Raw genomic sequence first — 115,343 nt, 5'->3', positions numbered from 1 at the left:
TCATAAACTTCGTCACTGACCAGGCAGATATCGCGGTCGGCGATCAGCCGGGCCAACTGGTCAAGGTCTTCGCGGGTAATCAGTGCACCACTGGGGTTGTGCGGCGAGTTGAGGATGACCATGCGCGTGCGCGGGCTCAGCGCGTCGCTGAACTTCTGCCAGTCGATACGGAAGTCGTTGTCACTCAGCTGCACATGCACGCAGCGGCCACCGGCCAGCTCCACGGACGGTTCGTAGCTGTCGTAGCAAGGGTCGAAGACGATCACCTCGTCACCGGCCTGCACGACCGCCTGGATGGCGCAGAAGATCGCCTCGGTGGCGCCGGGGGTGATGGTCACTTCCTGGTCGGCGTCCACCCTGGCCCCGTACAAGCGCTCGACCTTGGCTGCCACCTGCTGGCGCAGGGCCGGCAGGCCGGTCATAGGCGAATACTGGTTATGCCCGGCAGCCACATGCCGGCCCACTGCATCGAGCAGGGCCTGCGGACCGTTGAAGTCGGGGAAACCTTGCGAAAGGTTGAGCGCGCCAGTCTGCACGGCGAGCTGGGACATGGTGGTGAAGATGGTCGTGCCGACATTCGGCAGTTTGCTGCGGATCATGGAGCCCTCTTTCCTGGGGACTGAGAGCTATAAGCTACAAGCTTCAAGCCACAAGAAAAAGCGGCATGGATCACCCTCTGCTCTTTCTTGCAGCTTGTAGCTTGTAGCTTGCCGCTAATCAGCGCTTGTCGCGGCGCTTCTTCTCGGCCTTCTTGTGGTGCGACATCAAGCGGCGTTTCTTGTTGACCTGGCGGTCGGTAAGGGTGTTTTTCTTGCCCTCGTACGGGTTCTCACCGCCCTTGTACTCGATGCGGATCGGCGTACCGACCAGCTTCAGCACGCGTCGGTAGGTGTTTTCCAGGTAACGCGAGTACGACTTGGGAATGCTCTCGGTCTGGTTGCCGTGGATCACGATCAGCGGCGGGTTGGCACCACCGAGGTGGGCATAGCGCAGTTTGATGCGGCGGCCGTTGACCAGCGGTGGCTGGTGCTCGCTGACAGCATCTTCGAGGATTTGCGTCAGGCGGCTGGTTGGCCAGCGGGTCACCGCCGAGGTGAACGCGGCCTGCACCGACTTGTACAGGTTGCCTACGCCGGTGCCGTGCAAGGCGGAGATGAAGTGGATGTCGGCGAAATCGACGAAGAACAGCCGGCGCTCCAGCTCGGTCTTCACGTAAGCGCGCTCACCCGGCTCCATGCCATCCCACTTGTTCAGGGCAATGACGATGGCGCGGCCGGCCTCAAGGGCGAAGCCCAACAGGTTCAGGTCGTGGTCGACCACCCCTTCACGGGCGTCCATGACGAAGATGACGACGTTGGCGTCCTTGATCGCCTGCAACGTCTTGACCACCGAGAACTTCTCGACTTCCTCGTGGATCTTGCCGCGCTTGCGCACACCGGCGGTGTCGATGAAGGTGTACTTGTCGCCGTCACGTTCGAACGGGATGTAGATACTGTCACGGGTAGTACCCGGCTCGTCGTACACCACCACGCGCTCTTCGCCGAGCATGCGGTTGACCAAGGTCGACTTGCCCACGTTCGGGCGGCCGATGATGGCGATCTTGATGCCATCCTTCTCGCTTGGGCCAGGAATGCGCACGGCCTCCTCGCCTTCTGCGACGTCCTGGTCGAGGGCTTCTTCCTCGGCGTCACGCGGCAGGTGACCCAGCACGGCTTCCATCAGGGCGCTGATACCACGGCCCTGGGAGCCCGCCACCGGAATGGCGTTGCCCATGCCCATGGGCGAGAACTCGGCACGTGCAACATCGGGGTCGATGTTGTCGATCTTGTTGGCGACCAGAATCGCCGACTTGTTGCGCTTGCGCAGGTGCTCGGCAATCATCTGGTCGGCGGCGGTCATGCCGGCGCGGGCGTCGACCAGGAACAGCACGTAGTCGGCTTCCTCAATAGCCATCAGCGATTGCTCGGCCATTTTCTCATCCATGCCCACTTCGTCACCGGTGATACCGCCGGTGTCGATCAGGATGAAGGAGCGACCCTGCCAGCTGGCATCACCATACTGGCGGTCACGGGTCAGCCCCGACAGGTCACCGACGATAGCATCGCGGGTCTTGGTCAGGCGGTTGAACATGGTGGATTTGCCGACGTTCGGGCGGCCCACCAGGGCAATTACGGGAACCATCGGCTCTCCACTCTCGAATTCTTGAAAATGCAAAGGCCGCTGCAAGGCAGCGGCCGGGGTACGGGCGGCGTGTCCTACGCCGCGGCTTGAAGCCCGCCAAGGCTTCAAGCATAGCTTCAGCGGATGGTCAGTGCCTCGAGCTTGCCGCTGTTGCCGAAGACATAAATGGTGTCGCCGACCACAAGTGGGCGGGCGCGCAGGCCATCGCTGTCGATACGCTCACGGCCAACAAAGCGGCCATCGACCTGGCTCAGCAGGTGCAGGTAACCTTCAAAGTCGCCTACAGCCACGTAGCTGGAGAACACTTCCGGTGCCGACAACTGGCGACGGGCCATGGTGTCGTTGCTCCACAAGGCGCTGGAAGAGCGCTCGTCGACGCTTTCGACGGTACCCGATGCTTCGCTGACATACACGTTGCCGTAGCCCTGGGCGACGCCCACGTAACTGGAAGCATCGCGCTGCCACAGCACACGGCCACTTTCCAGGTCCAGGCCCGCGACGCGGCCCTGGTAGGTGCTGACGTACAGGGTTTCACCGGACAGCAGCAGGCCACCATCGATGTCGACCACACGGTCCAGCTCGGAACGGCCTTGCGGAATGGCCACACGGCTTTCCCACACTGGCACACCGTTGTTGATATCCACCGCCACCACCTTGCCGGTGGACAGGCCGGCGACAGCCAGGCGGTTGGTAGCGATCGGTGCACCGGTACCACGCAGGGTCAGTACGGCCGGGGTGTTTTCGTAGATCCAGCGGCGGTCGCCAGTGGCGGCATCCAGGCCAATCAGGCGGTCATCCTGGGTCTGCACCACCACCACGTCACCATTGTTGGCAGGCGGGGCCAGTACTTCACTGGTCACCCGGGAGCGCCAGCGCTCTTCACCGGTGCTGGAGTCCAGGGCAATCACTTCGCCCTTGAGGGTGCCGAGCATGACCAGGCCGTAGCCTACGCCAACCGCGCCGGAAACCTGCAGCTCCAGGTCCTTCTTCCACACCACGTCACCGGTGATGCGGTCGAGGGCAAAGACTTCGCCGTTGACGTCGGAAGCGTAGATACGGTCGTTCTCGATGGCCGGTACCAGGGTGTTGTAGGTTTCACCCTGGCCGTCACCAATCGAACGGCTCCACTGCTTCTTCAGCACCACTTCCTCGGTGAACTTGGTCAGCTCGGCCGGGGGCAGTTCCTTCTTGCTGTTGCTGCTGCAACCTGCGGCCAGTACGGCCAGGGTCAGCACTGCTGCATGTTTCCAACCGATCACTTACGCGTCCCCTTTGGCCAGGTCATCCAGCTTCAATTGCAGGCCACCGACCGCCGCGTCATCGGACAGCGCAGCCTTGGCTTTCTCGTAAGCGCTGTGTGCGTCGTCAGCGCGACCCAGCTGTACCAGCAGGTCACCCTTCAACTCTTCACGGCTGGCCAGGAAGGCTTTGTCGGCATCGCCGTCAAGCAGCTTGAGGGCATCCTCGGCCTTGTTCTGCGCGGCCAGCACACGGGCCAGACGCTGGCGCGAAATCTCGCCCAGGGTCACATCGGCCGGCTTGTCCAGCACGCTTTTCAGCTCGGCAGCGGCGTCGTCGAGCTTGCCGCTGTCGACCGCGACCTTGGCCACGAACAGGCTGCCGTACTGGGCGTATGCGGTACCACCGAAATCACTCTTGAGCTTGCCGGCCAGTTCCGCCACCTTGGTGGTATCTGGCTGGCCAGTCGGCGTCAGGCTGGTTTCAAGCAACGCCTGATACAGCTGCGAGGCGCCTTGCGACTGGTTGTTCTGGTATTTGTGCCAGGTGTTCCAGCCCAGCACCACCACGCCAGCCAGCAATGCGCCGGTCAGCAGCGGCTTGCCGTTGCGGTTCCACCAGTCCTTGACCCCTGCCAGGTCATCATCATCGGTACTCGACACCCCAATACTCCTTTTCGCCTATTCGTTGTTGAACCGCGTTACGCCTGCGCGATCGCGGTTTCCAGGTGCCCTGCAAGAGCATCCCAGGCAATGTTCTGTTGTTCGCCCTGGCCACGCAGGGGCTTGAAGCCGATTTCCTGCCTGGCCAGTTCATCGTCACCGAGGATAAGGGCAAACAGTGCGCCGCTCTTGTCGGCCTTCTTGAACTGGCTCTTGAAGCTGCCACCCCCAGCGTTGACAGCCAGGCGCAAACCCGGCAAGCGGTCGCGCAGGCCTTCGGACAGGCGCAGGCCAGCCAGCTCGGCCTGTTCGCCAAAGGCGCACAGGTAGACGTCGACGGTGCGGCTGATCGACTCGGGTACTTTACCCAGGGTTTCCAGCAGCAGGATCAGGCGCTCGATACCCATGGCGAAACCAACGCCCGTGGTCGGCTTGCCGCCCATCTGCTCGACCAGGCCGTCGTAGCGGCCACCGGCACACACGGTGCCCTGGGCGCCAAGCTTGTCGGTCACCCACTCGAACACGGTCTTGCTGTAGTAATCCAGGCCACGTACCAGCTTGGTGTTGATCACGAACGGAATGCCGGCAGCGTCCAGGCGGGCCTTAAGGCCCTCGAAATGCACGCGCGACGCTTCGTCCAGGTAGTCTTCCAGTTTCGGCGCGCCGACCAGTACCGCCTGGGTGTTCTGGTCCTTGCTGTCGAGGATGCGCAGCGGGTTGCTCTTCAGGCGGCGCTGGCTGTCTTCGTCCAGTTGCTCCAGGCGCGCCGAGAGGAACTCGACCAGCGCGTCACGGTAGCGGGCACGGGCTTCGCTGGTGCCCAGGCTGTTGAGCTCCAGCTTGACCGCGTCCTGGATGCCCAGCAGGCCCCACAGGCGCCAGGTCAGCATGATCAGCTCGGCATCGATGTCCGGGCCGTCCAGGTTGAACACTTCCACGCCAATCTGGTGAAACTGGCGGTAGCGGCCCTTCTGCGGGCGCTCGTGGCGGAACATCTGGCCGATGTACCACAGCTTCTGCACCTGGCCATTGCCGGTGATGCCGTGCTCCAGCACTGCGCGCACGCAGGCGGCGGTGCCTTCAGGGCGCAGGGTCAGCGAATCGCCGTTGCGGTCCTCGAAGGTGTACATCTCTTTTTCGACGATGTCGGTCACTTCACCGATCGAACGCTTGAACAGCTCGGTGAACTCGACGATCGGCGTGCGGATCTGGCTGTACCCGTAGGTGTCCAGCAGGCCGGCCACGGTGCCTTCGAAGTAGCGCCACAGCGGCGACTGTTCTGGCAGGATGTCGTTCATGCCACGGATGGCTTGCAGCGATTTGCTCACGAAAAGTCCTTACGAATTCTGTGTGTCAGCCACGGGCGATCAGCGCCGCGTCAGCTTCGGCCTTTTCGGCCGCTTTCTGGCGGATGAGCTTTTCCAGCTCATCGACCAGGTTGTCATTGGTCAGCTTTTGCGCCGGTTTGCCGTCGATGTAGATCAGGTTCGGCGTACCGCCGGTCAGGCCTACATGGGCTTCCTTGGCTTCACCCGGGCCGTTGACCACACAACCGATCACCGCCACGTCCAGCGGCACCAGCAGGTCTTCCAGGCGCCCTTCCAGCTCGTTCATGGTCTTGACCACATCGAAGTTCTGCCGCGAGCAGCTCGGGCAGGCGATGAAGTTGATGCCACGCGAACGCAGGTGCAGCGACTTGAGGATGTCGTAGCCGACCTTCACTTCTTCGACCGGGTCGGCCGCCAGCGAGATACGGATGGTATCGCCAATGCCTTCGGCCAGCAGCATACCGAGGCCGACGGCAGATTTCACCGTCCCCGAACGCAGGCCACCGGCTTCGGTGATGCCCAGGTGCAGCGGCTGCACGATCTGCTTGGCCAGCAGGCGGTAGGCTTCGACGGCCATGAACACGTCGGAGGCCTTGACGCTGACCTTGAAGTCCTGGAAGTCCAGGCGGTCGAGGTGCTCGACATGGCGCAGGGCGGACTCGACCAGCGCTGCCGGGGTCGGCTCGCCGTACTTCTTCTGCAGGTCTTTTTCCAGGGAACCGGCGTTAACCCCGATACGAATCGGGATACCGCGGTCGCGGGCGGCATCGACCACGGCGCGCACACGGTCTTCACGGCCGATGTTGCCCGGGTTGATGCGCAGGCAGTCGACGCCAAGCTCAGCCACCCGCAGGGCGATCTTGTAGTCGAAGTGGATGTCGGCGACCAGCGGCACGCTGACCAGCTGCTTGATCTTGCCGAACGCTTCGGCGGCGTCCATGTCCGGCACCGATACCCGCACGATGTCCACGCCGGCATCGACCAGGCGCTGTATTTGCCCCACAGTGGCGGCCACATCGTTGGTGTCGGTGTTGGTCATGCTCTGCACCGCGATGGGCGCATCACCGCCCACCGGCACATTGCCGACCCAGATTTTGCGGGATTCGCGACGTTTGATCGGAGATTCGCCGTGCATGACTTACTGTCCCAACTTCAGGCGAGCAGTCTCGCCACTGGTGAACGGGGCAACATCGACGGCCTGGCCGTTGTAGCTGACCTGGGCGCCACGGGCAAAGCCCAGGCGTACCGCGAACGGCGGCTTGCCGGTCAGCTCGAGGTTGTCCCCCTTGCGCTTGACGGCGCTGAACAGCACCTTGCCGTTGCCGTCGGAAACCTGGGTCCAGCAATCGGCGGTGAACTGGATGGCGACCTTGGCGCTGCCGGCCGGCACTGCGGCAGGCTCGCTGGCGGTTACCGGCGCTGCAGGTGCCGCAGGCACAGCAGCCGCCGGCGCCGGGGTAGCCGGTGCTACCGGAGCAGGCGTGGCCGCAGGTACGCTGGCAGTTGGCTGTACCGGTGCCTGCTGGGCAGGTGCCGGCGTAGCGGCTGCGGCAGGTGCCGGGCTCGCCGCTACCTGTTCGCCAGCAGCGGCCGGTTGCTCGGGGGCGCCCTGTGCCAACGGCAGCGGTGCAGACTCAGGCTGCTGGCCCGCGGTAACGGCTTGGTCTTCAGGCTCATCAAGCGGGTGAATCTGGGTGGTGCCGTCGGCGCTTTCGACCTCGACGTGCTCCAGGGCGATCTTGGCCAGGTCCTTGCCACGCAGGCTGCCCTGGTCCTGCCACCAGACAAAGCCACCCCCCACCACGGCTACCAGCAACAACAGGCTGACGCCGCGCAGGATGTTGTGCGACAGACGCACAGGCTCTTCGATACGGCCCAGCGAATGCACTTCGCTGCCTTTGGCGTGGGTGCCGGTGTAGCGGTCGAAGGCATCGACCAGGGCGGCCTGGTCGAGGTCCATCAGCTTGGCATAGGCGCGAATGTAGCCACGGGCGAAAGTATGCCCGGGCAGCTTGTCGAAGGCGCCGGTTTCCACGTGGTTCAACGAACTGACAGTGAGGTTGAGCTTGCGGGCCACCTCGGCTTGAGACCAGTCCCGTTTCTCACGGGCCAGGCGCAAAAGCTCACCGGGGTTCTGGCCAGGCGCTACGGCTACTTCGGGATGCGCGGCGTTCATCGTTGCTCCGACAGGTATTGCTGATATTCCGGCGTACCGGGATAAAGTCGTTGTAATTGCTGGCCCGTTTCGGCCAGTGCGCCCTGCTCGTCGAACACCCTGGCAAGGCGGCTACCCAGCAGCAGGCTACGGGCATCGTGTTCGCTCAACTGGCTGAAACGATCGTAGTAGTCCCGGGCCGGCACATAATGCCCGTTTTCGTAGGACAACTCAGCCATTTCCAGCAATGCTTTCGGTTGCCGCTGGTTGAGTTGCAACGCTTTCAACAAATAGGCGTGCGCCTGCTCGCGGCGCTCGAGCCTCAAGGCGGTCAGGCCAAGGTTCTCGTACACGCGCGAGCGCTCAGGATACAGGGTATCGGCACTGGCCAGGCGAAACATCTGCTTGGCCTCGGCAAATCGCCCCTGAGCATAAAGGAAACTGCCGTAATTGTTGCGAATTCGCGTGTCTGCGCCGCTAATTTGCAGGGCTTTGCGAAAATGCGCTTCGGCCAGTGCCGGCTCGCCTTCAGCCTGGAACATCAAGGCCAGGGCGGCGTGCGCGTTGGCGTCGGTGCTGTTCAGGGCCAGGGCCTTGCCCAGTGGCACTTTGGCCTGCTCGGTCAAACCCTGTTGCAAATAACCCAGGCCAAGCTGCACATAAGCCTGCCCCGCCTGCGCCCTGCCCTGGCGGTTGGCCAGTGGGTCGCTCGCGCCGCCCGACACGCAGCCGGCCAGCAGCGAAAGCGCAAGGATCGACAGCGCGGCGCGCAGGCTCATGGGCAAGGTCCCGGTCAGTGGCTGGCGGCGCTGTCTTGCAGCTCGACGTCCGCGGAAAGCTGGCGCACGGCGATGTAGCGCTCGCTGCGGCGGGTACGGTCGTTGACCTGGCCAACCAGCTGACCACAGGCGGCGTCGATGTCGTCGCCCCGGGTGGTACGGGTGGTGACGTTGAAACCACCGTGGTGCAGCAGGTCCTGGAAGCGACGAATGGCGTTATTGCTCGGCCGCTCGTAGCCCGAGTGCGGGAACGGGTTGAACGGGATCAGGTTGATCTTGCACGGTACGTCGCGCAGCAGCTCGATCATCTGCGCAGCGTGCTCCGGCTGGTCGTTGACGTCCTTGAGCAGGGTGTATTCAACGGTCAGCACACGCTTGCCACCCAGGGTGGCCATGTAGCCCATGCACGATTCCAGCAGCATTTTCAGCGGGTACTTCTTGTTGATCGGCACCAGCTGGTTGCGCAGCGCGTCGTTCGGCGCATGCAGCGACAGGGCCAGCGACACGTCGATGTGCTTGGCCAGTTCGTCGATCATCGGTACCACGCCCGAAGTGGACAGGGTGACGCGACGCTTGGAAATGCCATAGCCCAGGTCATCCATCATGATTTTCATGGCGGCGATGACGTTGTCGAAGTTCAGCAGGGGCTCGCCCATGCCCATCATCACCACGTTGGTAATCGCGCGGTCGACTTTGGCAGGAACGGTCCCGAAGGATTTGTTGGCAAGCCACACCTGGCCGATCACTTCGGCGGCGGTGAGGTTGCTGTTGAAGCCTTGCTTGCCGGTGGAGCAGAAGCTGCAGTCCAAAGCACAGCCGGCTTGCGACGACACGCACAGGGTGCCGCGATCGTCGGTAGGAATGTAGACGGTCTCGACGCAGCTGCCGGAGGCAACGCGGATCACCCATTTGCGGGTGCCGTCGGCGGAAATGTCTTCACTGACCACTTCCGGGGGGCGAATCTCGGCAACGGCCTCGAGCTTTTCGCGCAAGACCTTGCCTACGTTGGTCATGGCCGCAAAGTCGGACACGCCAAAGTGGTGAATCCATTTCATCACCTGGCCGGCACGGAAGCGCTTCTCCCCGATAGAGTCGAAGAACTGTTCCATTTCCGGCTGGGTCAGGCCCAACAGGTTGATTTTGCCAGTAGATGTCGTCATGGATTCACCCTCACCCGTAAGCTTTCGCTTAGCGAGTGGTTACCTCGGTAGCAGCGAAGAAGTAAGCGATTTCGCGAGCAGCAGCAGCTTCGGAGTCCGAACCGTGAACGGCGTTGGCGTCGATCGACTCGGCGAAGTCAGCACGGATGGTGCCGGCAGCAGCTTCTTTAGGGTTGGTAGCGCCCATCAGCTCACGGTTCTTGGCGATGGCGTTTTCGCCTTCCAGCACCTGAACAACAACCGGACCGGAAGTCATGAAGGCAACCAGGTCACCGAAGAAGCCGCGCTCGCTGTGCTCAGCGTAGAAGCCTTCGGCTTCGGCTTTGGACAGTTGCTTGATTTTCGAGGCAACGATTTTCAGGCCGGCTTCTTCGAAGCGGGTGGTGATCTTGCCGATGACGTTTTTGGCTACTGCGTCAGGCTTGATGATCGAGAAAGTACGTTGAACAGCCATGGAAAACTCCAGAATATGAGTGTTACGAAAAATTAAACCCGCGAATTATACGCGGGTTTCAGGGGATTGCCTAACCTGCACATGACGCTTAGTCGGCTTCGTCGATCCAGGCAGCCTGGATAGCCTCAAGCACTTTCTCACCGCCGCGTGACGGATCGTCGCTGAATTCTGGCAATGCCAGCACCCAGCGGTGCAGGTCGACGAAATTCACATAACGAGGATCGACCTCAGGCTTGCTTTCTGCAAGCTGGATTGCGATCTCAAGTACATCAACCCATTTCAGACTCATGTACAGGCCCTCAGTGCGGTGCTTCGGCAGCGTGGTTCAGCGAATACTTGGGGATCTCGATGGTCAGGTCTTGGTCGGCGACCACCACCTGGCAACCCAGGCGCGATTGCGCCTCCAGGCCCCAGGCCTTGTCCAGCATGTCTTCTTCCAGCTCGTCAGCCTCTTCGAGCGAATCGAAGCCCTTGCGCACGATGCAGTGGCAAGTGGTACAGGCCTTTACACCACCACAGGCGCTTTCCATCTCGATGTGATGGTCGTGGGCCAGCTCCAGGATGTTGGTCCCGGCAGGCACTTCCACGGTCAGGCCTTCGGGGCAGAACTTCTCATGCGGCAGGAAAGTCACCAGCGGCATCGATTACTCCTCGATCTCATTCAGGTTGCGCCCGGCCAGTGCGGCTTTGACCGTCGAATCAAGGCGACGGGCGGCAAATGCGTCGGTCACCTGCGACAGACGCTTGGTCTGTTGCTCGATGGCTGCGCCATCGGTGCCCGTCAGCAAATCACGTAGTTCTTGCATCTGGAATTCGATGGCGTCGCGCTCGTCACTGCTAAGCAGGCGTTCGCCGTCGGCGTCCAGGGCGCCCTGTACCGCTTCGAGCAGGCGCTCGCCGTCCACCTGGTGCTCGCGCAGCTGGCGGGCATGCTTGTCGGAACCGGCGTGTTCGAACGAGTCCTTGAGCATGCGGGCGATTTCGCCGTCGGTCAGGCCGTAGGACGGCTTGACCTGGATGCTGGCTTCCACGCCCGAACCCAGCTCGCGCGCGGCGACGCTGAGCAGGCCGTCGGCATCGACCTGGAAGGTAACGCGGATTTTTGCCGAGCCGGCGACCATGGCCGGGATGCCGCGCAGTTCGAAGCGGGCCAGCGATCGGCAGTCGCTGATCAGCTCGCGTTCGCCCTGCAGCACGTGGATCATCATGGCCGTCTGGCCATCTTTATACGTGGTGAATTCCTGTGCACGGGCCACCGGAATGGTGGTGTTGCGTGGAATTACCTTCTCCATCAGCCCGCCCATGGTCTCAAGGCCAAGCGACAGCGGGATGACGTCGAGCAGCAGCAGTTCGCCACCTTCGCGGCGGTTGCCGGCCAGGGTGTCGGCCTGGATGGCGGCACCAATGGCCACCACCTGGTCGGGGTCGATCGAGGTCAGCGGGGTACGGCCGAACAGCGCGCCCACGGCTTCACGCACACGCGGTACGCGGGTCGAACCACCGACCATGACCACGGCACTGACTTCCTCCAGCTCCACGCCACTGTCGCGCACGGCGCGGCGGCAAGCCTTGAGGCTGCGAGCGACCATTGGCTCGATCATGGTTTCGAAAGCGGCACGGCTCAGCTCCCCTTGCCAGGCGCCATGGCTGACACTGACCACATCGGCGTCGGTCAGGGCTTCCTTGGCGGCGCAAGCAGTTTGCAGCAATGCGCGCTGGGTAGCCGGGTCCAGATCGGACGACAGCCCGGCCTGCTCGATAATCCAGCCGGCAATGGCGTGGTCGAAGTCGTCACCGCCCAGGGCGGTATCGCCACCGGTGGCCAGCACTTCGAACACGCCAGCCGTCAGGCGCAGGATGGAGATATCGAAAGTACCGCCGCCCAAGTCATAGATGGCCACCACGCCTTCGGCGTTCTGGTCCAGGCCGTAGGCCACGGCAGCTGCAGTCGGCTCGTTGAGCAGGCGCAGCACGTTCAGGCCTGCCAGGCGCGCAGCGTCCTTGGTGGCCTGGCGCTGGGCATCGTCGAAATAGGCCGGCACGGTGATCACCGCCCCCACCAGCTCGCCACCCAGCGTCGCTTCGGCCCGTTCACGCAGCACTTTGAGGATATCGGCAGACACTTGTACCGGGCTTTTCGGGCCCTGCACGGTGTCGATGAACGGCATGTGCGACTCACCGCCAACAAAGCGGTACGGCAGTTGCTCGCCCAGTTGCTTGACGTCGGCCAGGCCGCGCCCCATCAGGCGCTTGACCGACAGCACGGTGTTCAGCGGGTCGCTGGAAGCGGCTTCACGCGCGCCCTGCCCCACTTCAATGCGCCCGTCGAGGTAGCGCACCGCGGACGGCAGAATGACGTTACCCTGCGCATCAGGCAGGGGCTCGCTGCGGCCGCTGCGCAATGCAGCGACCAGAGAGTTGGTGGTACCCAGGTCGATCCCCACCGCCAGGCGGCGCTGGTGCGGCTGAGGGCTTTGACCGGGTTCGGCAATCTGCAGTAGGGCCATGCTTATCTGAATACCTTAGGTGTCATCACGGGCGACACCGGGTTAATCGTCGAGGCGCTCTTCCAGTTGGCGCACTTCTTGGGCGAGCTTGTCGAGGAACTGCATGCGGCGCATCAGGCGCTCGGCCTTGTCGCGCTCGCCTGGGGCATCCCAGCAGGCGGCAAAGTCCTCGTTCAGCGTGTCCTGGGCGGCCTTAAGGCGCTTCTTGAACACGCCGACACCGTCAAGGTCGGCTTCGTCCTGCAACTCTTCGAGCTCTTCGCGCCACTGCATCTGCTGCAACAGGAAGTCCGGGTCATGGACCGTGACTTCCTGAGGCACTTCGTGGCCGCTGATAGCCAGCAAGTAGCGGGCGCGACGCGGCGCACTGCGCAGGGTCTGGTAGGCGTCGTTGAGGGCTGCGGACTTTTCCAGCGCTACCCGCTGCTCGCGCTCGGAGGCGTCGGCAAAGCGGTCGGGATGGACTTCGCGGGCCAGCTCGCGATAGCGAGTGGCCAGCTTGTCGAGATCCAGGCGGAAGCTTGGCTGGAGGTCAAACAATGCGTAATGACAAGGAGTACCCACAGCCAGCCTCAAACGTTGAAGCTTTCGCCGCAGCCACATTCACCGCGCACGTTGGGGTTGTTGAACTTGAAGCCTTCGTTCAACCCTTCCTTGACGAAGTCCAGCTCGGTACCGTCGAGGTAGACCAGGCTCTTGGGATCGATGATCACCTTCACGCCATGGTTCTCGAACACGGTGTCTTCGTCCGCCAGTTCGTCGACGAACTCCAGCACGTAGGCCAGGCCCGAGCAACCGGTGGTGCGCACGCCCAGGCGAATGCCCTCACCTTTGCCGCGCCCGTCAAGGGAGCGGCGAATGTGGTTGGCGGCGGCTTCTGTCATGCTGATAGCCATCAGGACTCCTTACCTTGCAACAGGCGACTTAGATCAAGCCTTTCTTCTGCTTGTAATCGCGTACAGCTGCCTTGATGGCATCTTCGGCGAGTACCGAGCAGTGAATCTTGACCGGCGGCAGCGCCAGTTCTTCGGCCAGCTGGGTGTTCTTGATGGTTTCGGCTTCGTCCAGGGTCTTGCCCTTCATCCACTCGGTGGCGAGGGAGCTGGAAGCGATGGCCGAACCGCAGCCGTAGGTCTTGAACTTGGCGTCTTCGATGACACCCTGCTCGTTGACCTTGATTTGCAGACGCATCACGTCACCGCACGCAGGGGCGCCGACCATGCCGGTACCGACATCCGGGTCCTCGGCATTCATCTTGCCGACGTTGCGTGGGTTTTCGTAGTGGTCGATGACCTTTTCACTGTATGCCATGGTGCTATTCCTTCCTCATCAGGGGAGCCGCTCTTGCCGGCGACTGCTTAGTGGGCGGCCCACTCGATCTTGGAGATATCGACGCCGTCTTTGTACATGTCCCACAGCGGCGACAGTTCACGCAGTTTGTTGACGGCCTCGCAGACTTTCTGCGCGGCGTAGTCGACTTCTTCTTCGCTGGTGAAGCGGCCGAAGGAGAAGCGGATCGAGCTGTGCGCCAGCTCGTCGTTGCGGCCCAGGGCGCGCAGTACGTACGACGGCTCGAGCGACGCGGAGGTGCAGGCCGAACCGGACGATACGGCGATGTCCTTCAGCGACATCAGCAGCGATTCGCCTTCGACGTAGTTGAAGCTCAGGTTCAGGTTGTGCGGAACGCGGGCAGTCTGGCTGCCGTTGACGTACAGCTCTTCAAGGTTGGAGACCTGCTTGAAGAAGCGGTCGCTCAGGGCCTTGATGCGCACGTTTTCCGCGGCCATTTCCTGCTTGGCGATGGCGAAGGCTTCGCCCATGCCGACGATCTGGTGAGTCGGCAGGGTGCCCGAACGCATGCCGCGCTCATGGCCACCGCCGTGAATGATGGCTTCAAGGCGTACGCGAGGCTTGCGGCTGACGTACAGCGCGCCGATGCCTTTCGGGCCGTAGACCTTGTGCGCCGAGAACGACATCAGGTCGACCTTCAGCTTTTGCACGTCGATTTCGACCTTGCCGGCCGACTGGGCGGCGTCAACGTGGAACAGCACGCCGCGCGAACGGGTCAGTTCACCGATGGCGGCGATGTCGTTGATCGAGCCGACTTCGTTGTTCACGTGCATCAGCGAGACCAGGATGGTGTCGTCACGCAGTACGGCTTCGACCATGGCCGGGGTGACGATGCCGTCTTCGCCTGGCTCAAGGTAGGTGACTTCGAAACCTTCACGCTCCAGCTGGCGAGCGGTATCCAGGACCGCCTTGTGCTCGATCTTGGAGGTGATGATGTGCTTGCCCTTGGTCTGATAGAAGTGCGCGACACCTTTCAGCGCGAGGTTGTCGGACTCGGTAGCACCGCTGGTCCAGACGATTTCACGCGGGTCGGCGTTGATCAGCTCGGCAACCTGGCGGCGACCGTTCTCGACCGCTTCCTCGGCCTTCCAGCCGAAGACGTGGGAGCGCGAAGCCGGGTTACCGAAGTTCCCGTCAACCAGCAGGCATTCGGCCATCTTCTGGGCGACGCGTGGGTCAACCGGAGTGGTCGCGGAGTAATCGAGGTAGATCGGCAACTTCATTTGTCTCTCCTATCAGGCGGTGGCGTCGCTCGTCGTCCCTGGGGGATCAATCGACGGCAGACGTCTCAATCTTGTCCAGCTGGGCGGTTCGGCCTGCGACACGACGCAGGTCCTGGCGCTGGGCGACTTCCTGCACCTCACGGCGCATGACGAGGTCGGCCAGGCTGATGCCGCTGAGGAATTCATGGATCTGCTGGCTGAGGTCGCACCACAGGTGGTGGGTCAGGCAGGTATCACCGGCATGGCAGTCCCCGAGGCCCTGGCAACGGGTGGCATCGACGGACTCATTGACCGCGTCGATGACCTGGGCCACCTGGATGGTTTCCATGCCCCGCGACAGCTGGTAGCCGCCACCTGGACCGCGCACGCTGGAAACCAGGCTGCTGCGGCGCAGCTTGGCGAACAGCTGTTCCAGATAAGAGAGGGAAATGCCCTGGCGTTCGGAAATGTCGGCCAAAGACACCGGCCCATGCTGCGCGTGCAACGCCAGGTCAAGCATGGCAGTCACGGCGTATCGGCCTTTGGTAGTCAGTCGCATGGCTATTGGGTACCACGGGAGTTTCGGGATGTGTGCGAGTATGCGATTCCCGAGCATTTAAGTCAACTATTAGACCTACTGCTTTAGTCGGGTTTGCATCGGGGAGGCGGGCGCGATTGTAGCAGACAAGGGGCGCGATCACACGCCCCGTATGTCACTATGATTTCAGCGCGGCGCAATCAATGCGACTGAGTGTCGCGCTGAGCCACCTGGGCAACTTCGGTGAAGTCATCGTCCGGCAAGGCCGGCAGCTCCTTGGCACAGTAGTCACTGCCCATCTTGGTCAGCGCCCCACACATACCCTCCAAGCGCTCGTCGACGGCCTGCAGGTGGTCAAGCATCTGGCCGATGGCACGCGCCACCGGGTCGGGCATGTCGCCACTGACACCGTAGGCATCGAAGCCGATCTTCTCGGCCATGGCCTTGCGCTTGGCTTCGACTTCGCTGTCTTCGCTCTTGACGATGATCCGCCCGGGGATGCCCACCGCCGTGGCGCCCGCCGGCACCGCCTTGGTCACCACCGCATTGGAGCCGATCTTGGCCCCGGCACCGACGGTGAACGGGCCCAGCACCTTGGCCCCCGCCCCTACCACCACGCCGTTTTCCAGGGTGGGGTGGCGCTTGCCCTTGTTCCAGCTGGTGCCGCCCAGGGTCACGCCCTGGTACAGAGTGACGTCGTCGCCGATCTCGGCGGTTTCGCCAATGACGATGCCCATGCCATGGTCAATAAAGAAGCGCCGGCCAATGGTGGCCCCCGGATGGATCTCGATACCGGTCAGCCAACGGCCGAAATTCGACACCAGCCGGGCCAGCCACTTGAAATCGCGCTTCCATAGGGCATTGCCCAGGCGGTGCAGCCAGATGGCATGCATGCCGGGGTAGCAGGTGAGCACCTCGAAGGCATTGCGCGCAGCCGGGTCACGGTGGAATACGCTTTGAATATCTTCACGCAGGCGTTCAAACATCTGTCAGTCCTTCCGTTTATGCGGCTCGCCCCGGACCACTTTCTGGGTCTCGGTAAGGATGCCGCGCAAAATGCTCACTTCCGTCCGCTCGACCGCCACCCGCCCATACAACCGGCGCAGGCGCGGCATCAGGTGCTTGGGCTTTTCCGGGTCGAGGAAGCCGATGCCCACCAGGGTTTTTTCCAGGTGGTCGTAGAACAGCTCCATTTCGTCCATGGTCGCCAGCTCGCTGGCGTCAACCTTCTCGACCTTGCCCGGTGCCGCACCGGCAGCCAGCCAGGCCATGCGCACCTCGTAGGAGAGCACCTGCACGGCGGCAGCCAGGTTCAGCGAGCTGAAGTCGGGGTTGGAGGGAATGTGCACGTGGAAGTGACATCGCTGCAGTTCTTCGTTGGTCAGGCCGGCATGTTCGCGGCCGAACACCAAGGCGATTTCTTCGCCGCCATTGGCATGCTCCACCGCCTTGTCGCCGCACTCGCGCGGGCCGATCAACGGCCAGGGAATGCTGCGCTCGCGGGCGCTGGTGCCCATCACCAGGTTGCAGCCGACCAGTGCCTGTTCGAGGCTGTCGACCACCTGGGCGTTATCCAGTACATCGTCGGCGCCCGAGGCACGGGCACTGGCCTCCGCGGCGGGGAATTCTTTCGGCTGCACCAGCACCAGACGCGACAAGCCCATGTTTTTCATGGCACGCGCAGCGCCGCCGATGTTGCCGGGGTGGCTGGTATTGACCAGAACAACACGAATATTTTGCAGCAAGGTGTTGTGCTCACAGATGCAGGAATCAGGGCCATCGATCTTACAGAACCGACAGACGTAACGCCATGAAAGCAAATGTGACACTTCTGCCGCCAAAGTTTTCTGCTAGAATGATCGGCTTTCTTCTTTAACATCTCCAGGTGACCCGCCCATGCAGCCTATGCTGAATATCGCCCTGCGCGCCGCTCGCAGCGCCAGTGAACTGATTTTCCGCTCCATCGAACGCCTGGATAGCATCAAGGTCGATGAGAAAGAGGCCAAGGACTACGTTTCCGAAGTCGATCGCGCTGCCGAGCAGAGCATCGTCAACGCCCTGCGCAAGGCCTACCCGAACCACTCCATCCAGGGCGAAGAAACCGGCCTGCACGCGGGTAGCGGCGAAGAGGGCAAGGATTACCTGTGGATCATCGACCCGCTGGACGGCACCACCAACTTCCTGCGCGGCATCCCGCACTTCGCTGTCAGCATCGCCTGCAAATACCGTGGTCGCCTTGAGCACGCCGTGATCGTCGACCCGGTTCGCCAGGAAGAATTCACCGCCAGCCGTGGCCGTGGCGCCCAGCTCAACGGCCGCCGCCTGCGTGTCAGCTCGCGCACCAGCCTGGAAGGCGCCCTGCTGGGTACCGGCTTCCCGTTCCGTGACGGCCAGATGGCCGACATGGACAACTACCTGGGCATGTTCCGCGCCCTGACTGGCCAGACCGCCGGCATCCGCCGCGCCGGCTCCGCCAGCCTGGACCTGGCCTACGTGGCCGCCGGCCGTTTCGACGCCTTCTGGGAGTCGGGCCTGTCCGAGTGGGACATGGCAGCGGGCGTGCTGCTGATCCAGGAAGCCGGTGGTTTGGTGAGCGACTTCAACGGTGGCCACGACTTCCTCGACAAGGGCCACATCGTTGCAGGCAACATCAAGTGCTTCAAGGCCGTATTGACCGCTATCCAGCCGCACCTGCCAGAAAGCATGAAGCGCTAAGCGCGGATTGCCGGCAAACAAAAAGCACCCCTCGGGGTGCTTTTTTGTGCCTGAAGTTAAACGCCCCAAGGCTTGCGCGATCCTTGTAGGAGCGGCCTTGTGTCGCGAAAGGGCCGCGAAGCGGCCCCAGCAATTCCTGATATGGCCTAAATCCCGGGGCCGCTACGCGCCCCATCGCGCCGCAAGGCCGCCCCTACACAGAGCAGACCGCGTTCGGCTTTACTGGCCAGCTTCGCTCAGGATCAGCTTGCCATTCTTGTCCACCGGAATGGTCGACCCCGGCTCGCGGTCCATCTTAACCTGCCCCACCTGGTCACCAATGGTGTACTTCACGTTGTAGCCCACCACTTTTTCACTGATGTCGTTGACCGTGTTGCAGCGGGTTTGCGTGGTGGTGTAGGTGTCACGCTGCTGCATGCCTTCCTGCACCTTGTTACCGGCATAACCACCACCGACCGCACCGGCTACGGTGGCGATCTTCTTACCGGTACCACCACCAATCTGGTTGCCCAGCAGGCCGCCGGCAAGGGCGCCTACCACGGTACCGGCGATCTGGTGCTGGTCCTTGACCGGCGCCTGACGCGTCACCGCGACGTCCTTGCACACCTCACGCGGGGTTTTTACCTGTTGCTTGATCGGCTGCACGTCGGTGACCTGGGCGTACTCAGGCCCCTTGTTGACCAAGCTGTAGGTCGCGACAGCACCTCCGGCAGTCACACCGACAGCACCCAGTACCGCACCCACCAGCATTGATTTGTTCACGTGGACCTCCTGATCGTACCAGCGGGTATCAACCCGCGCTTCTCCCAGCCTTGGAGCAAAAAAAAAGGCGCGAGTTCAATACTCGCGCCTTTCGGGCTGCCAGACGGCGATGGCTAACCGTTATGGACGGTCATCCACACCCTCGGCCTTGACCGGTGGGATCAGGTCTTCGCTGTTCAGGTTCAGCCAGATCAGTACCACGTTGGCGATGTAGATCGACGAGTAGGTACCGGCCATGACGCCGATGAACAGGGCCAGCGAGAAGCCGAACAGATTGTCACCGCCGAAGAACAGCAGCGCAGCAATGGCCAGCAAGGTCGAAACCGAAGTCGCGACGGTGCGCAGCAGGGTCTGCGTGGTGGAAACGTTGATGTTCTCGATCAGCGAGGCCTTGCGCATGACGCGGAAGTTCTCACGCACCCGGTCGAATACGACGATGGTGTCGTTCAGCGAGTAACCGATGATCGCCAACACTGCTGCCAGTACCGTCAAGTCGAAGGTGATCTGGAAGAACGACAGGATACCCAGGGTGACCACCACGTCGTGGATCAGCGAGATGATCGCGCCCACGGCGAACTTCCACTGGAAGCGGAAGGCCAGGTAGATAAGGATGCCGCCCAAGGCCAGGAGCATGCCCATGCCGCCCTGGTCGCGCAGTTCTTCACCCACCTGCGGGCCGACGAACTCGACACGCTTGAGCGTGGCCGGGTTGTCGCCGCCAGCCTTCTGCAGCGCGGCAGCTACCTTATTGCCCAACTGCGGGTCATCGCCCGGCATACGCACCAGCAGGTCGGTGGTAGCGCCAAAGCTCTGCACCACCGCCTCGTGGAAGCCGGAATCGACCAGCTCGGCACGCACTGCCTTGAGGTCGGCCGGGCGCTCGTAGGTCAGCTCGATCAGCGTACCGCCGGTGAAGTCCAGGCCGAAGTTCAGACCCTTCTGCCACCAGCTGAACAGCGCCAGCACGGTGAGGAGCACGGTAATGGCGAACGCAACGTTGCGCACGCCCATGAAGTTGATGGTTTTCATCGCAGCTCCCTCAAACCCACAGCTTCTTGATGTCACGCCCGCCACAGGTCAGGTTGACCATTGCGCGGGTCACCATGACGGCGGTGAACATCGAGGTGAAAATCCCGAGGGACATGGTAACCGCAAAGCCCTTGACCGGGCCGGTACCCATGGCGAACAGGATGCCGCCGACCAGCAGGCTGGTCAGGTTGGCGTCGATGATCGCGGTGTAGGCGCGGTTGAAACCTTCGTGGATGGCGCGCTGTACCGACATGCCGGCTTTCAGCTCTTCGCGGATACGCGAGAAGATCAGCACGTTGGCGTCCACCGCCATACCCATGGTCAATACGATACCGGCAATACCCGGCAGGGTCAGGGTGGCGCCCAGCAGCGACATCAAGGCCAGCAGCAGCACCATGTTGCCCGCCAGGGCGATGGTGGCGATCACGCCGAAGCCGCGATAGATGGCAATGATGAACAGCGAGACGAACAGCATGCCCCACAGCGACGCATCGATACCCTTGGTGATGTTGTCGGCACCCAGGCTTGGACCAATGGTACGTTCTTCAGCGAAGTACATTGGCGCGGCCAGACCACCGGCACGCAGCAGCAGGGCCAGCTCGGACGATTCGCCCTGGCCGTTCAGGCCGGTAATGCGGAACTGGCTGCCCAGCGGCGACTGGATGGTCGCCAGGCTGATGATTTTCTTCTCTTCGACGAAGCTTTGTACGGCAACGTCCTTCTCGACGCCGTCGACGGTCTGCTTGACGTAGCGGGTGACCGGTTTCTGCTCGATGAAGATCACCGCCATGCTGCGACCGACGTTGCTACGGGTAGCGCGGCTCATCAGCTCGCCACCGTGGCCATCCAGGCGGATGTTCACCTGCGGGCGACCGTGTTCGTCGAAGCTGGCCTGGGCGTCGGTAACCTGGTCACCGGTGATGATCAGGCCGCGCTCGACCGGGGCGGAACGGCCGCCTTCACGGAACTCGAACACCTCGGTAGTGGCCTTGGACGCGCCCGGCTCGGCACCGAAGCGGAACTCCAGGTTGGCAGTTTTACCGAGGATACGCTTGGCTTCGGCGGTGTCCTGCACGCCTGGCAGCTCGACCACGATACGGTTGGCGCCCTGACGCTGTACCAGCGGCTCGGCCACGCCCAGCTCGTTGACGCGGTTGCGCACAGTGGTGAGGTTCTGCTTGATCGAGTATTCGCGGATCTCGGCGACTTTCGCCTGAGTCAGCGCCAGGCGCAGCACCGCAAGCTCGTTGCGTTCGGTGGTGGTCAGGTCGAAATCATTGAAATTCTTGCGGATCAGGGCACGTGCCTGTTCGCGGGTAGCATCGTCAGAGAAGCCCAGCATGATGCCGCCATCCTGCTGAGGCAGGCTGCGGTAGCGGATGCGCTCTTTGCGCAGCAAGGTCTTGACCTCGCCTTCGTAGACTTTCATGCGGGCCGTCATGGCCTTGTCCATGTCCACTTCCAGCAGGAAGTGCACACCACCGGACAGGTCCAGGCCCAGCTTCATCGGGCTTGCCCCCAGGTTGCGCAGCCATTGCGGGGTGGTCTGGGCCAGGTTCAGGGCCACGACGTAATCATCGCCCAGTGCCTTGCGCACCACATCCTTGGCTGGCAGCTGGTCTTCCTGGTTGGTCAGGCGGATCAGCCCGCTGCCCTTCTCACCCAGGCTAACGCCCTTGACGGCGATCTTGGCATCGACCAGCGCCTTGCTGACGCGATCGAGGTCGGCCTGGTTTACCTGCAGCGCCGAGCTGGCACCGCTGATCTGCACCGCCGGGTCATCCGGGTACAGGTTGGGAGCGGAATAAATGAAACCGACCACCAGTACCAGCACGATCAGTGCATATTTCCACAGAGGGTATTTGTTCAGCATCACGCCGCCCGTTCAAGACGCGGGGCGCGTTGCGCGCCCCGACTGGAAAATAAAACCGGTAACTCAGATAGCCTTGAGCGTACCTTTTGGCAGGGTCGCAGCGATCGCGCCCTTCTGGAACTTCAGTTCGACAGTGTCGGACACTTCCAGCACCACGAAGTCATCGGTGACTTTGACGATCTTGCCGGCGATGCCGCCGTTGGTGACAACTTCGTCACCTTTCTGCAAGTTGCCCAGCAGGTTCTTCTGCTCTTTGGCACGCTTGGCCTGCGGGCGCCAGATCATCAGGTAGAAGATGACCAGGAAACCGACCAGGAAAATCCACTCGAAGCCGGTACCGGCTGGGCCAGCGGCAGGTGCTGCAGCGTCCGCGTATGCGGCGGGGATCAAGAAGCTCATTGGGCACTCCTAAGGTAATTTTCTAATAATGGATGCAGACAGTTAGTCCAAAGGCGGTACGGGAAGCCCGCGCTTGGCGTAGAAGGCGTCGACAAAGGCGGCCAATTTACCCTGTTGAATAGCCTCGCGTAAACCGGCCATCAAGCGCTGGTAATGGCGCAAATTGTGGATGGTATTCAGCATGCTGCTCAGCATTTCGCCGCACTTGTCCAGGTGATGGAGATAGGCGCGCGAGAAGTTGGTGCAGGTATAGCAGTCACAGGTCGGATCCAGCGGCGATTCATCGTGGCGATGGAACGCATTGCGGATCTTGATCACCCCTGTATCGACGAACAGATGACCGTTGCGCGCGTTACGCGTCGGCATCACGCAGTCGAACATGTCGACACCGCGGCGCACACCCTCAACGAGATCTTCCGGTTTGCCTACCCCCATAAGGTAACGAGGTTTGTCAGCCGGCATCTGGCCCGGCAGGTAGTCCAGCACCTTGATCATTTCGTGCTTGGGCTCGCCGACCGACAGGCCGCCGATGGCCAGGCCGTCGAAACCGATGTTTTCCAGGCCTTCCAGCGAGCGCATGCGCAGGTCCTGGTACATACCGCCCTGGACGATACCGAACAGCGCCGCGGTGTTGTCGGCGTGAGCATTCTTCGAGCGCTGGGCCCAGCGCAGCGACAGCTCCATGGAGGTGCGCGCCACATCGTGCTCGGCCGGGTACGGGGTACACTCGTCGAAGATCATCACCACGTCCGAGCCCAGGTCACGCTGAACCTGCATCGACTCTTCCGGGCCCATGAACACCTTGGAGCCATCGACCGGCGAGGCGAAGGTCACGCCCTCTTCCTTGATCTTGCGCATGGCGCCCAGGCTGAACACCTGGAAACCACCGGAGTCGGTGAGGATCGGGCCTTTCCACTGCATGAAATCGTGCAGGCCGTTGTGCTTCTTGATCACCTCGGTGCCCGGGCGCAGCCACAGGTGGAAGGTGTTGCCGAGAATCATCTCGGCGCCAATGGCCTCGATATCACGTGGAAGCATGCCCTTGACCGTGCCGTAGGTGCCCACCGGCATGAACGCCGGGGTTTCCACGGTGCCGCGTGGGAAGGTGATGCGACCGCGACGGGCCTTGCCGTCGGTGGCCAGCAGTTCGAAGGACATTCGACAGGTGCGACTCATGCTTGATCCTCGGGGCCGCGTGGCGCCGGATTGCGGGTGATGAACATGGCATCACCGTAACTGAAGAAGCGGTACCCCTGCTCGACCGCTGCCGCGTAGGCGGCCATGGTCTCGGGGTAGCCGGCGAAGGCCGAGACCAGCATCAGCAGCGTGGACTCCGGCAGGTGGAAGTTGGTGACCAAGGCGTCGACCACGTGGAATGGCCGGCCCGGGTAGATGAAGATGTCGGTATCGCCGCTGAAGGCCTTGAGCACGCCATTACGCGCAGCGCTTTCCAGCGAGCGCACGCTGGTGGTGCCAACCGCGATCACCCGGCCGCCACGGGCGCGGCAGGCCTCGATGGCATCGACCACGTCCTGGCTCACTTCGAGCCACTCTTTATGCATGTGGTGGTCTTCGATCTTGTCGACCCGCACCGGCTGGAAGGTGCCAGCACCCACATGCAGGGTGACGAAGGCGCGCTCGACGCCCTTGGCGGCGATTTTCTCGAGCAGCGCCTCATCGAAGTGCAGGCCTGCGGTAGGCGCAGCGACTGCACCGGCCCGCTGGGCGTACACGGTCTGGTAGCGCTCACGGTCAGCGCCCTCGTCGGGGCGGTCAATGTACGGCGGCAGCGGCATGTGGCCCACGCGGTCGAGCAGTGGCAGCACCTCTTCGGTGAAGCGCAGCTCGAACAGCGTGTCGTGGCGCGCGACCATTTCGGCCTCGCCACCGCCATCGATGAGGATCACCGCGCCTTCTTTCGGCGCCTTGCTGGCACGCACATGGGCCAGCACCCGGTGGCTGTCGAGCACACGCTCGACCAGCACTTCCAGCTTGCCGCCGGAGGCTTTCTGGCCAAACAACCGCGCCGGGATCACCCGGGTGTTGTTGAACACCATCAGGTCGCCGGGGCGCAGGTAGTCGAGCAGATCGGGAAATTGCTGATGCGAGAGCGCGCCGCTCGGCCCATCGAGGACCAGCAGACGGCTGCCATGGCGCTCGGCCAATGGGTGGCGGGCGATCAGGGAATCGGGGAGTTCGAAGGAAAAATCGGCGACGCGCATGATGATGTTCGGTTCGGCAGGGCCGGGAAGTTTAGCCCAATGTGTGAAAATTGACCATGAAAGCCGATTGACCGACCAGCGGCACCTCTCTATACTGCGCGCCACTGCCCTGATGGCGGAATTGGTAGACGCGGCGGATTCAAAATCCGTTTTCGAAAGGAGTGGGAGTTCGAGTCTCCCTCGGGGCACCAAAATCCGGAAAAAACCGACCTTATGGTCGGTTTTTTTTCGTCTGCTGATTGGCCGTCGCGCCGTCGCCGCTCTTGCGCTCAACAGAAAGTGACGCAAAATGTAACTTTCTGTGCACCTTAGTAGCTGCGGTTCTACACTTGGTGTCACTGATCGTGACTTTGTGTAGAGCCACCGCCATGCACGAACAACCCTTGCGACGTCTCTATAAAGGCCTGCAGCAGCTAGCCACTGCGCAACGCTACCTGTTCACTCCTGCAGATATGCGAGCGCTGGTCCCGGACCTTTCCGATATCGCCTATCGGGCTCTATTGAGCCGGGCTGCCAAGGACAGCACCTTGATCCGACTCTGCCGTGGTCTCTATCTCTACACCCCGGTAAAGCCCAATCAAGGGCTTGTTCTGTATCACGCCGCTGCACGTCTGCGTGCGAACAACCTGAACTACATCAGCCTGGAATCCGCCCTTAGCGATGCAGGAATAATTTCGCAGGTGCCCCTGAACTGGATCACCCTCATGTCGTCCGGGCGAAGCCAGATCGTACGGTGCGGTACATTCGGCACCCTCGAGTTCATCCACACCAAACGCAAGGCCGCCGACCTTCAGGGCCAGATCGACTACGACGAACGCTGCCGGTTGTGGCGCGCCAAGCCGGCCCTCGCCCTCGCGGACATGAAGCGCGCCAAGCGCAGCCTTGACCTGATCGATTGGGAAATTGCCAATGACCTTGTTTGACCGGCTAGTCCAACAGGCCCTGACCAACATTCCAGACCTCGCCCCGTTACAAGTGGTCGTGGAAAAGGAACTGCTACACCACGACATCATGCGAATTCTGAGCGAGTCAGGGATGCTGCAAGGTCTCTGCTTCATCGGAGGTACATGCCTACGGACCTGCTACGGTTCCAGGCGGCTAAGCGAAGACCTCGACTTCACTGGCGGCGTGAATTTCAACCGGAAGGGTTTTGCTGCGCTGAAGGAAAACCTCATTGCAAGCCTGAATGAAAAATACGGATTGCAGGTGGATGTAAGCGAGCCTACACGTGAAGAAGGCAATGTCGAGACGTGGAAGCTGCGCATACAGACACGACCCGAGGCCCGAAACCTGCCAGCGCAGAAAATACATATCGTTATCTGTGCCATTCCCTCCTATCAGCCTAGGCCGATGACCTTGTTGAACCCGTATGGGGTCGACATGGGAACGGAGGGTTTGATCATCAACGCGCAAAGTCTGGAGGAGATCTTCGTCGACAAGCTTCTGGCATTTGCACTGCGGCGAGGGCGTATCAAGAATCGTGACCTGTGGGATATAGCCTGGCTGAGGCAGCGGGCCGTGGCGCCCGCCTACACGCTAGCCGAGCAAAAGCTCGCCGATCATATGACCACTGCCGAAGTGCTCTTCAAGCAGGGAGATGAGCGGATGGCCAGCTTGGGTCTGGAGCTGACGAGGCAAGATTTTCAGAATGAAATGCGCAGATTTTTACCTTTGCAGGTAGTTAGCCAGACGGTCGAGAACCTGGCGTTCTGGGAATACGTAGTAACGACGGTCAGGGAGCACTTCAACGCATTGAAGACGCAACTCAGCAATCAAGATCGCGGCACAAACAACTCTGCTTTTCTAATGTAAATTGCTCCCCGGAACACACTCAGAACCGGGAAGCATCCGTTACAAGTGGAGGACGCGCAGGCCTCAGAAACGGCTCTCAGGGACGAACCGCTGTCACTTCGATCTCAACCCGCCAGGCTGGGTGCGCCAGGCCTGCAATCTGGAACGCCGAGCGCGCAGGGAGAACCGGCTGCTTGGCGGCTGGCCCGAAGAACTGGGTATAGCCGGCCATGAAACCGTCGAAATCCATTTTGCCGCCGTTCTCCGGCCCGCCCACCAGGAACACCTGCATCTTCACCACGTCAGTAAGGCCAAGGCCCAGCGCTTTCAGCTGCTGCTGGATGCTTTCGAGCACATTGATGGTTTGTGCCTTGGTATCACCGAAGGCTTGCAGCGAATCCTTGGGCGCATCGGGGTGGATCACCGACGGGACGGAGCCGCTCAGGTAGACGACCGTCTTCCCGGCAGGGATTTCTACCGCCGACGATATCGGGAAACTACCTGCGTCATGGCGCACGATATCTTGTGCATGAGCGCTGCCGACACTGGCCAGTCCGAACGCCAATGCAGCAACGGTCTTGAAAGCGAATTTCATACTTCTCTCCTGTGGTTATACAAGAATGTCCACGCATCGGTGATGCGTGGACGGGTCATTCCATTGCGGTATGTGTACTTAGAAGCGGTACAGACTGAAGGGTTTCGGGTCCAGCACCGGCGCCTTGCCAAGCAACAGGTCCGCCGTCAACTCGGACGACACCGGGCTCTCCGTCATGCCCCAACCGGTCGCGGTGTTGATGACCAGGCCTGGGTATTCGTTTACCTGCGAGATGATGGGGTTCTCGTCCGGGGCGATGGCCATGGCACCGCTCCACTGATCGATCAACTTCGCATCCTTGAAGGCAGGGAACTCGACTTTGAGTTTTTCCAGTGACGCATCCAGCTCAGGAATATCCGGAGCCGCCGTCATCAGCCGGTTTTTCTCGAACGGCGATACCTCGTCCAGCTTCCACTGGGTAGGCTGCGTGAACGAATCAATCAGTTGCCTGTTGAGTGAGATGTGCACCGGGAAGTCGGGGATGGCCAGCAATGGCAAGTATTTATAGCCATACATGAACGACTCTTTGACGACCGGGGCAACGACCACGCGCGGCGAGGTGGCGTACGTGCCGTCGGCCTGCTCGCGGAAGTAGATATTCCCGGGCAATGCAACGTTGCCCCCCGGTGCACGGGGTGCCGCGCTGATGATTTGCTGGGACTGGTAGGCAGGCAAGGTAGGCACATCGACACCCAGGTTCTGCATGAACAGCCTGGACCAGGCGCCGCCGGCCACGACCACACGAGACGTCCTGATGGCGCCCTTCTCGGTCACCACATCGGAGATGACGCCGGCCTGGGTTTCCAGGCCCCTTGCGGCGCACTGGGTGTAAATGCGCACACCCACTTTCTTGGCGTACTCGGCCATGACATACGAGGCGCGCTCGGCGTCAAGGCTACCGGAGTCTTCCTCGAATCCTGCAATTTTCCAGCTCGACGACGCACCGCGCAGCCGCTGTTCGAGTTCATTACCCTGAATGATCCGGGTCTTGAAGGGATTGTCCGCGGCAACTTCGCGGCTTTTAACATCAATCCACTTTCTGACGCCTTCCAGGTCTTCTTCATCGAAAGGAACTTCGACCCGGCCTTGTGTGCGATAGCTGGTATCTGCACCTACTTTGGCATTCATTTCGCGCCAACGTTGTTTGGCAAGATGGTGCAACTGGAACGTCGCATCAGGCATCTTGTAGGTCATGACCTGACCATAGAACCTGCAGGACTGCTCGCCGGCAATGTCACCTTTTTCAACAATGACGACAGAGAGGCCACGTTCGACGAGGTTGATCGCGGTCATGAGCCCCAGAATGCCGGCCCCAACAACTACCACGTCTGCCTGCTTGGGAAGTGCACCTTCGGTGCCTTGAACAAAGCCAAACCGCGGTTTGCCGGGGATCAACCTGCCTTCGCGGGTTAGCAAGGGGGTCAGAATGCCTGCGCCCCCTGCGATAGCCACGACGCTGCCGCCGATCAAAAATTTACGCCTCGTCATTCCCATGACACTTTCCTTTCCTGGAGTCACATGCCTGGCCGCCAGCCGCTGCGGTCAACTTTGCGGCCACCGCGTCAGGCGGTTGGTTAAAATTGAAGGGCGGCTATTTTGTTGACGACCTGCTTCCGGAAAAAGCGCTGTGGGCAAATACTTAGTTCAGCCATTTGGAAACTATCATGCAGGGGACATAAATAGTTGATATGGCGACACCTAAAACAAGAAAGAGGAAATTTAGTTTTGCGAGGAAGTTGGGTTAGTTCTGAAAGTTTGTGTGCGGCGTTTACCTATAGGAAATCGCGCAGTGAATTCTGCCCGCAAGCCGGTCGCATTCGGTGTGGGAGCCGCGCTTGCCGGCGATGGGCTGCTTCGCAGCCCCAAGGATTCCAGTCATTCACAATCCATTAGAAGGGTGTCGCCTGTATTGGGGCTGCTTCGCAGCCCATCGCCGGCAAGCGCGGCTCCCACAGAGACCTCCTCCAGCTTTAGAAATCGGCCCGCAGGGTCACGCTGTAGTTGCGCGGATCACCGTAGTACTTCGCCGCATACAGTCAGCCAATACTGGAGTAGTACTTCTTGTCGAACAGGTTGTTGCCGTTCAACGAAACGCTGAAGTGCTTATTGATCTGGTAAGCCACACGCGCATTCCAGATCGCATACCCGCCCTGCTCGATCTTTCCTATCCCATCGGCCCCACCGAAGTTGCCGTGATAGTTGCGGCTCTGGATGTTGGCACCCCTGCCCACAGTCCACGGGTCCAGCTCACCCGGCAGGTTGTAATCAGCCCAGAAACGCAGCAGGTGACGTGGCGTGTAGGTGTTGAAGGTGCCGCCCGCCTCCGACTCGCCATCCGCCGGGTCGTTGCGGTAGTACAGCACGTTCTTGCGGCTCTCGGCAGTATCGTAGAAGTAGTTCTGGTCTTCATGGCCGGCGACCAGGCGGCCTCGCAGCGAGCCATCGGCATTGAGCGGGAATCTTGAAGCCATTACGCCGGACACAGCTCAATGCAGCTCAATACAGCTCAATGCAGCTCATCCTCGCCTGAACAGCTGCCGAACCTTTCTCTGCCAAATTGGCGCCACCCCAATGACTACGGGGCCTGCAGCCATGTCTGCATTCTATTGGCTGCGTTGTTGACTAGCACTTAAGCTGTCATTCGTCGGATATATGCCGAAAGTATTGTTAGAGTAATAGCACTTAGCCATAGTTGCGCTCCCTTCCCACCACGCCCTGTGTGACACATGAAAACAACCGCGCCCTGCATGGCGGCAATGATGCTGCTCAGTGGGTGCAATGGAGTGCCAACGTCGTACGTTTCAGATCCCGTTTACAGCCAGGCTTTCGTGGTTACCTCCGGTGCCCCGCTGCCCCTGTTGCTGATGGCCAGCGCCATCCAGTGGAACGAGGATTACGCAGTAACCGCCAAACACACCCCCTTTCTGCGCAACGTGGTCCACGAGGGCCTCGGTGACGTGGTGTTCTTCAAGCACAAGGCCAGCAACGTGCCGCTCTGGCGTCAGTACGTGCCAGGGGAAGCCGTGACGGCGGTTGGTTTCAACAGTTTCATGATGCCCATGCAGGGCAAGGGCCATGCCCTGCCGTCGCTGGTACGCCTTGAAGGTACGCCCGGTAGCGTCTTTTACTCGGTGCACGATGGCCCGATCACCAAAGGCATGTCGGGCGGGCCGGTGTTTGCCGATGACGGCCGGGTGGTGGGCATCAACGTCGCCATCATCCCCACCCGCGAGATCGACGCCGGCAAGCGCCCGGACCTGGTTGGCAAAGAGCGCATCAGCGTGTTCATGTCGTTCAACGAGATCGACAAGGAATGGCGGCGCTACCAGTACCTGCTGGCGCACAAGGCCAAGCCGCAGGCGCCGGCTGCGGTGAAAGGCTATGTGGCGGTGGTGGCCAAGCCCTGAGGCGGGTCGCGATTGAGGATGGAAAGCAGCTTATGATGTGAAGCTGATGACCTCTTCGCAGGTGAACCCGCTCCCACAGGTACTGCAAAAGACTCAAATCCTGTGATGGTCCTGTGAGAGCGGGTTTACCCGCGAATAGGCCCGCCCAGCCAGCGCAAGAAGGACCTGCCATGCACCTGGTGTCATGCTTCAATCACAACACCGCCGGCTTGCTGCTTTATCCACAGATGGGCTTCGTGCCGTTCGGCATCGAGGAACGGCAGGCGTGGGACGGCACACGGGTGGCGTTGGTGCAGATGAAGCAGGTGTTCAGCTAACTAGATACGTTTGCTCACACACCTCGACGAACCGTACCGAACCATGCTCGCCCCTCGACGTCCGATCCTGCATCCCCCGCGTTTCGAGGTACCTCGTGTGAAAGACGTCATCGCCCGCAAGTACCGCCTGGTGGTGAAGACCATCGGCTACATCGGCTGGTCGCTGTTCTGGCTGCTGATCTGGGATGTGCTGGTCACCATCGACTTCATGCTGTTCTTCAACAGCAAGTTCACCTTGCCATTGATCCCGTTGACCTTGCTGGGTTCGGCGCTGGTGGTGCTGGTGAGCTTTCGCAACAGCAGCGCCTACAACCGCTGGTGGGAGGCGCGCACGTTGTGGGGGGCGCTGGTGAACGGCTCGCGCAGTTTCGCGCGGCAGACGCTGACCCTGATCGATGACCCGGACGACGGCCTGAACCCCGTCAAGGCCACCCTGCTGCGCCGGCATATCGCTTATGTGAACTGCCTGGCGGCGCACCTGAAGGGTGAACCCTGCCCGGACGAGCTGATGGCCTTTATCCCGCCTGCGGAGTTCGAGCGGCGCAACCGCTCGAACAACTTCGCCAATGACATTCTCGGCGGTTCGGCGGCCCTGCTGGCGCGGGAGTACCAGGCCGGACGCCTGGACAGTATTCGCCTGGCACGGCTGGAGTCGACGCTGGTGGACTTGTCCAATGCCCAAGGTGGTATGGAGCGGATCGCCAATACGCCTTTGCCCTACCCCTATGTGTACTTTCCACGGCTGTTCATTACCTTGTTCTGCCTGATCGTGCCGGTGGGGCTGGTGGAATCGCTGGGTTGGTTCACGCCGCTGGCTTCGACGGTGGTGGGGTTCATGTTGCTTGCCATCGAGCGGATTGGCACGGATTTGCAGAGCCCGTTCCGGTTCAGTGAGCACCAGATCCAGATGGATACCATTTGCGAGACGATCGAGCGGAACCTGGACTCGATGCAGCGGGAGGCTCAGTGTGCTGAAGTAGTTGGTGCCTGAAGGTTTTTGGGGCTGCCTTGCAGCCCATCGCGACGCAAGGCCGCTCCTACAGAGAGTTCGCGATCTCTTGTAGGAGCGGCCTTGTGTCGCGATGGGCCGCAACGCGGCCCCGGCTATCGGTCAGGCCCGCACATAACGCTGGCGCAACACATCACTCAACACATCCACCAGCAACACCAGCACGAGCATGCCAATGATCACCGTGCTGGCCTGGGCCTCCTGGAACAGGCTCAAGGTGGTGTACAGCATCTGCCCCAACCCGCCCGCCCCGACAAACCCCAGCACGCTGGCCATGCGGATGTTGTTCTCCCAGCGGTACAAGCTGTAGGCCAGCAACTGCGGCCAAAGGTTGGGCAAGGTACCAAAGCAGAACGCGGCCACCTGGCTACCACCCTGCAAGCGAATTGCCGCCGCAGGCTCCGGCGGCGCATTCTCCAGCGCCTCAGCGAACAGCCGCCCCAGCACGCCAGCCGTGTGCAACGCCAACGCCAGGGTACCAGCATTCGGCCCAAGCCCAGCCGCCAGCACGGTCAGCGCGGCCCACACCAGCTCGGGAATTGCCCGCAAGGCATTCAGCAGCAAACGCGCAGCCCCCTGCAACGGCCAACCGAAGCGGCCCGCCGCCGGCAGTGCCAGCAACATCCCCAGCACCATCGCCAACAAAGTGCCCAGCCCGGACATGGCCAGGGTTTCCAGCGCACCACGCCACACCGCCTTCAAGTGCCCGGCAGACAAGTCCGGGTGCAGGAAGCGCCCAGCATACTCGCCCATCTGCCCCAGCCCACCGTTACCGACCAGCGCGTGCAGGTCCAGCTCCAGATAGCCGAACGAGGCCACCACCGCCGCCACGATGGCGCCCAGCAGCAACAGGTTGATCGCCCGGTTCATCCCAACCTCCAGCGCAGCAGGCGGCTGAGCAGGTCGGCCAGGATCACCAGCAACAGGAAGGTCAGCAACATGCTCGCCACTTCAGCACCCGCAAACATGCGCATCGACAGGTCGATTTGCTGGCCCAGGCCGCCCGCGCCGACAAACCCCATCACCACCGAAGCCCGCACCGCGCATTCCCAACGGTACACGGTGTACGACACCACCTCGGAGGCGGCATTGGGCAGGATGCCGTAGAGAAACGCCACCAATCTACCACTGCCCGCCTGCAACAACGCATGCGCCGGGCGCTGGTCGACCGATTCGAATATTTCTGCGTAAACCTTGCCGAGCATGCCGCTGTAGGTGATGGCGATGGCCAGTACGCCCGCCGTCGGTCCCAACCCCACCGCACGCACGAACAGCAACGCCCAGACAACCTCTGGCACGCTACGCAGGAAAATCAGCAGCCCGCGCACCGGCAGGCGTAATACGCGTGACCACAACCCGGCCCGTCCGCCCCGTGAAGCAGCACGCAGCGACAAGGCCCGGCTAGCCAGCAGGCCGGCAGGGATTGCCAGCAACAACGCCAGCGCCATGCCAGCAGTCGCCACGGCCAGGGTCTGCAAGGTGGCTTCGTACAGCAGCGCAAGGAAACCGGCATCATGGGCCGGGGGCCAGAATGCGCGGGTGAAACTGGCAATCTGCTGCCGGTTCTCCGCCTGTAGCAGCACTGCGGGGTTCAGCTCGCTCAGCTGGATACCCGGCCATAGCACTGCCACAGCCAGCACGGTCAGCAGCAACCGCGGCAGTAAAGCCGGGTCGCAGGCACTGGCCTTCAGCATCGCGGAATCTGCACAGTCAGGGTCGGCCCCTGGGTTGGCGGCGAAGCCAGTTGTTCGTTGGCGTACAACGCATCCAGCATCTGCTTGGTAACCGCTGTGGCCGGGCAGTCGAACGCCACCTGCCCTTCGCGAATACCGACCACCCGCGGGAAATGCGCCAGCGCCAGCTCCACCGCATGCAAGCTGGCCACCAGTGTCACGCCGTTGGCCTGGGCATGGCGGTTGAGCAAGGCCAGGCTGTGGTCGGCCAGCACCGGGTCCATGGCCGACACCGGCTCATCGGTCAGCAACAACTGCGGCCGTTGGTACAACGCCCGGGCAATGCCCACCCGCTGCAACTGGCCACCGGACAACTGCCCGCACTGCACGAACAGCTTGTCGGCCAGGCCCAGCTCGGCCAACACGTGGCGCGCGCCGGCTACATCGCTGGGGTACAGCAGGTTGAGCAAGCCACGCAGCAGGCCCCACTGCCCCAGGCGCCCGGCCAGCACCGCCGTAACCACCCGTTGGCGCGGCGGCAAGGGCGGCGCCTGATGCACCAGGCCAACCCGCGCACGCAGGCGTTGGCGCGCCCGGGCCGACAACGCCCAGGGCTGTTCACCGAGTAATTCCAGGCGCCCGCTGCTGGGTTGGACGGCCGTAGCCATCAGGTGCAACAAGCTGGACTTGCCCGCACCCGATGGCCCGATGATAGCGACGCGCTCACCCTGCTCAACGCGCAAGGTGACCGCATCGAGTGCGCATACCTGGCCATGGCGCAGGCCGGCACCGTGCAACTGGATTGCCACGTTCTGAGCGGTCACTTGAGCAAGCCGGCCTCGCGTGCGGCCTGCTCGGTGCCCACATAGTTCTCAGGCTTGGTTTCGATAAAGCGGCTGGCAGCCTGCAGGTCGAGGATCGCCTTGTGCTCCGGGTTGGCCGGGTCGAGGTCGAGGAAGGCTTTCTTGATCTTGGCTTTCAAGGCCGGGTCCATGTGGCCGCGCACGGTCCAGTTGTAGTCGAAGTAGGTCGGCGTAGTGGCGAACACTTTCACCTTGCTGGTATCGACCTTGCCGGCATCCACCAGCTTCTGCCACACGCTGGCATTCAGCACGCCGCCATCGACCTTGCCTGCCTGTACCCAGGCCACGGTGGCGTCATGCGCGCCGGAATAGGCCACGCGGCTGAAGTATTCTTCAGGTTTGATGTTGTCCTGCTTGAGCATGAAGTAGCGCGGCATCAGGCTGCCCGAGGTGGACGATATGGAACCGAAGGCAAACGACTTGCCCTTGAGGTCGCTCAGGCTTTTCACGGCGGGGTTGGCGGTGATGAACTTGGACGTGAACTGCGCGTCCTGCTCACGCTGCACCAGCGGCGTGGCGGTCGGGTCTTTCAGGTGCACCTGAACGAAGGTGAAGCCGCCCAGCCAGGCCAGGTCCAGGCGGTCGGAAGCCAGCGACTCGACCACGGCCGGGTAATCGGCCACTGGTACGAACTTCACTTCCATGCCCAGTTGCTTGGCCAGGTACTCGCCCAACGGCTTGAACTTGCGCTGCAGTTCGGTTGGTGCTTCGTCGGGGATGGCGCTGACCCGCAGGGTTTCAGCGGCCTGAACGACAACGGCACAGCAGGACAGCACGAGGCCGGCGGCGAGCGCCAGGGGGCGTTTGAGCATGGGTGTTCTCCGGTTCAATAGCGGGGAAAGGCAGCTGCAAGCTGCAAGCTGCAAGAAAAAGCATAAGCAGCCCGCACGTTGCTTTTGCTTTAGCTTGAAGCTTGAAGCTTGAAGCTCGTAGCTGACCCGGAGAATTATAAGAGGCACGGGCGCAAAGGCCAGCTTTGCTACAATCGCGCAATAATTTGACCTGCTGAGGTACGTATGAGCGAGCCGATTCGCCTGACCCAGTACAGCCACGGTGCCGGCTGTGGCTGCAAGATCTCCCCCAAGGTGCTGGACGTGATCCTCGCCGAAAGCGGCACCCAGGCCCTTGACCCGAAACTGTGGGTCGGCAACGCCTCGCGCGATGACGCTGCCGTGTACGCGCTGGACGACGAGCGCGGCGTAGTCTCGACCACCGACTTCTTCATGCCGATCGTCGATGACCCGTACGACTTCGGCCGCATTGCCGCCACCAACGCCATCAGCGACATCTACGCCATGGGCGGCGACCCGCTGATGGCCATCGCCATCCTTGGCTGGCCAGTCAACGTGCTGCCGCCGGAAGTGGCCCGCGAAGTGATCCGCGGTGGCCGCGCGGTGTGCGCCGAAGCTGGTATTCCACTGGCAGGCGGCCACTCCATCGACGCCCCCGAGCCGATCTTCGGCCTGGCCGTGACCGGTGTGGTCCGCAAGCGCCACCTCAAGCGCAACGACACCGCCAGCGCCGGGTGCCAGCTGTACCTGACCAAGCCACTGGGCATCGGCATCCTTACCACGGCCGAGAAAAAGGCCAAGCTGCGCGCGCAGGACCAGGGCCTGGCACGCGACTGGATGTGCACCCTTAACACCCCCGGCAGCCGCTTCGGCAAGCTGGACGGGGTCAAGGCCATGACCGACGTCACCGGTTTCGGCTTGCTCGGCCACCTGGTCGAACTGGCAGAAGGCAGTGGCCTTACCGCACACCTGGACTACGCTGCCGTACCGCGCCTGCCCAGCGTCGACCATTACCTGGCCGAGGGCTGCATCCCTGGCGGTACCCTGCGCAACTACGACAGCTACGGGCACAAGATCGGCGCCCTCAGCGACGACCAGAAGCACCTGCTGTGCGACCCGCAGACCAGCGGCGGCCTGCTGGTGGCGGTCACCCCGGAAGGCGAAGCCGAGTTCCTTGCTGTGGCTGGCGAGCTGGGCCTGCAACTGGCGCCGATCGGCAAGCTGGTCGAGCGACAGAGCCACGCGGTCGAGGTGATCTGATGCGCCCCGACTGCACCGATTTCCGCCAGCTGTTCCTCGACGACGTGCCGATGATGGACATGCGCGCCCCCGTCGAATTCGCCAAGGGTGCCTTCCCTGGCGTGGTCAACCTGCCACTGATGAACGATCAGGAACGCCAGAAGGTTGGCACGTGCTACAAGCAACAGGGCCAGGCCGCTGCCATCGCCCTTGGCCACCAGCTGGTCAGCGGCGCAACCAAGCAGGACCGCCTGGAGGCTTGGGCAGCGTTTGCCCAGGCCCACCCTGAGGGTTACCTGTACTGCTTCCGTGGCGGCCTGCGCTCGCAGATCGTGCAGGGCTGGCTGCGCGATGAGGCAGGTGTTCAATACCCGCGGGTCAAAGGCGGCTACAAGGCCATGCGTACCTTCCTGCTGGAGACGACCCAGCAGGCGGTGGCGCAATGCGATTTCGTGCTGGTGGGCGGCCTGACCGGTACCGGCAAGACCGATGTACTGCACCAGTTGGGCAACGTGCTGGACCTGGAAGGCCATGCCAACCACCGCGGCTCCAGCTTCGGCAAGCGCGCCACCGCGCAACCGGCGCAGATCGACTTCGAGAACCAACTGGCCATCGACGTGCTGAAGAAGCGCGCCCGTGGAGTCGAGCAATTCGTGCTGGAAGATGAAGGCCGCATCGTTGGCAGCTGCACGGTGCCGCTGGCGCTGTACCAGGGCATGCAGCAGTACCCGCTGGTGTGGCTGGAAGACAGCTTCGCCAACCGCGTGGAGCGCATCCTGCGTGATTACGTGGTCAACCTGAGTGCCGAGTTTGTCAGCGTGCACGGCGAGGAAGACGGCCGCCGGTTGTTTGCCGAGCGCATGTTGCAAAGCATGGCCAATATCTACAAGCGTTTGGGCGGAGAGCGTTATCAGCGCTTGTCGCAGGTTCTGCGCGAAGCCTTGGAAGAGCAGCAGCGCAGCGGCGCGGTCGATCTACACCGGGGCTGGATCGAGGGCTTGCTGAACGAGTACTACGACCCGATGTATGCCTACCAGCGCGACGCCAAGGCCGAGCGCATCGAGTTTGCCGGGGATGCCGTGGAAGTGCGCGAATACCTCAAGGCCCGCGCGCTGCGCGAACCGCGCATCTCACAGGCGCTGCAAAACATGTAGGAGCGGCCTTGTGTCGCGAAAGGGCTGCGCAGCAGCCCCGGCTATTGCTGCCTTGATGCTGACATCCCGGGGCCGCTTTGCGGCCCTTTCGCGACACAAGGCCGCTCCTACAAGGGCGGGCCAATCATTCCTGGAAAGGCTCTATTGCCCCGGGCTAAGCACCCGCTCCAGCTCCGCCGCGCGGTCGCGGGTCATGTCCATCAGGCAGCTGCCACCCTCCAGCTGCGCCATGGTCCCGCCACTGGCCTGCACATGGAACTGGCAATTGCCATCGCGATAGGCCAGCCACTTGCGCTGCACATCGCGCAGGCTCTTCTGTTGCCCGGCATCCAGTTGGCCCATCAGTTGCTTGTACACCCGGTTCAAGCGCTGGTCCTGCACCTGTGTCTCGGCCCCGATGCATTCACTCATGGCCACGGTACTGGAAGCCTTGTCCATGCACTGCCCATAGGCTGCCGTATAGTCGTCCGCCACCGCCATTGGCAGCACGCAGGCCAGTGCCAGCCCGGTCAGGTAATGCTTGATCATGCGAATCCTCCTTGTGGATGTCACAGCGTCTGCGGCTGTTCGGGCGGCATCAGCACCTTGCCCGGCTCGAAGCGCAACGATGGCATCTGCGTCGCCATATACAAGGCCACGCCCAGTGCCGCAATCAACGCCACGTCGAGCCAGCTCCAACCCGGCATATCATCGGCACTGCGGGCCTTCCAGCAATGCCACGCCTGGCCCAGGCAGAACACCACCATCGCCGCCAACCACAGGTAGAAGCCGGCACCAAAACCGGTCAGGTCATGGAATTCATAGGTCTGGTTATCCGGCAAACGCGTGATGCCGAAGCTGCTGGCCGCCAGATACACCGCCGCCAACCCGGCCAACAACGCCAGCCGGCGGAACCGCCGATGGGCCAGGATGGCCAGGGCCAGCAACGGGTTGGCAAACCATTGGTGCAAACCGAAGGGCACGCCCCAAGGCCCGTACAGCAGCATCTGCAGGGCCGGCATGTGGCGGTCGCCGCTCATCAGCGCGCCATCGAAGAACAGGGCGAGCAGATACAACAGCAGGCTGATGCTCAGGTAAAAAACGGGCAAGGGCTATTCCTGGGGGAAACGGGACAGGCTACGACCTTAACCCAGGCCCTGCCCCGCTTCCAAACCTTGACAGTGCCGCTACACGGATCAAACAACCGGGGGTTCAAGCAGCAGACCATAAATACCCGAGTCGGAAAGCTCACCGGCTACGCACCAACGTGCCCGCAGGGTCCCTTCGAGCACGAAGCCCTGGCGCTCCAGGGTACGTGCCGAGCCCTGGTTACGCGGGTCGATTTCGCCTTCCAGGCGGCGCATGTGCAGGGTGTGGGCGAGGTAGTCGATGAAGCAGGTCAGCGCTTCGTCCATGTAGCCCCTGCCCTGCACGGCGCTGGCCAGGCAGTAGCCGATTTCACCACGGCGGGAAATGTCGTCGATGTTGAACAACTGGACCATGCCGATCAGCTCGCCGTTGTCGCGGCGGTACATGCCGAGCTTGAGCTGGTCACCATTGGCATAGGCTTCACGGTCGGCGGCCAGGGCGCTTTCGGCCTCGGCCAGGTCTTGCCAGGGGGCATGGTGCCAATAACGCATGACCTCGGGGTCGGCCATGATCGCCAGCCATTGCGCGGCATCGGCATGGCGCATGGGGCGCAAATGCAGGCGCGGGCTGTCGAGGCAGAGGTCACTGGGGAAACTGCGGGGTGGGGTCACGCCGGATCTCCTGTCCATTGCTGGGGAGATGACAGTTTAACTTCAAGTGGGGTGGGTGGGGCAGGTCTTGGGGTCGGAGGTGTTTTTGAGAGGTGCCTGCCTTGGGTCTGGAGATATTTTTGAGAGGGGCATGCCTTGGGTTTGGTGGTGGTGCGGAAATCGAGCGCCGCCCGCGCGGCGCTTCGCGGGACAAGCCCGCTCCCACATTTGTTGCAACGTGGCCATACCTGTGGGAGAGGCGTTGGCAGCCTTGGTGTAAGGCTTGAGACAGGTGGGGCGGCATTGGTGCCGACTCAGAAATCCAGTCAGCCTCACCAGGCTGGCAACCATGGCCTGACAGGTTCGGCACGTTGCAACAAATGTGGGAGCGGGCTTGTCCCGCGAAGCGCCGCGCGGGCGGCGCTCGGTCTCATAGGCGCCGAGCACCTCAAGGCATGCACCTGTCAGCCGCTACTGGCCCGCCCGACAGGCACATCGGGCCACTACTCAATCTCCCCGATTCATCCCCACTTCCATATCATTGATCAGCGCCTTGGCCATGGCACTCAGAATCCGCGCCGCGCTGCCGGCGATCTTGTCGCCTTCCATCTCGGCTTCTTCGTTCAGGTGCTTGATACAGCCGACCAGCACCGACAATTCATCGAATGCCAGATCGAGCGGGACGCCCGGCTCTACCCGGTACAGCTCGAGGAATTTTTCCACGCCGGCGGTGGTGCGGGATTTCAGGGGGGCGCTCATGCCTTGGCCTCCTGCGCTTTCATGTGGGCGAGCAGGGCTTGTAGCAGGTCGGTTTGGGCTGCCATCGCTTCCAGCAGGCTGGACCGCAGGGCTGGGGCTTCGGCGTCGAGGTACTGGATCATGGTGCCGGAGAGGTTGTCCATGACCTGGGTGGCCTGGGACTTGGCGGCTTGGTAGGTTAGGTCTGCGACGGGCGGATCAGGTACAACTTTATTCATGATTAACTCCAACAAGTTATAGGAGCAACCACCTGAATCCTTCTCACAGATTTGGGCGGCAGCCGTGCGCGAGGTGAGAAGCCCGTGTTGGAGTCACAACGGTCAGGCCAAAGCCTGCACGCGCACAGCTGCCATAAACAGACAGAAAGACAACCAACAACGAGTTCTCACACTCGCTCGCCATATGGGCGAACGGCGAAGTTACCGCGGTGATTCTTCCCTGCCTATCAGACGGCATCCGACTGAGTTCGTAGGATAATTCCTAATCGCCGGCAACCTGAAGCATTTGGTTTCAAGTTCAGAATCTTCTTACAGCTGATGGCCTCTTCGCGGGCGCGCCCGCTCCCACAGGGTGGACTGCACACGGCTCGAATACTGTGCGGTCCCTGTGGGAGCGGGCGTGCCCGCGAAGAGGCCATCACAGGCGACCTGAATGCTTCAGGCCACCTCAGCCCCATCATCCGGCCAATGCGGCTCGTTAGCCCCAGGCGGGGTCAGCGGTGGCAGCCCATACGCCGCCCGCGCATCATCACAGCTGGGGTTATGCACCCCACCCTCCCACGAAGCATCAAACTCGCGGCAAGGGCTGGAACGGTTGGCATAAATGGTACAAGCCACCTCTTTGCCAATCTCGCCAGCAAGGCTGACACAGCGGCAGGGTTTGGCATCGGTGCCGATCATGGCAACGCGGGTGGGGTTGATCTGTACCACCAGGTCGTCCGGCACAACGCCCCCGGCAGACTGGCATTCGCCCCAGAAGAAGGACACACGGAAGTACCCGCAGCAGGCGCCGCAGTCAAGGCAAGGGTTATAGTCGGACATGAGGCCACGGAGGGAAGGTTGTTGTTATCGGGGCTGAGCCCGCGGCGCCATTTTTAATCCAAGCGGGGGCGGCTGGATAGAGGGGCAATGCAAAAAAAATCGCCACTGATCCGGCCGCCTGCCATGGCTAGCAGATAGCTTTGTAAGTAGACGCATCCCAGCGCTGCAAACCCAGGCCTTCGCTGGGGTCGTAGTCATCGCCCTGCACCTTGCTGAACAGGGTGCGCGCCGCGCCGCAATGCACCAGACGGTCGTTTATTTCACCCTCGGTGAGTACGGTGTAGGACTCACTGCGCATGGCCTGGTAGTAGTTGTCAGTCGCCGCCATGAACTGGTGATACTTCATCAACCGGTTGTCGTCCAAAGCCAGGCACTTGTCCAGTTGCACACCCCAGCGTGCCAGGCATACTTCGGCAAAATGGCGAACGATCAACCCCGGTTCCACCAGTACCTTGCCGTCACCGGCGCCATCCTTTGAAGCATTGCCCACCAGCGTGGCATGCCGCCCTGGCATTGGATACACGCAGATCCGGGTCTGTTGCGCGACGGTAGGGATCACGCAGGCAAACCCTTTTGAACGCTCATCCCGCGAGTAGAAGCCAACGTACTCCTTGACGTTACCAGCCAGGGTAACGCGCTCGGCCTGCACGTTGCCGACGCCGGGCACCGGGTCAACGGCAAAGATGTTCACCGGTATGTCCCGCAATGCCGGATCTTGAGCCATGGCATTGGCCAGCATATGGCAACTGATCCCTCCCCTGCTCCAGCCCACCAGATTGACCTGGGTGGGCAGGCGCGGTTTGCGGAACATGCTGATAATGCGCTCTTGCAGTTCTTGTGGCGTTGGATGGCGCTCGCCGTAGTCATAGGTGCGCCAGAACCAGGAGGCGGTTGAAGAGGCGTCCGGGATGGGCACCCCGGCATCTTTCAGCCGCTGGTACTCATCCTCGCTCAACTTGGTGCGCTGCCAGCTGCTTTCGCCCTTGATCACCTGCAGCACATGGTTGACGTTCTCTTCCCAGCCGCGGCCGAACAGCTGGCCGGTCCAGCTGAAGTAGCCGCCAGGTTCGACGAACAGGTCGTCATCCTGCAGGTTGCCGCTACCGGGGCCGTCCACGGCTAACCAGTGGGCGAATTCGCGGCCCTGGTCGTTGCTGGCCAGGGTCGAGACCAGTTCGCCATTCCAGAAGTTGGGGTTGGCGTCGTCGAAGCGGTGGGAGCCGGTGCCGCAGAAATAGGCGGTGAAGACACTCATGGGGGATCTCTTTGTTGAGAAATGAGTGCTGAAGGTAGGTTGGCTGATGGGTGGGGTGCAGGCGGAAAGGTAGCCTTTGAGTCCGTCGGGGCTGCTTTGCAGCCCATCGCCGGCAAGCCAGCTCCCACATGGCCCCCACAGGACCAGAACCTTGTGCAGTACCTGTGGGAGCTGGCTTGCCGGCGATGGGCCGCGAAGCGGCCCCAAATGGCCTTACTTGCGAGCCAGGCCGTCAGCCCGGAACATCTGGCGAATGCCGCGAATAGCCTGGCGAATACGGTCCTGATTCTCGATCAGGGCAAAGCGCACATGGTCATCACCATAGTCACCAAAACCGATCCCCGGCGACACGCAGACCTTGGCTTCAGCCAGCAGCTTCTTGGAAAACTCCAGCGAGCCCAGGTGCGCATACTCCGGCGGAATCTTCGCCCACACGTACATCGACGCCTTGGGGTTCTCGACCATCCAGCCCAGTTCGTGCAGGCCTTTCACCAGCAGGTTGCGGCGCTGCCGGTACTGCTCGGCAATGTCGCGCACGCACTGCTGGTCGCCTTCCAGCGCGGCGATGGCAGCCACCTGCAATGGGGTGAAGGTACCGTAGTCATGGTAGCTCTTGATCCGCGCCAGGGCGTTGACCAGCTCGGGGTTGCCGACCATGAAGCCGATCCGCCAACCCGCCATGTTGTAGCTCTTGGACAGGGTGAAGAACTCCACCGCAATGTCCTTGGCGCCCGGTACCTGCATGATCGACGGGGCCTTCCAGCCGTCGTAGACGATGTCGGCGTAGGCCAGGTCGTGTATCACCAGCACGCCGTACTGCTTGGCCAGGGCCACCACGCGCTCGAAGAAGTCCAGCTCCACGCACTGCGCGGTAGGGTTGGACGGGAAGCCGAGAATCATCATCTTCGGCTTGGGGATCGATTCGCGAATGGCGCGCTCAAGCTCGTTGAAAAAGTCCACGCCCGGCACCAGCGGCACCGAACGCACCTGGGCACCGGCAATCACCGCACCGTAGATGTGGATCGGGTAGCTGGGGTTGGGCACCAGCACCGTGTCGCCCTGGTCGAGGGTGGCCAGCATCAGGTGGGCCAGGCCCTCTTTCGAGCCGATGGTGACGATGGCTTCGCTTTCCGGGTCGATGTCGACCTCGTAGCGTTCCTTGTACCAGTTGGAAATGGCCCGACGCAGGCGCGGGATGCCGCGCGAGGTGGAGTAGCCATGGGTGTCTTCACGCTGGGCGACCTGCACCAGCTTCTCGACGATGTGCGGCGGGGTGGCGCCATCGGGGTTACCCATGCTCAGGTCGATGATGTCCTCGCTACGGCGGCGGGCAGCCATCTTGAGCTCGGCAGTGATGTTGAAGACGTAAGGGGGGAGACGATCGATGCGCGCAAAGCGGCGCGGCGAACCTGGGTTGGCCATGGCTTCCTCTGAGACGTAAGCGCCCGGAACCGTCCGAGCGACGTTGGCCGATGTGGCGGCCTGGATCAGAAGATAGTGCTGAAACAGGATGCCTGTAAATGACAATTTCCTGTTTTGTTAGAATTTTTCAGATGTATTTTTCGAAAATCAGGATTTTATGTTTTCAGGGCCGGCCTCTTCGCGGCGGTTCGGCGCGAAGAGGCCGGCACAGGAAAAACACCCATAAAAAAACCCCGGCACAATGGCCGGGGCTTTCGTGAAACAGGCAGCTATTTCAGCGTGCGTATGTCATCAGCACGTCCGCAGCAGTCTGGCTGTCCACACCCATCATCACGCTCAGGGCAGTGACGGTGAGGATGGAGAAGCCGAACACCTTGCGCGCCCACTTGCTGTCGTCCTCGGCCTTGTAACCACCCCAGGCCATGTACAGCCAGTACAGGCCCATGGCAGCTGCCACGGCCAGGTAGCCGAGGCCGGCGTAACCGCCGAGGGTAAGCATCAAGGTGGCGAGCACAAAGGCCAGTACGTACAGCACGATCTGCTTCTTCGCCGCGAGAACACCACGTGCCACCGGCAGAACCGGAATGTTGGCAGCGCTGTAATCCTTGAAGCGGAAGATGGCGATGGCAAAGCTGTGCGGCATCTGCCACAGGCTGAACATCACCAGCAGGGTTACTGCAGCCAGGTCGAAGCTGTTGCTGACGGCGCAGTAGCCGATCACCGGAGGCATGGCACCGGACAGGCTGCCGACCAAGGTGCCGTGCACCGATTTACGCTTCAGCCACAGGCTGTAGAAACCGACGTAGACAACAAAGCCAATCAGCGCGCAGAACGCCGACAGCGGGTTGGCCTGAACATACAGCAGGCTGAAACCCGCCACCCCGAGCAGGGTGGCGTAGATCAGCGCGAGGGGCAGCGACATGCCGCCTTGCACCATGACGCGGTTCTTGGTGCGCTCCATCTTGTGGTCGATGTCACGGTCGATGCAGTTGTTGAACACGCATCCGGACGCAACCACCAGCGAAGTACCGATCACCACCGCCAGGAACAAGGCGAAATCCACATGGCCCTTCGAGGCAAGGAAGAATCCGCCTGCCACGGAAAGCACGTTACCGAAAATGATCCCCGGTTTGGTGATTTGGATAAAGTGCTTAACGGACATGCAGTCTTACCTCACTTGGCCATCATTTCGATGTGGATGTTGAACATGATCCACAGCGACAGGCCGACCAGCAGTGCAATAACCATGACGGTGAACAGGAACGTCGACACGTTGTTGCGTTGCTCTTTCGAGCGGTCCATGTGCAGGAAGTAAACCAGGTGAACAACTACCTGGATCACGGCCATGGCAACAATGATCAGAACGGTCAGGTTCTTCGGCAGGCTGGCAGTCATCGCCAGCGCGAACGGGATCGCGGTCAGGATGATCGACAGTACAAAGCCGATCATGTACGACTTGACGCTGCCGTGGTTACCTTCGTGATGAGTGTCGTGTGCGCTAGCCATTACAGAACCCCCAGCAGGTAGACGACGGTGAATACGCAGATCCAGACCACGTCCAGGAAGTGCCAGAACAGGCTCAGGCAGCTCATGCGGGTCTTGGCGGTCGGCGTGATGCCGTGCTTGTTGATCTGGTACATCATGATTGCCATCCAGATCAGGCCGGCAGTCACGTGCAGGCCGTGGGTACCTACCAGGGCGAAGAACGCCGACAGGAAGCCACTGCGCTGCGGGCCGAAGCCCTCGCTGATCAGGTGATGGAATTCATAGATTTCCATCGCGATGAAGCCTGCACCGAACAGGAAGGTCACAGCCAACCAGCCCAGTACGCCTGCTTTCTTGCCGTCGAACATCTTCAGCATGGCGAAGCCGAAGGTGATCGAGGACAGCAGCAGGAACAGCGTTTCAACAGCTACGAAATCGAGCTGGAAGATGTCATGACCCGACGGGCCGCCGGCAAAACTGCCGGACAGCACCGCGTAGGTGGCGAAGAGCGACGCAAACAGGATGCAGTCGGTCATCAGGTACAGCCAGAAGCCCAGTACGGTCATCTGGCCCGAGTCGTGGTGGTGGTCGTCATGCCCATGGTCGTGACCATGAGCAGCGCCGCCGTGCATTACTTGACTGGACATTGATTACACCCGCTCAAACGATTCGACACGTGCGCCGGCAGGCAGAGCACCTGCTGCGGCCAGCGCTTTCAGACGCTCGCCTTCGATGCGCGCCACTTCTTCGGCCGGAACCATGTAGCCCTGGTCGTCACGTGCAGCGTGGCGAACGAAGACTGCGATGGTTGCCAACAGGCTTGCGCCGACCAGCCACCAGATGTGCCAGATGAAGGCAAAGCCGAAGACGGTCAGGAACATACCCATGAACAGGCCGGTGGAGGTGTTACTCGGCATGTGGATGGCTTCGTACTTGCCCGGTACCTTGTAGGCAACACCGGCTTCCTTGGCTTCGTGCCAGGCGTCCAGGCCAACTTTCTCAGGCATGTGAGCGAAGTTGTAGAACGGAGGTGGCGACGAAGTGGACCACTCGATGGTACGGCCGCCCCATGGGTCGCCGGTCACGTCCAGGTTCTGGTTGCGGTCGCGGACCGAAACGAAGATCTGGATCAGCTGGCAAGCGATACCGAACAGGATCAGCACGGCGCCGACAACGGCTACGTACAGGTAGGGTTCCCACAGTGGGTTGTCGGAGTGGTTCAGACGACGGGTCATGCCCATGAAGCCCAGGGCGTACAGCGGCATGAACGCAACGTAGAAGCCCGACAGCCAGAACCAGAAGGCAGCTTTGCCCCACTTCTCGTTCAGGGTGAAGCCGAAGGCTTTCGGGAACCAGAAGGCGAAACCGGCGATGTAGCCGAATACCGCGCCACCGATGATCACGTTGTGGAAGTGCGCAATAACGAACAGGCTGTTGTGCAGGACGAAGTCAGCACCTGGAACGGCCAGCAGTACGCCGGTCATGCCACCGATGGAGAAGGTGACCATGAAGCCCAGGGTCCAGAGCATCGGTGCGGTGAAGCGCACACGGCCTTGGTACATGGTGAACAGCCAGTTGAACAGCTTCACACCGGTCGGGATGGAGATCAGCATCGTCGCCAGGCCGAAGAAGGTGTTGACGCTGGCGCCGGCACCCATGGTGAAGAAGTGGTGCAGCCATACTGCAAAGCCGAGAATGGCGATCGCGCCCGATGCGTAGATCATCGAGTGGTGGCCGAACAGGCGTTTGCCAGAGAACGTCGAAGTTACTTCCGAGAACACGCCGAAGGCCGGCAGGATCAGGATGTAAACCTCAGGGTGACCCCACGCCCAGAACAGGTTGACGTACATCATCGGGTTCCCACCAAGCTCGTTGGTGAAAATGTGGAAGTCCAGATAACGGTCAACAGTCAGCAGCGCGAGTGCAGCAGTCAGGATCGGGAACGAAGCAACGATCAGCACGTTGGCCCAGGTGCAGGTCCAGGTGAAGATCGGCATGTCCATCAGCTTCATGCCAGGTGCGCGCATCTTCATCACGGTGACGAGGAAGTTCACGCCGGTAAGCGTCGTACCCAATCCGGATAGCTGTAGCGCCCAGATGTAGTAGTCGACACCCACCCCAGGGCTGTACTGAATGCCCGCGAGCGGCGGATAGGCAACCCAGCCGGTCTTGGCGAATTCACCAACGCCCAGCGAGATGTTGACCAGCAGCACGCCTGCCAGCAGCAGGTAGAAGCTCAGGGAGTTCAGGAACGGGAAGGCAACGTCACGTGCACCGATCTGCAGAGGAACCGCCAGGTTCATCAGGCCGGTGAAGAACGGCATCGCCATGAAGATGATCATGATCACACCGTGAGCGGTGAAGATCTGGTCATAGTGTTCAGGCGGCAGGTAGCCTTCGGAGCCACCGGTAGCGGCAGCCAGCTGGGTACGCATCATGATGGCGTCGGCAAAGCCGCGCAGCAACATGACCATCGCGACGATGATGTACATCACGCCGATCTTTTTGTGGTCGACCGTAGTCAGCCACTCGCTCCACAAGTAGGTCCACTTGCGGAAATAGGTGATAAGACCGACGACAGCGATACCGCCGAGCGCGATCATGGCAAGCGTCACCATGACTATCGGCTCGTGATAGGGTATCGCCTCCAGGCTTAGTTTACCGAACATCTCTTACTCCTCTGCACCGGCAGCTGGTTGCATACTCGATTCCACACCCTTGGTTGTGGCCAGATCTTTGCTGCCTGCTTCTTCGTGGACCGGCTTGCCGCGGTTCATGCCTTCGTACTTGTCGACGATGGACTGGAACAGCTCTGCTGGCGCCTCGCTGTACAGCGCGACTGGGTTGTATTCGCTAGGCTTGGCCAGAGCTTCGTACTCGGCTTTGCCCAGTTTCAACGGCGACTGCTTGACCTCGGCGACCCACTTGTCGAAGTCTTCCTGAGAGGTGGCAGTAGCCTTGAATTTCATGCCGGTGAAACCAGCACCGCTGTAGTTGGCGCTGATACCGTCAAACACACCGTTTTCGTTGGCGATCAGGTGCAGTTTGGTGGTCATGCCGGCCATTGCGTAGATCTGGCCACCCAGGCCCGGGATGAAGAACGAGTTCATCACGGCGTCGGAGGTGACGCGGAAGTTCACCGGCGTGTTAGCCGGGAAGTTGATCTTGTTGACGGTGGCAATGCCCTGTTCCGGGTAGATGAACAGCCACTTCCAGTCCAGCGCAACCACGTCGATCTGAATCGGCTTCACGTCCGAATCCAGCGGACGGTACGGATCCAGCTTGTGGGTGGACTTGTAGGTGACGTAGCCCAGGGCGATGATGATCAGGATCGGGATGATCCACACCGCGGCCTCGATCTTGGTCGAGTGCGACCAGTCAGGGGTGTAGGTGGCTGCCTTGTTGGAAGCACGGTACTTCCAGGCGAACGCCAAGGTCATGATGATGACGGGAATCACCACCAGCAGCATCAGGCCGGTTGCGATCAGGATCAGGTTCTTTTGCTCAATGCCGACCTGGCCCTTCGGGTCGAGCAGGGTCCAGTTGCACCCACTGAGTAAAAGCATGCCTAAAACGGGCAATATGCCAAACAGTCTGGGGTAACGCTTTTTACTCATCTCACGACCTCTAGATCAGCTTGCTTCAATGCAATTTGTGTTTTGGTAGCCAACACTTCGTCCTGCCAAGTGAGGCATTTCGCGCCCGTACCCGCTCCTGCCTGGGGTCCGACTGCAGGACCTTGGCTTCAAGCGGGTTAGCGGTGCTTATGGTTTCGTAGGCAACAGGCCTGTACTTCAGACCAAGTCCATTTGGTGCGGGAAAACGCGGAGGGGTGTCCGCCCGGTATCGCCGTTGGGCGAAACTTGACGAAGTCAGCAAAAAGGAGCGCTGGGGCTTCCTTCAATCCTGCGACTCGCAAGCAGTGCCGAACGGAAATTGGGGGCGATTGTAGTGAGGTCGCCAACCCTTGACTATGACTTATTGAGCAACAGTCTTTTACAGAATGCGTAACAATAGGGCTGAAAAACTCAACTTCGCGACAGTTTGTCGCACCCCGCTTGCTAGCCCTCAAAGCCCCGTTTTACAAGGCTTCGTGGTTGATCTGAATCAAGCGGGGAGCAACTTTTCACTCTTCACATGCGCTGCAAAAGACCCCATGCAATTCGGGACTTTTGTCTAAGCCTGGCGTCGGTTGCGGTAGATACCGAGCGGAACCAGGATGGCGGTCAGCACGAACGCTACCAGCGCCCATTGTGCCAACGACAAACCGAGGATCGGCGGGTACGGCGTGCTGCAGAAGCCGTCGACCTGGAACGCCAGTGGCCACAGCTTGGCCAGCGGCAGGTCATCGACGATCGGCTGCAGGGTATCGATGCCGCAACTGACCATGGGGTTGGCGAGTATATACACATGGTTGCCGGCCGCAACGATTCCGCCAATGGCACTGAGCACCACCAGTGCTTCGAAGAAGGTCAGGCTGCGGCGCCCCGGCATGGCAGCGGCAAGGAAGGCGAAGACGGCAATGAACAGCAGCGCATAGCGTTGCAGGATGCACAACGGGCAAGGGGCCTCGCCCAGCACCACCTGCATGTACAGGGCGCCGCCGATCAGCGACAGGCAGATCAGGCCCAACAACACCAGAAAGCGCCGTTCCCGATTAAGGCGCGATGTTTGTTCGTTCATTACCGGTTCCTTCGATGGAGAGTGGCAGCGTGGTCTGCCTGCATTGGCGCAAGTCTACACGTTGGGCAGGGCCAGTGAGTGTGCCGAGGAAGCGGCGAGATAGCGCTGCGCAGGGCTATCCGGAGTGGCTAGGACCGGCCGTAACGGCGTCGGTTCAACGCCAGGCGGCAAAAAAGCGGCTGCCCGGGTGCCGCGCAGGGGCAAGCCCCTCGACACCCGGGAGTGAAGGATACCGTGATTAAAGGAGGATTAACGATGAACGCTGCGCCGGTGCTTTCACCTCTCCTTTATATATAGACAAGAAGGTGTGCTGCGGCTCGGCGGGTGAGAATGAATAAGCCTGCACCGGCCCTATCACCGGCAAGCCAGTCCCACAGGTACATCACAGGGCTCAAGACCTGTGCGTTCCCTGTGGGAGCTGGCTTGCCGGCGATAGGGCCAGTACAAGCGCTACATCACTCCAGCGCAGCCGCCGGCCCGAAGAACTCGTAACGGCTCTGCTGCTCCGGCACACCCAGGCCCTTCAGCTGGCGCTTGACCGCCGCCATGAAGCCCTTCGGCCCAAGGAAGTAGGCATCTACATCCCGCTCATGCGGCAGCCACTCGGCCAGCAGATCCTCGCTCAGCAGGCCCACGGCATCGGCCGCAGCCGCCCCTTCCGGCTCGGCATAGCAATAAAAGCGCTTGAGTTGCGGATGACGCGCCGCCAAGCCATCGATCCAGTCGCGGAAGGCATGCACAGCGCCATTACGCGCGCAGTGAATGAAATGCACCTCGCGCTGGGTTTGCAGTGCTGCCTGCAGCATCGCCAGGGTCGGGGTAATGCCCACGCCGCCACTGATCAGCACCAGCGGCTTGTCGCTGGCCGCCAGGGTAAAGTCACCGGCCGGCGGGAACAGTTGCAGGGTATCGCCCACCACCAGCTCATCGTGCAGGTAGTTCGAGACTTTACCGCCCGCTTCACGCTTGACGCTGATGCGGTATTCCTTACCGTCGCACAGTGCCGACAGCGAATAGTTGCGGCGCTGCTCGGCACCGTCGATGTCCAGCTTCAGGCCGATGTACTGGCCAGGCTCGGCCTTGAGTACCGGCTTGCCATCCACCGCGGCAAAGTAGAACGAAACGATCTCGCTGCTTTCCTGCTCGCGGCGCACCAGGCGGAACTCGCGCGTCCCGCGCCAGCCACCCTCGGCCGCTTCCTTCTGTTTATACAAACCTTCTTCAGCACCGATCAGGATGTCGGCCAGCTGACCATAGGCCGCACCCCAGGCCTCGATGACCTCAGGGGTGGCGATTTCCTTGCCCAGCACTTCCTCGATCGCGCGCAGCAGGCAGCTGCCAACGATCGGGTAGTGCTCCGGCAGAATCTGCAGGGCAACGTGCTTGTTGATAATCTGCCCGACCAGGCCGCCCAGCTGTTCCAGCTGGTCGATGTGGCGGGCGTACATCAGCACGCCGTTGGCCAGGGCGCGCGGCTGGTCGCCGCTGGCCTGGTGGGCCTGGTTGAACAGTGGGCGTACCTCTGGGTACTCACTGAGCATCATCTTGTAGAAGTGGGTGGTCAGCGCTTCGCCGCCGCTTTCCAGCAGGGGGACAGTGGCCTTGATGATTGCACGTTGTTCGGCATTGAGCATTGCAACAACTCCTGAGCCTGTGGCTTCAAATGACTGCCCTGACTGTTACAGCAATCGTGCCAACTTTTATGGCCAGCAAAATCAAGGGGTTGACGCAGGTCATGTCAAAACGACCTACCCCGGCGTATAGTCAAATCGACCTATAGGAGTCCATATGACAACAAAGCCGCTGCTCACCGCCCTGCTACCGCTGGTTAGCGACCTGTCCCGCGATTTGCCTGATCAGGAACGCTACCGTCGCCTGTTGCAGGCCATGCGGAGCTTGCTGCCGTGCGACGCCGCCGCGTTGCTGCGCCTGGACGGTGAATGGCTGGTGCCGCTGGCAGTGGATGGCCTGAGCCCCGATACCCTCGGTCGGCGCTTCCGGGTCAGCGAACACCCGCGCTTCCAGATTCTGCTCAGCCACTCGGAGCCCACCCGTTTCGCCAGCGACTCCGAGCTGCCCGACCCCTACGATGGCCTGGTCAACGCCCCGGATGCCGACCTGGAAGTGCATGACTGCATGGGCTGCCCGCTGATGGTCGATGAGCGCCCCTGGGGCCTGGTCACCCTCGACGCCCTCACCCCCGGGCAATTCCAGAGCATGGAGCTGGATGCCCTGCAGGCTTTCGCCAGCCTGGCCGCCGCGACCGTGACCGTGGCCGAGCGCATCGAACACCTGGCCCTGCGCGCCGAAGACGAACACCACCGCGCCGAGATCTACCGCCAGGCCAGCGGCCAGGACAAAGAGCTGATTGGCCAGAGCCCTGCGCACAAACGCCTGGTGGAAGAAATCCGCCTGGTCGGCGGCAGTGACCTGACCGTGCTGATCACCGGCGAAACCGGGGTCGGCAAGGAGCTGGTGGCCCAGGCCCTGCACCAGGCCAGCAGCCGCGCCGACAAGCCGCTGGTCAGCCTCAACTGCGCCGCCCTGCCCGACACGCTGGTGGAAAGCGAGCTGTTCGGCCACGTGCGCGGTGCCTTTACCGGCGCCCATGGCGAACGCCGTGGCAAGTTCGAGCTGGCCAATGGCGGCACCCTGTTCCTCGACGAAGTCGGCGAACTGCCACTGACGGTGCAGGCCAAGCTGTTGCGCGTGCTGCAGAGCGGCCAGTTGCAGCGCCTGGGTTCGGACCGCGAGCACCGCGTGGACGTGCGCCTGATCGCCGCCACCAACCGTGACCTGGCAGCGGAGGTACGCAATGGCAACTTCCGCGCCGACTTCTATCACCGCCTCAGTGTGTACCCGCTACAGGTACCGCCGTTGCGCGAACGTGGGCGGGATGTGCTGCTATTGGCGGGTTACTTCCTCGAACAGAACCGTTCGCGCCTGGGCCTGAACAGCCTGCGCCTGAGCAGTGAAGCCCAGGCTGCACTGCTGGCCTACGACTGGCCTGGCAACGTGCGTGAGCTGGAACACCTGATCGGCCGCTCGGCGCTCAAGGCGCTGGGCCAGCACCCCGATCGGCCACGCATCCTCACCCTGGAAGCCATCGACCTGGACCTGCGCGTGTCTTCGACAACCGCGGCTGCCCTGTCCTCCCCCATGGTCCCATCCCCGGTGGCCAAGCTGCCCCAGGGCGGCCTGCGCGAAGCCGTCGATGTCTACCAGCGCCAGGTGATCGAAGCCTGCCTGCAACGGCATCAGGACAATTGGGCGGCAGCGGCACGAGAGTTGGGTCTGGACCGTGCAAATCTGAGCCGTTTGGCCCGCCGGCTGGGGCTTCGCTGAGGTCTACCTACAAAAGGATTAACCCAGAAAGCCATCTGGTTGCTTTCCGTCTGGCTGCTATATCTCCCTAACCACCCAATTCTCGACTGCCTGGTCGAGGCTGCGCGAAACACCCCTGCAAGGGCTCTGTTACGGCGGTTGTGGCCCGAACTGTTCGGGCGGGGATTCTGGATACCAGCAGGGAGCATCCATGGAAAACATCGTCGTCGCCGATAAGCAAACCGAAGTCGCCACTCAGAGCGCCTGGGGCAACATCAACCTGAAAGGCCCAGGCGTCGTACAGATGCCGGTAGCCCCCGACCAGATCGCCACGGTCACCCAGCGTGGGCAAGACTTGATCGTCACCCTGAAGTCTGGGGAAAAAGTCACCATTGGCAATTTCTTTGCCGTGGACCAGGCCGGGGTCGGCAGCGACATCGTCTTCGTCGGCGAAGACGGCACTCTGTGGCACGCCCAGTACGATGCAGCGGCGTTCACCGGTTTCACTTTTGAGGACGTGGCCTCGCTGGACGAGCTGGTTGCCGGTATCGGTACCGCCGGTAGCGCCATGCCAACCTGGGCAATTGCCGGGCTCAGCCTGCTCGGTATCGGCGGTGCAGCGGCGGCGGCGGACGGCGGCGGAGGCGGTGGCAGCAGTGGTGGCGCGGACCCGGACACCACCGCACCGGCCACACCGATCGACCTGCTGGTGTCACCAGATGGCCTGCGCCTGACCGGCCGTGGCGAAGCAGGCACCACGGTAAATATCCGTGACGCCGCCGGCAACATCATCGGCAGCGGCACCGTGGCGGCCGATGGCAGCTTCGACGTGGCGCTGAACCCGCCGCAGGCCAACGGCGAGCAACTTGAAGTCACCCTGACCGATGGCGCCGGCAATGTCTCGGCGCCTGGCACTGTCACCGCACCGGACATCGACACCCCCGACACCACCGCCCCTGAGCAACCGACCGACCTGGCCTTGGCCAACGGTGTAACCCTCTCCGGTCGCGGCGAACCGGGCGCTACCGTGCAGGTGCGCGATGCTGCCGGCAACCTGATTGGCAGCGGCGTGGTCAACGCCGACGGCAGCTTCAGCCTCACCCTGGCCCCGGCCCAGGCCAATGGTGAGCACCTGGATATCCGCCAGGTGGATGCCGCCGGCAACAGCTCGATCCCGCTGGAATTCACAGCCCCGGACATCACCCCGCCCGATGCCGTTACCAATATTCTGGTCGGCCCAGGGGGGGCAGCGCTGAGCGGTCGTGGCGAACCGGGTGCCACCGTCGAAGTGCGCGATGCCAACGGCAACGTGATCGGCACTGGCGTGGTGAGTGCCAATGGCACCTTCCTGGTCAACCTTGACCCTGCCGTGCAGTCGGGCGAGCACCTGAGCCTGGTGCAAACCGACCCGAGCGGGAACGTTTCGCCGGCGACCGAATACGATGTACCGCTGACCGGCACCCTGGACAGCCCGAGTAACCTCGCCATCGATGCCGACGGCACTACCCTCACCGGTACTGCGCCAGCCGGCAGCCGCGTGGAAGTGCATGACGCCAACGGCACCCTGATCGGTAGCGGTATTGCCAATGCCGACGGCAGCTTCAGCATCGAACTGAACCCTGCGCAGGCCAACGGCGAACTGCTGGACGTGGTCGCCATCGATGACGGCGGCGTATCTTCGCTACCTGCTCAGATCACCGCTCCGGACATCACCGCCCCTGCCGCACCGACCGAACTGGCCGTCAGCGCTGACGGTACTGTGCTGACCGGCCGTGCCGAACCTGGCAGCACCGTGCGCATCGTTGGTGCCGACGGTACTGAGCTTGGCACTGCGGTAGTGGGTGCCACCGGTGTCTTCAGCATTACCCTCGATCCGCCCCAAGTGGACGGCGAGGTAGTGCAAGCCACTGCATCCGATGCCGCTGGCAACACCTCTACCGCCAGCTCGGTCACCGCACCGGATATCGATGGTGGTGATACCACGCCACCCGATGCCCCTGTTGATCTAGTGATCGGTCTGGCCGGCAGCCAGCTCAGTGGCCGCGGTGAGGCCGGTACCACGGTGCAAGTGCGCGACGCCGCAGGCAATATCCTGGCAACCGGCACCGTCGGCGCCGATGGCACCTTCGCTGTAACCCTCGACCCAGCCGTGAAAGACGGCAGCATCCTGCAAGTAACCCTTACGGATGCCGCTGGCAACGTATCGCAGCCAGGCTCGGTGACTTCGGCCGACTTGCTGCCACCTGAACAACCAACCGAACTGGCCCTGGCAGACGGCGTGACCTTCACCGGTCGCGGCGAACCTGGCGCCACCGTGCAGGTACGTGACGCTGCCGGTAACCTGATCGGTTCTGGCGTGGTCAATGAAGACGGCAGCTTCAGCCTGACCTTGTCCCCTGCCCAAGCCAACGGCGAAGCGTTGGATGTGCGCCAAGTCGATGCGGCCGGCAATACCTCGACACCACTGCAGTTCGATGCACCAGACATCACCCCGCCAGACGCCGTGAGCAACATAGTCGTCGGTGCCGGTGGCCTGGCCCTGAGCGGCCGCGGCGAGCCCGGTGCCACCGTCGAAGTACGTGATGCCGATGGCAATGTGATCGGTACTGGCGTGGTCGGTGCCAATGGCACCTTCCTGATCGACCTCGACCCGGCCGCACAACCAGGTGACCAACTGAGCCTGGTGCAGACCGATCCAAGCGGCAACGCTTCGGCAGCCTTTGAATACGACGTACCGCTGACCACAGTACCCGACAGCCCGAGCAACCTGCTAATCGACGCTGATGGCACCACCCTCACCGGTACTGCACCGGCCGGCAGCCGCGTGGAAGTCCACGATGCCAACGGCACCCTGATCGGCAGCGCTATCGCCAACGCCGATGGCAGCTTCAGCATCGAACTTAACCCTGCCCAGGCCAACGGCGAACTGCTGGACGTGGTCGCCATCGATGACGGCGGCGTTTCCTCGCTGCCTGCCCAGATCACCGCTCCGGACATCACCGCCCCTGCCGCGCCAACCGAACTGGCCGTCAGCGCTGACGGTACTGTGCTGACCGGCCGTGCCGAACCTGGCAGCACCGTGCGTATCATCGGCGCTGATGGCACCGAACTGGGCACTGCCGTTGTCGGCGCCACCGGCGTATTCAGCATTACCCTCAATCCGCCTCAAGTAGACGGCGAGGTACTGCAAGCCACTGCGTCCGATGCCGCCGGCAATACCTCTACCGCCAGCTCGGTCACCGCACCGGATATCGATGGTGGTGATACCACGCCACCCGATGCCCCTGTTGATCTGGTGATCGGCCTGGCCGGCAGTCAACTGAGCGGCCGCGGTGAAGCCGGTACCACGGTGCAAGTGCGTGACGCCGCAGGCAACATCCTGGCAACTGGCACCGTCGGCGCCGATGGCACCTTTGCTGTCACCCTGGACCCTGCCGTAAAAGACGGCAGCACCCTGGAAGTTACCCTCACCGATGTCGCTGGCAACGTGTCTGAGCCTGGCTCGGTCGCCTCAACCGATCTGCTGCCGCCAGCCCAGCCCACCGAACTGGCCTTGGCCGATGGCGTGACCTTCACCGGTCGCGGCGAACCGGGCGCTACCGTGCAGGTACGTGATGCCGCCGGCACCCTGATCGGCACCGGCATTGTCGGCGCCGACGGGCTGTTCAGCCTCACCCTGTCCCCTGCCCAAGCCAATGGCGAAGCGCTGGACGTGCGTCTGGTCGACGCTGCCGGCAATACCTCGGCACCGCTGCAATTCGATGCGCCGGACATCACCCCGCCAGACGCCGTGAGCAACATCGTCGTCGGCGCGGGTGGCCTGGCCCTGAGTGGCCGTGGCGAACCGGGTGCCACTGTCGAAGTGCTTGACGCCGATGGCACTGTGATCGGGACTGGCGTAGTCGGTGCCAACGGCACCTTCCTCATCGACCTCGACCCGGCTGCTCAACCTGGCGACCAGTTGAGCCTGGTCCAGACCGACCCAAGCGGCAACGCGTCCGTGGCCGTCGAGTACGACATCCCATTGACCACCGCGCCCGACAGCCCGAGCAACCTGGCCATCGATGCCGACGGCACCACCCTCACCGGTACTGCACCAGCCGGCAGCCGCGTAGAAGTCCATGACACCAACGGTGTCCTGATCGGCAGTGCCATTGCCAATACCGACGGCAGTTTCAGCATCGAACTGAACCCACCTCAGGCCAACGGCGAACTACTGGACGTGGTCGCCATCGATGACGGCGGCGTCTCTTCGCTGCCGGCACAAATCAACGCGCCGGATATCACCGCGCCTGCCGCACCAAGCGAGCTGGCGGTCAGCGCTGACGGCAGCGTCATCACCGGCCGTGCCGAACCCGGCAGCACCGTGCGCATCGTCGCGGCCGATGGCACCGAACTGGGCAGCGCCGTGGTTGGCCCGACCGGCGTATTCAGCATCGCCCTCGCCCCACCGCAAGTCGACGGTGAGGTGCTGCAAGCCGCGGCAACCGATGCCGCGGGCAACACATCGCCCACCAGCGTGGTGACCGCACCGGACATCGACGGTGTTGATACCACGCCACCCGCAGCCCCGACCGACCTGGTCATCGGCCTGGCCGGCCAGCAGCTGAGCGGCCGTGGCGAGCCAGGCACGACCGTGCAGGTACGCGATGCCGCCGGTAACGTACTGGCCACCGGCACCGTTGCGGCAGATGGCAGCTTTGCCATCAACCTCGACCCGCCCGTGAACGACGGCAGTGCCTTGCAAGTCACCCTCACCGACGCCGCCGGCAACGTTTCGCAGCCAGGTTCGGTCGCTTCGCCAGACTTGCTGCCACCTGAACAACCAACCGAACTGGCCCTGGCAGACGGCGTGACCTTCACCGGTCGCGGCGAACCGGGCGCTACCGTGCAGGTACGTGATGCCGCCGGCACGGTCATCGGCACGGGCGTGGTGAATGAAGACGGCACCTTCAGCCTGACGCTCACCCCTGCCCAGGCCAATGGCGAAGCGCTGGACGTGCGCCTGGTCGACGCTGCCGGCAACACCTCGGCACCGCTGCAATTCGACGCACCAGACATCACCCCGCCTGACGCCGTGAGCAACATCGTCGTCGGCGCCGGTGGCCTGGCCCTGAGCGGCCGTGGGGAACCGGGTGCGACCGTTGAAGTGCGTGACGCCGATGGCAACGTGATCGGCACCGGCGTGGTCGGTGCCAACGGTACCTTCCTGATCGACCTGGATCCGGCGGCTGAACCTGGCGACCCACTGAGCCTGGTGCAGACCGACCCGAGCGGCAATGCCTCGGTCGCCCTGGAGTACGACGTTCCGCTGACCACGGCCCCGGACAGCCCAAGCAACCTGCTCATCGATGCCGACGGCACCACCCTGACCGGTAGCGCACCGGCAGGCAGCCGCGTGGAAGTGCACGATGCCAACGGCACCCTGATCGGCAGCGCCATCGCCAATGCCGACGGCAGCTTCAGCATCGAGCTGAACCCTGCCCAGGCCAACGGCGAGCTGCTGGACGTGGTGGCCATCGATGACGGCGGTGTTTCCTCGCTGCCTGCCCAGATCACTGCACCTGATATCACCGCACCTGCTGCCCCCACCGAATTGGCCGTCAGCGCTGACGGCACTGTGGTCACCGGCCGCGCCGAGCCGGGCAGCACGGTGCGCATCCTCGCTGCGGACGGCACCGAGCTGGGCAGCGCCGTGGTCGGTGCGACCGGCGCGTTCAGCATCGACCTCAACCCGGCACAAGTGGATGGCGAAGTGCTGCAAGCCACGGCCACCGATGCCGCAGGCAATACCTCGGTGGCCAGTTCGGTCACCGCGCCGGACATCGACGGCGGCGATACCACGCCACCAGAAGCCCCGACCGATCTGCTCATCGGCCTGGCCGGCAGCCAACTCAGCGGCCGCGGCGAAGTCGGCAGCACCGTGCAGGTGCGCGACGCTGCCGGCAACATCATCGCCAGCGGTACCGTCGGTGCAGATGGCACCTTCGCCGTCACCCTGGACCCTGCCGTGAAAGACGGCAGTACCCTGCAAGTCACCCTCACCGACGCCGCCGGCAACGTTTCGCAGCCAGGTTCGGTCGCTTCGCCAGACTTGCTGCCCCCTGCCCAACCCAGCGAACTGGCCCTGGCCGACGGCGTGACCTTCAGCGGTCGCGGCGAACCGGGCGCCACCGTGCAGGTGCGCAACGCCGCCGGCACCGTTCTCGGCAGCGGCCTGGTCGGTGCCGATGGCCTGTTCAGCATCACCCTCGCCCCGGCGCAGGCCAACGGCGAAGCGCTGGACGTACGCCTGGTGGATGCCGCCGGCAACAGCTCCGCACCGCTGCAATTCAACGCCCCGGACATTACCCCGCCAGATGCCGTTAGCGACATTCTGGTCGGTGCGGGCGGCACAACCCTGAGTGGCCAAGGCGAAGCCGGTGCCTCTGTGGAGGTGCGCGATGCCGATGGCAACTTGTTGGGCCGTGGCGCAGTCACCGCCAACGGCACCTTCGTGATCAACCTCGACCCGGCCGCACAGCCCGGCGACCAGCTGACGCTGTTGCAGGTGGACCCAAGCGGCAACGCGTCGGTGGCCATCGAATACGATGTGCCGCTGACTACCGCCCCCGTCAGCCCGAGCGGGCTGACCATCGATGCCGATGGCACGACCCTCACCGGTACTGCACCAGCCGGCAGCCGCGTGGAAGTTCACGATGCCAGCGGCGCATTGATCGGCAGTGCCACCGCCAACGCCGACGGCAGCTTCAGCATCGAACTCAACCCTGCCCAAGCCAACGGTGAGCTGCTGAACGTAGTGGCTATCGATGCCGATGGTGTTTCCTCTACCCCGTCGCAGATCACCGCGCCCGACATCACCGCCCCGGTCGCGCCTAGCGAGCTGGCGGTCAGCGCGGACGGCAGCGTCATCACCGGCCGCGCCGAGCCCGGCAGCACCGTGCGCATCGTCGCCGCCGACGGCAGCGAACTGGGCACTGTCGTGGTCGGCCCGACCGGCGCGTTCAGCATCGACCTCAACCCAGCACAGATCGACGGTGAAGTACTGCAAGCCACCGCCACCGATGCCGCTGGCAATACCTCACCGACCAGTGCGGTCACTGCGCCAGACCTCGACGGTGTCGATACCACACCGCCAACAGCGCCTACCGACCTGGTCATTGGCCTGGCCGGCGGCCAACTGAGCGGGCGCGGCGAGCCTGGCGCCAACGTAGAAGTGCGTGATGCGGCGGGCAATGTGCTGGCCACCGGCACCGTGGGTGCAGACGGCAGCTTCGCCATCACCCTGGACCCGGCCGTGAACGACGGCACTGCCCTGCAAGTCACTCTGACCGATGCCGCCGGCAACGTTTCGCAGCCTGGCTCGGTCACCTCGCCAGACCTGCAAGCGCCTGCGCAGCCTACCGAGCTGGTGCTGCTCAATGGCGTCACCTTCAACGGCCGCGGCGAACCGGGTGCCACCGTACAGGTACGCGATGCCGCCGGTGCCGTGATCGGTACCACCATCGTCGGTGCCGACGGGCTGTTCAGCCTGTCCCTGTCGCCTGCCCAGGCCAATGGCGAGGCGCTGGATGTGCGCCTGGTGGATGCCGCTGGCAACAGCTCGACGCCACTGGAATTCACCGCCCCGGACATCACCCCACCGACCGCCGTCAGCAACATCGTGGTCGGCGGCGACGGCCTGGTCCTGAGTGGTCGCGGTGAAGCCGGCGCCACCGTTGAAGTACGCGATGCCAATGGCACCGTGATCGGCAGTGGTGTGGTCGCAGCCAACGGCACCTTCCTCATCGACCTCGACCCAGCCGTGCAGCCTGGCGAGCAACTGAGCCTGGTGCAGACCGACCCGAGCGGCAATGCCTCCGAAGCACTGCAGTTCGAAGTACCAGTCACCACTGCCCCGGCCAGCCCGAGCGACCTGGTGGTTGCCGAAGACGGCAGCAGCATCAGCGGCACCGCGCCTGCTGGTACCCGCGTGGAAGTGCGTGACGCCAATGGCGCATTGGTTGGCAGTGTCGTCGCAGGTGCCGATGGCAGCTTCACCGTCACCCTCGACCCGGCCCAGGCCAATGGCGAACTGCTGGATGTGGTGGCCATCGACGGCAACGGCGCCTCGTCGCTGCCAGTACAAGTGACCGCGCCGGACATCACCCCACCGGTCGCCCCAAGCGAGCTGGTCATCAATGGTGACGGCAGCGTGGTCACCGGCCGCGCCGAAGCGGGCAGCACCGTACGCGTGCTGGCCGCCGACGGCACCACCGTGCTCGGCAGCGTGGTGGTGGGTGCCACCGGCAGCTTCAGCATCACGCTCGACCCGCCACAAGTGAACGGCGAGGTGTTGCAAGTCACCGCCACCGATGCCGCCGGCAATGCTTCCACAGCCGGCAACGTCACCGCACCGGACATCGACGGCGGCGATACCACGCCACCGGAAGCCCCGACCGGCCTGCTAATCAATGCTGCCGGCAGCCAGCTGAGCGGTCGTGGCGAGGCAGGTGCCACTGTCCAGGTACGTGACGGCGCAGGCAATGTGATTGCCGATGGTTCGGTCAACCCGGATGGCACCTTCACCCTCACCTTGAGCCCGGCCATCACCGATGGCAGCGCCCTGCAAGTGACCCTGACCGATGCCGCCGGCAACGTTTCGCAACCTGGCTCGGTCAATACGCCAGACCTGCAGGCCCCGGCACAACCGACCGAACTGGCCCTGGTCGATGGCGTCACCTTCACCGGCCGCGGCGAACCTGGCGCCACCGTGCAGGTTCGCGATGCCACTGGCACCGTGATCGGCACCAGCCTGGTCAACCCGGACGGCACCTTCAGCGTCACCCTGTTCCCGGCCCAGGCCAACGGTGAAGCGCTGGACATCCGCGTGGTGGACGCCGCCGGCAACAGCTCGACGCCGCTGGAGTTCACCGCGCCCGACACCACGCCGCCAACCCTGGTCAGCAATATCGTGGTCGGCGCCGATGGCCTGGCCCTGAGTGGCCGTGGCGAAGCCGGTGCAACCGTAGAAGTACGTGATGCCAACGGCGACGTAATCGGCACCGGCGTGGTCGCGGCCAACGGTAGCTTCCTGATCGACCTCGACCCTGCCGCACAACCGGGGGCTCAGTTGAGCCTGGTGCAGACCGACCCGAGCGGCAATGCCTCTGAGGCGCTGCAATATGAAGTCCCGATCACTGCCACCCCGGCCAGCCCAAGCGACCTGGTAGTGGCGCCAGACGGTGCCAACATCACCGGTACCGCCCCGGTCGGCAGCCGTGTGGAAGTCCACGATGCCAACGGCACGCTGGTGGGCAGCGTGGTGGTAGGCGCCGAAGGCACCTTCACCGTCATCCTCAACCCGGCCCAGGCCAACGGCGAACAGCTGGAGGTGGTGGCCATCAATGGCAGCGGCGCGTCGTCGCTGCCGGTACAAATCACTGCACCGGACATCACCCCACCGGTTGCCCCGAGCGAGCTGGTGATCAATGCCGATGGCAGCGTGGTCACCGGCCGCGCCGAAGTCGGCAGTACCGTACGCGTGCTGGCCGCCGATGGCACCACCGTGCTCGGCAGCGTGGTGGTTGGCGCTACCGGCAGCTTCAGCATCACCCTCGAGCCGGCGCAGGTGAACGGTGAGGTACTGCAAGTCACCGCCACCGACACCGCCGGCAACGCTTCTACCGTTGGCAGCATCACCGCACCGGACATCGACGGTGGCGACACCACGCCACCGGACGCCGCCAGCAACCTGGTCGTCGGCCTGGCCGGCGCCCAGCTCAGCGGCCGCGGCGAAGCCGGTGCCAGCGTGCAGGTGCGCGACGCCCAGGGCAACGTGCTGGCCAACGGCACGGTCAACCCGGACGGCACCTTCCAGGTCACCCTCGAGCCGGCAGTCAAGGACGGCAGCACCTTGCAAGTGGTGCTGACCGATGCCGCCGGCAACATCTCTGAACCCGCATCGGTGGTTACCCCGGACCTGCAGGCGCCCACCCAGCCGACCGGCCTGGACCTGGCCGACGGCGTTACCCTGACCGGTAGCGGCGAGCCGGGTGCCACCGTGCAGGTACGCGATGCTGCGGGCACCGTGATCGGCACCGGCGTGGTCAACGAAGAAGGCAGCTTCAGCGTTACCCTGTCGCCGGCCCAGGCCAACGGCGAAGTACTCGACATCCGCCTGGTCGATACCGCTGGCAACGTCTCCACCCCACTGGAGTTCGAGGCCCCGGACATCACCCCGCCTGCCGTGGTCAGCAATATCGTGGTCGGCGCCGATGGCCTGACCCTGAGCGGCCGCGGCGAAGCCGGTACCACCGTCGAAGTGCGTGACGCCAACGGCACGCTGATCGGCAGCGGCACGGTGACCGAAAACGGCACCTTCCTGCTTGACCTCGACCCGGCCGCGTTGCCAGGCGAGCGCGTGAGCCTGGTACAGACCGACCCAAGCGGCAATGCCTCCGAGGCCCTGACCTACGACGTGCCACTGGTGGTCACGCCAACCAGCCCGAGCGGCCTGGTGGTGGCCGAAGATGGCGCCAGCATCAGCGGCTCGGCCCCGGCCGGCAGCCGCGTGGAAGTGCATGATGCCAACGGTACGCTGGTCGGCAGCATCGTGGTCGGTGCCGAAGGCACCTTCACCGTGGTGCTCGACCCGGCCCAGGCCAATGGCGAACTGTTGGACGTGGTCGCCATCGACGGCAACGGCGCCTCGTCGCTGCCAGTACAAGTCACCGCGCCGGACATCACTGCACCTGTGGCGCCAAGCGAACTGACCATCGCGGCCGACGGCACCGTGGTCAGCGGCCGTGCCGAAGCGGGCAGCACCGTGCGTGTGCTGGCGGCCGATGGCACTACCGTGCTGGGCGAAGTGGTGGTGGGCGCCAGCGGTGCCTTCGAAATCACCCTCACCCCACCGCAAGTGGCGGGCGAACAGCTGCAAGTCACCGCCACCGATGAGGCCGGCAATGCCTCGCAGGCCGGCAGCATCACCGCACCGATCGTCGACAACGGTGGGGATACCACGCCACCGGAGCCAGCCAGCGAACTGGTGATCAGCAACGACGGGCGTACTGTCTCGGGCCGCGGCGAAGTGGGCGCGACTGTGGAAGTGCGCAACGACCAGGGCGATGTATTGGTCAGCGGCACTGTGCAGCCGGACGGCAGCTTCAACGTCACGCTGCCGACCCCGGTGGTAGACGGCTCATCGCTGCAGGTGACCCTGACCGATGCCGCCGGCAACGTGTCCACGCCAAGCCCGCTGACCGCGCCGGACCAGATAGCGCCGCTGCAACCTACAGGCCTGGTGCTTACCGATGGCGACAGCCTGACCGGCAACGCCGAAGCAGGCGCGAGGGTTGAAGTACGCGATGCTTCGGGCAACCTGATTGGCAGCACGCTTGTCGAGCCAGACGGTACCTTCGCGATCGTTCTCGACCCGCCTCAGGCAAACGGCGAGACGCTGTCGCTCACCGTCACCGATGCGGCGGGCAACACATCGGTGCCACTGAGCTACGCGGCACCTGACATCACCGACCCGGAAATCATCACCGACGTGGTGGCTGCGGCGGGCAGCGTGGCCGTGTCCGGGCGCGGCGAGGCCGGTGCTACCGTGGAGGTACGCGACGGCAACGGCGCCGTGATCGGGACGGGTACCGTGGCGCCAAACGGCACATTCGTGGTGGACCTCGACGCGCCGCTCATCGCAGGCGAGGACATCGTGCTGGTGCAGACCGACGCCGCCGGCAACAGCTCGACGGGGGTCAGCGTGGTGGTGTCCGACGCCCCTCTGCCAGACAGCCCGACTGAAGTGGTGGTGGCAGCAGACGGTTCGTCAATCAGCGGTACGGCGCCAGCCGGCACGCTAGTCGAGGTACGTGACGCCCAAGGTACTGTTGTGGGCAGCGCGCAGGTGGGACCGGACGGCAGCTTCGACATCGGCTTGACGCCCGTCCAGGCCAACGGTGAAACGCTTGACGTGGTCGCCATCGACACCGACGGCAACAGCTCGTTGCCTGCCCAGGTAACCGCTCCGGATATCACAGCACCCAACGAAGCGACCGAACTGCTGCTCAACAGTGACGGCACTGTGCTGACTGGCCGCGGCGAGCCGGGGGCTATCGTGCAGGTCACCGATCTGCAGGGCAATGTACTGGGGAATACGCAGATTGGCGCCGACGGCGTGATCAGCGTGCAGCTCTCGCCGCCACAAACCAATGGCCAGATCCTGGATGTAGTGTTGCGTGATGCCGCGGGCAACAGTTCGACTGCTACGGTTACCGCACCTGACCTGGACGGCCCGCTGCAACCTTCTGCCCTTGCCATCGACACGGCGGGCATCCATCTCACCGGCCAAGGCCAAAGCGGCTCTATCGTTACCGTGCGCGATGCCGATGGCAATGTGTTGGGCACCGCCACGGTCGGCGCTGACGGGCGCTTCGACGTCACGCTCAACGCACCGCAGCGCAATGGCGAGAACCTGACCGTAGAGGCCACCGACAACCTGGGCAACAGTGCCGGGCCTGTCGATTTCACCGCACCTGACAGCACACCACCGCAGGTGGTGGGTACCCCTGCCATTGATGCCGACGGTACCACGGTGACCGGCAGCGGCGAACCGGGCGCAACCGTTACCGTGCGCGGCCCGGACGGCGGCGTGCTGGGAAGTGTCGTGGTCGGCCCGGAGGGGGCGTTCGAGATCACGCTCGCCCCGGCGCAGACCAATGGCCAGGCTTTGACCATCGAACAGCGCGACCCGGCCGGCAACGTGTCCGAGGCCGTGGACCTGGCGGCACCCGACAACGATGCGCCGGCCACGCCAGGTGGCCTCACGCTGTCTGCCGACGGCACAGCGCTAAGCGGTACCGGCGAGCCAGGTGCGCAGGTGACTGTCAGCGCTACTGGCGGAGCCGTGCTGGGTACGGCCACCGTGCAGGCCGACGGCACCTTCAGCGTGGCGATCGACCCACCACAACTCAATGGCCAGACCCTGTCCGTGGTTCAGGCAGATGTCACCGGCAACACCTCACTGCCTGACACAGTGACTGCTCCGGATCTGGAAGCGCCGCTGGCAGCGCAAGGTATTGGCCTGGACGCCACCGGTACACTGCTGACTGGCCAAGGCGAGGCTGGCACTACGGTTGAAGTGCGCAACGGTGCCGGCGAACTGCTCGGCAGCATTTTGGTAGAGGCGGACGGCACCTTCGAAGTGCCGCTGTTCCCTGCCCAGACCAACGGCGAAGTGCTGTCTGTGGTGCTGATCGACGGTGAAGGTAATGCCTCGCCGTCAGCGGCCTTCACCGCCGATGACACCACGCCCCCGGCCACTGCAGCAGGCCTCACCATCACACCGGGCGGCAATGCCATCCAGGGTGCCGGCGAGCCGGGTTCCACCGTCGAAGTGCGCAGTGCAAATGGTGACGTGCTAGGCAGCGTAGTGGTACCGGCCGGTGGCAACTTCACCGTGCCGCTGGCGCCTGCACAGCTGGACGGCCAGGCACTGGATGTGGTGCTGATCGACGCGGCGGGCAACGAGTCACCGCCTGCGCAGGTCACTGCACCCGATATCACGCCACCGGCACTCCCCACCGAGGTGGCCGTCAGCGAAGACGGCACCACCGTGACCGGTAACGCACCGGGCGCAGAAACGGTCACTGTACGCGACGGCACCGGGGCTGAAGTCACCGTGCCCGTCGAGGCCGATGGCAGTTTCACCGTGACGCTGCCTAACGAGCAGCTCAATGGCGAAACCGTGACGGTAGTGGTGACCGACCCGGCCGGCAACAGCTCGGCGCCGATCAGCGTCACCGCGCCGGACAGCACCGAGCCGGAGCCGGCAACCGGCGTGGTAGTCAGCCCGGACGGCGGCACCGTCGGCGGCAGCGCCGAACCCGGCAGTACGGTGGTCATCCGTAACCCGGACGGCAGCGATAGAGGCACTGAAACCACTGGGCCGGACGGCACGTTCGTAGTACCGGCCAGCCCACCCTTGGCTGCGGGTGAAACCGTCACCGTGGTGGTGATCGACCCGGCGGGCAATGAGTCTACCGGTGTGCCATTGACGGGCCCGGACGGCACCGAGGTGGCTACGCCTTCGGCGCTCGCCATCAGTGCCGACGGCTTCCTGCTGACCGGCCAGGGCACGGTCGGTACGCTGATTACCGTCACCTCTGGCGGCACCACGCTGGGCACCGCAACTGTAGGCAGTGACGGTATCTTCCGCGTGTTCTTCCAGAACGCTCAGCTCAATGCGCAAACGCTGCAGGTCAGTGCACGGGCCACTGTCGACGGCCAGCCGTCGGTACCGGCCACGGTCGTGGCCAACGACACCACGGCACCGGATGCGCCCACCGGCGTCACCATCGACAGCACAGGCGGTACGCTTATCGGCCAAGGCGAGGTTGGTGCCACCGTCAGCGTCACAGACACCTTGGGCAATGTCCTGGGCAGCGCCACGGTCGGCAGCAACGGCCTGTTCACCGTCAACTTCTCGCCCGCCGTGGCCAATGGCCAGAATCTCATCGTCACCCAGGCCGATGCAGCCGGTAACGTGTCGCTCGCCGCCACGTTGCCGGCGCCAGACCTGCAAGCGCCACTGGCAGCCACTAACCTGAGCCTGAACAACGCGGCCACGGTGCTCAGCGGCCAAGGTGAAGCGGGTGCCACCGTGACCGTTCGCGATGCCGGCGGCACCGTGCTGGCCACCGGCACGGTGAACCAGAGCGGGCAGTTCCAGATAACCTTGCCGAGCGCCCAGACCAATGGCAGCGCGCTGCAGGTGACCCTCAGCGATGCGGCAGGCAATGTGTCCGGACCAACTGACGTGATCACGCCAGACCGTACACCACCGGCCGCCGTGAGCAACCCGCTGCTGAGCCAGGACGGTCGGCAGCTGTCGGGTGGTGGCGAGCCTGGGGCAACTGTCCAGGTACGCAATGCATCCGGCGCCGTGCTGGGCAGCGCCACCGTAGGCGCTGACGGGCGCTTCACCGTGGTCTTCGATACCCCGCAGGCCAACGGCCAGGCGATCGGCGTGACGCAGGTCGACGCCGCCGGCAATACCTCCACGGCGGTCAACGTCATTACACCGGACCTGACCGCGCCCACCGCGCTGAGCAATGTGGTGCTGAACAACAACGGCCTGACCCTGACCGGCCTCGGCGAAGCCGGCGCCACGGTAACCGTTCGTGGCCCGGATGGGACAATAATCGGCACCGGCCTGGTGGCCGCCAATGGCAGCTTCACCCTGGCCCTGGACAACCCGCAGCTCAACGCTCAGCGCCTGAGCGTGACCCAGACGGATGCTGGCAACAACACCTCGGTCGCGGTTGCAGTCATCGCACCGGACTTTACCCCGCCGGCCGCGCCAAGTGATCTGTCGCTTGCCACTACCGGGCTGCAGTTGACCGGGAATGCCGAAGCGGGAAGTACGGTCATCGTGCGTGATGCCGCAGGTACGCTGCTGGGCACGGCAACAGCTGCCAGCAACGGCACTTTCCAGGTCACCTTGAACGCTGCGCAGACCAACGGCCAGGTGCTGCAGGTAACAGCGACCGACGCCGCCGGCAACGTGTCGGTTGCCGCACCTTACACCGCAGCCGATACCACGCCGCCTGCAGCCGTGCTCAACCTGGCGGTTGCTCCGGACGGCGCGAGCCTGATGGGCAACGGCGAGGCGGGTGCTACCGTCACCGTACGCGCCGCCGACGGCACAGCGCTGGGTACCGCCGTGGTCGGTGCGGACGGCCGCTTCAGCGTGACCTTGTCGCCTGCAGCAGCTACCGGCGACACCCTGAGCGTGGTTCAGGCTGACGCCGCGCAGAACGTCTCGGCAGAACAGCAAGTAACGGCGCCGGGTGTACTGGCACCGGCAACGCCGGGCAACCTGGCGCTGGCCGACGATGGCCTGTCGGTCAGCGGTACTGCCGCGAGCGGCACCACGGTCAATGTCTACGGCCCCGATGGTACGCTGCTTGGCAGTACCCCGGTTGCTAGCGACGGCACCTTCACCGTCAACCTGGGCAATGCCCAGGCCAACGGTGAGGTGTTGCTGGTAAGCGCTACCGGCTCGGACGGCGCCGTTTCGATGCCGGCTACCTTGCAGGCACCCGACACCACCGCACCGCAACCGCTGACCAACCTGGTGCTGTCCGGCGATGGCCTGGTGCTTACCGGCCGCGGTGAGGCCGGGGCTACGGTTACGGTCATCGGTGAAGGGGGCGTCGACCTGGGTACCGCGCTGGTAGATGCCAGCGGCAACTTCAGCGTCGATCTCGCCGCCGCCCAGCTCAACGGCGAACAACTGAGCGCCAGCCAGGCGGATGCTGCCGGCAACGAGTCCAATAGCGTGGGCATCACCGCGCCTGACCGCGTTGCACCCGCCGCCGCTGACAACCTGGCGTTCAGCGGCGGGGGGAGCTTGCTCGATGGCACCGGCGAACCGGGCGCCACGGTCCGCGTGCTGGCCACCGATGGCAGCGTGCTGGGCAGCGGGACGGTGCGCGGCGACGGCACCTTCCAGGTCACCCTTGACGCACCGCAGGCGAATGGACAGCAAGTCATCGTGCTGCTCAGCGATGCAGCGGGCAACCAGTCCGACGGCAGCGCCATTACCGCGCCGGATACCACGCCACCGGTCGCCCTCACCGAGCTGGCCGTTTCCAGCGATGGCGTAACCCTGACCGGCCGCGGCGAGGCCGGCGCCCTGGTCACGGTAACCAACGCCGATGGCGATGAGCTGGGTGTGGCCGTGGTCGATGCCAGCGGTCACTTCACCGTTACCCTCGAACCGGCGCTGAGCAATGCCGAAGTGCTTACCCTGGTGCAGGCTGACGAGGCTGGCAACGTGTCGCCAGTGGCAACCTTGGTGACACCGGACTTCACACCACCCGCGCCACTCACCCTGGTCACCATCAACGCCGACGGCAGTGTGGTGATCGGCCAAGGCGAGGCAGGCGCTACCGTGACGGTCAGCAATGCTGCCGGCGTGGTGCTGGGTACTGGCAATGTACTGGCCGACGGCAGCTTCCGCATCGAGCTTTCGCCTGCGCAAATCAACAACGAGGTGCTGTCGGTACAACAGGCCGACCCACCCGGCAACCTCAGCGAACCTGTTACCGTCCAGGCGCCGGACCTCACCCCGCCTGTGGCGGCTACCGAGCTGCGGCTCAACGCCGACGGCAATTTGCTCGGCGGCCTCGGTGAAGCGGGTACCACGGTACGGGTCTACGTCGGCACCCAGTTGATTGGCACCAGCCAAGTGGGGCCGGATGGTGTGTTCACCGTTGCCTTGGACGCAGCGCAGCTCAACGGCCAGCAACTGCAGGTGACGCTGACCGACAGCAGCGACAACGTATCGCCGATCAGCACTGTCAACGCAGTGGACAGCACACCGCCTGAAGCGGTGGTCGCCACCATCAACGAGAGCGGCACGCAGCTCATCGGTACCGCAGAAGCGGGTACCCGGGTTACCGTGATCAACAGCAATGGCGACCTGGTCGGCGAAGTCGTGGCAGACCCTGACGGGACCTTCGTGGTAGACCTCGCCAACGCCCAGATCAACGGCGAGGTGCTCACCCTCATTGCCCAGGACGCCACCGGCAATCCGTCGCCAGCATTCCAGCTGACCGCACCAGACCTGACGCCTCCAGTGCAGCCGGGTAACCTGCTGCTCGATGCCGATGGCCTGGTACTGACCGGTACCGCCGAAGCAGGCTCGACCATCAGCGTGCGTGGCCCGGACGGCGCCGAAGTCGGCACCATCGAAGTCCCGGCCAACGGCGAATTCTCGGTCACGCTGGACCCTGCGCAAAACAACGGTCAGCTGCTTACCGTGGTCTCTACCGACGACGCGGGCAATGCTTCCGTGCCGGCAACACTGCAAACCGAGGACACCCTGCGCCCTGACCCTGTCGAAGACCTGGCGATCGACAATACCTTCACCATCATCACCGGCCGAGGTGAACCGGGGGCAACCGTCACCATCACCAAGAACAACACGGTGATCGGAACCGGCGAAGTCAGCGAGGCAGGTACCTTCCAGATCACCACGCAACCGGCTGCGGGCTCACTGGCAACCTTGAGCGTCACACAGACCGACGCGGCGGCAAACACTTCGGCAAGCGTGACCTATGTCACGCCGCTGGCAGCGCCTCCGGTTCCGCCAAGCAACGTGGTACTGGCCGAGAACGGCCTGACCTTGTCCGGTAACGCACCGTCGGGCACGGGTATCCGCGTCTACGATGCCGCGGGCAACCTTATCGCCACCGGTGGCGCCACCCTCAACGGCACCTTCAGCCTGCAACTGACCAGTGCGCAACTGAACGGGCAGCAACTGACCGTGACAGCCGTGGCACTGATAGGCGGGGAATCCCAGCCCACCTTCGTCACAGCGGCCGACATCACAGCGCCGAACGATCCGCTGGTCACTGCGCTGTCGACCAACGGGTTGATTTTGACCGGTACCGGTGAAGCAGGCGCGACGGTAACCGTGCGCGACGCCAGCAATGCCGTACTCGGCACTGGCGTGGTCAACGGTGCCGGCAACTTCAGCATCAACCTCAATGCCGCGCAGCTTAACGGCCAGGTGCTGGGGGTGACCCAGGCTGACGCTGCCGGCAATGTGTCCGGGCGCACCAGCTTCACCGCCACCGACGTACAGCCGCCCGCTGCCCCGACCAACCTGGTCATCAACGGCGCCGGTACTGTGCTCACCGGTAATGGCGAAGCGGGTGCAACGGTCACGGTGCAAGGCCCGAACGGCCAGGTCGGCACCGCACAGGTGCAAGCCGATGGCACCTTCAGCATTACCCTGACGTCACCGCAGAACGATGGCCAACTGCTGGTCGTACGCCAGGCGGATGCGGCAGGTAACCTCTCGGTCAGCACCAGCCTGAGCGCGCCCGATACCACGCCGCCCGCAGCGCCGGTAGCGGCCATCAATGCCAACGGCACGTCGGTTACCGGCACAGGCCAGGTGGGCAGTACCGTCACAGTGCGCAACAGTGCCGGCACCGTACTGGGTACCGCGACAGTGGGCACCAATGGCCTGTTCGTGGTCAGCCTGGCCGCAGCGCAAATTGACAACCAGGCGTTGACCGTGACCCTCACCGATGGCGCAGGCAACGTGTCGACCGGCACCGCGCTGACCGCGCCAGACCTCACCCCGCCAGCGGTCGCCGGTAGCCTGCAGTTCAATGCCGACGGAACCAGCCTGGCAGGTACTGGCGAACCGGGGGCCACGGTGACCGTACGCAGCGCCAACGGTACGGTGCTGCAGACCACCACCGTGCAGCCCAACGGCAGCTTCACCGTCGCGCTCAACCCAGCGCAGGACAACGGCCAGGTCCTGTCGGTAACCCTTACCGACCCGCGTGGCAACGTGTCGGGCAACGTCAACGTGACGGCGCCGGATGTGGACGCCAACGCGCCGGTCACCGCCAGCGACAACCTGGCCACGGCGGTGGTCAACCTGGCTCCGGTAGTGAGTACGCGCACTTATCAGGACGCGTTCACCACCTTGCTGTCCGGCTTCACCAAGACCTACACCTGGACCGTTGCAGCCGGCACCACGGTTGACCCGACCTTGACCCTGAACACCAGCAGCGCCCTGGCCCTGCTCGACAACACCACCTTCACCCTGCAAGTGAAAGACCTGGCTGGCAACTGGGTCACGCTGGCAACCGGTAGCAGCCAAGGCCTGCTTGACCTGGTCCTGTTGCCACTGGGCCAAGGCGTCCGCGTGGATATCGGCGATTTGCTGGCAGGCGAGTACCGCCTCACAGTCGGCAGCGGCGGTATCGGCCTGCTGACGACCGTGACCACTACGCTGGAGATTGAAACCACCAGCCTGACGCAGTTCACCGGCACCGGCACGGCCACTTCCGGCAACGTCATCAGCGACGTCGGCATCGATGGCACGACCGATGCCCGCGGGCCTGACAGCGAAGCTGTGCTGCAGGTACTCAAGGGCGGCAGCTACGTTGCAGCCGGCAGTGCAACCACGGTGCAGGGCCTGTATGGCACCCTGGTGATCCGCGGTGACGGCAGCTACACCTATACGCCTAACGGCAGCCCGAGCAGTGTCGGCAAGGTCGATGTGTTCAGCTATCAGCTGGTGCACCCGAACGGTAAATCCGACGCCGCCAACCTGTACGTGCGCATCGACAGCCCGCAGGCGACCGAGATCTGGAGCAATACCAACTATGCAGCGCCTGCCACCGTCGTGGATGCGGTGAATGACGTTGACAACACCAACATCAGCCTGGTGAACCTGGAGACCAGCAGCACGACCACTTATTCACCCCTTACCCTGCCACTGATCGGTAGCCGCTCGGCCACCTACACCACGAACGTGGCTGCAGGCACCACCTCGGACCTGCAAGTGGTGGTCAACTCCACCAACCTGCTGGGGCTGCTCAATGGCACCACTATCGAACTGCTCAAGCTGAACACGGCCACGGGGCAGTATGTAAGCGTGCAGACTGTGGGTGGCGGGTCGCTGATCAGCCTGCTGGGCGGCGGTGCCGGCTACACCTTCCAGGACCGCACCGCGGGCACCTACCAGGTGAAGGTCACGGCCGGTGGTATCGGCCTGGCCAGTTCGATCACCACCACCATCAATGCCACTGCCACGCACCTCAACGAGTTCGTGGTAGGCAGCTATACACCGGTTACCGGCAACTTGCTGACCGATACCGGGGGTGCCGACAACCTGGGCTCGGCGCTGACGGTGCTCAGCGTGCTGACTGCGGCCAACACCTACACCATCCCTGGCTACAACGGGGTGTATGTGGAGGGTGCCTACGGAACGCTGCTGGTGCGCGCCGATGGTAGCTACAGCTACACCCTCAACACAGGGCTCAGCTCAGCCGTGGTCGGCCAGCACGAAACCTTCACTTATGAGCTGACCCACCCTAACGGCACCACCGACACGGCGACGCTGACGATCAACCTGGACGGTGCGAGCGGTTTCACCGCCACCACCGCCCTGCTGGCTGACAGCAGTGACGAGGGTGTGGCATTGGCCAGCGTTGCCGCGGCAGCCAGCAGTGAACTCATCGCCGGCACCGACGGCAACGATCACCTGCTGGGCAGCCCGGGCGGGCACATCACCCTGGAAGGTGGCGCAGGCGACGATACCCTGGTGGTCGTCGACCAGAACTTCGCCAGCGTCGACGGCGGTACCGGCACCGACACCCTGCAATGGGGCGGCGGCGATGCCAGCATCGACCTGGGCAACCTGGTCGGTCGTGTACACGACATCGAAATCATCGACCTCAACGACACCAGCTCGGTGGCGCTTACCCTGAACCTGGCCGACGTGGTGGCCATCACCGAAACCGGCAACAACACATTGATCATCAAGGGGGATGAAAACGACTCGGTTCACATGACGGACAACTGGAGCCTGGTCGGGAACCAAACCGCCGACGGCATCGACTATAACCAATACACGGCCCAGGAGGATCCAAGCCACCAGCTCTGGGTGCAGAACGGTATCCACGTTGTCTGAGGCCGCTGCAAACCCGCCGGGCAAACGCCCGGCGGCATGGACGACCAGCAGTAAGGGAACTATGTGAAGCGAAGCAGTCCGCTGTCACCGCTGTTGCTGGGAGCCTTCGGGCTCCTGGCCCTCAACGTCCACCCGGTTGCCCAGGCAGCCGATGATATAGACCCCCAACTGCGCCAGATCGGGCCATCGCTGTTACGCGATGCGCCCGACGCGGTGCCTGCGCGCCCGGCCATTGGCATGGCCCCGGTCGCCAGCGGCGAACGCCTGGGGCTGACCGACGCGGTGCTGCAGGCCGCACAATGGCACCCCAGCATCGCCGAAGCCATCGGCAACCTGTATAAGCAGGGCGAAGGTATCAACGTCGCCCGCGCGGGGTACTACCCGCAGATTTCCGGCGGAATCCGTACCGGTTATGACACCGGCTATGGCGGCGACCGCAACAGTCAGGCCCTCAACCTGTCGCTCAAGCAAATGCTCTACGACTTCGGCAAGGTCGACAGCGCCGTCAGCGCGGCCCAGGCCGCCGCCGCCCGCGCCCAGGCCAACATCCTGCTGGTAGTGGATGACCTGGCCCGTGACACCGCCTACGCCTGGATCGAGACCCGCCGCTACGAACAACTGATGACCATTGCCCACGACCAGATCCGCGGGGTCGGCGACATTGCCGGCATGGCGCGCCAGCGCAGTGACATGGGCGCCAGCACCCGCTCCGATGTGGTACAGGCCGAGTCCCGGGTGGAAAGCGCCCGCGCCACGCTGGAGGAATACCAGTCGCAGTACGAGCGCTGGCGCTCGACCCTGGCGGCGCTGATGGGCCGCGTCACCCCACCGGCACTGGCCGAAGAGTCACCCCCGGCGTTGAACCAGGCCTGCAAGCGGCCCTCGCAAGGCGATGACCGCCTGCCCGCCGTGCTGATGGCCTTGGCCCAGCGCGCCCAGGGCCAGGCCGAACTGGCCCAGGCCAAGGCCGAGGCCTACCCGACCGTGTCGTTGCAACCCCAGGTCAACCACTACCTGGACAACGACTACAACCGCGACAACTCACGCATGGACCGCACCCAGGCGGGTATCTACCTGAACGTCGAGGTGCCGATCTACCAGGGCGGCGCCATCAGCGCTCGCAGCCGCGCCGCCAGCCATGCCCTGACCGCCGCCGACTCCGCCGAAGATGCCGCCCGCCTGCAAGCCCGTCGCGGCCTGGCCGAGGCCATGGCGCAAACCTCCGGGCTGGGGCGCCGGCTGAGCTCGCTGGAAGCGCGCCAGGTCAGCATCCAGGAAGCGCGCATGCTGTATGGCCGCCAATACCTGGACCTCGGCACTCGACCCTTGCTCGACCTGCTCAACGCCGAGCAGGAAATCTACCAGTCACGTTTCGAACTTGCCGGCACCCGCTCCGACCTGCTGCGCCTGGATGTCGACTGCCTGTACAACACCGGCGCCCTGCGCACGGCCTTTGGCCTTGACGGGCGCAACCTGCAAGGTGTGGAGATCCAGCCATGAGCGATTCGATCAATGTAACCCTGCCCAACCAGCCACCTGCCGCAGCCCCCGAAGAGGTCCATCGGCCAGACCTGGGGCCGTGGCTGGAGGTCATGCTGCAGGTGGCGCACCACTACCGCCTGGACGTGTCGCCCCAGCGTATTCGCCTGGCTGCCGTCGAGGATGCCCGCCCGCTGGATGAAATCCTCAGGCACATGGCCCGCCAGGCCGGCCTGGCCCTGCGCTTCGTGCGCTTCGATGCCAAAGGCCTGCGGCAATGGCGCACGCCGCTGGTGCTGGAGCTGGACGATGGACAACTGGCCGTGGTCGAGTCGGTCACCGAGGAAGATGACCTGGCGGTGGTGTTTGCCGGTGACCAGGGCCTGACCTCGCGCCTGCCCCGTGACACGCTCAAGGGCCGCATCAACCGCGTTGCCCTGCTGCGCCCGGCGCGGCCGCTGCGCGATGTGCGCACCGACGACTACACCGCGCCTTACGACCGCCACTGGTTCGCCCGCATCGTGCTGCGCGACCTGCGCCCCTACGGGCAGGTGATGGTCGCCTCACTGGTGGCCAACGTGCTGGCGCTGGCCGGGGTGCTGTTCTCGATGCAGGTGTACGACCGGGTGATCCCGGCCGAATCATTGCCCACCTTGTACGTGCTGTTTGGCGGCGTGGTGCTGGCGCTGGTGTTCGACTTCAGCATGCGCCTGCTGCGGCTGAAGGTGACCGACCTGCTCGGCAAGCGCGCCGACCTGCGGGTGAGTGATTTGGTCTACGGCCATGCCCTGCGCCTGCGCAACTCGGTGCGGCCCAAATCCACTGGCTCGTTCATTTCGCAGCTGCGCGAACTGGAGTCGATTCGCGACTTGATCACTTCCAGTACCGCCACGGCCCTGGCCGACTTGCCGTTCTTCCTGCTGTTCCTGTTCGTGTTCTGGCTGATCGGCGGCGTGCTGGTGTTCATCCCGCTGGTGGCGCTGCTGGCCATGGTGCTGCCCGGGTTGCTGGCACAACGGCGCCTGGCGCGGCTGGCCAATGCCTCGATGCGCGAATCGGCGCTGCGCAACGCCATGCTGGTGGAAAGCATCCAGGGCCTGGACGAGATCAAGGCGCTGCAGGCCGAAGCGCGCTTCGAACGCCAGTGGAACCAGTACAACGCCGCCTGTGCACACACCAACCTGCGCCTGCGCACCCTCACCAACGGCCTGGTGACCTGGACACAGAACGTGCAGGGCGCGGTGTTTGCCGTGGTCATCGTGATCGGCGCGCCCATGGTGATCGCCGGCGACCTCACCACCGGTAGCCTGGTGGCGGCCTCCATGCTGTCGTCGCGGATGATGGCGCCGCTGGCCCAGCTGACCCACGTGCTGACCCGCTGGCAGCAAGCCAAGGTCGCCTTGCAAGGGCTGGACAAGCTGATGCAGTCGCCGGTCGACCACCCCGAAGGCGAAGCCCGCGTGCACCTGCCGGCGATTCGCGGCGAGTACCGCCTGCGCCAGGCCAACTTCCGCTACAGCGAAGAGTCCCCGCCGGTGCTGAACATCGGCCAGCTGGACATTCAGCCGGGCGAGCGCATTGCCGTGCTCGGCCGCAACGGCGCCGGCAAATCGACCCTGCTGCAAGCGCTGGGCGGGGCCATGGACCTGGTGCAGGGCGAGGTCAGCCTGGACGGCATCGCCATGGCCCACCTCGACCCTGCCGACTTGCGCCGCGATGTGGGCTTGTTGCCACAGTATGCGCGGCTGTTCCACGGCACCCTGCGGGAAAACCTCACCCTCGGCGCCGGCCAGGCCAGCGACCAGGAGCTGGTGGCCGCGCTGGCCGCCACTGGCGCGCTGGACTTCGTCCGCCGCCTGCCCAAGGGCATGGACCATCTGATCCTCGAAGGCGGCCTGGGCCTGTCCGGCGGCCAGCGCCAGGCCTTGGTGCTGTCGCGCCTGCTGGTGCGTCAGCCGCAAGTACTGCTGCTGGACGAGCCGACCGCATCGCTGGACGACCTGACCGAGCGAAAGCTGCTGGATAACCTGGAGCGCTTCTGCCAGGGCCGCACCCTGGTGATCGCCACCCACCGCCTTAGCGTGCTGCAACGGGTTGACCGCATCGTGGTGCTCGATGGCGGGCGCATCGTCATCGACGACACGCGTGATGCCGCAATGGCCAAACTGCAAGGAGCGCAGGCATGAGCAACCATGAACTCCCGGCCTCTTACCTGGACGGGCAGGACGACCAGGCGGTATTCCGCGCCGGCCGCATCATCACCATTTGCGCGCTGATGCTGGCGGCGTTCCTGGCCTGGGCGGCGTGGTTCGAAGTGACCGAGGTGTCCACCGGCACCGGCAAGGTCATCCCCAGCTCACGCGAGCAGGTGATCCAGTCGTTCGAAGGCGGCATCGTCGCGCAGATGAGCGTGGCCGAAGGCGACCTGGTGGAGCGCGGCCAGGTGCTGGCCCAGCTCGACCCGACCAAGACCGCTTCCAGCGTTGGCGAAAGCGAAGCCAAGTACCGCGCCGCCAAGGCCAGCCAGGCGCGCCTGCAGGCCGAGGTGACTGGCAAGCCGCTGACGTTCCCCGAAAGCCTGCGCGACTCACCCGACCTGATCGATGCAGAAACCGCCCTGTACCAGACCCGCCGCCGCGGCCTGGAACAGACCCTGGCGGGGATCCAGGACTCGCTGCAGCTGGTGCGCAGCGAACTGAAGATCACCGAAAACCTGGCGAAGATGGGCGCCTCCAGCCGGGTTGAGGTGATCCGCCTGAACCGCCAGCGCTCGGAGCTGGAACTGAAAGCCAACGAGGCTCGCTCCGACTACCTGGTGCGGGCCCGCGAAGAACTGGCCAAGGCCAGCGCCGAGGCCGACAGCCTGTCGGAAGTGATCCGCGGGCGCAGCGACTCGCTCACCCGCCTGACCCTGCGCTCGCCAGTCCGTGGCATCGTCAAGGATATCGAGGTCAACACCCTGGGTGGCGTGGTGCAGCCCGGCGGCCAGGTGATGAAGATCGTGCCGATGGATGAGCGCTTGCTGATCGAAACCCGCATCGCCCCGCGCGACATTGCCTTCATCCACCCGGACCAGGCGGCCAAGGTCAAGATCAGTGCCTATGACTACTCGGTGTATGGCGGGCTGGAGGGCAAGGTGGTGGGGATCTCGCCGGATACCCTGCAGGATGAGGTGAAACCGGAAATCTACTACTACCGGGTGTTCATCCGCACCGAGCAGGACAGCTTGCAGAACAAAGCCGGCAAGCATTTTGCGATTGTGCCGGGGATGATTGCCACGGTGGATATCCGTACTGGCGAGAAGACCATCCTCGATTACTTGATAAAACCGCTGAACCGGGCCAAGGAGGCCCTGCGCGAAAGGTAACTGGCCGGGGCCGCTTTGCGGCCCAATCGCCGGCAAGCCAGCTCCCACAGGTACAGCGAAGGGCTTGAAAGCTGCGCGGTACCTGTGGGAGCTGGCTTGCCGGCGATTGGGCCAGAACAGGCAATACAGACCTAAAGCCCAGCCCGAACAGGCCGATAACCGGTTATCCCCTGTTCCCCACCGAAGGTCACCATGGCCACGCAAAAAGCCCGCGCGGACTCGCTGTCGCTGCTGCTGTTCACCCTGCGCAGCGGCAAGCTGATGGCAATCAACCTGCTCAAGGTCAGCGAGATCATCCCCTGCCCGCCACTGACCAAGCTGCCCGAGTCGCACCCGCATGTGAAAGGCGTGGCCACCCTGCGCGGCCATTCGCTGTCGGTCATCGACCTGTCCCGGGCGATCGGCGAGCGGCCGCTGGAAGACCCGCAAGGCGGCTGCCTGATCGTCACCGAGATCAGCCGTTCACGCCAAGGCCTGCATGTGCAGGCGGTCAGCCGCATCGTGCACTGCCTGAGCACCGACATCAAACCGCCGCCCTACGCCTCGGGCACCCGCTCGTTCATCACCGGCGTAACCCGCGTCGACAACACCCTCGTGCAGGTGCTGGACATCGAAAAAGTCATTCACGGGATTGCCCCGCCCGCAGCCGAAACGCATCACAGTGGCCTGAGCGATGAAGACGCCAGCCTGCTGGCCGCCAGCAACATCCTGGTGGTGGACGACAGCAACGTAGCGCTGCAGCAGTCGGTGCATACCCTGCGTAACCTCGGCATCGAATGCCACACCGCACGCAGTGCCAGGGATGCGATCAACGTACTGCTGGAGCTGCAAGGCACCGCGCAGGAGATCAACATCATCGTCTCCGACATTGAAATGAGCGAGATGGACGGCTATGCCTTCACCCGCACCCTGCGTGAAAGCCCCGACTTCCAGCACCTGTACGTGCTGCTGCACACCTCGCTGGACAGTGCCATGAGCAGTGAGAAGGCAACCCAGGCCGGGGCCAATGCCATCCTTACCAAGTTCTCCTCGCCGGAACTGACCGATTGTCTGGTGGTGGCGGCGCGTACCGTGGTGTTTGCCGAGCACTGATATATCCGGTGACATAGTCCCCGGCTTGCCGTCGGGGGTGAGTCGGGCATAATTCGCGCCCCACGCAAGCAACTTGCCGGAATCGCGTATGAAGTTTCTCAGCTCCATCCTGATCAGCTGCGCCCTCTTCAGCAGTGTCGCCCAGGCTTCCAGCAGCCAGGCCTGGAACGAGCAGCGCCAGCAGATGCTCAAGGCTTGCCTGGCCGCCAGCCAATTCAAGGACGCCCACGCCCGCGGCAAACCCGCCGAGTTCGATGACCAGGTGGGCATGAGCGCCCTGCTGGTCGAAGGTGTCTATCCGCAAAAACACATGCAGCAGCGCACCGGCACCGAGCTATGCCTGTACGACCGCCAGCACCAGCGTGCCTTTGTCAGCGAATGGAGCCCGGAGGCCAAGTGACCGACAACCTGCGTTTTGGCTGTACCGGCTGCGGCAAGTGCTGCACCGGTCACCATGTGCCGCTGACCCTCGACGAAGCCCGGCGCTGGGCGGCTGACGCCGGCCAGGTGATCGTGCTGATCGAAGCGTTCGTCACCGATGGCCCGGGCATGCCGCTGGAGCAGCGTGAACATGTGCTGCGCCGCTCGCACCCGGTGCAGTGCGGCGAAGCTGAGGCGCGGGTGTCGGTGACCTTTGCTGCGTTCAACCCCGGGCGTTGCCGCAACCTAGACGACAACGACCTGTGCACCATCTACGAACAGCGACCGTTGGTTTGCCGCATCTACCCGGTGGAAATCAACCCGCATATTCCGCTGCGGCCCGAGAGCAAGGACTGCCCGCCGGAAGCCTGGCAACAGGGGCCAGCGCTGATTCACGGCACGCAACTGGTGGATGCTGGGCTGGAGGCGCTGGTGCAGGCCTCGCGCCAGGCCGACCGCGATGACATTGCCGCCAAAGTGGCGGTGTGCCAGGCGCTGGGCATGACCACCAGTGCGCTCAAGGGCAACGGGTTTACGGCCTACCTGCCGGACATGGATGCGTTTGCAGCGGCGCTGGCGCAGGTGCTTAGGGATGATAACGCGCAGTGGACCTTGCATGTGGAGGATCAGGCGCTGGTGGCGAGCTTGCTGGGGCATGGTTTGCGCACGACCAGCGAGGCCCCGCTGTATTACGCCTTTATCGGTTTCTAGGTAGGCAGTACTGGCCCTATCGCCGGCAAGCCAGCTCCCACAGGGACCCCACAATGCCCTGGCCTGTAGAGTTCCTGTGGGAGCTGGCTTGCCGGCGATAGGGCCAGCGAAACTGACACAGCTCCCACAGGGATCCCACAATGCCCTGGCCTGTAGAGTTCCTGTGGAAGCTGGCTAGCCGGCGACAGGGCCAGCGAAACTGACACGGCTGTCAGCCAGCGGTCACGCTGCCGACCCGGTTCGGGGGCTATAAGATTGAATACTGACCACCCTTCTCTCTTCCCCTGGCCAAGGTGCCCGCACCGATGCGACGTCCGTCCCGTTCCGTTCTCCTCGCCGCCCTGGCGCTCATCGTCCTGGCGGTAGTGGGTATCTGGTTCGCCCAGCGCCAGCCTGCGCCAACTACCCGTGCACAAACGGCGGTGCCGGTGCGGGTGGTCAGCGTCGCCCAGCAGGACGTGCCGCGCTTCGCCAGTGCCATCGGCTCGGTGCTGTCGCTGCACAGCGTCGAGATACGCCCACAAGTGGAAGGCGTGCTGACCCAGGTGCTGGTCAAAGAAGGCCAGTGGGTAAAGGAGGGCGACTTGCTGGCTACCCTCGACGACCGCGCCATCCGCGCCAGCCTCGACCAGGCCCGGGCGGAGCTGGGCCAGAGCCAGGCGCAGATCCAGGTCGCCAACGTCGACCTGCAGCGCTACCGCCTGCTGAGCACCGACAACGGCGTGTCGAAACAGACCCTCGACCAGCAACAGGCACTGGTGAACCGCCTGCAGGCCACGGTCAAGGGCAACCAGGCCGCCATCGACAATGCCCAGGTGCAGCTGTCGTACACGCAGATCCGCTCGCCGGTGACTGGCCGGGTAGGCATCCGCAACGTCGACCCCGGCAACCTGGTGCGCACCAGCGATACCCGCGGCCTGTTCAGCGTCACCCAGATCGACCCGATTGCAGTCGAATTCGCCCTGCCGCAACAAATGCTGCCTACCCTGCAGAGCCTGCTGCAGGCGCCGACCCCGGCGCTGGTGCAGGCCTACATGGATGCCGACGGGGAACGCAGCCTGCTAGGCGAAGGCCACCTGGCACTGATCGACAACCAGATTTCCGCCACCACCGGCACCGTGCGCGTCAAAGCCGAATTCGACAACAAGGACGGCCGCCTGTGGCCGGGCCAGCTGGTCACCATTCGCCTGCGCACGGCCGTGGAAGAAAACGCCCTGGTGGTGCCGCCGCCGGTGGTGCAACGCGGCGTCGACGGGCACTTCGTCTACCGCCTGGACGGCGACAAGGTCACCAGTGTGCCGATCAAGGTGCTGTACCAGGACAGCGGCCTGAACATCATTGCCGGGGTCAAACCGGGCGAGCGCCTGGTGCTGGATGGCCAATCGCGGCTCAAGCCGGGGGCGCGGGTCGAAGTCACCCCTGACGCCCCTGCGCCATCGGAAATGGCCGACCGCCGGAGCCAGCCATGAACACGCGCAACGGTGTTTCGGCCTGGTGCATCGACCACCCCATCGCCACCTTCCTGCTGACCTTCGCCCTGGTGCTGCTGGGCGCCATCGCCTTCCCGCGCCTGCCAGTGGCGCCGTTGCCCGAGGCAGACTTCCCGACCATTCAGGTGACCGCCCAACTGCCCGGTGCCAGCCCGGAAACCATGGCCTCGTCAGTGGCCACGCCACTGGAGGTGCAGTTCAGCGCCATCCCCGGCATGACCCAGATGACCAGCAGCAGCGCCCTGGGCTCGACTACCCTGATTTTGCAGTTCACGCTCGACAAGAACATCGACACCGCCGCCCAGGAAGTGCAGGCGGCGATCAACACCGCCACCGCACGCCTGCCGCAGGACCTGCCCAACCCGCCGACCTGGCGCAAGGTCAACCCGGCCGACAGCCCGGTACTGGTGATGACCGTCAGCTCCGACCAGATGCCCGGCAACGACCTGAGCGATTACGCCGAAACCCTGCTGGCCCGGCAGCTGAGCCAGATCGAAGGGGTCGGCCTGATCAACATCACCGGGCAACTGCGCCCGGCGATCCGCGTGCAGGCGCAACCCGAGAAGCTCGCCGCCATCGGCCTGACCCTGGCCGACCTGCGCCAGGCCATCCAGCAGACCAGCCTGAACCTGGCCAAGGGCGCGCTGTACGGTGAGCACAGCGTGTCGACCATCGCCGCCAACGACCAATTGTTCCACCCCGAGGACTACGCCCAGTTGATCGTTTCGTACCGCGACGGCGCCCCCGTGCACCTGAAGGACGTGGCCAAGGTCATCAACGGAGCGGAAAACGCCTACGTCAAGGCCTGGTCCGGTGACCAGCCGGGGCTGAACCTGGTGATCTTCCGCCAGCCGGGCGCCAACATCGTCGACACCGTGGACCGGGTCATGGCCGCCCTGCCCAAGCTGCAGGAGATGCTGCCGGCCTCGATCGAAGTGTCGGTGCTGCAGGACCGCACGCAAACCATTCGCGCCTCGCTGCATGAAGTGGAGCTGACCCTGATGATCGCCGTGGCCCTCGTGATCGGGGTCATGGCACTGTTCCTGCGCCAGTGGTCGGCGACCCTGGTGGTGTCCAGCGTGCTCGGCGTATCGCTGATCGCCAGCTGCGCACTGATGTACATCCTCGGTTTCAGCCTGAACAACCTGACCCTGGTGGCCATCGTCATTTCCGTGGGCTTTGTGGTGGACGATGCCATCGTGGTGGTGGAGAACATTCACCGCCACCTGGAGGCCGGTGACGACAGCCGCACGGCGGCGCTCAAGGGCGCCGGGGAAATCGGCTTTACCGTGGTGTCGATCAGCTTCTCGCTGATTGCCGCATTCATTCCGCTGCTGTTCATGGGCGGCGTGGTTGGCCGGCTGTTCAAGGAATTCGCCCTGACTGCCACCTCGACCATCCTGATTTCGGTGGTGGTTTCGCTGACCCTGGCGCCCACCCTGTGCGCGCTGTTCATGCGCCGCCCGCCGGGCGAGCACAAGGGCGGCTTTGGCGAGCGGCTGGTCAAGTGGTACGAAAAGGGCCTGAACCACGCCCTCGCCCACCAGCGCCTGACCCTCGGTGTGTTCGGCGTGACCCTGGCGCTGGCGGTGGCCGGATACGTGGCCATCCCCAAGGGTTTCTTCCCGCTGCAGGACACCGGCTTCATCCTCGGCACCAGCGAGGCGGCGGCGGATGTGTCGTACCCATCGATGATCGAGAAGCATCAGGCGCTGGCAAAAATTATCGAAGCCGACCCGGCGGTGCGCGCGTTCTCGCACTCGGTGGGCGTGACCGGCAGCAACCAGACCATCGCCAACGGCCGCTTCTGGATCGCCCTCAAGCCGCGTGGCGAGCGTGATGTGTCGGCCAGCGAACTGATCGACCGGCTGCGGCCCAAGCTGGCCCAGGTGCCGGGCATCGTCCTGTACATGCGCGCCGGCCAGGACATCAACCTCAGTTCCGGGCCTTCGCGCACCCAGTACCAGTACGTGCTCAAGAGCAACGACGGCGAGGCGCTGAACCTGTGGACCCAGCGCCTGACCGAGCGTCTGCGGGAAAACCCGGCCTTGCGCGACCTGTCCAACGACCTGCAACTGGGCGCCAGCGTTACCCGCATCGACATCGACCGCCAGGCCGCGGCACGTTTCGGCCTGACCACCACCGACGTCGACCAGGCGCTGTACGACGCCTTCGGCCAGCGGCAGATCAGCGAGTTCCAGACCGACACCAACCAGTACAAGGTGATTCTCGAACTGGACGCGCGCCAGCGTGGCAAGGCCGAAAGCCTGAACTACTTCTACCTGCGCTCGCCGCTGACCAGCGAAATGGTGCCGCTGTCGGCGGTGGCCCACGTGGCGCCGCCCAGCACCGGGCCGCTGTCGATCAGCCACGACGGCCTGTTCCCGGCCGCCAACCTGTCGTTCAACCTGGCGCCCGGCGTGGCCTTGGGTGAAGCAGTGAGCATCCTGGACCGCACCCAGCGCGAACTGGGCATGCCCGACTCGATCAGCGGCAACTTTCAGGGTGCGGCGCAGGCCTTCCAGAGTTCACTGTCGAGCCAGCCGTGGCTGATTCTGGCGGCGCTGGTGGCGGTGTACATCATTCTTGGCGTGCTGTACGAGAGCTTCGTGCACCCGCTGACGATCATCTCCACCCTGCCCTCGGCCGGCCTCGGTGCGCTGATCTTGCTGTGGGCCATGGGCCAGGACTTCAGCATCATGGGGTTGATTGGCGTGGTGCTGCTGATCGGCATCGTCAAGAAAAACGGCATCCTGCTGATCGACTTTGCCCTCGAAGCCCAGCGCCATCACGGCCTGACGCCCGAGCAGGCGATTCACCAGGCGTGCCTGACGCGCTTCCGGCCGATCATCATGACCACCCTCGCCGCCCTGCTCGGCGCGGTGCCGCTGATGTTCGGCTTTGGCACCGGCGCCGAACTGCGCCAGCCACTGGGCATCGCCGTGGTCGGCGGCCTGCTGGTAAGCCAGGCGCTGACGCTGTTCACCACCCCGGTCATATACTTGGCCCTGGAGCGCCTGTTCCACCGCCGCCAGGCTGCCCGTGCGGCAGCGCCAAGTGCCAGTTAGGACAAGACCATGCGTGTGCTGATCATCGAAGACGAAGAAAAAACCGCCGATTACCTGCATCGCGGCCTTACCGAGCAGGGCTTTACCGTCGACCTGGCGCGCGACGGCATCGACGGCCTGCACCTGGCCCTGGAGGGCGACTACGCGGTAATCGTGCTGGACGTGATGCTGCCCGGCCTGGACGGCTACGGCGTGCTGCGTGCGCTGCGCGCGCGCAAGCAGACCCCGGTGATCATGCTGACCGCCCGCGAACGGGTCGAAGACCGCATCCACGGCCTGCGCGAAGGCGCCGACGACTACCTGGGCAAGCCGTTCTCGTTCCTTGAGCTGGTCGCCCGCCTGCAAGCCCTGACCCGCCGCAGCAGCAGCCATGAACCCCTGCAGGTGCAGATGGCCGACCTGTGGATCGACCTGATGGCGCGCAAGGCCACGCGTGCCGGCCAGCGCCTGGAGCTGACCGCCAAGGAATTCTCGCTGCTTAGCGTGCTGGCACGTCGGCAAGGCGAGATCCTGTCGAAGACGGCGATTGCCGAGCTGGTCTGGGACATCAATTTCGACAGTGACGCCAATGTCGTCGAAGTGGCGATCAAGCGCCTGCGCGCCAAGCTCGACGGGCCGTTCGACAACAAACTGCTGCACACCATCCGAGGCATGGGCTATGTCCTGGAAAACCGTGCGGGGTAACTCCATTGCACTGCGTTTGTCGGCGCTGTTCATCCTGGTCGCGCTGGGCGTTTTCCTGCTGATCGGCTCGGCACTGTACCGCCAGGTCGACCGCAGCCTCGACCTGCTGCCGCAAGCCGAGCTGGATGCGCGCTTCAGCGTGCTCGAATCCACCCTCAACCGCTTCGGCACGCCCGAGCACTGGGCCAAGATCAACAACAAGCTCAACCTGCTCAGCGAAGAAGACAAACGCATCCGCTTCTGGGTGGTCAGCAGCAACCCGGCCTACGAATTTGGCCACCCCAGCGAGTTGGTCCGCGCCTTCGCCGAAGGCCCGCAGGGCATGCGCGACCTGCGCCTGCCCGACCGGCCCTACCCGTACAAGGTACTGGTCAGTGAACTGCCGGCGCTGGGTGAGCGCCCGCCACTGCGCTTTCTGATCGGCATCGACACCGAAACCTTCTGGCAAGCCCAACACAGCCTGCTGGTAGCGATTGTCGGGCTGGCGGTACTCGGTGTGCTGCTGGCCTCGCTGCTGGGGTACTGGGTGGCGCGCATCGGCCTGCGCCCGCTGCTGGCGTTGTCCAACGAGGCTCAGGCGCTGGCACCGCCACGCCTGGACGGTCGCCTGCAAACCCAGGCGCTGGCCCCGGAACTGGCGCAATTCGCCGGCGCCTTCAACGCCGCGCTCGACCGGGTCAGCCAGGCCTATTCGCGGCTGGAGGCGTTCAACGCCGACGTCGCCCACGAACTGCGCTCGCCGCTGACCAACCTGATTGGCCAGACCCAGGTGGCGCTGACCCGCGGGCGCAGCGCCGAGCACTACTTCGAAGTGCTGCAATCGAACCTGGAAGAGTTGGAGCGGCTGCGCAGCATCATCAACGACATGCTGTTCCTGGCCAATGCCGACCAAGGCAGCAAGGCCACCGCCCTGACCCAGGCTTCGCTGGCCGAAGAAGTGGCAACTACCCTTGACTACCTGGACTACATCCTCGAAGACGCCCAGGTCAGCGTCAGCGTCAGCGGCGATGCCCAGGCCCCGATCGAAAAGGCCCAGCTACGCCGGGCGCTGATCAACCTGCTGAACAACGCCGTGCAGCACACCGCACCGCACCAGGTGATCCGGGTGCAGATCGATGCCGAGGTGGAGCAGGTCAGTATTGCCGTGAGCAACCCGGGGCCGGCGATTGATGATGAGCACCTACCGTTGCTGTTCGAACGCTTCTACCGGGTGGATGCGGCGCGCAGCAACAGCGGCGGGGGTAACCATGGGTTGGGGTTGGCGATCGTCAAGGCGATTGCGCTGATGCATGGGGGGGAGGTGTTTGCGCGCAGTGGGGCTGGGTTCAATACCTTCGGTATCCAGTTGCCGATCCTGAGGGCTACGCGGTCCCTGTAGGAGCGGCCTTGTGTCGCGATGGGCTGCGCAGCAGCCCCGGCTATTGATGCTATTGCACAGAATTTGGGGCCGCTGCGCGCCCCATCGCGACACAAGGCCGCTCCTACAGGGGACCGCGTCTAGCGCGGGGCTTTGCGGCGAATGTCCTATTGCTTTCTCGGGGATCGTTACCTTTTGCGCAACAGTGCTTATCGCACTTCGCGCTGTTTCCAGTGCATTGAAAGGACTAACTTTAGCCCTGTCCTCATTAGCACTTGCACAGCAAGAAGGTAGTTTCAAATGTCCAACAGTATGGGTATTGCCAGAGTTTTCGTCCTGTCGTCCCTGTTGTTGTCGCCCCTGGCCATGGCCGAAGAATCCCCGGCTTTCGTCGCCCGCAATGCAGCGTTCGCCGCGGTCCATCAAGACGCCCGCGAAACCGTTGCCGCACAGAAGGCCGACGCTGCCAAAGACGCAAACCAGACCGCTTCCAAGGTCTCTGTCGATGCCAACGCCGACAGCTGATACAGCCCTGTTACTGCTCCCGTTTTCCCTTGGCTACGCCATGGGCACCACCGGTGCCGATATGTTAGCCTTTTAAAGCCGCTGCCAATCAGCGGCTTTTTTTATGTGCTGTAACTATCAGCCCGGCTGTAACGTTCACCTATAAGAAAGACGCACATTCAAAAATAAAAACTGCCCCACCGTCAGACCAAAGGAGCTAGTACCGGTGCCTTCCGCGTTTCGTTTTACCCCGCTTTTCATTGCGTTGACTGCAACGATCCCTTTCGCCGCCCAGGCAGATGAAGACAAGGCTGATGGCTTCATCGAAGGTTCGTCCTTCAACCTGCATTTGCGTAATGCCTATTTCAACCGCGACAACCACAACGCCGGCGTGCGCGACACCCGCGAGTGGGGCCAGGGCGCGGTTGCGCGCTTCGAGTCGGGCTACACCCCGGGCGTGGTCGGCTTTGGCCTGGACGCCCATGCCATGCTGGGCCTGAAGCTCGACGGCGGTGGCGGCCATGCCGGCACCAGCATCCTGCCCGAGCACATCAAGGACGACGGCGAGCTGGGCGCTGCCCCACACGCGTTCTCCACTGCCGGTGCCGCGGTCAAGCTCAAAGCCTTCGACACCGAGCTGAAAGCCGGTGACCTGTTCCTCACCAACCCGGTGATCGCCGGCGGCGAAACCCGCATGCTGCCGCAGACCTTCCGTGGTGTGAGCCTGACCAACACCAGCGTTGACGGCCTGCTGCTCGAAGGCGGCCAGGTGAGCTTCACCCACCCGTACAACCAGAGCGGCCACCGCCGTATCGACACCTACTACGGCGCGCTGGGCGAACACGACAAAAGCAAGCACCTGAACTGGGCCGGCGCCTCGTGGAGCGGTACCCCGAACATCACCGCCAACCTGTACGCGGCCGAGCTGAAGGACATCTGGAACCAATACTACGCTGACTTCGACTACACCTACGTGGTCAACGACCTGGTCAGCCTGAACCCGGGTGTGCACTTCTACCACACCCAGGACACCGGCCAGGCCCTGCTGGGCAAGATCGACAACAACACCTACAGCGTGCACTTCACCGTCAACGCCGGGTACCACAGCGTCACTGCCGCCTACCAGCGGGTCAACGGCAACACGCCGTTCGACTACATCAACCTGGGCGACAGCGTGTACCTGGACAACTCACGCATGTACTCGGACTTCAACGCCCCCAACGAGCGTTCGTGGAAGCTGCAGTACGACTATGACTTTGCCGGCCTCGGCGTGCCTGGCCTGACCAGTTCGCTTTCGTATTCGCGCGGTGAAGCGGACCTGACCAAGGCCACGCAGAACACCGACCACTACGACTACTACCGTGCCGACGGCAAGAACGCCATGCACTGGGAACGTGACCTGGACGTGAAGTACGTGTTCCAGGAAGGTGACCTGAAGGACCTCTCGGTACTGGTGCGCTATGCCACCCACCGTGGCAGCCAGGGTTATGCCTCGATCGACAGCAACAGCGACAACGATGAAGTGCGGGTAATCGTCGATTACCCACTAAACGTGTTCTGATCCTCATTGTAGGAGCGGCCTTGTGTCGCGAAAGGGGTGCGAAGCGCCCCCAGATTTTCAGCTCCGCAGCCACTATCGCCGGGGCCGCTTACGGCCCATCGCGACGCAAGGCCGCTCCTACACGAGCAATGCACAGCCGAGATAGCCGTGATTCCGTCGGACAAATCTTGTTCGACAATCCCTGCTTCCCTAGAATGTCGCCGCCGCGAATGGCCCTGCCCTTGCAGTAGCGAGCATGCCCACCCAATCCCCGCGTTCAGCACTCTACAGGTCGCACCCCGAGCTGATCCTCAACCTGGGCAGCTGCCTTGCCGTGCTCGCCATCGTGGCCATCGTCAGCTACCTGCTGGCCCGTGAACGCGATAGCGTCGAGCAGTCGGCCGTGCGCGCTTCGAACAACATCGTGCAGTTGATCGAAAGTGACACCCTGCGCAATGTCGAACTCTACGACCAGTCACTGCAAGGGTTGATCTGGGCGGTCGGGCGCAAGGAACTGCCGCAAATCCCCGGCCCGCTGCGCCAGCGCCTGCTGTTCAACGAAGCCTTTGTCGACCGCAAACGCGGTGACGTGCTGTGGCTGGACTCGCAAGGCAACGTGGTTGGCGACTCCACCAGCAGCGTGCCGCGCAAGGCCAACTTCGGCGATACCGGGGTGTTCAAGGCGCACAGGGAAAATCCCAACCTTGGCCTGTTGGTAGGCCCGCCGTTCAAGGCCAGGCTCGGTGGCCTGGACTGGTGTATCAGTTTCAGCCGGCGCATTTCCGGCCCCCATGGCGAGTTCGCCGGGTTGGCAGCCGGCGCCCTGCGCCTGTCGTATTTCAGCGGCCTGTTCCAGCGCCTGGACATTGGCGACGACAGCAGCATCAACCTGTTCAACACCGACGGTCAGTTGCTCGCCCGTCAGCCGTCTCGCGCAAACGATCCGTTGATCGGCAGCAACTACGCCGAACGGCCCAACTTCAAGCGCATCCTCAGTGAACAAAGCGGCAATTTCACTGCCCACTCCGCCAGCAGTGGCAAGGCGCGCATGTACACCTTCGCCCGGGTCGCGCAGCTGCCGTTGATCGTGCTGGTGGTGCACTCGGCCGACGAGGTGTTCCAGTCGTGGCGCCGTACCGCCATTCTGGTCAGTGTCGCTACCGGCGTACTGTGCATGGGCATTCTCTGGCTGACCCTGCTGCTGGGCCGCGAACTGCGCCGCCGCCGGGAGGCTGAGCAAGGCCTGGAAACGCTGGCCGCCACCGACAGCCTGACCGGTCTGGCCAACCGTCGCCGCCTTGACCAGGTGCTGCGTCAGGAATGGGCGCGTGCCCAACGTAACCGCAAACCGCTGGCAGTGCTTATGGTGGATATCGACCATTTCAAGGCGTTCAACCAGCGCCATGGCCATGCCGGCGGCGACCATGCGCTGCGCGAAGTGGCCAAGGTCATCGAGGCGTGCATCCGCCGCCCGGCCGATCTGGCTGCGCGCTATGGTGGGGAGGAGTTTCAGGTGGTGCTGCCGGAGACCGACCTGGCCGGCGCACAGCTGCTGGCTGAACGCATTCGGGCCTGTGTCGAGGCCCAGGCGCCGTTCGCCGATGATGCCCACGCGGTCACGGTGAGCATCGGCATCGGCCAGTCCGGCGCCCAGCACGACCTGAGCAGTGTGCTGGGTGCCGCGGACGAAGCGCTCTACCGGGCCAAGGCCATGGGCCGTAACCGGGTAGAGGGGCCGGACACTTAGGAGCGGGCGCGAGCGGCGTTGCGCAGCGCCTTGACCTGATCGTGGTTACGCTGCACGCCTTGCAGCTGTTTTTCCACCAGGCTGTAGCTGGTGTCACTGGCGGTGCGGCCCAGTTTCACCAGTTTTTCGCGGGCTTCCTTGTAGGCCTTGAGGGCGTGGTCCTCACCGCGTTCCACTTCGTTGAGCACCGCTTCTTCATCTTTGCCGGTGACCATCGACTTGAGGTTGACCCAGCCGCGGTGCAGGTCGCCGCTGATGCTGGTGGAGGTTTCCGGGTCGCCACCCAGGCGGCGCACTTCGCTCTGCAGTTCACCGGCAGCGTTGGCGCATTCGCCAGCGCGCTGGACGAAGAACGCCTTCAGTTCCGGGTTCTTCACATCATCGGCCGAGGCCTTGAAGCCTTTCTCGCCATCCTTGCTGTACTCGATCAGGTCGTTGAGCACATCGATCACGTCTTTGTTGGGATTGCTCATGGTACAAACTCCTTGGCAGGTGATAGTCATCTGTAATGAGAGCAGTGATCGTGCCAATCTTGTTTTTTTATAAAATTTCTTTCAAATCAATTAGTTACCAACTAACAAGCGAAGCCTGATTGCGGCTTTCTGCATGATTGCCGCTTGGGCCTTCGTGCAGATTGCAGTATGGTCGGCGCTTTTCCACTGCCAGGGTGCGCCGAAGATGAAGCCGGAAACGCTCGAACTGCTGGTGACCCGCAGCATGCCGTTCGGCAAATACCAGGGGCGGATCATTGCCGACCTGCCGGGGGATTACCTGGCCTGGTTTGCGCGCAAGGGTTTCCCTGCCGGGGAGTTGGGTGGGTTGCTGGCGTTGATGCACGAGATCGACCACAACGGCCTGGGTGACCTGCTGGTGCCGTTGCGGCAGAAGCATGGGCGTTGATACAAACTGCCCGACTGGCACAAATCCTTGTAGGAGCGGCCTTGTGTCGCGATAGGGCTGCAAAGCAGCCCCAAGTTTTCAGCTCCGCCGCATAAATTGCCGGGGCCGCTTGGCGGCCCTATCGCGACACAAGGCCGCTCCTGCACGACGGTGTGCACTCAGGCACTTTTGATTGGCGCCACCGCCAACTCCACCCGCTCACTCTTCTTGATCACCGCATACACCACCGCTGTCAGCAAACTGCCCGCCACGATCGCCAGCAAGTACAGCAGCGCATGGTTGATCGCATTGGGGATCAGCAGCACGAACAGCCCGCCATGTGGCGCCATCAGCTTGCAGCCGAAGTACATCGACAACGCCCCGGTCAACGCACCACCGGCGACACTGGCCGGAATAACCCGCAGCGGGTCCTTGGCGGCAAACGGGATCGCCCCTTCGGAGATGAAGCACAAGCCCAGGGCCAAGGCCGCCTTGCCTGCCTCACGCTCGCTTTGGGCGAACTTGCGCCGCGCCATGAACGTGGCGATGCCCAAACCGATCGGCGGCACCATGCCGGCCGCCATGGTCGCCGCCATCGGTGCGTAGCTCGACGACGCCAACAGGCCCACCGAGAACGCATAGGCAGCCTTGTTGATCGGCCCGCCCAAGTCGACGCACATCATGCCACCCAGCAGCAGCCCCAGCAGAATGGCATTGGTGGTGCCCATGCTGTCGAGGAAGTGGGTCAGGCCTTCGAGCATCGCCGCCACCGGCTGGCCGACCACGTAGATCATCACCAGGCCGGTGAACAGGCTGGCCAATAGCGGAATGATCAGGATCGGCTTCAGCGCCTCCAGGCTGCTGGGCAAACGCGCCCAGCGGGCAATAGCCTTGGCGCTGTAGCCGGCGAGAAAGCCGGCAATGATGCCACCGATGAAGCCGGCACCCAGGGTGCTGGCCAGCAGGCCGCCGATCATGCCGGGGGCCAGCCCCGGGCGGTCGGCGATCGACCAGGCGATATAGCCCGCCAGCAGCGGTACCATCAGTTTGAACGCCGCCTCACCACCAATCTGCATCAGCGCCGCCGGCAAGGTGCCGGGCTCTTTGTAGGCTTCAATGCCGAACACGAACGACAGGGCAATCAGCAAGCCGCCAGCCACCACCATCGGTAGCATGAACGACACGCCGGTAAGCAGGTGCTTGTACACCCCGGCCTTCTCGCCCTTGGCCGACGTGGTTGCCGCAGCGGCGTCGGCGCTGCTTTCCACCTTGCCTTCGGCCAGGGCCTTGTCCAGCGTGGCCCGCGCCTGCTTGAGGGCGATGCCGGTACCGCAACGGTAGATGCGCTTGCCGGCAAAACGCGCAGTGGGTACTTCGATATCGGCGGCCAGCAGCACCACGTCCGCGTCTGCGATGGCTTCGGCGGCCAAGGGGTTGCGCGCACCGACCGAGCCTTGGGTCTCGACGGTGAGCTGGTAGCCCAACTGCTGGGCGGCCTGCTGCAAGGCTTCTGCCGCCATGAAGGTGTGGGCGACGCCGGTCGGGCAGGCGGTGACTGCAACAATGCGCGCGGCTGAGCGGTCAGCTACCGCAGGGCTGTTCGGCACATCGGCCAGCAAGCGGGCGTTGGCCGCGGCTTCATCAAGAAAACCCTCGCGGTCCGCCAGGGCCTGTGACGGCGTGCTCTGATACAGGCGCTTGCCGATAAAGCGGGCCAGGTCAACCGGGCCAGTGCTGACCACCAGCACCCAGTCGGCCTCGGCGATCTGCGCAGCGCTCAGTTGCCGCTCGGGGTGTTCGGCATCCTGCACCTCGACGCTGGTACTCCAGCCACGCCGCTGGGCAGCGGCAGACAGCAAGCGGGCACTCAGGACACTCGACACCTGCCCATTGGGGCAGGCGGTGACAATGGCAATGTTCATCGGCAACCCTCTTGTTGTTCTGTCAGTTGCACAGCCGCTTCCAGACGCGCCAGTTGCTCGCGGTCGTGGATGCCGAAGCCGACCTGGGTAACGGCCTGGGCAGCGATGGCGGTGGCGCGGGTCAGGGTTTGCGTGGGCGCTTCGCCCAGCAGCAGGCCATGGACCATGCCGGCCACCAGCGAATCCCCCGCCCCGACCGTGCTGGCGACCCGTACCTTGGGCGGCCTGGCCTGCACGGCCAGATCGCGGGTGAACCAACTGACCCCCTGCTCGCCCGCCGACACCACCACGTGCTCGATGCCACTGGCCAGCAGGCGCTCGGCAGCGGCACGCTGTTGCGCCGGGTTATCCACAGCCAGGCCAAGCACCTCGCCCAGTTCTTCGGTATTGGGCTTGACCAGCCAGGGCGCGCTCTTCAGGCCGGCACGCAGGGCTTCGCCACTGCTGTCCAGGGCCACCTTGAGGCCTTGGGCCTTGAGTTGTTCGAGCAGCTGGCGGAACCAGTCGGCACTGACCCCGCGTGGCAGGCTGCCAGCCACCACCACGGCATCGTGGCCCGGGGCTATCTGCTGCAGCCTGCGCAGCAAGCCACTGCGGGCTGCCTCGTCAACTTCCGGGCCTTGGCCGTTGATGTCGGTGACGCGGCCATCGGCCTCGACCAGCTTGATGTTGCTGCGGGTTTCGCCTGGCACGCGGACAAAGCAATCGGCAAAGCCACGCCATTCAATCAGCGCCTCGAACGGCTGCAGGTTGTCGCCGCCAAGGAACCCGCCAACGGTCACGCTGTGACCCAGGTCGGCCAGTACCTGGGCAACGTTCAGCCCCTTGCCGGCGGCGTGGCTGTGCTGCGCCTGGCTGCGGTTGACCTGCCCGGGGCGCAAGGTGTCCAGGCCGATGGTGATATCCAGCGCCGGGTTCAGGGTAAGGGTGAGGATCTTGGCCATTCAGTAACGCTCCACCAGCGCGCGAACCGCCGCGGCGCTGTCCTGTTGCAGGGCCTCGCGCGCCAGGGCGCGGGCCTTCTGGTGATCGGCCTGGCGGACCAGGGCCTTGACTTCGGCAATGCTGCGCGCGGCGACGCTGAGTTCGTCGACGTCCAGGCCCAGCAATACGGCCACCGCCTGCGGGTCGGCGGCCAGCTCACCGCACACGCCAACCCATTTGCCTTGGGCATGGGCGGCGCGCACGGTCATGTCGATCAGGCTGAGCACTGCCGGGTGCAGGCCGTCGGCCTGGGCCGAGAGGCTGGGGTGACCACGGTCGATGGCCAAGGTGTATTGGGTCAGGTCGTTGGTGCCGATGCTGAAAAAGTCCACTTCGCGCGCCAGTTGCGGCGCCAGCAGGGCCGCCGAGGGGACTTCGACCATGATGCCGATTTGCAGGTCGGCTACCGGGATCTCGACCCGCAAGCGTTCGACCATCGCCCGCGCCTCGCGCCACTCGTGAACCTGGCCAACCATCGGGAACATGATGCGCAGCGGGCGCCCGTCGGCAGCCCGCAGCAAGGCGCGCAGCTGGTCTTCCATCAGCTGTGGGCGTTGCAGGGTCAGGCGTATGCCGCGCACGCCCAGGAAGGGGTTTTCTTCAGCGGCGATTGGCCAATACGGCAACGGCTTGTCGCCACCGACATCCAGGGTACGTACCACCAGCGGGCGCCCGTCGAGGCCGTCGAGCACGCGGCGGTACTCGGCCTCCTGGGTGGCGACGTCCGGGGCTTGCGGGTGGGCCATGAAAATCAGTTCGGTGCGCAGCAGGCCTACGCCTTCGGCGCCCTGCTCTACCACCTTGGCGATGCCGCTGCTCTCACCGATGTTGGCGAACACCTCGACGGGGTGGCCATCACGGGTGACGGCGGGCTCGAAGCGATTGGCCCAGGCTGCCTGCAAGCGTTGCTCGCGCAGGTCGCGCTCGGCCAGCGCCCGTTGCAGCTCATCTGCTGGTGGCGCCACGCTGACCACACCGCGCTGGCCATCGAGCAGCAGCGGCGTGCCGCTTTCCAGCAGCAATATCGCGGCACCTGCACCGACCACGGCCGGGATACCCAGCGCGCGGGCCACAATGGCACTGTGCGCCGTCGCGCCGCCCTGGGCGGTGACGATACCGGCGACCCGCTGCGGGTTCAGCCGGGCGACATCGGACGGGCCGACCTCGGTCATTACCAGCACGTAAGGTTGTTCGGGTTCGACCTGCGCCTGCACACCGCACAGCTGTGCCAGCACGCGCCGGCCAATGTCGCGCAGGTCGGCGGCGCGCTCGGCAAGCAAGGCATCGTGCAGCGACTCCTGCTGACGGGCCGCTGCTTCGATCACGGCCATCCACGCGGCCGCAGCACTTTCGCCCTGGGCCAGGCGCTGCTCGACATCGTCGCTCAGGGCCGGGTCGGCGAGCATTTCCTGATGCGTGACGAAAATCTCGCCGATGGCCTTGTCGCTGCGCTGGATCAACCCCTGCAGTTCGCCGTTCACGATCGCCAGGGCTTCGCGCAGCTTGTGCCGCTCTTGTACGCAGGACTCGCCGCGCAGGGGGTAGTCGAAGTCACGCTCGACACACACGTGCGCCGGCCCGCTGGCGATGCCGGGCGCGGCGCCCACGCCCTGAATGCGGCTACCGGCTTGCGGGGCCGGTAACACGTCGGGCGCTTCGCGGGTTTCGGCGGTGGTGCTTTGCGCCAGCGGCTCCACCTCCTCGCCCAAGCCTTGTTCGATGGCGGCCAGCAGTACCGGCAAGGCATCGGTGGCAACGCTTGGCTCGGCCAGCAACTCCAGCACCTGGCCACGCCGGGCGCCGAGGCTGAGCAGCTTGCTCAGGCTCTTCACCGAAACCGCCGGCTGCGCGCTGTCGAGCAGGCGCACACGGATTTCCCCTTCAAAACCTTTGGCCAACTGCGCCAGCACCTTGGCCGGGCGGGCATGCAGGCCATGCGGGTTGGCCAACACCACCCGCGCGCTGGGCCAGTCTGCCGGTGCCTCGCCGCCCAGCACTTCCAGCACCGCTCGGCTGCTGGTGGCCTGGTAGAGCATCTGCCCCCGGCCTTCGATCAGTACTTCGCACAGGCGTTCGAGCAAGGCTTGATGGGCGGCCCCCAAGCTGGCCAGGCAGAACAAACCGTTGAGCGGCTGGTCGCGGTAACGCAACGGCTGTTGCGGGGTAATGAAAGCCAGGCCCGGCTGGCGTACCTGGCGCTCGCTGTGCAGCCACCACAGGCCCTCGCCCAGCGGCAGCGGCTCGGCCTGCTGCAGCACGGCAGCAAAACCGCTGTCGACACAGTCGGCGCGCTGCAACAGGCGCGCACCGCGCCAGGCCAGTTCGTCGAAATCTTCAGCCGGCAGGTTCAGGCCGACCAGTTGCGCGTCCAGCGCCAGCGCCTGGGGTGCGCCTTGCAACAGCTTCAGCAACGCTTCGGCAGAGCTGGCACGGCGCAGCGCTTCAGCCAGGTCGGTCTCGCCCAGGGCGCGGGTCAGCAGTTGCAGCAGGCGCAGGTGTTCGTCGGAACGGGCGGCGATGCCGATGGCCAGGTAGACCCTCTGCCCATCGCCCCAGTCCACCCCCTCAGGGAATTGCAGTAGACGCACGCCGGTGGCATACACCAGGTCACGGGTTTGCGGCGTGCCATGGGGGATGGCAATGCCCTGGCCAAGGAACGTTGAGCCTTGCGCCTCGCGGGCCTGCAGCCCTTGCAAGTAACCGTCGGCGACCAGGCCATCGGCGACCAGTCGCTCGGCCAGCAGGCGCAGTGCCTCGGCTTTGTCGACGGCCACCTGGCCCATGGCTATCTGCTCCTTGGCGAGCTCGAGCATGACCTTCTCCTTTTGCAGTTCCCGGTCGGATCTGGAGTATTGTTGTGGAATTCACAGGAAGGGCCAGTCATTCAGCCGTGCACGGAAGGCAGCCGAGGCAGAAAATTCGGCGGCTGAAACGTTTAATCTGACCAAGTGGCCACGTTACTCGATAATCTTCCGGGGAAAAAGCCCCATCCTGTCGGACAATTGCGACAATGGTCGTCTGCGCGTACTGGCTGTACCGGGTCAAACTACCCGGTCCGGCCTTACAGCCAGCCCCGGTAATAACAAGGAAAATTCGGTGAAACTCAGCGATATCGCCCGTCTGGCCGGTGTGTCCGTGACCACTGCCAGCTATGTCATCAATGGCAAGGCTGAACAGCAACGCATCAGCAGCAGCACTGTCGAGCGGGTACGCGCGGTGGTCGAAGCACACGGCTTCACCCCCAACCCGCAAGCAGCAGGCCTGCGCAGCCGGCATACCCGCACCCTGGGCTTCATTCTCCCGGATCTGGAGAACCCCAGCTACGCCCGCATTGCCAAGCAGCTGGAGCAAGGCGCCCGCGCCCGCGGCTACCAGTTGCTGATCGCCAGCAGCGACGACCAGCCCGACAGCGAACGCCAGTTGCAGCAACTGTTCCGCGCGCGTCGCTGCGATGCACTGTTCGTTGCCAGCTGCCTGCCCCCAGAAGACGAAAGCTACCGCGAGTTGCAGGACAAAGGCCTGCCGGTGATCGCCATCGACCGCCGCCTTGACCCTGCCCACTTCTGCTCGGTGATCAGCGACGACCGGGATGCCAGCCGCCAACTGGCCGCCAGCCTGCTCAGCGCCGCCCCACGCAGCATCGCCCTGATCGGCGCCCGCCCGGAGCTGTCGGTCAGCCAGGCGCGTGCCGGTGGTTTCGACGAAGCCCTGCAAGGCTATGCTGGCGAAGTACGCCGCTACCAGGGCGAAGCCTTCAGCCGCGAGTGCGGCCAGCGCCTGATGCAGCAACTGATCGACGACCTCGGTGGCCTGCCAGATGCCCTGGTGACCACTTCGTATGTACTGCTGCAAGGGGTGTTCGATACCCTGCAGGCGCGCCCTGCCAACTCGCGCCAGCTGCAGTTGGGTACCTTTGGCGATAACCAGTTGCTCGACTTCCTGCCACTGCCGGTCAATGCCATGGCCCAACAACATGGCCAGATTGCCGCCATCGCGCTGGAACTGGCACTGGCCGCCATCGAGGAAAAACGCTACGAACCTGGCGTGCATGCAGTCGGTCGAACCTTCAAGAAACGCATTCCAGTGGCCTGAACATGCGCCTGATCGACACCCACACCCACCTGGACTTCCCCGACTTCGCCGCCGACCGCCCACGCCTGCTGGCTAACGCGGCGGCACTCGGGGTGGAGCGCATGGTGGTGCTGGGGGTGTTCCAGGCCAATTTCCAGCGGGTATGGGACCTGGCCTGTGCCGAGCAGTGCCTGTTCGCCGCGCTGGGCCTGCACCCGGTGTACCTCGACCAGCATCGCCCGGAACACCTGACGCAGTTGCGCGGGTGGCTCGAACGCCTGCGCGATCACCCGCGGCTGTGTGCCGTGGGCGAGTTCGGCCTGGACTATTACCTCGAAGACCTGGACAAGGCGCGCCAGCAAGACCTGTTCGAAGCACAACTGCAGATGGCCTGCGACTTCGAGCTGCCGGCGCTGCTGCACGTACGCCGCAGCCATGCCCAGGTCATCGCCACGCTCAAGCGCTACAAGCCGGCGCGGGCGGGGGTGATTCATGCGTTTGCCGGCAGTTATGAAGAAGCCCGCGAGTACATCAAGCTGGGCTTCCGGCTTGGCCTGGGTGGTGCGGCAACCTGGCCGCAGGCGCTGCGGCTGCGCAAGACCCTGGCGCGGTTGCCGCTGGACAGTGTGGTGCTGGAGACTGATTCGCCGGACATGGCGCCAGTGATGTACCCGGGGGTAAGAAACAGCCCGGAGCATCTGCCGGAGATTGCCGCAGCGCTGGCGCAGGTGATGGGCGTGGAGGTTGGCGAACTGGCGCAGGCCAGTACCCGCAATGCTTGTGAGTTGTTTGGCTGGTAACCGCCAGCTGATCGCGCCCCTGCCCTGCTTTTGATCTGGCTTGTGATCTGGCTTGTGATCTGGCTTTTGATCTGGCTTGTGATCTGGCTTTTGATCTTGATCTTGATCTTCGCGACTTCAGGAGGCCGAACGCAGGCCTTGCGGAGGGAGGTGACGGGCATGGATGCCCGTCAAGCGCTGAGGCCCCAGGGATGGGGCCTGCAGCGCGTACTCCCGGGAGCAAGGCCGGAGTGAGGGAACCCCGGAGCGCAGCGTAGGGGCCGGATGATGGGAGCGCAGCGTTTTTTGGTTACTTTTTGTCGCGTCTGACAAAAAGTGACTCGCCGTAAGGGCGAAAAGGTGAGTAAGCGTCGCCATCGCTGCTGGAGTTTTCGCCATATCAAAACCGGCGCATGAGCTTTTAATATTTTGAGGCGTGGGCATTTACATCGAGCAGGTATTCATTAGCGCAGGTGGCGCTTAGTCACCTTTTCGCCCTTACGGCGAGTCACTTTTTGTCAAACGCGACAAAAAGTAACCAAAAAACGCTGGCTCCCGTCATCCGGCCCCTGCGCTGCGCTCCGGGGTCCCCTCGCTACGGGCTTGCTCCCGGGAGTACGCGCTGCAGGCCCCATCCATGGGGCCTCAGCGCTTGACGGGCATCCATGCCCGTCACCTCCCTCCGCAAGCCCTTCGCTCGGCCTCCTGAAGTCGCAATCCGTGTCGCCTGGACTATCGCGCGCTTAGAAGCAAAAGCAAAAGCAACGGCAACGGCAACGGCAACGGCAATGGCAATGGATGGATCAGACCAGCACCGTCCACAGCGCAAACCCGGCATACCACAACACCGCACAGCGCAGCAGCAGCTCCCACAGGCTGTCCAGCCGCCCCAGCCCGCGCTGGCTGTCTTCTTCCTCGGGAATGTCATCGGCAATGCGCCCGACTCGCGCCACCAGATGCGCGGCGCTGATGTGCCAGTTGAGCACTTCGTGCAGCATCACGCGTGTTACCGCCAGGAAGTTGCCCACCAAGGCAAAGCTCAATGCCAGCACCCGCACCGGCAGCCAGTCCAGGATATGCCGCAACTGTTCAGCTCGCGCCTTTAGCGCAGGTTGTTTGCTGTGCTCACCGGTCAACGCCAGCAGCCGGTACGCCAACGCCGCCCCCGGCCCCAGCACGAAATACCAGAAAATCACCGCGAAAAAGCCCTGGTACACCTGCCACAGCAAGTTGCCCTGCACCCGCACCAGCAGGCTGTGTGGCTCATCGGCCGCAAGGCCCAGGTCACGCTCGGCCACGTGCAGCGCAGCCTGGTCATCACCACGCCGCCAGGCATCGCGGAACGGCCCCAGCGAGGCCTTGGCATCGCCACGCCCCAAGCTGTAGATCAGCACCAGCAAGTGCACCGGCAGGGCCAGCAGGCCATAGGCCACAGGTTCCAGTACATGCAGCAGCAACACCAGCAACGCTACCGGTGCCAGCACCAGGATGGCCAGCGTCCACCAAGGGTGCACCTTGCCGCTGCGCTCCAGGCGCACCAGCTCGCCGAGGAAGAACCCGTCACGCTGCACCTGATGGCGCAGGGCCGAAAACTTCTCGACCCACAGCGCCAGCAACAACACCAGAAAACTCATGCCTTGTCCTCGTCGTGCTGCAACGCTTGGCGATAGCGCGGCCAGTCAAAGGCCGGGCCAGGGTCGGTCTTGCGCTGCGGGGCAATGTCGCTATGGCCCTGGATACGGCGCTGATCGATGGCCGGCCAGGCGCCGCAGATGTGCCGGGTGAGTTGCTCCAGCACTGCGTACTGGGCATCGGTGTAGGGCAGATCATCAGTGCCCTCCAGCTCGATACCGATGGAAAAGTCGTTGCAGCCTTCACGCCCGTCGAAACTCGACACACCCGCATGCCAGGCGCGGTCGCACAACGACACGAACTGGGTCACCGCACCGGTACGCTCGACAAACAAGTGCGCCGACACGGTCAGGTGGTTGATGCTGGCAAAGTACGGGTGTTCATCGGGGTCCAGGCGGTTCTGGAAGAACTGCTGGACTTTGCCGGTACCAAAACAGGCCGGCGGCAGGCTGATGTTGTGGATCACCAGCAAGGAAATCGATTCGCCTTCGGGGCGGGCATTGAAGTTCGGCGAGGGGCAGTGGGTGATTCCGATTCCGTGGAACCAGCCAGTGGCACGGTCCAATTGCATGGGGCAGATCCTGAAAACGCCGTTAACAGAAGAACAGTATGCCTTGCGGCCAATGTGGTGTGCATGTGAATCATCGTAATGTAAGTGACCACAACCCGGCACTGGCCCCTGTAGGAGCGGCCTTGTGTCGCGAAAGGGCTGCAAAGCAGCCCCAGGATGTCAGCACAGATGCTCAAATTGCTGGGGCTGCTTTGCAGCCCATTCGCGACACAAGGCCGCTCCTACAGGGGGCGTGTCAGCTTCTAAACTTGGCGCAGGCTGTCGAGTACCGCCTCCAGCGCTCGCTCGAACAACAGCCCGTCATCCAGCACCCGCACTTCACCGCGTTGCAGGGCCTGGGCCAAGCTGGTGCTGCTCCATTCGCGCACTTTCATGCCGGTGCGGTTGGCAAACACCAGCCTGTCGCTACTGTCGATACGCGCCACCAGCTTGCAGCGCAGCGGTTGGTCTTCGTCCAGCACCTCGACCCAGGTGCCGATGCGCAAGCGCTGCGCCTGAAGCAACGCCGCAGCGTGCCCATCGTCTTGCCACAGCGGTGCGCAGCCTGGCTCTTCGGCGATTGCCAGCACAATGTCATGGGCCACCAGCACTTCAGCCAGGGGCGGCTCGTCGCTACCCGCGCAGGCGCGCAGGTGCAACTGCTCAAGCTGCAGGAAAAACTCACGGGTCGCCAGCGAGCCCTGCGCCACACTGGCCAAGCCATCACGCAGTGCCTTGAGCAGGCCGGGTACCTGCTGCAACAGGGCTTGCGGCTCGTGTGGCGGGATGATGCTGGCCAGCAGCGTATCCATCGTCTGCACCGCATCGCACCAGGCCTGGGAACCCTCACCCTGCTTCAACCAAGCCAGCAACAGCACCTGGCTCCAGGCCTGCACCAGCATTTGCACCACCACCTGTGGCAATACCCGGCCACGCAGGCGCTGATTAAGTAGCTGCTGCACCTGTTGCCTGGCCTGCAGGGCCCGGGCCCGGCCTTGCTCGGCGTCGCGGGTGCGTTGTTCGAGCAACTCGTTGCGCCGCCGCTCGTCCTGGTTGAAGGCGAGAAAATCGTCGAGCAACTCGGAAAACAAGCCGGCATCTTCGGCAAAATCGTTTAGCAGCCGCTGGACGGTCCGCTCTACCCGCAGGTGCAGGCTGTCACGCACGCCTTCGCGGTTGCATTCCCAGCCAATCGCTGCGCCAGCAATTTCATTGAGCAAGCGGCGCGCCGGGTGGCTGGCCCGGCTGAACAGCCCCTTGTCCAGCAGTGCGACCTTGAGCAGGGGAATCTGCAAGCGGGCAATCAGCGCCCGCAGGCTGGCCGGCAAGTTGTCATCGCGCTGGATATACGCGAAAAGCAGCCTCACCAGGTTGATCATGTCTTCGTCGGCCACGCCGATGCGCCGACGTGTGCCGCTGCGCACGCTGACCCGCAGCAGCAATTGCTCAAGTTGTGGGCCAAGCTCGAAATCATCCGCCTCGTGGGTGGCGGGCACGTAGCGCTGCAAATGCGAAAGCAACCGCAGCAGGTCGGCGGTAGTGATCGGCTGGGCAGCTGTTACCGCCTGCAAACGCGGGGCGAACTGCCCTCGCAGCGGGGCCAGCAGCGTTTGCAGCGAAGCAAAGAAAGCCTGCCCCGCCGCGTCAGCACCCAGCGCCTGGCCAAGCCTTGCCGGGCCGCGTCGTGCGCGCATGCGCCGGTCCTCGGCACGCCGGCGCGGTGCCGGTTGCAGTTCCGGCAGTACCCCGGCGGCGGCCAGCAGTTGGTTAGCCTCACCATAGATCACATCGGCATCGCGTAGCACATAACGCTCGAACAGTTTGAGCAGCACCAGCTTGACCCGCAGGCAAACACCCAGGTTGCGCCCGGCATCGAGGAAATAGCCACACAATGCCGCCGGCCCCAACGGGTTGTGCTGCTCGTACAGCGGGCGGTCGAGCAACGCCTGCAAGCGCAGGCTCAGCTGCTGCAGGGCCATGCCGTCGCGGGACAGTACGCGCCCCACCATGCCTTCGACAGCCGCTGCCCGTTCTACCTGGGCCTTGCCACCCGAGTTGTCCGGCTCGACGAGATGCGCCAACAGGTCAACCTGGCCAATGCGCGCAAAGGTTTCATGGAAGGTATCCAGAAACCCACGCTCGATACTCTTGCGCTTGAGGCGCAGGTCGCGCATGGCTTCGAAATACAGGCTCTGGTCACAACGGTCCAAGGCCTTGTCGGCCATTTCGAAGAGGGTGTCGTCGGCGTTGTCGAACAAGTCCTGCAAGCCTTGGCGCAACTGCAGCGCGGCCTTGTCGCGGACCTGCAGGAGCAATACCGGAAGGCAAGGCAGGGGCGCACGCCCGCCCCGGTCGATGGCCGCCGCCAAGGGCACCACCTTGCCTTCTTTTTGCATCCTGGACTCCTTGCAGGGTGTGTACGCCCGATGAGGCGGTAATCGTCAAAGCTATGACGCCAAATACTGGGCGCATTATCGGTAAAAAGTCGCAGCGCTGCCAGCGCCGTCTCACCGACGGGTTAATGACCCTGGCTCAGGCCAATTGCTCACCTCGCTCCGACCAAAGGTCGTCGCCAAGGCGGCTGTACACACCGGCCCCCTGCCCTATAATCGCGGGCATCTAGCTTGTGGAGCCAACCATGCCGAACCTACGCCTTGCCGACTTGACCGCTGAAATCGAAGCCAACGTGCGCCGTGCGCTGTTGGAGGACATCGGCAGTGGCGATATCACCGCACAGTTGATCCCGGCCGAGCGCCTGGCCAAGGCGACCATCATCACCCGCGAAGACTGCGTGATCGCCGGCACCGCCTGGGTCGATGCCGTATTCCGTCAGCTCGACCCGCGCGTGGCGGTGCATTGGCAGGTAGCCGACGGTGAACGGGCCACCGCCAACCAGCCGCTGTTTCACCTCGAAGGCCCGGCCCGTTCATTGCTGAGCGGTGAGCGCAGTGCACTGAACTTCCTGCAGTTACTCTCAGGCGTTGCCACCCGCGCGCGCTTCCTTGCCGACCTGGTAAAAGACACCCAAGTGCGCTTGCTCGACACCCGCAAGACCCTGCCGGGCCTGCGCCTGGCACAAAAGTACGCGGTGACCTGCGGCGGTTGCGACAACCACCGCATCGGCCTGTACGACGCCTTCCTGATCAAGGAAAACCATATTGCCGCCAGCGGCGGCGTGGCCGAGGCGGTGGCGGCGGCGCACCGCATTGCACCGGGCAAGCCGGTGGAAATCGAAGTGGAAAGCCTGAGCGAACTGCGCGAGGCGCTGGCGGCGGGTGCCGACATCATCATGCTTGACGAGCTGAACCTGGATGAAATGCGCGAGGCAGTGGGCATTACTGCCGGCAAAGCCAAGCTGGAGGCCAGTGGCGGGGTTAACGAGAGCACCTTGCGGGTGATTGCCGAGACCGGGGTGGATTACATCTCGATTGGTGCGATGACTAAAGATGTGAAGGCGGTGGATCTGTCGATGCGGTTGAGCCTGTGAGCTGATCGCAGGCAATAAAAAACCGGCCATTGAGCCGGTTTTTTTTGGGGGTTGCCGAGGGCCCTATCGCCGGCAAGCCAGCTCCCACAGGTAATGTGCAAGGCCCGGGGGAAGTGCATTACCTGTGGGAGCTGGCTTGCCGGCGATGGGCTGCAAAGCAGCCCCCGACAATCTCGAATCAGAACGAGGCGTTGGCCAGCCCGTCCAGGTAGCGCTCGACGTCCAGCGCCGCCATGCAGCCAGCACCGGCCGAGGTAATGGCCTGGCGGTAAACGTGGTCAGCCACGTCACCGGCAGCGAACACGCCTTCGACGTTGGTGGCAGTGGCGTTGCCTTCGCGACCACCATGGACCACCAGGTAGCCGTCCTTCAAGGTCAGCTGGCCTTCGAACAGCGAAGTGTTCGGGGTGTGGCCGATGGCAATGAACACGCCGTCGACCTTGATTTCGTCGCTGCTGCCGTCGTTGTTCTTCAGGCGCGCACCGGTCACGCCCATGTTGTCGCCCAGCACTTCGTCCAGGGTGGCGTTGAGCTTGAGCTCGATCTTGCCTTCGGCCACGCGGGCGTTCAGCTTGTCGACCAGAATCTTCTCGGCGCGGAAGGTTTCACGACGGTGTACCAAAGTCACCTTGCTGGCGATGTTGGCCAGGTACAGTGCTTCTTCAACGGCAGTGTTGCCGCCGCCAACCACGGCCACCGGCTTGTTGCGGTAGAAGAAACCGTCGCAGGTAGCGCAGGCCGAAACGCCCTTGCCCATGAAGGTTTCTTCCGACGGCAGGCCCAGGTAGCGGGCGCTGGCGCCAGTGGCGATGATCAGCGCGTCGCAGGTGTACTTGCCGCTGTCACCCTGCAGGGTGAACGGCTTGTTGGCCAGGTCGACGGCATTGATGTGGTCGAAGACGATTTCGGTTTCGAAACGCTCGGCGTGCTCTTGCATGCGCTGCATCAGGGCCGGGCCGGTCAGGCCGTGGGGGTCGCCCGGCCAGTTGTCGACTTCGGTAGTGGTGGTCAACTGGCCACCGGCCTGCATGCCGGTGATCAGCAGCGGCTTGAGGTTGGCACGGGCGGCATACACCGCGGCGCTGTAACCGGCAGGGCCGGAACCGAGAATGATGACGCGCGAATGACGTACTTCAGACATGTCGAACTCCTGTCGAGCGGGCCGGGATCGGTGTACCGGCGGCGCCAGCTGGAAAATAAAAAGGACCCACGCAGCACTTGGGGAAGGCTACAACGCGCAGGCCCAGAAAGCGGAAAGTTGAGCGCACTGTAGCGAGGTCGCAAAGATTAAGGAAATATCCTTCGACAATCCACCTCATAGGCATCGTCTATGCTGCGATTTCATCGGCGGCCAAGCGGCTGGTGCTTTTGTTACAGCCGGTTTCGCGCCCGCCAGCCGCCTTTCGTCGGCGCGACAAACTCGGTAAGGTCAGCGCGTTTTCCTTGTCTGCGGAGTACCTCGATGCAAGCCCCTGTCCTCTCTGGCCCCCAATACCTGCGCGAAGGCCTGAAACTGGTGCTGAGCCCCAATCTGCGCTTGTTCGTGCTGCTGCCGTTGGCGGTCAACCTGCTGCTGTTCGGTGGCCTGATCTACTTCGCCGGCCATCAGTTCAGCCTGTGGGTGGATGCGCTAATGCCAAGCTTGCCGAGCTGGCTGAGCTTCCTTACCTACATCCTTTGGCCGTTGTTCGTCGCCTTGGTGGTGTTGATGGTGTTTTTCACCTTCACCCTGGTGGCCAACGTCATTGCCGCGCCGTTCAATGGCTTCCTGGCGGAAAAGGTCGAAGTAGTGGTGCGCGGCGAAGACAACTTCCCGGCCTTCAGCTGGGGTGAACTGGTGGCCATGGTGCCGCGCACGCTCAGCCGTGAAATGCGCAAGCTGGGCTACTTCCTGCCCCGCGCCATCGCCCTGTTCATCCTGTCGCTGATCCCGGTGGTGAACGTAGTGGCTGCACCGCTGTGGCTGATCTTCGGCGTGTGGATGATGGCCATTCAGTACATCGACTACCCGGCGGACAACAACAAAATGAGCTGGCAGGACATGCTCGCCTGGCTGCGCCAGAAGCGCTGGCAGTCGCTGGGGTTTGGCGGCATTACCTACCTGGCGTTGATGATTCCGGTGGTGAACGTGCTGATGATGCCGGCGGCGGTGGCGGGGGCTACGCTGTTCTGGGTGCGCGAGCGCAACTGATCCCTGTTAATGCTCAAATTGCTGGGGCCGCCCTGCGGCCCATCGCCGGCAAGCCAGGCTCCCACAGATAAGCGCAAGGCTTGAATTCGATGCGGTCGGGGGTGGGGGCTGGCTTGCCGGCGATGGGCTGCACCGCAGCCCCTGCTCTTTACTGCCCCAACCGGCTGGAAAACTGGCCCACTACATCCACCACCCGCTTCGCCCCGTCCTGGATCTCGACAATCACGCTGCCGGTCTCGTCCGCCAGCGCCAGCCCCTGTTCGGCCTGGCGCTTGCTGGTATCGATGATCGCCACCGCCGCCTGCGCCAGTTGCTCGTTCTGCTGCACAACCCGGGCGATTTCCTCGGTGGCGGTGCTGGTGCGCGAAGCCAGCTGGCGTACTTCGTCGGCCACCACGGCAAAACCACGCCCCTGCTCGCCTGCGCGGGCAGCTTCGATGGCGGCGTTCAGCGCCAGCAGGTTGGTCTGCCCGGCAATGTCGCTGATGGTTTTGATGATCGAGCCGATCACCCGCGACTGGGTATCCAGAGCCTGGATACCTTCGGCCGCTTCTTGCATCGAAGCCTCCAGGCCGCGCATCACGCTGACGCTCTGGGTCACCACATCGGTGGCCTTGCGGGCGCTGGCATCCGTCCCCAGTGAGGTGGTGTAGGCAACATCTGCCGCCTCGGCCACCGCTTGCTCCTGGTTGACCTGGTCGGTGATCACGGTGGCGAACTTGGCCACTTTGTACAGCACGTCATGAGCATCGAAAATCGGGTTGTACGACGCCTCCAGCCAGATCACCCGGCCATGGGCATCGATACGTTTGAAGCGCTCGGCCACGTACTCGCCCCGGCGCAGCTTGCCCCAGAACGCCTGGTAGCCGGCCGAGTTGGCCTCTTCCGGCTCGCAGAACATACGGTGATGCTTGCCGCGAATCTGCTCCAGGCGGTAGCCGACGGTGGCCAGGAAACGGTCATTGGCGGTGAGAATGGTGCCGTCGAGGTCGAACTCGATCACCGCGGTGGAACGCATCAGCGCCTTGATCAGGCTTTCATGCTCGCGCGAGGTCTGAATGGTGCGGGTGAGGTCGCTGGAATGCAGGGTGAAGTACTTGATGCGCCCTTCACTGTTCTTCACCGGCTGCAGGATCGACCGCAGCCAGGCTTCCTGGCCATTGCCGCGCAGCAGGCGAAACGCGCCGTTCAGGTGTTCGCCACGGCTGATCGCGCTTTTCATGCGCTGGTAGAAATCCAGCGATTTGACATGGTCAGGGACGATGTCCTCGATGTTGCGTCCAAGCAATTGTTCGGCACGGTAGAGCATCTCGCTCTCAAAGTTGCCATTGACCATCTCGATCCGTCCCTGGGGGTCGAGTTGCAGTACCAGCATCTCGCTGTCGAGGCTGCTCTTGACCTGTTGGATAGACAACAGGTCTTCGCGCAGCTGCCGGATTTCTTGCTTGAGCTTGTTGTTGAACATCACCGCTCTCCTATGGAGCGCATCAGGTAGTCGAATGCATCTTCATCGGCTGCCAGTGACACCTTCTTGAGTGCCGCGCCAGGAAATATTCGTGCGTCGGCGGTCAGTCGTCATCTGTACGTCACATGGCAGTCACATTGGCGCAATCGAGCAGGCGGAAACTTTTTGTCATGAATACACGCGCCCTACGCATCACCCTGGTCAGTGAAACCTTCCCACCCGAAATCAACGGCGTGGCCAACACCCTTGGCCGCCTCAGCGAAGGGCTGCGCCAACGCGGCCATGAGGTTGAAGTGGTGCGCCCGCGCCAGGCCGGCGAAGGGCCGGTGCACAACGACCCGCAGCTGATGCTGTGCCGGGGCTGGGCCTTGCCGGGCTACCCAGGTTTGCAGTGGGGCGAGGTGTCGATGCACAAGCTGTTGCGCCGCTGGCGCCGGCAGCGCCCGGATGTGCTGTATATCGCCACCGAAGGGCCGCTCGGGCTCAGTGCTTTGCGTGCGGCGCGGCGCCTGGGGGTAGCGGTGGTCAGTGGTTTTCATACCAACTTCCCGCAGTATTCCGGCCAGTACGGGCTGGGCCTGCTGGCGCGCATGCTCACGCACTACCTGCGCTGGTTCCATCGGCGCACGGCCATCACCCTCGTCCCTAGCCTCAGCCAGCGCCTGGAACTTGAGCGCCGTGGTTTCGAACGCCTGGAACTGCTGGCCCGGGGTGTCGATGCCTGCCTGTTCAACCCGGCGCGGCGTAGCCAGGCGTTACGCGAAAGCTGGGGGCTGGGGCCGGACGATATCGCCGTGCTGCATGTCGGCCGGTTGGCGGTGGAAAAGAACCTTGGCTTGTTGCGGCCCTGCCTGGAGGCACTGCAAAAGACTTATCCACAGAAGCGCCTGCGCCTGGTTTTTGTAGGGGACGGCCCTCAGCGCGCCACCCTTGAGCACCAGTTGCCGGACGCGGTGTTCTGTGGTGCCCAGCGCGGCGAAATACTGGCTGAACACTATGCCAGCGGCGACCTGTTCCTGTTCCCCAGCCTGACCGAAACCTTTGGCAATGTGGTGCTCGAAGCCATGGCCTCGGGGTTGGCGGTGGTGGCTTATGACGAGGCAGCTGCAGCGCAGCATATTCGCCATGGCCATAGCGGCGCGCTGGCCATGCCGGGAGACCAGGCGGCATTTATTGACGCGGCCTGCTGGTTGCTGGAGGAAGAAGAGACGCTACGCCGGGTGCGCTTGAATGCTCGCCAGCATGCCAGCCGTCAGGGGTGGGCGGCGATTGTCGAGCAGTTTGAGGGGTATTTGCAAAATGCCTGCCGGCAAATCGGGGGCGCGGCTGAGCGTTCGACGCAATATGTGCAGCGCCTGTGAGATCGAGCGCCGCCCGCGCGGCGCTTCGCGGCACAAGGCCGCTCCCACAGTCTGTTTCCGGCCAATCACTCCTGTGATTTCACCGCTGGCCGCCTTGTTTATTCCATCCGATATCGGCTTCGCCACTGCTCTTTATCAATCTCAAGCCTTGCACTCAGGGTGCACGCGGCAAAGGCACAGGAATAATTGGCCCGAAACAGATGTGGGAGCGGGCTTGACCCGCGAAGCGCCGCGCGGGCGGCGCTCGATCTAATAGGCGCTGAAAATACTGTGTCAGGCACTACTCAGACCAGTGCCTTCTCGATTGCCTGCACCACCGCCGGATCATCCGGCGCCGTACGCGGCGAGAAGCGCGCCAGCACCCGCCCATCCTTGCCGACCAGGAATTTCTCGAAGTTCCAGGTGATATCGCCAGGGAACTCGGCGCCCTCACCCGCCAGCAGGCGATACAGCGAATGGCGCTGTGGCCCGTTGACCTCGAGCTTGCCGCCCAGCGGGAAGCTCACCCCGTAGTTCAGGCTGCAGAAGTCCTGAATTTCCTTTTCGCTGCCTGGCTCTTGCCCGGCAAACTGGTTGCACGGCAGGCCAAGCACATTGAAGCCCTTGTCCTTGTAAACCTGATAGAGGTTTTCCAAGGCTTTGTATTGCGGCGTGAGACCACACTTGGAAGCGACGTTGACCACCAGCACCACTTGGCCCTTGAACGGTGCGAGGGGCAGTTCCCCGCCGTTCAGCGCGTCCAGTTTCAGCTCGTGAAATGCACTCATGACGAATCCCCTCTCAGCTTCCCGGGTGCCGCACAGGCGAAATACGCCCACTAAAAAGGCGCTCGTCCAAACCGTTCACCTCCCGTAGGAAGGCAAATCGGCTTGCCCGAGCGCCTGGCGACTTTCTGAGCTTAGCGCAGAAAATCAGTGGTGATGGCCACCTTCACCGTGGATGTGACGGTGAGCGATTTCTTCGTCGCTGGCGTCACGCACGTCGACCACCTTGACCTGGAAGGTCAGGCGCTGGCCGGCCAGCGGGTGGTTGCCGTCAACGGTGACGTCGTCGCCGTCGATGTCGCGGATAGTGACGATCTGCATCTGGCCGTCCGGCGCCGAAGCGTGGAACTGCATGCCGACTTCCAGCACGTCGACACCTTCGAACAGGCTGCGGTTCAGGGTGCTGACCAGCTCGGCCAGGTATTCGCCGTAGGCGTCTTCCGGCTCGATGGAAACGTTCAGTTCGTCACCGGCCTGCTTGCCTTCCAGGGCTTTTTCCAGGCCCGGGATGATATTGCCGGCACCGTGCAGGTAAACCAGCGGCGCACCACCGGCGGAGCTGTCGATGGTCTCCCCGGCGTCGTTGGTCAGGGTATAGTCGATGGAGACAGCCTTGTTGGCGGCGATCAGCATGGGGCAAGACCTTTTGCAAAAGAATGTAGAGCGGACAAGTGTAACCAAGCCATCGCCCGATTGCGAACGCACTGCGGACCAGCAGCGGCCCATCAGTCGGATCACCGGTTTTCACCAGGACGAAGAAGGCCACTGGGTGGCCGAACTGTCCTGCGGCCACACCCAGCACCTGCGTCACCAGCCACCCTGGCAGTCACGCCCCTGGGTGCTTGACCCGGTACAGCGCGCACAACGCATCGGCCAGCCTTTCGCGTGCGGCTGGTGCGCACAGGGGGCCGATAGCGCTACCCTTGGCCGTTAATTCCTTGCACCGCTTATTTCGAGAAGCACGCATGCAGACATTTTTCATTGCGCCGACCGACTTCGGTGTCGGCCTGACTTCGATCAGCCTGGGCCTGGTGCGTACCCTTGAGCGCGCCGGCCTGAAGGTCGGCTTCTTCAAGCCGATCGCACAGCCTCACCCGGGTGACACCGGCCCCGAACGCTCCAGCGAACTGGTCGCCCGCACCCACGGCATCAAGCCTCCCGTGCCACTGAGCCTGGCTCAGGTCGAGCGCATGCTCGGCGACGGCCAGCTGGACGAGCTGCTTGAGGAAATCATCCGCCTCTACCAGCAAGCCTGCGTCGGCAATGACGTGGTGGTGGTTGAAGGCATGGTACCCACGCGCCACGCCAGTTATGCGGCGCGGGTCAACCTGCACTTGGCCAAGAGCCTGGATGCCGAAGTGATTCTGGTCTCCGCGCCAGAGAATGAAGTGCTCAACGAGCTTTCCGGGCGCGTGGAGTTGCAGGCCCAACTGTATGGTGGCCCGCGTGATCCGAAAGTGCTTGGCGTCATTCTCAACAAGGTGCGCACCGACGAAAGCATGGCCGATTTCGCCACGCGCCTGCGGGAACACTCGCCCTTGCTGCGTGGCAATGACTTCCGCCTGCTGGGTTGCATCCCTTTCCAACCGGAGCTGAACGCACCGCGCACACGCGATGTGGCCGACTTGCTCGGCGCCCAGGTGCTCAATGCCGGCGATTACGAGCAGCGGCGCATGAGCAAGATCATTATTTGTGCGCGTACGGTCGCCAATACCGTGCCGCTGCTCACGCCCGGAACCCTGGTGGTAACCCCGGGCGACCGGGATGACATCATCCTCGCCGTGAGCCTTGCGGCTATCAACGGGGTGCCGCTGGCGGGATTGCTGCTGACCAGCGATACAAAGCCCGACGCGCGCATCCTTGGCCTGTGCCGTGGCGCGTTGCAGGCTGGCCTGCCGATCCTGTCGGTCAGTACCGGCTCGTACGACACCGCCAACCAGCTCAATTCGCTGAACCGCGAAATCCCGGTGGATGACCGCGAACGTGCCGAGTTCATCACCGACTTTGTCGCCAGCCACCTCGATGCGGCCTGGCTGCACCAACGCTGCGGTACCCCGCGTGAACTGCGCCTGTCACCCGCGGTGTTCCGCTATCAGCTTATCCAGCGCGCGCAGCAGGCCAACAAACGTATTGTCCTGCCAGAGGGCGCCGAGCCTCTGTTGGTGCAGGCTGCGGCGATCTGCCAGGCCCGTGGCATTGCCCGTTGCGTGCTGCTGGCCAAACCCGAGGATGTCGACGCCGTGGCCCGCGCCCAGGGCATCACCCTGCCGCCGGGCCTGGAAATTCTCGACCCCGAGCTGATTCGCGGGCGCTATGTAGAGCCGATGGTCGAGCTGCGCAAGAGCAAGAACCTCAATGCACCGATGGCCGAGCAGCAACTGGAAGACCCGGTGGTGATCGGCACCATGATGTTGGCCCTGGATGAAGTGGACGGGCTGGTTTCCGGCCTGGTGCACTCCACCGCCAACACCATCCGCCCTGCCCTGCAGCTGATCAAGACCGCGCCGGGTTCGAGCCTGGTGTCGTCGGTATTCTTCATGCTGTTCCCCGAGCAGGTGCTGGTGTACGGCGACTGCGTGATGAACCCGCACCCGAGCGCTGCCGAACTGGCCGAGATTGCCCAGCAGAGTGCCGAGTCGGCGCAGGCCTTCGGCATTGCGCCACGGGTGGCGATGATCAGTTATTCAAGCGATTCGGCCAGCGATGAAGAAGTCGGGAAAGTGCGCGAAGCGACACGCCTGGCACAGGGCGCGACGCAGGGGCTGCTGATCGATGGGCCGTTGCAGTATGACGCGGCGGCCAACCCTGCGATTGCCCGCGAGTTGGCGCCGGACAGCCCGGTGGCAGGGCGTGCCACGGTGTTCGTGTTCCCTGACCTGAACACCGGCAATACCACGCACAAGGCTGTGCAGCGCAGTGCCGACGGGGTCAGCCTGGGGCCGATGCTGCAGGGTTTACGCAAGCCGGTAAACGACCTGCCGCGCGGGGCTCAGGTGGACGATATCGTGCACACCATTGCCCTGACGGCGATTCAGGCCAGCGTAACAGGTTAGAACTGGGGCTGCTTTGCAGCCCATCGCCGGCAAGCCAGCTCTCATAGAACAAACTCTAACTTATTGATTTAGCGAAACTTATTGATTTAGCGAAACTTGTGGGAGCGGGCTTGTCCCGCGAACACCGGCAAAGCCGGTGCCAGACACCGGGTTGCCTTCTTCGCGGGACAAGCCCG

At 63.5% G+C, this 115,343-nt stretch carries 89 protein-coding genes, 1 tRNA gene and 1 pseudogene (1 of these 91 running past the window's edge); 32 read left to right on the top strand and 59 right to left on the bottom strand.

All coding sequences use genetic code 11. The features are described from left to right. The 20 genes from ACI2KG_RS16940 to trmJ all read right to left on the bottom strand — a co-directional run. On the bottom strand, positions 1–599 hold the 5' portion of the coding sequence (locus tag ACI2KG_RS16940; protein ID WP_404662637.1) for a pyridoxal phosphate-dependent aminotransferase. Its footprint begins 550 nt before the window's first position; the window shows 599 of its 1,149 coding nt (coding positions 1–599); the start codon lies at positions 597–599; the stop codon falls past the left edge of the window. A 118-nt stretch (positions 600–717) separates the two neighbouring features. Next, positions 718–2,181 (bottom strand): ribosome biogenesis GTPase Der, encoded by a 1,464-nt coding sequence (gene der, locus ACI2KG_RS16935; protein WP_019472658.1) that lies wholly within the window; start codon positions 2,179–2,181, stop codon positions 718–720. A 116-nt stretch (positions 2,182–2,297) separates the two neighbouring features. Beyond that, complete coding sequence (bamB, locus tag ACI2KG_RS16930) at positions 2,298–3,440, bottom strand: outer membrane protein assembly factor BamB (protein ID WP_404662636.1); 1,143 nt, start codon at positions 3,438–3,440, stop codon at positions 2,298–2,300. Further along, complete coding sequence (locus ACI2KG_RS16925) at positions 3,441–4,082, bottom strand: tetratricopeptide repeat protein (RefSeq protein WP_201198632.1); 642 nt, start codon at positions 4,080–4,082, stop codon at positions 3,441–3,443. It abuts the gene before it with no gap. A 38-nt stretch (positions 4,083–4,120) separates the two neighbouring features. Then, positions 4,121–5,410: a histidine--tRNA ligase gene (gene hisS / locus ACI2KG_RS16920; RefSeq protein ID WP_404662635.1), complete on the bottom strand. Its 1,290-nt coding sequence runs from the start codon at positions 5,408–5,410 to the stop codon at positions 4,121–4,123. Between the two features lie 25 nt (positions 5,411–5,435). Continuing rightward, the gene (gene ispG / locus ACI2KG_RS16915; protein WP_110744926.1) at positions 5,436–6,545 is read right to left on the bottom strand and encodes a flavodoxin-dependent (E)-4-hydroxy-3-methylbut-2-enyl-diphosphate synthase; all 1,110 of its coding nucleotides are present in this window, start codon (positions 6,543–6,545) and stop codon (positions 5,436–5,438) included. Positions 6,546–6,548: 3 nt separating this feature from the next. Then, positions 6,549–7,586, bottom strand: coding sequence for a RodZ domain-containing protein (locus ACI2KG_RS16910; RefSeq protein WP_400615252.1), 1,038 nt, complete (start codon positions 7,584–7,586; stop codon positions 6,549–6,551). Beyond that, entirely contained in the window at positions 7,583–8,344 is a 762-nt protein-coding gene (gene pilW / locus ACI2KG_RS16905; RefSeq protein WP_404662634.1) for a type IV pilus biogenesis/stability protein PilW, read from the bottom strand. Before pilW ends, ACI2KG_RS16910 begins: the two co-directional genes overlap by 4 nt. Before the next feature lie 14 nt (positions 8,345–8,358). Continuing rightward, complete coding sequence (rlmN, locus tag ACI2KG_RS16900; RefSeq protein ID WP_404662633.1) at positions 8,359–9,504, bottom strand: 23S rRNA (adenine(2503)-C(2))-methyltransferase RlmN; 1,146 nt, start codon at positions 9,502–9,504, stop codon at positions 8,359–8,361. Positions 9,505–9,532: 28 nt separating this feature from the next. Beyond that, positions 9,533–9,958 (bottom strand): nucleoside-diphosphate kinase, encoded by a 426-nt coding sequence (ndk, locus tag ACI2KG_RS16895; protein WP_023533373.1) that lies wholly within the window; start codon positions 9,956–9,958, stop codon positions 9,533–9,535. A gap of 88 nt (positions 9,959–10,046) precedes the next feature. Next, complete coding sequence (iscX, locus tag ACI2KG_RS16890) at positions 10,047–10,247, bottom strand: Fe-S cluster assembly protein IscX (protein ID WP_003248529.1); 201 nt, start codon at positions 10,245–10,247, stop codon at positions 10,047–10,049. A gap of 10 nt (positions 10,248–10,257) precedes the next feature. Further along, complete coding sequence (fdx, locus tag ACI2KG_RS16885) at positions 10,258–10,599, bottom strand: ISC system 2Fe-2S type ferredoxin (protein WP_027913689.1); 342 nt, start codon at positions 10,597–10,599, stop codon at positions 10,258–10,260. Positions 10,600–10,602: 3 nt separating this feature from the next. Then, on the bottom strand, positions 10,603–12,465 hold the full coding sequence (gene hscA, locus ACI2KG_RS16880) for a Fe-S protein assembly chaperone HscA (protein ID WP_404662632.1): 1,863 nt from the start codon (positions 12,463–12,465) through the stop codon (positions 10,603–10,605). A 42-nt stretch (positions 12,466–12,507) separates the two neighbouring features. Continuing rightward, positions 12,508–13,029, bottom strand: a complete 522-nt coding sequence (gene hscB, locus ACI2KG_RS16875) for a co-chaperone HscB (RefSeq protein WP_003248535.1) — start codon at positions 13,027–13,029, stop codon at positions 12,508–12,510. Between the two features lie 8 nt (positions 13,030–13,037). Next, positions 13,038–13,361, bottom strand: a complete 324-nt coding sequence (iscA, locus tag ACI2KG_RS16870; protein ID WP_060511418.1) for an iron-sulfur cluster assembly protein IscA — start codon at positions 13,359–13,361, stop codon at positions 13,038–13,040. 28 nt (positions 13,362–13,389) lie between these two features. Further along, on the bottom strand, positions 13,390–13,776 hold the full coding sequence (gene iscU, locus ACI2KG_RS16865; protein ID WP_003248539.1) for a Fe-S cluster assembly scaffold IscU: 387 nt from the start codon (positions 13,774–13,776) through the stop codon (positions 13,390–13,392). 47 nt (positions 13,777–13,823) lie between these two features. Next, the gene (locus tag ACI2KG_RS16860; RefSeq protein WP_201198613.1) at positions 13,824–15,038 is read right to left on the bottom strand and encodes an IscS subfamily cysteine desulfurase; all 1,215 of its coding nucleotides are present in this window, start codon (positions 15,036–15,038) and stop codon (positions 13,824–13,826) included. A 46-nt stretch (positions 15,039–15,084) separates the two neighbouring features. After that, complete coding sequence (gene iscR / locus ACI2KG_RS16855; RefSeq protein WP_008092572.1) at positions 15,085–15,576, bottom strand: Fe-S cluster assembly transcriptional regulator IscR; 492 nt, start codon at positions 15,574–15,576, stop codon at positions 15,085–15,087. A gap of 179 nt (positions 15,577–15,755) precedes the next feature. Continuing rightward, complete coding sequence (gene cysE, locus ACI2KG_RS16850) at positions 15,756–16,541, bottom strand: serine O-acetyltransferase (protein ID WP_201198612.1); 786 nt, start codon at positions 16,539–16,541, stop codon at positions 15,756–15,758. 3 nt (positions 16,542–16,544) lie between these two features. Next, positions 16,545–17,300, bottom strand: a complete 756-nt coding sequence (gene trmJ / locus ACI2KG_RS16845; RefSeq protein WP_404662631.1) for a tRNA (cytosine(32)/uridine(32)-2'-O)-methyltransferase TrmJ — start codon at positions 17,298–17,300, stop codon at positions 16,545–16,547. A gap of 151 nt (positions 17,301–17,451) precedes the next feature. Between trmJ and suhB the strand changes: the two genes are divergently transcribed. Then, positions 17,452–18,270, top strand: a complete 819-nt coding sequence (gene suhB / locus ACI2KG_RS16840; RefSeq protein WP_003248548.1) for an inositol-phosphate phosphatase — start codon at positions 17,452–17,454, stop codon at positions 18,268–18,270. Positions 18,271–18,489: 219 nt separating this feature from the next. On the opposite strand, the gene ACI2KG_RS16835 is transcribed toward suhB, so the two are convergent. The 6 genes from ACI2KG_RS16835 to queA all read right to left on the bottom strand — a co-directional run bounded on the left by ACI2KG_RS16835 (position 18,490) and on the right by queA (position 24,555). Continuing rightward, complete coding sequence (locus ACI2KG_RS16835; RefSeq protein ID WP_400615234.1) at positions 18,490–19,032, bottom strand: glycine zipper 2TM domain-containing protein; 543 nt, start codon at positions 19,030–19,032, stop codon at positions 18,490–18,492. Between the two features lie 120 nt (positions 19,033–19,152). Beyond that, positions 19,153–20,061, bottom strand: a complete 909-nt coding sequence (secF, locus tag ACI2KG_RS16830; RefSeq protein WP_404662630.1) for a protein translocase subunit SecF — start codon at positions 20,059–20,061, stop codon at positions 19,153–19,155. A 10-nt stretch (positions 20,062–20,071) separates the two neighbouring features. Next, complete coding sequence (gene secD, locus ACI2KG_RS16825; protein ID WP_404662629.1) at positions 20,072–21,934, bottom strand: protein translocase subunit SecD; 1,863 nt, start codon at positions 21,932–21,934, stop codon at positions 20,072–20,074. Between the two features lie 63 nt (positions 21,935–21,997). Continuing rightward, the gene (gene yajC, locus ACI2KG_RS16820) at positions 21,998–22,333 is read right to left on the bottom strand and encodes a preprotein translocase subunit YajC (protein ID WP_027595530.1); all 336 of its coding nucleotides are present in this window, start codon (positions 22,331–22,333) and stop codon (positions 21,998–22,000) included. Between the two features lie 42 nt (positions 22,334–22,375). Then, on the bottom strand, positions 22,376–23,491 hold the full coding sequence (gene tgt / locus ACI2KG_RS16815) for a tRNA guanosine(34) transglycosylase Tgt (protein WP_014589748.1): 1,116 nt from the start codon (positions 23,489–23,491) through the stop codon (positions 22,376–22,378). A 14-nt stretch (positions 23,492–23,505) separates the two neighbouring features. Continuing rightward, a complete protein-coding gene (gene queA / locus ACI2KG_RS16810) occupies positions 23,506–24,555 on the bottom strand; it encodes a tRNA preQ1(34) S-adenosylmethionine ribosyltransferase-isomerase QueA (RefSeq protein ID WP_404662628.1) in 1,050 nt (349 codons plus the stop codon). 106 nt (positions 24,556–24,661) lie between these two features. Between queA and ACI2KG_RS16805 the strand changes: the two genes are divergently transcribed. The 3 genes from ACI2KG_RS16805 to ACI2KG_RS16795 all read left to right on the top strand — a co-directional run bounded on the left by ACI2KG_RS16805 (position 24,662) and on the right by ACI2KG_RS16795 (position 26,367). After that, positions 24,662–24,746 (top strand) — tRNA-Leu (locus tag ACI2KG_RS16805). 177 nt (positions 24,747–24,923) lie between these two features. Then, positions 24,924–25,478 (top strand): type IV toxin-antitoxin system AbiEi family antitoxin, encoded by a 555-nt coding sequence (gene abiEi / locus ACI2KG_RS16800; RefSeq protein ID WP_404662627.1) that lies wholly within the window; start codon positions 24,924–24,926, stop codon positions 25,476–25,478. Next, a complete protein-coding gene (locus tag ACI2KG_RS16795) occupies positions 25,465–26,367 on the top strand; it encodes a nucleotidyl transferase AbiEii/AbiGii toxin family protein (RefSeq protein ID WP_404662626.1) in 903 nt (300 codons plus the stop codon). Before abiEi ends, ACI2KG_RS16795 begins: the two co-directional genes overlap by 14 nt. A 76-nt stretch (positions 26,368–26,443) precedes the next feature. Here the strand turns inward: ACI2KG_RS16795 and ACI2KG_RS16790 are convergent, their stop codons facing one another. The 3 genes from ACI2KG_RS16790 to ACI2KG_RS16780 all read right to left on the bottom strand — a co-directional run bounded on the left by ACI2KG_RS16790 (position 26,444) and on the right by ACI2KG_RS16780 (position 29,412). Beyond that, positions 26,444–26,941 (bottom strand): RidA family protein, encoded by a 498-nt coding sequence (locus tag ACI2KG_RS16790; RefSeq protein WP_404662625.1) that lies wholly within the window; start codon positions 26,939–26,941, stop codon positions 26,444–26,446. Between the two features lie 78 nt (positions 26,942–27,019). After that, on the bottom strand, positions 27,020–28,435 hold the full coding sequence (locus ACI2KG_RS16785) for an NAD(P)/FAD-dependent oxidoreductase (protein WP_404662624.1): 1,416 nt from the start codon (positions 28,433–28,435) through the stop codon (positions 27,020–27,022). Between the two features lie 542 nt (positions 28,436–28,977). Further along, positions 28,978–29,412: a TonB-dependent receptor domain-containing protein gene (locus ACI2KG_RS16780; RefSeq protein WP_404662623.1), complete on the bottom strand. Its 435-nt coding sequence runs from the start codon at positions 29,410–29,412 to the stop codon at positions 28,978–28,980. A 288-nt stretch (positions 29,413–29,700) separates the two neighbouring features. On the opposite strand from ACI2KG_RS16780, the gene ACI2KG_RS16775 reads away from it, so the two are divergent. From ACI2KG_RS16775 to ACI2KG_RS16765, 3 genes and pseudogenes are all read left to right on the top strand, one after another. After that, positions 29,701–30,348: a trypsin-like peptidase domain-containing protein gene (locus tag ACI2KG_RS16775; protein WP_404662640.1), complete on the top strand. Its 648-nt coding sequence runs from the start codon at positions 29,701–29,703 to the stop codon at positions 30,346–30,348. 179 nt (positions 30,349–30,527) lie between these two features. Continuing rightward, positions 30,528–30,665 (top strand): annotated as a pseudogene (locus ACI2KG_RS16770) (GNAT family N-acetyltransferase); the annotation flags it as partial. A gap of 97 nt (positions 30,666–30,762) precedes the next feature. Next, complete coding sequence (locus tag ACI2KG_RS16765) at positions 30,763–31,656, top strand: bestrophin family protein (protein WP_404662622.1); 894 nt, start codon at positions 30,763–30,765, stop codon at positions 31,654–31,656. 120 nt (positions 31,657–31,776) lie between these two features. On the opposite strand, the gene phnE is transcribed toward ACI2KG_RS16765, so the two are convergent. From phnE to ACI2KG_RS16745, 4 genes are read right to left on the bottom strand one after another with little or no spacing between them, the layout of a single operon-like run. Further along, positions 31,777–32,544 carry a phosphonate ABC transporter, permease protein PhnE gene (gene phnE / locus ACI2KG_RS16760; protein WP_400615158.1) on the bottom strand — a complete coding sequence of 256 codons (768 nt, stop codon included), beginning with the start codon at positions 32,542–32,544 and terminating at the stop codon, positions 31,777–31,779. Next, complete coding sequence (locus ACI2KG_RS16755; protein ID WP_404662621.1) at positions 32,541–33,368, bottom strand: PhnE/PtxC family ABC transporter permease; 828 nt, start codon at positions 33,366–33,368, stop codon at positions 32,541–32,543. The genes phnE and ACI2KG_RS16755 overlap by 4 nt, the downstream gene beginning before the upstream one ends. Continuing rightward, positions 33,362–34,171, bottom strand: coding sequence for a phosphonate ABC transporter ATP-binding protein (locus ACI2KG_RS16750; RefSeq protein ID WP_404662620.1), 810 nt, complete (start codon positions 34,169–34,171; stop codon positions 33,362–33,364). The genes ACI2KG_RS16755 and ACI2KG_RS16750 overlap by 7 nt, the downstream gene beginning before the upstream one ends. Continuing rightward, a complete protein-coding gene (locus ACI2KG_RS16745) occupies positions 34,168–35,022 on the bottom strand; it encodes a putative selenate ABC transporter substrate-binding protein (protein ID WP_404662619.1) in 855 nt (284 codons plus the stop codon). The genes ACI2KG_RS16750 and ACI2KG_RS16745 overlap by 4 nt, the downstream gene beginning before the upstream one ends. 204 nt (positions 35,023–35,226) lie before the next feature. Here ACI2KG_RS16745 and selD point away from each other — a divergent pair, with 204 nt between their 5' ends. Together selD and mnmH are read left to right on the top strand one after the other, a co-directional pair. Next, complete coding sequence (gene selD, locus ACI2KG_RS16740) at positions 35,227–36,261, top strand: selenide, water dikinase SelD (protein ID WP_404662618.1); 1,035 nt, start codon at positions 35,227–35,229, stop codon at positions 36,259–36,261. Continuing rightward, entirely contained in the window at positions 36,261–37,394 is a 1,134-nt protein-coding gene (gene mnmH, locus ACI2KG_RS16735; protein ID WP_404662617.1) for a tRNA 2-selenouridine(34) synthase MnmH, read from the top strand. The genes selD and mnmH overlap by 1 nt, the downstream gene beginning before the upstream one ends. Positions 37,395–37,535: 141 nt before the next feature. On the opposite strand, the gene ACI2KG_RS16730 is transcribed toward mnmH, so the two are convergent. From ACI2KG_RS16730 to hmpA, 15 genes are all read right to left on the bottom strand, one after another. After that, on the bottom strand, positions 37,536–37,922 hold the full coding sequence (locus ACI2KG_RS16730) for a lysozyme inhibitor LprI family protein (protein ID WP_404662616.1): 387 nt from the start codon (positions 37,920–37,922) through the stop codon (positions 37,536–37,538). Between the two features lie 20 nt (positions 37,923–37,942). Continuing rightward, on the bottom strand, positions 37,943–38,482 hold the full coding sequence (locus ACI2KG_RS16725) for a hypothetical protein (RefSeq protein WP_404662615.1): 540 nt from the start codon (positions 38,480–38,482) through the stop codon (positions 37,943–37,945). Positions 38,483–38,569: 87 nt separating this feature from the next. Further along, on the bottom strand, positions 38,570–39,133 hold the full coding sequence (locus tag ACI2KG_RS16720; RefSeq protein ID WP_404662614.1) for a GNAT family N-acetyltransferase: 564 nt from the start codon (positions 39,131–39,133) through the stop codon (positions 38,570–38,572). A gap of 486 nt (positions 39,134–39,619) precedes the next feature. Then, the gene (locus ACI2KG_RS16715; protein ID WP_404662613.1) at positions 39,620–39,871 is read right to left on the bottom strand and encodes a DUF3077 domain-containing protein; all 252 of its coding nucleotides are present in this window, start codon (positions 39,869–39,871) and stop codon (positions 39,620–39,622) included. Continuing rightward, on the bottom strand, positions 39,868–40,089 hold the full coding sequence (locus ACI2KG_RS16710; protein ID WP_404662612.1) for a hypothetical protein: 222 nt from the start codon (positions 40,087–40,089) through the stop codon (positions 39,868–39,870). The genes ACI2KG_RS16715 and ACI2KG_RS16710 overlap by 4 nt, the downstream gene beginning before the upstream one ends. A 438-nt stretch (positions 40,090–40,527) precedes the next feature. Beyond that, complete coding sequence (locus ACI2KG_RS16705) at positions 40,528–40,911, bottom strand: YkgJ family cysteine cluster protein (protein ID WP_404662611.1); 384 nt, start codon at positions 40,909–40,911, stop codon at positions 40,528–40,530. Positions 40,912–41,038: 127 nt separating this feature from the next. Continuing rightward, positions 41,039–42,166 carry a hypothetical protein gene (locus ACI2KG_RS16700; RefSeq protein WP_404662610.1) on the bottom strand — a complete coding sequence of 376 codons (1,128 nt, stop codon included), beginning with the start codon at positions 42,164–42,166 and terminating at the stop codon, positions 41,039–41,041. Between the two features lie 213 nt (positions 42,167–42,379). Continuing rightward, on the bottom strand, positions 42,380–43,588 hold the full coding sequence (gene alaC, locus ACI2KG_RS16695; RefSeq protein ID WP_404662609.1) for an alanine transaminase: 1,209 nt from the start codon (positions 43,586–43,588) through the stop codon (positions 42,380–42,382). 274 nt (positions 43,589–43,862) lie between these two features. After that, positions 43,863–44,750 carry a heme o synthase gene (cyoE, locus tag ACI2KG_RS16690; RefSeq protein ID WP_014861450.1) on the bottom strand — a complete coding sequence of 296 codons (888 nt, stop codon included), beginning with the start codon at positions 44,748–44,750 and terminating at the stop codon, positions 43,863–43,865. 11 nt (positions 44,751–44,761) lie between these two features. Further along, positions 44,762–45,094: a cytochrome o ubiquinol oxidase subunit IV gene (gene cyoD / locus ACI2KG_RS16685; RefSeq protein ID WP_404662608.1), complete on the bottom strand. Its 333-nt coding sequence runs from the start codon at positions 45,092–45,094 to the stop codon at positions 44,762–44,764. Beyond that, positions 45,094–45,720 (bottom strand): cytochrome o ubiquinol oxidase subunit III, encoded by a 627-nt coding sequence (gene cyoC, locus ACI2KG_RS16680; RefSeq protein WP_016484942.1) that lies wholly within the window; start codon positions 45,718–45,720, stop codon positions 45,094–45,096. Before cyoC ends, cyoD begins: the two co-directional genes overlap by 1 nt. A 3-nt stretch (positions 45,721–45,723) precedes the next feature. Beyond that, positions 45,724–47,742 carry a cytochrome o ubiquinol oxidase subunit I gene (cyoB, locus tag ACI2KG_RS16675; protein ID WP_404662607.1) on the bottom strand — a complete coding sequence of 673 codons (2,019 nt, stop codon included), beginning with the start codon at positions 47,740–47,742 and terminating at the stop codon, positions 45,724–45,726. 3 nt (positions 47,743–47,745) lie between these two features. After that, positions 47,746–48,690, bottom strand: a complete 945-nt coding sequence (gene cyoA, locus ACI2KG_RS16670) for a ubiquinol oxidase subunit II (protein ID WP_400615125.1) — start codon at positions 48,688–48,690, stop codon at positions 47,746–47,748. A gap of 559 nt (positions 48,691–49,249) precedes the next feature. Beyond that, positions 49,250–49,756, bottom strand: a complete 507-nt coding sequence (locus tag ACI2KG_RS16665) for a disulfide bond formation protein B (RefSeq protein WP_400615123.1) — start codon at positions 49,754–49,756, stop codon at positions 49,250–49,252. 455 nt (positions 49,757–50,211) lie between these two features. Next, positions 50,212–51,390, bottom strand: coding sequence for an NO-inducible flavohemoprotein (gene hmpA / locus ACI2KG_RS16660; RefSeq protein WP_404662606.1), 1,179 nt, complete (start codon positions 51,388–51,390; stop codon positions 50,212–50,214). Positions 51,391–51,544: 154 nt separating this feature from the next. Between hmpA and norR the strand changes: the two genes are divergently transcribed. The 15 genes from norR (at position 51,545) to ACI2KG_RS16585 (ending at position 92,029) form a co-directional block, all read left to right on the top strand. After that, complete coding sequence (gene norR / locus ACI2KG_RS16655) at positions 51,545–53,101, top strand: nitric oxide reductase transcriptional regulator NorR (RefSeq protein WP_404662605.1); 1,557 nt, start codon at positions 51,545–51,547, stop codon at positions 53,099–53,101. Positions 53,102–53,291: 190 nt separating this feature from the next. Then, positions 53,292–74,570, top strand: coding sequence for a BapA/Bap/LapF family large adhesin (locus tag ACI2KG_RS16650; RefSeq protein WP_404662604.1), 21,279 nt, complete (start codon positions 53,292–53,294; stop codon positions 74,568–74,570). A gap of 63 nt (positions 74,571–74,633) precedes the next feature. Beyond that, positions 74,634–76,070: a TolC family outer membrane protein gene (locus tag ACI2KG_RS16645; protein WP_404662603.1), complete on the top strand. Its 1,437-nt coding sequence runs from the start codon at positions 74,634–74,636 to the stop codon at positions 76,068–76,070. Further along, on the top strand, positions 76,067–78,235 hold the full coding sequence (locus tag ACI2KG_RS16640; RefSeq protein WP_404662602.1) for a type I secretion system permease/ATPase: 2,169 nt from the start codon (positions 76,067–76,069) through the stop codon (positions 78,233–78,235). Before ACI2KG_RS16645 ends, ACI2KG_RS16640 begins: the two co-directional genes overlap by 4 nt. Next, positions 78,232–79,416 carry an HlyD family type I secretion periplasmic adaptor subunit gene (locus tag ACI2KG_RS16635; protein ID WP_404662601.1) on the top strand — a complete coding sequence of 395 codons (1,185 nt, stop codon included), beginning with the start codon at positions 78,232–78,234 and terminating at the stop codon, positions 79,414–79,416. The genes ACI2KG_RS16640 and ACI2KG_RS16635 overlap by 4 nt, the downstream gene beginning before the upstream one ends. Before the next feature lie 192 nt (positions 79,417–79,608). After that, positions 79,609–80,508: a chemotaxis protein gene (locus ACI2KG_RS16630; RefSeq protein ID WP_404662600.1), complete on the top strand. Its 900-nt coding sequence runs from the start codon at positions 79,609–79,611 to the stop codon at positions 80,506–80,508. Between the two features lie 88 nt (positions 80,509–80,596). Beyond that, positions 80,597–80,908: a hypothetical protein gene (locus tag ACI2KG_RS16625; protein ID WP_400615103.1), complete on the top strand. Its 312-nt coding sequence runs from the start codon at positions 80,597–80,599 to the stop codon at positions 80,906–80,908. After that, positions 80,905–81,639 carry a YkgJ family cysteine cluster protein gene (locus ACI2KG_RS16620; RefSeq protein ID WP_404662599.1) on the top strand — a complete coding sequence of 245 codons (735 nt, stop codon included), beginning with the start codon at positions 80,905–80,907 and terminating at the stop codon, positions 81,637–81,639. The genes ACI2KG_RS16625 and ACI2KG_RS16620 overlap by 4 nt, the downstream gene beginning before the upstream one ends. A 305-nt stretch (positions 81,640–81,944) precedes the next feature. Then, positions 81,945–83,108 carry an efflux RND transporter periplasmic adaptor subunit gene (locus ACI2KG_RS16615; protein ID WP_404662598.1) on the top strand — a complete coding sequence of 388 codons (1,164 nt, stop codon included), beginning with the start codon at positions 81,945–81,947 and terminating at the stop codon, positions 83,106–83,108. Beyond that, positions 83,105–86,197: a multidrug efflux RND transporter permease subunit gene (locus ACI2KG_RS16610; protein WP_404662597.1), complete on the top strand. Its 3,093-nt coding sequence runs from the start codon at positions 83,105–83,107 to the stop codon at positions 86,195–86,197. Before ACI2KG_RS16615 ends, ACI2KG_RS16610 begins: the two co-directional genes overlap by 4 nt. Before the next feature lie 9 nt (positions 86,198–86,206). Then, entirely contained in the window at positions 86,207–86,881 is a 675-nt protein-coding gene (locus tag ACI2KG_RS16605; RefSeq protein WP_404662596.1) for a heavy metal response regulator transcription factor, read from the top strand. Continuing rightward, positions 86,856–88,259, top strand: a complete 1,404-nt coding sequence (locus tag ACI2KG_RS16600) for a heavy metal sensor histidine kinase (RefSeq protein WP_404662595.1) — start codon at positions 86,856–86,858, stop codon at positions 88,257–88,259. The genes ACI2KG_RS16605 and ACI2KG_RS16600 overlap by 26 nt, the downstream gene beginning before the upstream one ends. 279 nt (positions 88,260–88,538) lie before the next feature. After that, positions 88,539–88,763, top strand: a complete 225-nt coding sequence (locus tag ACI2KG_RS16595; RefSeq protein ID WP_404662594.1) for a hypothetical protein — start codon at positions 88,539–88,541, stop codon at positions 88,761–88,763. A gap of 205 nt (positions 88,764–88,968) precedes the next feature. Continuing rightward, positions 88,969–90,303: an OprD family porin gene (locus tag ACI2KG_RS16590; RefSeq protein WP_404662593.1), complete on the top strand. Its 1,335-nt coding sequence runs from the start codon at positions 88,969–88,971 to the stop codon at positions 90,301–90,303. Between the two features lie 235 nt (positions 90,304–90,538). Continuing rightward, on the top strand, positions 90,539–92,029 hold the full coding sequence (locus tag ACI2KG_RS16585) for a sensor domain-containing diguanylate cyclase (protein ID WP_404662592.1): 1,491 nt from the start codon (positions 90,539–90,541) through the stop codon (positions 92,027–92,029). On the opposite strand, the gene ACI2KG_RS16580 is transcribed toward ACI2KG_RS16585, so the two are convergent. Further along, the gene (locus ACI2KG_RS16580) at positions 92,026–92,502 is read right to left on the bottom strand and encodes a PA2169 family four-helix-bundle protein (RefSeq protein ID WP_201198517.1); all 477 of its coding nucleotides are present in this window, start codon (positions 92,500–92,502) and stop codon (positions 92,026–92,028) included. The two genes, ACI2KG_RS16585 and ACI2KG_RS16580, sit on opposite strands and share 4 nt — an antisense overlap. A gap of 205 nt (positions 92,503–92,707) precedes the next feature. Between ACI2KG_RS16580 and ACI2KG_RS16575 the strand changes: the two genes are divergently transcribed. Beyond that, positions 92,708–92,929, top strand: coding sequence for a DUF3820 family protein (locus ACI2KG_RS16575; RefSeq protein WP_404662639.1), 222 nt, complete (start codon positions 92,708–92,710; stop codon positions 92,927–92,929). A 158-nt stretch (positions 92,930–93,087) separates the two neighbouring features. Here ACI2KG_RS16575 and ACI2KG_RS16570 read toward each other — a convergent pair whose 3' ends face one another. The 3 genes from ACI2KG_RS16570 to ptsP are packed head-to-tail and all read right to left on the bottom strand — an operon-like array spanning position 93,088 to position 98,627. Then, complete coding sequence (locus tag ACI2KG_RS16570; protein ID WP_404662591.1) at positions 93,088–94,830, bottom strand: PTS fructose-like transporter subunit IIB; 1,743 nt, start codon at positions 94,828–94,830, stop codon at positions 93,088–93,090. Next, positions 94,827–95,774: a 1-phosphofructokinase gene (gene pfkB / locus ACI2KG_RS16565; protein WP_404662590.1), complete on the bottom strand. Its 948-nt coding sequence runs from the start codon at positions 95,772–95,774 to the stop codon at positions 94,827–94,829. The genes ACI2KG_RS16570 and pfkB overlap by 4 nt, the downstream gene beginning before the upstream one ends. Next, on the bottom strand, positions 95,775–98,627 hold the full coding sequence (gene ptsP, locus ACI2KG_RS16560; protein WP_404662589.1) for a phosphoenolpyruvate--protein phosphotransferase: 2,853 nt from the start codon (positions 98,625–98,627) through the stop codon (positions 95,775–95,777). A gap of 283 nt (positions 98,628–98,910) precedes the next feature. Here ptsP and cra point away from each other — a divergent pair, with 283 nt between their 5' ends. Beyond that, on the top strand, positions 98,911–99,906 hold the full coding sequence (gene cra / locus ACI2KG_RS16555; protein WP_404662588.1) for a catabolite repressor/activator: 996 nt from the start codon (positions 98,911–98,913) through the stop codon (positions 99,904–99,906). Positions 99,907–99,908: 2 nt separating this feature from the next. Next, positions 99,909–100,685 carry a TatD family hydrolase gene (locus tag ACI2KG_RS16550; protein ID WP_404662587.1) on the top strand — a complete coding sequence of 259 codons (777 nt, stop codon included), beginning with the start codon at positions 99,909–99,911 and terminating at the stop codon, positions 100,683–100,685. A 782-nt stretch (positions 100,686–101,467) separates the two neighbouring features. On the opposite strand, the gene ampE is transcribed toward ACI2KG_RS16550, so the two are convergent. The 3 genes from ampE to ACI2KG_RS16535 all read right to left on the bottom strand — a co-directional run bounded on the left by ampE (position 101,468) and on the right by ACI2KG_RS16535 (position 105,242). Further along, positions 101,468–102,298, bottom strand: a complete 831-nt coding sequence (gene ampE, locus ACI2KG_RS16545; protein ID WP_404662586.1) for a regulatory signaling modulator protein AmpE — start codon at positions 102,296–102,298, stop codon at positions 101,468–101,470. Further along, entirely contained in the window at positions 102,295–102,867 is a 573-nt protein-coding gene (ampD, locus tag ACI2KG_RS16540) for a 1,6-anhydro-N-acetylmuramyl-L-alanine amidase AmpD (protein WP_404662585.1), read from the bottom strand. Before ampD ends, ampE begins: the two co-directional genes overlap by 4 nt. A gap of 242 nt (positions 102,868–103,109) precedes the next feature. After that, positions 103,110–105,242: a DUF1631 domain-containing protein gene (locus tag ACI2KG_RS16535; protein WP_404662584.1), complete on the bottom strand. Its 2,133-nt coding sequence runs from the start codon at positions 105,240–105,242 to the stop codon at positions 103,110–103,112. Positions 105,243–105,484: 242 nt separating this feature from the next. Here ACI2KG_RS16535 and nadC point away from each other — a divergent pair, with 242 nt between their 5' ends. After that, positions 105,485–106,333 carry a carboxylating nicotinate-nucleotide diphosphorylase gene (gene nadC / locus ACI2KG_RS16530; RefSeq protein ID WP_400618998.1) on the top strand — a complete coding sequence of 283 codons (849 nt, stop codon included), beginning with the start codon at positions 105,485–105,487 and terminating at the stop codon, positions 106,331–106,333. A gap of 178 nt (positions 106,334–106,511) precedes the next feature. Here nadC and trxB read toward each other — a convergent pair whose 3' ends face one another. Continuing rightward, complete coding sequence (gene trxB, locus ACI2KG_RS16525; RefSeq protein ID WP_346614943.1) at positions 106,512–107,474, bottom strand: thioredoxin-disulfide reductase; 963 nt, start codon at positions 107,472–107,474, stop codon at positions 106,512–106,514. 321 nt (positions 107,475–107,795) lie between these two features. Here trxB and cysZ point away from each other — a divergent pair, with 321 nt between their 5' ends. Beyond that, complete coding sequence (gene cysZ, locus ACI2KG_RS16520; protein ID WP_400619002.1) at positions 107,796–108,524, top strand: sulfate transporter CysZ; 729 nt, start codon at positions 107,796–107,798, stop codon at positions 108,522–108,524. 148 nt (positions 108,525–108,672) lie between these two features. On the opposite strand, the gene ACI2KG_RS16515 is transcribed toward cysZ, so the two are convergent. Further along, on the bottom strand, positions 108,673–109,989 hold the full coding sequence (locus ACI2KG_RS16515; protein ID WP_404662583.1) for a methyl-accepting chemotaxis protein: 1,317 nt from the start codon (positions 109,987–109,989) through the stop codon (positions 108,673–108,675). 170 nt (positions 109,990–110,159) lie between these two features. Here ACI2KG_RS16515 and ACI2KG_RS16510 point away from each other — a divergent pair, with 170 nt between their 5' ends. After that, positions 110,160–111,350, top strand: coding sequence for a glycosyltransferase family 4 protein (locus ACI2KG_RS16510; RefSeq protein ID WP_404662582.1), 1,191 nt, complete (start codon positions 110,160–110,162; stop codon positions 111,348–111,350). Between the two features lie 284 nt (positions 111,351–111,634). Here ACI2KG_RS16510 and ACI2KG_RS16505 read toward each other — a convergent pair whose 3' ends face one another. Together ACI2KG_RS16505 and ACI2KG_RS16500 are read right to left on the bottom strand one after the other, a co-directional pair. Beyond that, positions 111,635–112,117, bottom strand: coding sequence for a glutathione peroxidase (locus ACI2KG_RS16505; protein ID WP_404662581.1), 483 nt, complete (start codon positions 112,115–112,117; stop codon positions 111,635–111,637). 144 nt (positions 112,118–112,261) lie between these two features. Further along, positions 112,262–112,747, bottom strand: a complete 486-nt coding sequence (locus ACI2KG_RS16500; protein WP_404662580.1) for a peptidylprolyl isomerase — start codon at positions 112,745–112,747, stop codon at positions 112,262–112,264. Between ACI2KG_RS16500 and ACI2KG_RS16495 the strand changes: the two genes are divergently transcribed. Further along, positions 112,746–113,048, top strand: coding sequence for a DUF3565 domain-containing protein (locus tag ACI2KG_RS16495; RefSeq protein ID WP_404662579.1), 303 nt, complete (start codon positions 112,746–112,748; stop codon positions 113,046–113,048). The genes ACI2KG_RS16500 and ACI2KG_RS16495 overlap by 2 nt on opposite strands. Before the next feature lie 31 nt (positions 113,049–113,079). Beyond that, entirely contained in the window at positions 113,080–115,167 is a 2,088-nt protein-coding gene (gene pta / locus ACI2KG_RS16490; protein ID WP_400619023.1) for a phosphate acetyltransferase, read from the top strand. Positions 115,168–115,343 lie beyond the last annotated feature (176 nt).

Origin of the sequence: Pseudomonas sp. NPDC089407 (genome assembly GCF_044900445.1) — a bacterium.
Taxonomy (GTDB): Bacteria; Pseudomonadota; Gammaproteobacteria; order Pseudomonadales; family Pseudomonadaceae; genus Aquipseudomonas.
This window is presented reverse-complemented; position numbering and strand designations above follow the sequence as displayed.

Excerpts from the sequence above, each read along its gene's own strand:
- der (WP_019472658.1), bottom strand. The coding sequence starts at position 2,181 with ATGGTTCCCGTAATTGCCCTGGTGGGCCGCCCGAACGTCGGCAAATCC.
- ispG (WP_110744926.1), bottom strand. The coding sequence starts at position 6,545 with ATGCACGGCGAATCTCCGATCAAACGTCGCGAATCCCGCAAAATCTGG.
- ACI2KG_RS16910 (WP_400615252.1), bottom strand. The coding sequence starts at position 7,586 with ATGAACGCCGCGCATCCCGAAGTAGCCGTAGCGCCTGGCCAGAACCCC.
- pilW (WP_404662634.1), bottom strand. The coding sequence starts at position 8,344 with ATGAGCCTGCGCGCCGCGCTGTCGATCCTTGCGCTTTCGCTGCTGGCC.
- rlmN (WP_404662633.1), bottom strand. The coding sequence starts at position 9,504 with ATGACGACATCTACTGGCAAAATCAACCTGTTGGGCCTGACCCAGCCG.
- ndk (WP_023533373.1), bottom strand. The coding sequence starts at position 9,958 with ATGGCTGTTCAACGTACTTTCTCGATCATCAAGCCTGACGCAGTAGCC.
- iscX (WP_003248529.1), bottom strand. The coding sequence starts at position 10,247 with ATGAGTCTGAAATGGGTTGATGTACTTGAGATCGCAATCCAGCTTGCA.
- fdx (WP_027913689.1), bottom strand. The coding sequence starts at position 10,599 with ATGCCGCTGGTGACTTTCCTGCCGCATGAGAAGTTCTGCCCCGAAGGC.
- hscA (WP_404662632.1), bottom strand. The coding sequence starts at position 12,465 with ATGGCCCTACTGCAGATTGCCGAACCCGGTCAAAGCCCTCAGCCGCAC.
- iscA (WP_060511418.1), bottom strand. The coding sequence starts at position 13,361 with ATGGCTATCAGCATGACAGAAGCCGCCGCCAACCACATTCGCCGCTCC.
- iscU (WP_003248539.1), bottom strand. The coding sequence starts at position 13,776 with ATGGCATACAGTGAAAAGGTCATCGACCACTACGAAAACCCACGCAAC.
- ACI2KG_RS16860 (WP_201198613.1), bottom strand. The coding sequence starts at position 15,038 with ATGAAGTTGCCGATCTACCTCGATTACTCCGCGACCACTCCGGTTGAC.
- iscR (WP_008092572.1), bottom strand. The coding sequence starts at position 15,576 with ATGCGACTGACTACCAAAGGCCGATACGCCGTGACTGCCATGCTTGAC.
- cysE (WP_201198612.1), bottom strand. The coding sequence starts at position 16,541 with ATGTTTGAACGCCTGCGTGAAGATATTCAAAGCGTATTCCACCGTGAC.
- suhB (WP_003248548.1), top strand. The coding sequence starts at position 17,452 with ATGCAGCCTATGCTGAATATCGCCCTGCGCGCCGCTCGCAGCGCCAGT.
- secF (WP_404662630.1), bottom strand. The coding sequence starts at position 20,061 with ATGAAAACCATCAACTTCATGGGCGTGCGCAACGTTGCGTTCGCCATT.
- secD (WP_404662629.1), bottom strand. The coding sequence starts at position 21,934 with ATGCTGAACAAATACCCTCTGTGGAAATATGCACTGATCGTGCTGGTA.
- yajC (WP_027595530.1), bottom strand. The coding sequence starts at position 22,333 with ATGAGCTTCTTGATCCCCGCCGCATACGCGGACGCTGCAGCACCTGCC.
- tgt (WP_014589748.1), bottom strand. The coding sequence starts at position 23,491 with ATGTCCTTCGAACTGCTGGCCACCGACGGCAAGGCCCGTCGCGGTCGC.
- queA (WP_404662628.1), bottom strand. The coding sequence starts at position 24,555 with ATGCGCGTCGCCGATTTTTCCTTCGAACTCCCCGATTCCCTGATCGCC.
- abiEi (WP_404662627.1), top strand. The coding sequence starts at position 24,924 with ATGCACGAACAACCCTTGCGACGTCTCTATAAAGGCCTGCAGCAGCTA.
- ACI2KG_RS16795 (WP_404662626.1), top strand. The coding sequence starts at position 25,465 with ATGACCTTGTTTGACCGGCTAGTCCAACAGGCCCTGACCAACATTCCA.
- ACI2KG_RS16790 (WP_404662625.1), bottom strand. The coding sequence starts at position 26,941 with ATGAAATTCGCTTTCAAGACCGTTGCTGCATTGGCGTTCGGACTGGCC.
- ACI2KG_RS16785 (WP_404662624.1), bottom strand. The coding sequence starts at position 28,435 with ATGGGAATGACGAGGCGTAAATTTTTGATCGGCGGCAGCGTCGTGGCT.
- ACI2KG_RS16780 (WP_404662623.1), bottom strand. The coding sequence starts at position 29,412 with ATGGCTTCAAGATTCCCGCTCAATGCCGATGGCTCGCTGCGAGGCCGC.
- ACI2KG_RS16775 (WP_404662640.1), top strand. The coding sequence starts at position 29,701 with ATGCTGCTCAGTGGGTGCAATGGAGTGCCAACGTCGTACGTTTCAGAT.
- phnE (WP_400615158.1), bottom strand. The coding sequence starts at position 32,544 with ATGAACCGGGCGATCAACCTGTTGCTGCTGGGCGCCATCGTGGCGGCG.
- ACI2KG_RS16755 (WP_404662621.1), bottom strand. The coding sequence starts at position 33,368 with ATGCTGAAGGCCAGTGCCTGCGACCCGGCTTTACTGCCGCGGTTGCTG.
- ACI2KG_RS16745 (WP_404662619.1), bottom strand. The coding sequence starts at position 35,022 with ATGCTCAAACGCCCCCTGGCGCTCGCCGCCGGCCTCGTGCTGTCCTGC.
- selD (WP_404662618.1), top strand. The coding sequence starts at position 35,227 with ATGAGCGAGCCGATTCGCCTGACCCAGTACAGCCACGGTGCCGGCTGT.
- mnmH (WP_404662617.1), top strand. The coding sequence starts at position 36,261 with ATGCGCCCCGACTGCACCGATTTCCGCCAGCTGTTCCTCGACGACGTG.
- ACI2KG_RS16730 (WP_404662616.1), bottom strand. The coding sequence starts at position 37,922 with ATGATCAAGCATTACCTGACCGGGCTGGCACTGGCCTGCGTGCTGCCA.
- ACI2KG_RS16715 (WP_404662613.1), bottom strand. The coding sequence starts at position 39,871 with ATGAGCGCCCCCCTGAAATCCCGCACCACCGCCGGCGTGGAAAAATTC.
- ACI2KG_RS16710 (WP_404662612.1), bottom strand. The coding sequence starts at position 40,089 with ATGAATAAAGTTGTACCTGATCCGCCCGTCGCAGACCTAACCTACCAA.
- ACI2KG_RS16705 (WP_404662611.1), bottom strand. The coding sequence starts at position 40,911 with ATGTCCGACTATAACCCTTGCCTTGACTGCGGCGCCTGCTGCGGGTAC.
- ACI2KG_RS16700 (WP_404662610.1), bottom strand. The coding sequence starts at position 42,166 with ATGAGTGTCTTCACCGCCTATTTCTGCGGCACCGGCTCCCACCGCTTC.
- alaC (WP_404662609.1), bottom strand. The coding sequence starts at position 43,588 with ATGGCCAACCCAGGTTCGCCGCGCCGCTTTGCGCGCATCGATCGTCTC.
- cyoE (WP_014861450.1), bottom strand. The coding sequence starts at position 44,750 with ATGTCCGTTAAGCACTTTATCCAAATCACCAAACCGGGGATCATTTTC.
- cyoD (WP_404662608.1), bottom strand. The coding sequence starts at position 45,094 with ATGGCTAGCGCACACGACACTCATCACGAAGGTAACCACGGCAGCGTC.
- cyoC (WP_016484942.1), bottom strand. The coding sequence starts at position 45,720 with ATGTCCAGTCAAGTAATGCACGGCGGCGCTGCTCATGGTCACGACCAT.
- cyoB (WP_404662607.1), bottom strand. The coding sequence starts at position 47,742 with ATGTTCGGTAAACTAAGCCTGGAGGCGATACCCTATCACGAGCCGATA.
- cyoA (WP_400615125.1), bottom strand. The coding sequence starts at position 48,690 with ATGAGTAAAAAGCGTTACCCCAGACTGTTTGGCATATTGCCCGTTTTA.
- ACI2KG_RS16665 (WP_400615123.1), bottom strand. The coding sequence starts at position 49,756 with ATGAACGAACAAACATCGCGCCTTAATCGGGAACGGCGCTTTCTGGTG.
- hmpA (WP_404662606.1), bottom strand. The coding sequence starts at position 51,390 with ATGCTCAATGCCGAACAACGTGCAATCATCAAGGCCACTGTCCCCCTG.
- norR (WP_404662605.1), top strand. The coding sequence starts at position 51,545 with ATGACAACAAAGCCGCTGCTCACCGCCCTGCTACCGCTGGTTAGCGAC.
- ACI2KG_RS16650 (WP_404662604.1), top strand. The coding sequence starts at position 53,292 with ATGGAAAACATCGTCGTCGCCGATAAGCAAACCGAAGTCGCCACTCAG.
- ACI2KG_RS16640 (WP_404662602.1), top strand. The coding sequence starts at position 76,067 with ATGAGCGATTCGATCAATGTAACCCTGCCCAACCAGCCACCTGCCGCA.
- ACI2KG_RS16635 (WP_404662601.1), top strand. The coding sequence starts at position 78,232 with ATGAGCAACCATGAACTCCCGGCCTCTTACCTGGACGGGCAGGACGAC.
- ACI2KG_RS16630 (WP_404662600.1), top strand. The coding sequence starts at position 79,609 with ATGGCCACGCAAAAAGCCCGCGCGGACTCGCTGTCGCTGCTGCTGTTC.
- ACI2KG_RS16625 (WP_400615103.1), top strand. The coding sequence starts at position 80,597 with ATGAAGTTTCTCAGCTCCATCCTGATCAGCTGCGCCCTCTTCAGCAGT.
- ACI2KG_RS16615 (WP_404662598.1), top strand. The coding sequence starts at position 81,945 with ATGCGACGTCCGTCCCGTTCCGTTCTCCTCGCCGCCCTGGCGCTCATC.
- ACI2KG_RS16610 (WP_404662597.1), top strand. The coding sequence starts at position 83,105 with ATGAACACGCGCAACGGTGTTTCGGCCTGGTGCATCGACCACCCCATC.
- ACI2KG_RS16605 (WP_404662596.1), top strand. The coding sequence starts at position 86,207 with ATGCGTGTGCTGATCATCGAAGACGAAGAAAAAACCGCCGATTACCTG.
- ACI2KG_RS16600 (WP_404662595.1), top strand. The coding sequence starts at position 86,856 with ATGTCCTGGAAAACCGTGCGGGGTAACTCCATTGCACTGCGTTTGTCG.
- ACI2KG_RS16595 (WP_404662594.1), top strand. The coding sequence starts at position 88,539 with ATGTCCAACAGTATGGGTATTGCCAGAGTTTTCGTCCTGTCGTCCCTG.
- ACI2KG_RS16585 (WP_404662592.1), top strand. The coding sequence starts at position 90,539 with ATGCCCACCCAATCCCCGCGTTCAGCACTCTACAGGTCGCACCCCGAG.
- ACI2KG_RS16580 (WP_201198517.1), bottom strand. The coding sequence starts at position 92,502 with ATGAGCAATCCCAACAAAGACGTGATCGATGTGCTCAACGACCTGATC.
- ACI2KG_RS16575 (WP_404662639.1), top strand. The coding sequence starts at position 92,708 with ATGAAGCCGGAAACGCTCGAACTGCTGGTGACCCGCAGCATGCCGTTC.
- ACI2KG_RS16570 (WP_404662591.1), bottom strand. The coding sequence starts at position 94,830 with ATGAACATTGCCATTGTCACCGCCTGCCCCAATGGGCAGGTGTCGAGT.
- pfkB (WP_404662590.1), bottom strand. The coding sequence starts at position 95,774 with ATGGCCAAGATCCTCACCCTTACCCTGAACCCGGCGCTGGATATCACC.
- ptsP (WP_404662589.1), bottom strand. The coding sequence starts at position 98,627 with ATGCTCGAGCTCGCCAAGGAGCAGATAGCCATGGGCCAGGTGGCCGTC.
- ACI2KG_RS16550 (WP_404662587.1), top strand. The coding sequence starts at position 99,909 with ATGCGCCTGATCGACACCCACACCCACCTGGACTTCCCCGACTTCGCC.
- ampE (WP_404662586.1), bottom strand. The coding sequence starts at position 102,298 with ATGAGTTTTCTGGTGTTGTTGCTGGCGCTGTGGGTCGAGAAGTTTTCG.
- ampD (WP_404662585.1), bottom strand. The coding sequence starts at position 102,867 with ATGCAATTGGACCGTGCCACTGGCTGGTTCCACGGAATCGGAATCACC.
- ACI2KG_RS16535 (WP_404662584.1), bottom strand. The coding sequence starts at position 105,242 with ATGCAAAAAGAAGGCAAGGTGGTGCCCTTGGCGGCGGCCATCGACCGG.
- nadC (WP_400618998.1), top strand. The coding sequence starts at position 105,485 with ATGCCGAACCTACGCCTTGCCGACTTGACCGCTGAAATCGAAGCCAAC.
- trxB (WP_346614943.1), bottom strand. The coding sequence starts at position 107,474 with ATGTCTGAAGTACGTCATTCGCGCGTCATCATTCTCGGTTCCGGCCCT.
- cysZ (WP_400619002.1), top strand. The coding sequence starts at position 107,796 with ATGCAAGCCCCTGTCCTCTCTGGCCCCCAATACCTGCGCGAAGGCCTG.
- ACI2KG_RS16515 (WP_404662583.1), bottom strand. The coding sequence starts at position 109,989 with ATGTTCAACAACAAGCTCAAGCAAGAAATCCGGCAGCTGCGCGAAGAC.
- ACI2KG_RS16510 (WP_404662582.1), top strand. The coding sequence starts at position 110,160 with ATGAATACACGCGCCCTACGCATCACCCTGGTCAGTGAAACCTTCCCA.
- ACI2KG_RS16505 (WP_404662581.1), bottom strand. The coding sequence starts at position 112,117 with ATGAGTGCATTTCACGAGCTGAAACTGGACGCGCTGAACGGCGGGGAA.
- ACI2KG_RS16495 (WP_404662579.1), top strand. The coding sequence starts at position 112,746 with ATGGGGCAAGACCTTTTGCAAAAGAATGTAGAGCGGACAAGTGTAACC.
- ACI2KG_RS16500 (WP_404662580.1), bottom strand. The coding sequence starts at position 112,747 with ATGCTGATCGCCGCCAACAAGGCTGTCTCCATCGACTATACCCTGACC.
- pta (WP_400619023.1), top strand. The coding sequence starts at position 113,080 with ATGCAGACATTTTTCATTGCGCCGACCGACTTCGGTGTCGGCCTGACT.